The sequence below is a fragment of the Bradyrhizobium campsiandrae genome (genome assembly GCF_014529705.1).
Taxonomy (GTDB): Bacteria; Pseudomonadota; Alphaproteobacteria; order Rhizobiales; family Xanthobacteraceae; genus Bradyrhizobium; species Bradyrhizobium campsiandrae.
On sequence record NZ_JAANIH010000021.1, the window covers coordinates 1 to 114,459 of the forward strand.

Below are 114,459 nucleotides of genomic sequence, written 5' to 3' on the forward strand. Positions count from 1 at the left end.
CGCGCGCCGGTGGAAGAGGCGACGGTGACTTGCGTTGCGCTCTCGAGCTTTGCCGCAAGTGCGGGCGCATCGGCGACGGTGTCGTTGAACGAGCCGAGATACGCCGCCATCGCGCGGATGTCGTGATCGGGCAGGGCCTTGAGGTCTCTCACAATGGGGGCCATCGGACCGGCCGCGACGCCGTGATAGCGCGAATGGCCGGTGCGCAAATAGGCGAACAGCTCGTCTTCGTTCCACGGGATCGGCGCGTGCGACAGCGAGGTCAGCGGCGGCGCTTCCCAGCCTTCGGCAAAGCCGCCGCCGAGATAGGCCTCGCGCTGTTCGGCGCCGAGCGCATTGCGCTGCGAATGGCAGGCGCTGCAATGGCCGAGGCTTTCGACCAGATAGGCGCCGCGATTCCACTGCTCGGACTTTGCAGGATCTGGCTTGAACTCTTTGGTGTCATGAAACAGCGCATTCCAGCCGGCGAGCAGCGGCCGCAGATTGAACGGGAAGCTGAGCGTGTTCGCGGGTGCCGTTGCGCGCACGGCAGGCTGCGCCATCAGATAGGCATACAGCGACTGCATGTCGGCATCGCTGGTCCTGGAAAAGTGCGTGTACGGGAAGGCCGGATAGAGCTGCCGGCCGTCGCGATGGAGGCCCTCGCGCATCGCCCGCTCGAAGGCGGGATAGGACCAGGCGCCGATGCCGGTCTCGACGTCGGGCGTGATGTTGGTGGAGTAGATCGTGCCGAACGGTGTCTCAAGCGCGCGGCCGCCGGCGTGGAGCACGCCATTGATGTTGGTGTGGCACTCCGCACAATTGCCGAGCGCTGCAAGCTGCTCGCCGCGTGCGATCGTCGCCGCGGAATAGACCGATGCATCGGGCCGCGCGATCGGCGCGATCGCGCGGCCCGGCAGCAGCGCCGCGCCGATGCCGATGGCCGCGGTGCAGACGGCTGCGATCGTCGCGACAATGCCGGTGCGCCTGGCGAACGGATTCTCCCACATGCGGAACGGTTTCGCCGTTGCGGGCGCGGGCAGGGCCTGCGGTGCCGGCGATGTCTCGCCGCGCAACCCCTTCAGGATGCGCTCGGGCGTGAAGGGCGGCTCGCGGAAGCGCACGCCGGTGGCATCGAAGATCGCATTCGCAATCGCCGCCGCTGATGGCACCGAGGCGGACTCGCCGACGCCGAGCGGCGGCTGGTCCTGACGCGGCAGCATCAGGACGTCGATCTTGGGAACGTCAGGAAACGGAATGATCGGATAGGCGCCCCATTCGCGCGCGGCCACCGCGCCGCGCTCGAACGACACTTCCTCCATCAGCGTGCGGCTGGTGGACTGGATGACGTTGCCGTGGATCTGGTGGCGCACGCCGTCCGGATTGATCATCAGGCCGGAGTCCTGGCCCGCGACGACGCGCGTGACGCTGACATCGCCCGTCGTCTTGTTCACGGCGACGTCGGCGACCCAGGCCGACCACGCGGCGCCATAGCCTGGAAATTTGCTGTGGACATAGAGCGCGTAGGCAAAGCCGCGCCCGTGCACGATTTCGCCGTCCTTCTCCTCACGGGCCGGACGAGGTGTCCAGCCGGCGCGTTCGGCCACCGCATTGACGAGGTCGATGGCGCGCTGGTCCTTCAGATAGCGCAGGCGGTATTCGATCGGGTCGACGCCGGCTTCGGTCGCGGCCTCGTCGATGTAGGATTCATGCGCAAACGTGTTCGGCAGCGCCGAGACGCCACGAAACCAGGAGGCGCGCACGATCGGCGCCATGTCGTGGGCGACGACCCGCATGTGGTCGTAGTCGTAAGGCGGGATCGCGGTGCGGTCGCCCATCTGCAGCACGGCGGGCTCGGGCGATATCCGACCAGTCAGCAGCAGCGCCAGCGTCGGCGCGGCGTTCGAGGGATAGCGCGTGGCGAGGTCGTAAGCAGCGATGCCGCCGTCGGCGTCGAGGCCGCCATTGACGTCGATCAGCTGCGCGGCGCCCTTGGGCTCCCAGGCGTGCTCCTGTTCGCGCGTCAGCTGCACGCGCACGGGCCGGCCGACCGCGCGCGACAGCAGCAGCGCGTCCGCGGTGACGTCATCGGCGCAGTTGCGGCCGTAGCAGCCGGCGGCCTCCAGGCGGATGACCTCGACCTCGCTCTCGGGACGTTCGATCAGGAGCGCGAGATCGCTGCGCAGCACGTGCGGGTTCTGCGTGCCGGACCAGACGCGGATGTTGCCGTCCTGGAAGTCGGCGACCGCGCAGGACGGGCCGATCGAGGCGTGCATCTGATACGGCCAGACGTAAGTGCGCTGCATCGGCTTGGCGGCGCCTGAGATCGCCGCATCGACGTCGCCCTTGTCGATCAATGTGCGCGGCGTCGAGGGATTGGCGCGCAGCGCATTCTCGACATCGGCGAGATCGGTCAAGCTTGGCGTCGGCTTCCAGGTCACCGCGAGCCGTTCCGCGGCGCGAATCGCATTCTCCTCGCGCTCGGCAACCACACCGATGAAATCGCCGATGCGCACGACGGCAACGAGGCCCGGCACGTCGCGCACCGAAGACTCATCCACCGAGATCAGGCTGGTGCCGACGAAGGGGCCGGCATCGACGCCGGAGTAGGGCGGGCGCACCACGCGGCCGTGCAGCATGCCCGGCAGGCGGACGTCGTGCACGAAGGTCAGCTCGCCGGTGGCCTTGGCCGGAAGATCGACGCGGGGCACAGACTGGCCGACGATGGCGTAATCGCCGACGGCCTTGACGGCGACCTCGTCGGCAAGCTCGAGGCGGATGGTCTCGCCGCCGATCAATTCGCCATAGCTGACGCTGCGATTGTGGCCGCGGACGAGGCCGTCCTCGATCTTGAGGTCCGCCTCCGGCAGCTCCAGCCGCTCGGCCGCGCGTGCGATCAGAAACTGTCGGGCCTGGGCCGCGGCCTTGCGCAGCGGCACCGCGGTGATCTGGATGGTTTCGCTGGCAATCGTCGCGCCCTGGTTCGGGACCAAGGCGGTGTCGCCGAGCACGATGACGACGCGGGCAAAGGAGACGTCGAGCTCCTCGGCGACGATCTGGCCGAGTGCGGTGCGGATGCCGGTGCCGAGATCGACATGACCATTATAGGCGGTGACCGAGCCGTCCGCGGTGATGCGAACAAAGGTCTCCGAGGTGACCTCGTCCACGGTGCTGACGACGACGAGCGAACCCAACGGTCGCTCCGCTCCATGCGAAACAGGGGAGGCCATCAATCACCGGCCTCGGCGAGCTGACCCGATGCGCGCATCACGGCGCGCAGGATTTCCACATGCGTGCCGCAGCGGCAGAGATTGTAGCGCAGCGCGGCGAGCGCCTCCTGCTCCGAGGGCTGCGGGTTGATCGCGAGCAGCGCCTTGGTGGTCATGATCATGCCGTTGAGGCAGTAGCCGCACTGCGCCGCCTGCTCGTCGATGAAGGCCTGCTGCACCACGTCGGGCTTGCCGCTTGTGCCGAGGCCTTCGAGCGTCACGATCTCGCGCCCGGCGCAGCCGCCCACAGGAATCACGCAGGAGCGCGCGGCCATGCCGTCGATCAGGACGGTGCAGGTGCCGCATTCGCCGAGGCCGCAACCGTATTTCGGGCCGTTGAGCCCGAGATCATTGCGCAGCACATAGAGCAGCGGCGTCTGGCGCTCCGCCGTAACATCGTGGATCTTGCCGTTCACGGTGAGGCGGATCGGTGTCTGCGTCATCCTCGTTTCCAAACCCGCTGCCAAGCGTTCGTAAAATTCCAGATCGCTCAAAATCTACGTTGCGACGATACCGTTTGTACACAAACGTGCAAGCGGCCATGCCGCAGTGCAGCGTGTCTGCCCGCTTTGTGGACAGAGGCGGGAGGCAAATGAGGTTTTATTCGGCAGGCAGATGTTTTCGCGCGCGGCGCCGCTTGACAGCTATCGGGACCGCGCGCAACATCGTTCGTATACGAATGATAACCGCAGTATCGGCTGGCTTTCACATGGCGACGGAAACAACAAGCGCTGCCACCGACAAGATCCGCTGCGATGCCTGTCCGGTGATGTGCTACATCAAGCCGGGCGCGGCGGGCGCCTGCGACCGCTATGCCAATGATGATGGCAAGCTCGTCCGCGTCGATCCGCATATCATCCTCGAACGCACGGTGTCGCAGGGCGGCAAGCTGGTGCCGTTCAGCCGCAGCGAAGACTGGGACGGCAAGATCGTCCACGAGCCCTCGACCTTCGTGACCGCGATCGGCGCGGGCACGACCTATCCCGACTACAAGCCGGCGCCATTCATCGTCTCCTCCGAGGTCGACGGCGTCGACATGGTGACCGTGGTCACCGAGGGCATCTTCTCCTATTGCGGCATCAAGGTGAAGATCGACACCGACCGCTATCTCGGCCCGGAGACCGCGACCGTGCGCGCGCAGGGCGAGGCGGTCGGCCACGTCACGACCAGCGAATACGGCTCGCAGATGCTGTCGCTCGGCGGCGTCCACCATCTCACCGGCGGCTCGAAGAAAGAAGGTCGGGTCACCTGCGACACGCTGATGGACCTCGCCAATTGCAAGGCGGTGGAGCTGACCATCGACGGCGGTGCCAGCGTGGTGGTGCAGGCCGGCCAGCCGCCTGTTGTCAACGGCGTGAAAGAGGAGCGCATGCGCGTCGGCTGCGGCTCGGCGACCATCGGCATGTTCGCCAAGCAATGGCATGGCAAGGTCGACGAGGTCGTCGTGGTCGACGATCACATCACCGGCGTGCTCTCGGAGCATCAGGCCGGCAAGCTGCTCGATATCCCAGACACCGGCATCAAGATGAAGGGCCGGCGCTCGACGCCCGGCCGCTATTTCCAGGTCGCCGATCCCGGCACGGGCTGGGGCGGCACCAACATCTCCGATCCCTTGGCGATTCTCGGACCGTTCGATCCCAAGGAGGCCAGGCCCGGTCTCTCGATGCTGATGGTCTCCACCACCGGTGAGCATTCGTCCTATTACGTGCTCGACGAGGCCTTGAAGCCGGTCGAGACCGAGATGCCCGCCGATCTGAAGTTTTCGGTGGAGCGCATCCAGGAGAATTGCGAGCCGGCGCTATGCACGGTGCTGTTCATGGCGGGCGCGGGCGGGTCCTTGCGTGCCGGCGTGACCGACAATCCGGTGCGGCTGACGCGCTCGGTGAAGGACGCGCTGACGCGCGTCACCAGCGGAGGCGCCGCGGTCTATGTCTGGCCGGGCGGCGGCATCACCTACATGGTGGACGTGACGCAGATGCCGGCGGGGGCGTTCGGCTATGTGCCGACGCCGGCCCTGGTGGCGCCGATCGAATTCACGATGAAACTGTCCGACTATGCCGCGCTCGGCGGCCACATGGACTATGTGAAGCCGCTCTCCGAGGTAAGGGGTGGCGATGATGTCAGGCAACTGCCCTGGCAGAATCCCATTCCGGGACGGCGGGCATGACACGCCTCCCGCAAATCGCATTGCTGTCTGATGGCCGGCGGCTGCATTTGCAGGATGGACCGATTGACCTGATTATCGAGGCGAGCGGAGCCGAGCATCAGGTGCGTGCGGCTTACGAGGCTGCGGCGCGGCGGTTCACCGGGCTGCTCGACGAACTCTGCGCGGAACTGCCGGAATTGCGGCGGGCGGCGCTGCCGGCGGCGTGTTCGCTGACGGGTACGGTGGCCCGGCGCATGTACGCTGCCGTCACTCCTTACGCCTGGGATCGCTTCATCACGCCGATGGCCGCGGTGGCGGGCAGTGTGGCCGAGGAAATTCTCGGCGCCATGCTTCATGTCGCAACGCTCGACCGGGCCTATGTCAACAATGGCGGCGATATCGCGCTGCACCTTGACGCAGGCCAGCATTTTTCGGTTGGCTTGATGGACCGTCCGGATCGCGGCGGCGTGATGCGCGCCATCAGGGTCGATGCTGACGATCCGGTTCGCGGCGTCGCGACCAGCGGCCGCCATGGCCGCAGCTTTTCGCTCGGCATTGCCGATGCGGTGACGGTGCTGGCGGCGACGGCCTCGCAGGCCGATGCGGCGGCAACCGTGATCGCCAATGCCGTCGATCTGCCCGGGCATCCCGCCATCGTCAGGCAGCCCGCCAACGAGCTTCAGCCCGACAGCGATCTCGGCGCGCGTCTCGTCACCCGCGACGTCGGGGAATTGTCGCAGGAGGAGATCGCCACCGCGCTCGAATCTGGCGCGGAATGTGCACGGTATCTATTCGATCGCGGATTGATCGAGGGTGCCGTGCTCAGGCTTTGTGGTGATATGATTGTCATCGGAGCCAAGGATATTGAAGAGCAAAGACCGCGCCCGCTGGTGCTGGAGAATGCGATCGATGCCTGAATGGGAAAGCGAAGCATGAGCGCGATCATTCGCAAGATCGTCACCGTCGTCGAAGAGACGCAGATGGAGATGGGCCGCCAGGTCTCGCCGCCGACCCGGCGCGCCGCGGCCATCGCCGTGATCGAAAATCCCTTTGCCGGAAAATATGTCGAAGACCTCTCGCCGCTGATCGCGATCGGCGAGGAGCTCGGCGAACTGCTGTCGAAGCGTGCGGTGGCCGCGCTCGGTATCGAAGGCGCGAAGGCACATAGCTATGGCAAGGCCGCGGCTGTCGGCGAGAACGGCGAGCTGGAACATGCCGCCGCGATCCTGCATCCGAAGATGGGCGCGCCGGTGCGCAAAGTACTGACCAAGGGCGCGGCGCTGATCCCGTCGTCCAAGAAGCGCAGCGGCCCCGGCACCACGCTCGACATTCCGCTCGGCCACAAGGACGCGGCCTTCGTGCGCAGCCATTTCGATGGCATGGAAGTGCAGATCAACGATGCGCCGCGCGCCAACGAGATCATGGTCGCCGTCGCCGTCACCGATAGCGGCCGTCCTTTGCCGCGCGTCGGCGGGCTCACGGTCGCCGAGATCAAGGGCGAAGACGGCCTGAAATAGAAGACGCAAGAGAGTTCAAAACTGGAGGTTGGGATGCGAGCAAGAAATTACTTTGTCGGCGCGGCCTTTGCGCTTCTGGCTGCCGGCATGGGCCATTCGGCCGTGGCGGAGGACATCAAGATCGGCGAGATCAACAGCTACTCGCTGCTGCCGTCCTTCACCGAGCCCTATCGCAAGGGCTGGCAGCTGGCGGTCGAAGAGATCAATGCATCAGGCGGCATCAACGGCAAGAAGCTCGTGGTCGTCTCCAAGGACGATGGCGGCAAGCCGGCGGATGCGCAGACCGCGGCCAACGAGCTCGTCTCCAGCGAGGGCGTTGCGATGCTGACGGGCACGTTCCTGTCCAACATCGGCCTCGCGGTCTCTGACTTTGCCAACCAGAAGAAGGTGTTCTTCCTCGCGGCCGAGCCGCTGACGGACGCCGTGACCTGGGCGAAGGGCAACAAGTACACTTTCCGCCTGCGTCCCTCCAACTACATGCAGGCTGCGATGCTGGTGGAAGCCGCCAGCAAGCTGCCGGCCAAGCGCTGGGCGACGATCGCGCCGAACTATGAGTACGGCCAGTCGGCGGTCGCCGTGTTCAAGAAGCTGATGTCGGAGAAGCGCCCTGACATCCAGTGGGTCGACGAGCAATGGCCGCCGCAGGGCAAGATCGACGCCGGTCCGGTGGTGCAGGCGGTGGCGCAGGCCAATCCGGAAGCCATCCTCAACGTCACCTTCGGTCCTGACCTCGTCAAGCTCGTGCGCGAAGGCAACACCCGCGGCCTGTTCAAAGGACGCGAGGTCGTCTCGTTCCTGACCGGCGAGCCCGAATATCTCGATCCGCTCAAGGACGAGACGCCGGAGGGCTGGATCGTCACCGGCTATCCCTGGTACTCGATCAAGACGCCCGAGCATGACGCGTTCCTGAAGGCCTACCAGGCCAAGTACAACGACTATCCGCGCCTCGGCTCGATCGTCGGCTATCAGACCATCAAGGCGGCTGCAGCCATCCTGACCAAGGCCGGCTCGACCGATACCGACAAGATGATCGCGGCGGCTGAAGGTCTCTCGATGCCGTCGCCGTTCGGCGAGATCACCTTCCGCAAGATCGACCACCAGTCGACGCTCGGTGCCTTCGTCGGCAAAACTGCGCAGAAGGACGGCAAGGGTGTGATGGTGGACTCGTCCTACAAGAAGGGCGCGGACTATCTGCCCAGCGACGCCGAAGTCGAGAAGCTGCGTCCGAAGGATTGAACGCGGTGCCGTAGGGTGGGTTAGCCCTGCGGATGCGCAAAGCGCATCTGTAGGGCGTAACCCACCATCTTCGGTGCCTTACGAGAGAAAGTGGTGGGTTACGCTGCGCTAACCCACCCTACGACTTCAACCAACCCGGACCGCCGATGGCCTTTTACGTCGTACAGTTTCTGACCGGTCTTGCCAGCGCAGCGTCGCTGTTCCTGGTGGCCTCGGGCCTGTCGATCATCTTCGGCGTGACGCGGATCGTGAATTTCGCGCATGGCGCCTTCTACATGATCGGCGCCTATATCGCCTTCACGCTGACCGAGCGCTTCTCCGGCGCGTTCGGCTTCTGGGGCGGGGTGGTCGCGGCGGCATTGGCGGTGGCGCTGATCGGCGTCCTCGTCGAGATGGTGCTGCTGCGGCGCATCTATCACGCGCCCGAACTGTTCCAGCTGCTCGGCACCTTCGGCCTGACCCTGATGGTCGAGGATCTGGTCGTGCTGATCTGGGGTCCCGACGATCTGGTCGGCCGCCGCGCGCCGGGCTTCAAGGGCGCGGTTGATTTCTTCGGTCAGAACATCCCGAGCTATGATCTGTTCCTGATCGTGCTGGGCCCCGTCGTGCTCGGCATTCTCTGGCTGCTGTTTCAGCGCACGCGCTGGGGCGTGCTGGTGCGCGCCGCGACGCAGGACCGCGACATGGTCGCCGCGCTCGGCGTCAACCAGAAATGGCTGTTCACCTCGGTGTTCGCCGTCGGCGTCTTCCTCGCCGCCCTCGGCGGCGCACTGCAGATCCCGCGCGATGCCGTGCACCACGCGATGGATCTGCGCATCATCGTCGAGGTCTTTGTCGTCGTCGTGATCGGCGGCCTCGGCAGCATCGTCGGTGCCTTCGTCGCGGCCGTGCTGGTGTCCGAGCTCAACGCCTTCGGCATCCTGATCTTCCCGAAGATCTCCATCATCCTGGTCTTCCTGGTAATGGCGGTGGTGCTGATCGTTCGGCCCTGGGGGCTGTTCGGCAAGCCGGAGGCGGCCGCGCGCAAGACGCCGGGGCTGACAGTCAATCCGTGGCGGCCGCTGACGTCCAACGAGCGGCTCGCCTCGCTGGCAGCGCTCGTCATCGCGGCCATGCTGCCGCTGTTCGCCGGCAATTACGCGCTGACCGTCGGCTCCGAGATCGCGATCTTCGTGATCTTCGCTGTCTCCTTGCATTTCCTGATGTCCGTCGGCGGGCTCGCATCGTTCGGGCACGCCGCCTATTTCGGGCTTGGTGCTTACGGCGTCGCCTTCCTCGCCAAGATGGCGGGGCTGCCGATGATCGTGTGCCTGTTGCTCGGGCCACTGCTCGGCTGCATGGGGGCGGCGGTGTTCGGCTTCTTCGCGGTGCAGCTCTCCGGCGTCTACTTCGCGATGCTGACGTTGGCCTTCGCCCAGATCGTCTGGTCGATCGCATTTCAGTGGGTCAGCGTGACAGGCGGCGACAACGGCATTCTCGGTGTCTGGCCTGCGAGCTGGGCGGCGAGCCCGTCGCATTTCTATTGGCTGGCGCTGGGTGTCGCGGCGCTGGTGACGATTGCGCTCAGGATCGCGGTGTTCTCGCCATTCGGCTACGCGCTCCGCGCCACGCGCGACTCGGTGCTGCGCAGCGAGGCCGTCGGCATCAACGCCAAGCGGATCCAGTGGACGGCCTTCGTGATCGCGGGCACCACCGCCGGCATCGGGGGCGCGCTGTTCGCCTACCTGAAAGGCAGCGTCTTCCCTGACAATCTCGGCATCTCGCTGTCGGTCGATGCGCTGGTCATGGTGCTGCTCGGCGGCGTCGAGACGGTGTCGGGCGGTGTCGTCGGCGCCATCGTCTACAAGGCCCTGAACATCTGGCTGGTGAGCCAGACCGATCTGTCGAAGCTCGTGCTCGGCGGCTTCATCGTGCTGATCGTCGTCGTCTTCCCCAAGGGCATCGTCGGCATGCTCGAGATTCTGGCGCAGCGCCGCCGAAAGTCATCGCCGCCGGGATCATCCTTGCTTGCCAAGCCGATCGAGTCCGCCGAATGAGTGTTGCACCCCCACTTCTCGCGGTCGAAGGCCTGACCAAATCCTATGGCGGCATCCACGCCGTGCGCGGCGTCTCGTTCTCGCTGCGATCAGGCGAGATCCTGGCGCTGATCGGCCCGAATGGCGCAGGAAAAAGCACCTGCTTCGACATGCTCAACGGCCAGAACACGCCTGACAGCGGCCATGTCCGCCTGCTTGGCGAGGAGACCACGGGCAAGAAGCCGCGCGATATCTGGCGCATGGGCGTCGGGCGCACCTTCCAAATTACGGCGACGTTCGCCACCATGACGGTGCGCGAGAATGTCCAGGTCGCGCTCATCTCCCACGGCAAGCAATTATTCAATCTCTGGGGCTCGGCGCCTGATGTCGACCGCGCCGAAGCCGGCCGGCTGCTCGAGCTGGTCGGCATGGGCGGCTATGCCGACCGCCCCTGCGGCGAGCTCGCCTATGGCGACCTCAAGCGGCTCGAGCTCGCGGTCGCGCTCGCCAATGATCCGAAATTGCTCTTAATGGACGAGCCCACCGCCGGCATGGCACCGCGCGAGCGCGTCGAGCTGATGCGGCTCACGGCGCAGATCGCGAAGGAGAAGTCGATCGGCGTGCTCTTCACCGAGCACGACATGGACGTGGTGTTCGAGCATGCCGACCGCATCATCGTTCTCAACCGCGGCACGCTGATCGCGGAGGGCTCGCCGGCCGAGGTGCGCGGCAATCCACAGGTGCAGGCGATCTATCTCGGCGAGGGTCTGCTCTACGAAGCCGGGCATCGCGAGGGGGCCTCGGCATGAAGCTCACGGTGCAGGACCTCAACAGCCATTATGGCCCGGCGCATATCCTGTTCGACATCGGCTTCGAGGTCGGCGACGGCGAGGTGGTGGCGCTGCTCGGGCGCAACGGCGCCGGCAAGTCGACTACGTTCCGCTCGATCGTCGGCCTCGTCGCGCAGCGCACCGGCCGCATCACGTTCGAGGGCAAGGACGTCTCGGCAAAGCCAACGCACGAGATCGTGCGCGAAGGGCTCGGCTACGTGCCGGAGGAGCGGCGCATCTTCACCGATTTAACGGTGGAGGAGAATCTCGAAGTCGGCCGGCAGCCGAAGCGTCCGAACGCACCGCACTGGAATCGCGAAAAACTGTTCACGCTGTTTCCGAACCTCGGCGAGATGAAGAACCGTCCCGGCGGCCGGATGAGCGGCGGCGAGCAGCAGATGCTGACGATCGCGCGCACACTGATGGGCAATCCGTCCCTGGTGCTGCTGGACGAGCCGTCGGAAGGCCTGTCGCCGAAGATCGTGGAGCAGATGGTCGATGCCATCCTGACCATGAAGAAGGAGGGCGTCAGCATCGTCGTCTCCGAGCAGAATTTGCACTTTGCGCGGCTGATCTCCGATCGCGCCTACATCATCGAGCGCGGCCGCATCTGCTTCGGCGGCACCATGGCCGAGCTCGACGCGCGTCCTGACATTCGCGACGCGCATCTGTCGTTGTGAAGGGCCAAGGGAAGGGCGGCGAGCGGATGGCGAGAAGCGTTACGGCGAAGAAGAACGTCAAACCGGCAAAACCGTCTTATGTGCTCGACGAGCAGGTCGGCTTCATCCTGCGCCAGGTCTGGCAGCGCCACAGCGCGATCTTCTCTCGCGACATCGGCACCAATCTGACGCCGACGCAGTGGGCGGCGCTGTCGAAGCTCGCCGAGACCGGACCATGCTCGCAGAACCAGCTCGGGCGGCTGACGGCGATGGATGTCGCCACCATCAAGGGCGTGATCGATCGCCTCACGGCGCGCGGCCTCACCGAGACCAGCCAGGATCCCGAGGACGGCCGGCGCCTGCTGGTCAGCCTGACGCGCGCCGGTCAGCAGCTTGCGGAAAAACTCGCGCCGAATGCGATGGTGATCACGCGCGAGACGCTGGCACCGCTCGACGCGAAAGAGCGCGAGCTCTTGATGGCGTTGTTGAACAAGCTGCGCTGACGGTCTTGTAGGGTGGGTTAGCGGAGCGTAACCCACCATGCTTCCGCAATTGCGGAGCGAAGTTGGTGGGTTACGCTCCGCTAACCCACCCTACGGCGCCATTTTCTTAGCCTACTTTGCCACCACTTCCGGCACTCTTCCCGCCGGCGGCGTATTTCGGCTGCGTTGGGTGCGCACGATGCCGTCGATGATGGTCATGCCGATGCCGGGGAGGTCGCCGAGCTGGACGCTCTCCAGGATGGTCTTGCCGGGCGAATGCTGCGCCTTGTCCATGATGACGAAATCGGCGGCGCGGCCGACTTCGATCAGGCCGCAATCGAGCTGCCGCATCCGCGCGGTGTTGCCGGTGGCGAGGCAGAACGCGAGCTCGGCCGGCAGCTCGCCGATCGAGGACAGCATCGAGACCATGCGCAGGATGCCGAGCGGCTGCACGCCGGAGCCGGCCGGCCCGTCGGTGCCGAGGATGACGCGGTGCAGATCGCCCATCTCGCGGGCGATGCGCAGCGTGTAGAGCGCCGAGCGCTCATTGCCGTTGTGAACGATCTCGAGCCCGCGCTTGCAGCCCTCGCAGATGCAGCGGATCTGGTCGTCGGGCAACGCCGTGTGGCCGCCATTGATGTGGCCGACCACGTCGGTGTCGGCCTCGAGCACCACGTCCTTGTCGATCAGGCCGGAGCCGGGGATCGAGGGCCCGCCGGTGTGGATCGTGCTCTGGATGCCGTATTTGCGGGCCCAGCCGACCATCTTGCGCGCGGTCGGACCGTCCTTGACGCCGCCGAGGCCGACTTCGCCGAGCAGCTTGACGCCGTTGGCGGCCATCTCCTTGAAATCTTCCTCGACCATCTCGCATTCGATCACGGGGGCACCGGCGTGAACCTTCACGCCGCCGGGTCGCAGCGTCCAGAACGCGCGCTGGGCGAACACCGCCATGGCCTTGAGACCGACGACGTCGCGGGGGCGGCCGGGCATGTGCACCTCGCCGGCGGAGATCATGGTGGTGATGCCGCCATGGAGCGAGCTGTCGATCCAGTTGATCTGGTTCTGGCGCGGCGTCCAGTCGCCGGCAACGGGGTGGACATGGCTGTCGATCAGGCCGGGGGTCACCGTGGTGCCGTTGGCATCGACGATGGTGGTCGCGCCTTCGGTGTTGAGGTCCTTGAAGCGGCCGATCGCAGTGATCTTGCCGTTCTCGGCGACGATGGTGTCGCCGTCCAGGATCGGCTTTTCCAGGGCGCCGGACAGGATCAGGCCGATATTGCGGATCACCAGCTTCGAGGGTCCGGTGGCCTGGGGTGCGTCATGCGCCATGGAAGGGGCTCCTTATTCCCAACTGCAACGCTCTCGATCTTGGGCAGCCTTGACCGCGGGATCAAGCGGGATTATTCATTAGTACACGAATGATCGTGTACAAACGACGCATAGCTGCCCGCCTCGACAACGCATAGACGCGACACGGATAGGTGAGATGAGCAATTTCAATCAGGAAAGCGTATTGAGCGTCCACCACTGGACCGACACGCTGTTCTCCTTCAAGACCACCCGCAGCCCGACCTTCCGTTTCCGTAACGGCGAATTCACCATGATCGGGCTCAAGGTCGGCGAGAAGCCGCTGCTGCGGGCCTATAGCGTCGCCAGCGCCAATTACGAGGACACCCTCGAATTCTTCTCGATCAAGGTGCCTGACGGGCCGCTGACTTCGCGGCTCCAGCATCTGAAGCAAGGCGACGAGATCATCGTCAGCCGCAAGGCCACCGGCACGCTGGTGATCGACAATTTGGAAGCGGGCCGCAACCTCTATCTCATCGGCACCGGCACCGGCCTTGCGCCGTTCCTGAGCGTGATCAAGGACCCAGAGACCTACGAGCGATTCGAGAAGGTCGTGCTGCTGCACGGCTGCCGTCACGTCAAGGAGCTCGCCTATGGCGAGATGATCACCGAGCATCTGCCGAAGGACGAGATGCTCGGCGAGTACATCCAGAACCAGCTGATCTACTATCCGACCGTGACGCGCGATCCGTTCCGCAACCGCGGCCGCATCACCGACCTCATCACGTCAGGAAAGCTGTTCACCGATATCGGCCTGCCGGTGCTGGAAGCCGCCCATGACCGCGTCATGATTTGCGGCAGCCCGGCGCTGGTCGCCGATACCCGCGTGCTCCTCGGCGAGCGCGGTTTCGTCGAGGGCAATCACGGCGAGCCGGCCCAATTCGTGGTCGAAAAGGCGTTCGCCGAGCGCTGAGCCCGGGACATCGAGCACAACAAGACCGTATTTTCGCCGCCCGGCGGGCGTTGCCCCGCCGATTCGGCGCTTGATACACTGTGGGAGCGAATCAGCGGAGTTCCCACATGGTTGCGGACAGCGACAGCAACATCGCCTGGCACCGGGTTCAGTTGAAGAAGAATCGCGCCGAGTTGAAGGCGCTGGAGACCGCGCGCTTCACGATGGGCGAAATCGCGTCCTCCAAGCGCAATGGCCAGACCCAGAAGGCGCTCGGGGACCTCAAGCGCAAGATCGCGCAGTCCGAACGCGTCATCGCCGAGCACGACAAGCGCACCCGCAGGCCGCTCGGCACCGACCTGCAAAGCCTCAGCAATGGCAGCTGGAGCCATTGGGACGCTTACACGACCCAGCAGCAACGCAAGGCCGGCCCGCGCACGCCGGGGCGGGGATAGGGCGGCTGGTTCCAGCCCTTGCGCCGGCGGCTTCGCACACCATCTGGTTGAGGTGCTACCAACTACTCGGTGATCCCATGACACCGCGCCTCGATTTCACCAGCGAGGCCTTCTTTCGCGATCCGCCCAAGGCCATTGCGGCCCTGCGCGCGCAAGGCCCTGTGGTCGCCACGCATTTCCCCCTCGTCGGCGACGTCTGGATCACCACCGCCCACGATGCGACCGCGCAGGTGCTGAAGGACAGCGCCATCTTCACGCTGCGCAAGGAAGACGGCGAAGTCGCTGGCCTGCGCTGGTGGATGCCAGGGCTGGTCAAGACCATCGCCAACAACATGCTGACGATGGACGAGCCCGACCATACGCGGCTGCGCAACATCGTGGACGAAGCCTTTCGCCGCCGCGCCATCGTGGCGATGGAGCCACGCATCCGCGCCATTGCCGACGGTCTGGCCGATGAGCTGTTTGCCAATGGCAGCCCGGCGGATCTCGTCGAGCGCTATGCGCGCATCCTGCCGCTGTCGGTGATCACGGAACTGCTTGGCCTACCCATGGCCGATCGCCCGCGCTTCATCGCCTGGGCCAATGCGATGTCCTCGCTGACGAACGTCATCAGCTTCTTTCGCCTGTTGTTCGCGTTCCGCAAGATGCGTGGCTATCTTCAAGGGCAGTTGCAGATCGCGCGCGAGCGGGGCGGCGAGGGCCTGATCGCCGAGCTGGTCCAGGTCGAACGCGAGGGCGGCGAGATCTCGCCGGATGAAATGGTCTCGATGGTGTTCCTGTTGCTCGCGGCGGGCTCGGAGACCACGACGCATCTGATCAGCGGCTCGGTCTACGAGCTGCTCAGCAATCCGGACCTGCGTGACTGGCTGGAACAGGATTGGAGCCGCGCTGCGCTCGCCGTCGAGGAATTTCTGCGCTTCGTCTCGCCGGTGCAGTTTTCAAAGCCGCGTTATGTGCGGCGGGATGTCGAACTCGCTGGCGTGCGCTTGAAGAAGGGCGACCGCGTCATGGTCATGCTTGCCGCCGCGAACATGGACCCGGCGGTGCACGATGCGCCCGAGCGCCTTGACCTCGAACGCAAGCCCAACCGCCATATCTCGTTCGGCACGGGAATTCATTTTTGTCTCGGACATCAACTTGCACGGATCGAGGCGACCTGCGCGCTGCAGGCACTGTTCACGCGCTGGCCGCGGCTCGATCTGGCTGTCGACCCGTCGCAGATCCATTGGCGCAAGCGGCCGGGCCTTCGTGCAATTGCGAAACTGCCGGTGATTGCGTCCGATGGTCAGCCCGTCGATTTGCGTGACGCGACGAGATCGCGCTCCCAGCCGAACACCGAGCGGCCGTCGAGATCCGGCGAGGCTTCGCGCTCACCGGCGATATAGGCCTCGACCGATGGCCCGCTTGCGGTGCGCTCGAGCCGCCGCGCCTGATCGTCGAGGCGCCTGATCGCCTGCATCTCCTCCTCGCGCCCGAGCTTGGCACCCTGGATTGCACCTTTCAGGACGCGGATGGTCTCGTCATAGACCTTGATCGGAACGGGGTAGGGATGCCGGTCCTTGCCGCCATGGGCAAGCGAGAAACGCGCTGGATCCCGGAAGCGATAGGGGGCGCCGTGCACGACCTCGGCGACCATTGCGAGCGAGCGTACGGTGCGGGCGCCGACGCCCGGCGTCAGCAACAATTCCGGGAAATCGACTGGGCCGCGCTCGGCTGCTGCCGCGAGCGTGCCGTGCAAGCGGCGAGCGAACACGTCTTTCGGCCTGACGTCGTGATGCGCCGGCATGACCAAATGCGGCAGCATCGCCTGAGCCGGCTCGGGCGCTGTTCCCGTGAGCCGCTCGAATTCAGAGAGAATGCGGTCGGGACCGAGATCGCCGAGCAATTCGAGCTGAGCCGCGCGCGAGACATCGGCGCGATGGTCGGTGAGGTTGACGATCTCGCCCTGCTGCGGGCCGTCAATCGCGCTGTGGGGCGCGTCGACAAAACTCTTCAGCGCTTCCGAATGCCAGTGATAGCGGCGGGCCTGTCGCTTGTCGCCGTTCATGCCCTGCTGCACGACGGTCCATTTGCCGTCGGCCGTGACGAAGAAGCCGTGCAGATAGAGATCGAAACCGTCCTGGACGGCGGCGCTGTCGACCTTCGCCACCAGCCGGCTGGCGCGGGTGAGTTTCGCGCCGTCGAAGCCGACGCGCTCGCCGAGCTGTCGCAGCTCGTCCGGCGTCTTGCGCGAATGCTGGCCGCGGCCGCCGCAAACATAGATGCCGAGCTCGTCCTGCAGCGGGCCGAGCCCGCGCTTGAGCGCACCGATCACTGATGTCGTGATGCCGGAGGAGTGCCAGTCCATCCCCATCACGGCGCCGAACGATTGGAACCAAAAGGGGTGCGACAGCCGCTGCATGAAGGCATCGCGGCCGTAATGATGTACGATCGCTTGCGTGACGATGGCACCGAGCGAAGCCATGCGGCTCGCAAGCCACGGCGGAACTCGTCCGGTGTGCAAGGGAAGATCGGCGCTGCCGGTTCGGCGAGTCATGATTGCCCACTCATAGCGCAATTCGGCGACGGTTGCACCAGAGGGATGCTGCATTGCACTGAGCGTGGGAGCGAAGCCGCCGAAACCGCGTTGGGTCGCGAACGCAATCGCGGGGACATGAATGAATCGCCAAGCCGTCATGACCGACATCGACAAGATGTTCGGGTGGATACCGTCATGGTTTATCGGTCTCGGCCTGGTCGCCGGGGCGATGCTGATCGCGCTGTCGTTCTATCGGCTCGCAACCTGGCTGCTCAATCGCACGTTTGGAACCCGGTTTCCGTTGCTCGGCGTCTTCATCGAGCGCACGTCGGGGCCGGCCCAGCTCGCGCTCTGCCTTGCAGCCGTCGCGCTGGTTTTGCCGCTCGCCCCGCTGGACGATGCGTTCCGCAACCCCCTGACGCGCCTGTTCGTGGTGGCCTTCATCGCGCTGATCGGCTGGATCTCGATCCGGATCGTCGACATGAGCGCGGCGCGCTATTTGCAGAACTTTCGCGACGTCGCCGAGAACTTCGTCGCGCGCAAGCACGTGACGCAAGTGCGCGTGTTCAAGCGCATGACCGATACCATCATCGTCATCATCACGGTGTCGACCGCGCTGATGACATTCGATTCGGTCAGGCAATATGGGGTTAGTCTGTTCGCCTCCGCCGGTGCCGCCGGTATCATCGTCGGTCTAGCCGCACGGCCGCTGCTGAGCAATCTGATCGCGGGCCTGCAGATCGCGATCACCCAGCCGATCCGGATCGAGGACGCCGTCATCATCGAGAACGAATGGGGCTGGGTCGAGGACATCGCTTCGACCTATGTGGTGATCCGGCTATGGGACTGGCGCCGGATGGTGGTGCCGCTGTCCTACTTCATCGAAAAGCCGTTCCAGAACTGGACCCGCGACACGGCGTCCCTGATCGGCGTCATCGCGTTCCATGTCGATTATCGCGCCGACGTGCCGCGCATCCGGCGCTGGCTGGAGGGAGCGGTGAAGGAATCGAAGCTCTGGGACGGTGCCGTTGTGAATCTCCAGGTGATCGACGCAGATTCGCGCACCATCGAACTGCGCGCGCTGGTCAGCGCGCGGAACGCGCCGCAATCCTGGGACCTGCGCTGCGAGATCAGGGAGAAGCTGATCGCCTTCATCCGCGACGAGATGCCCGAAGCGCTGCCGCGCGAGCGCGCCATCCTGATTCCGCAGGGCGGTGGAGACGACACCGAATTGTTCCGGCGCTCTGCGGCGCCGGAAACGATGCGGGCAAGCGCGCGCAACTAGGAGACGCAACTAAGAGAAGAGTCTCACTGCGCGCGGATATCGGCGGCCTTCAGCACCGGCTCCCATTTGGTCGCCTCGGCGCGCATGTAGGCGTCAAAATCCTTGGCGGAGGAGCCGACCGGGGCGGCGCCGATCTTGCCGAGCGTCGACAGCACGCTCGGGTCGTGCAATGCCGCCTTCAGGTCGGTCTCGAGCTTGGCGACGATCTCCGGCGGCATTTTTGCAGGTCCGAGCACGCCCCACCAGACGGAGACGTCGTAGCCGGGAACCCCGGATTCGGCGACAGTCGGGACATCAGGGAGCGCCTTGGACCGCTCGGCCGAGGTCACCGCGAGCGCGCGCACCGGGCCGCCTTCGAGCTGGCCGATGGCTTCCGCAAGCGGATTGATGCTGAGGGGAATCTCGCCTGCAATGACGGCGGTGAGCGCCGGCGCCCCGCCCTTGTAGGGGATTGCGACGATCTTTGCGCCGGACATGTATTTCAGGAGCTCGCCGGCGAGATGCGCCGAGGTGCCGTTGCCGGACATGCCATAGGAGAGCTTGTCAGGCTCCTTCTTGGCCGCCGTCAGGAGATCGCCGAGCGTCTTGTATGGGCTGTCCTTGGCCACAACGATCGCAAGCGGCGAGGAGGCGACTTCCGATATCGCGGTGAAGTCCTTGAACGTATCGTAGGGCACGCTCGGATAGATGAACTGGTTGAGCGGATGGCCGCTCGCGACCAGGATCAGCGTGTAGCCGTCAGGTGCGGCCTGCGTCAGCGCCTGCGAGGCGACGATGCCGCCGGCACCGGGCCGGTTGTCGATCACCGGCTGCTGGCCCCAGTTTTTCGCGAGCGCCTGGCCCAGCGTGCGGGCGAGCACGTCGACCGCCCCGCCGGCCGCGTAGGGCACGAGGATGTGGACCGGCTTGCTGGGATAAGTGTCGGCGGCCTGCGCGACATTGGCCGCGAGCAGCAGACCGGCGCCGAGCATCAAAGCGCCGATCTTCTTGTTCGAACCCAGCATGCTTCAGCACTCCTTCAGGGCGTTCGCGTCCGAGCCGTGGTCGTCAGGACCAATCCGGATGCCGCCCATCGTTTTTGTTGACGAGACCTGATCTTTTGGACGATAGTACAAATCGGATGGTACGCAAGCCCACCAGCAAGGAAACGGCCCGCAAGCCGAACATGCGCGAGGCGATCCTCGCTGCGGCCGAGGAGCTGTTCGCCACCAACGGATTCAACGCCGTCTCGGTGCGCGATATCGCCCAGGCCGCCGGGGCCAACCCCGGCAGCGTGACCTATCACTTCAAGACCAAGGACGGTCTGCTGCTGGAAATCTACCGGCGTCATTGCGGACCGATGAATCTGCGCCGTTCGGAGCTGCTTGCGGCCGCGAGGCGCGTGCGCGATCTGCAGGATCGGCTGGAGGCGATCGTGCGCGCCTATGTGGTGCCGGCCTTCACTTCCGGCAGCGATCTCGCCGGGGGCGGGGCGCGGTTCACGCGCCTGCGCGCCGTGATGTCGGCCGAGGGCAACGAAGTCGCCAGAAAGATCATCGCGCAGACCTTTGACGATACCAGCCACGCCTTCATCGACGCGATCCATGAGAGCCTGCCGCACATTCCGCGCACCGACATCGTCTGGCGCAGCCATTTCCTGCTGGGCGCGCTCTATTATTCGCTGGTGACGCCGGACCGCGTCTCGCGCCTGTCGCGGGGCGAGGCCGACGGCAGCGATGCCGCCAATGCCATCGAGCAGATGGTGCGGGCCACCGTCGCCGCGTTCCAGGCGCCGGCCCTGGACCAGGCCGCGCCGGCACGGCGGCGGCCGGCCGTCACCAGCAAGGCTTGAAGAAGCACTCTCGTTCGGCGGTTGAAGCGATGACGATGTTGTACACAGCGACGATTCCGTCGCCAGATCCGAACACGCGCAAGCGGGTGTTCGAGCACATCGTCGCCATGGTCACGCCGCTCGGGTTCGACTGATGACGGCGATGGCGGTCGACAAGCCGCGCGGGCGAGCCTGGTGGAAGGAGCTCTGGATTCAGGTGCTCATCGCCATGGCGGCCGGCATCGTGCTTGGGATCGTCAGCCCCGAGCTAGGCGCCAGGATGCAGCCGCTCGGGGATGCCTTCGTCAAGGCGATCCGGATGCTGATCGCGCCGATCATCTTCTGCACCGTGGTGCATGGCATCGCCCACATGGCCGACATGGCGCGGGTGGGACGCGTCGCGGTCAAGGCGATCATCTATTTCGAGATCATGACCACGATCGCGCTGATCATCGGTCTCATTGCGGTCAACGTGCTCAGGCCCGGCGCCGGCATGAACATCGATCCCGCCAGCATCAATGCCAGCGCGGTCGAGCCCTATGTCAAGCAGACCGCCGTGATCGGCTTCGTGCCGTTTCTGATGAACATCGTTCCGGCGACCTTCGTCGGTGCCTTTGCCGAGGGGAATATCCTCCAGGTGCTGTTCATTTCCGTGCTGTGCGGTTTTGCGCTGGTGCAACTGGGTGAGCGCGCTGCGCCCCTGGTCGGCTTGATCGAGATCGCCGCCAAGATGGTGTTCGGCGTCGTCGGCTTCGTGATGTGGGCGGCTCCGATCGGAGCGTTCGGGGCGATCGCGTTCACGGTCGGCAAGTTCGGCGTCGGCTCGCTGGCCTCGCTCGGCAAGCTCTTGGGCGGCTTCTATCTCACCTGCGTGATCTTCATCATCGTGGCGCTCGGCCCGGTCGCGCGACTCTGTGGGTTCTCGCTGCTCAAGCTGATTCGCTACATCTGGGAAGAGCTGCTGATCTGCATCGCCACGACCTCGTCCGAGACGGTGCTGCCGCGGATGCTGACCAAGCTGGAAAGGGCCGGCTGCGAGAAGAGCGTGGTCGGGCTGGTGATCCCGACCGGCTACTCCTTCAATCTCGACGGCACTTGCCTGTATCTGGCTGCGGCGTCGGTGTTCCTGGCGCAGGCGACCAACACACCCTTCGGGCTGGCCGAGCAGATCGAATTGCTCTTGATCCTGCTGGTGACGTCCAAGGGCGCCGCGGGAATCGCGGGCGCAGCGTTCATCGTGCTGGCGGCGACGCTGTCGGCCACCGGCACGATTCCGGTGACGAGCGTCGCGCTGGTGCTCGGCATCCACCGTCTGATGTCGCAGGGGCTGACGCCGACCAATCTGATCGGCAATGCGGTCGCGACCATTGCGATTGCAAAATGGGAGGGCGCGCTCGACGGCGAGCGTTTGAAGCGCGTGCTCGACGGCGCCGGACCGGCAACGGCAACACGACACGAGGATTGAACAGATGGCAGATCCGAGACGGTGGCAGATCGGGCTGGTTGGCTATGGTGAGGTCGGCCGGATCCTGGCTGAAGATTTGCGCCAGCAGGACATCAAGGTCGCTGCGTACGACATCAAGCTTGGGGGCGAGCAGGGCGCTGCGTTGCAGGAGCACGCCGCGAAGTTCGGCGTGACGCTTGCAGCCTCTCACGCCGAGCTGACGGCAAAATCCGATTTCATCATCTCAGCCGTGACCGCGAGCCAGGCCGTTCCGGTGGCAAAGGCCTGCGCCGCTGCGATCAATCAAGGCACCTGGTTCCTCGATTTCAACTCGGCCTCGCCAGGCGCCAAGCAGCGCGCGGCCGCGCTGATCGACGGCGCCGCCGGACGTTACGTCGAGGGCGCGGTGATGACCTCCGTGCCGCCATATCGCATCAAGGTGCCGCTGCTGCTCGGCGGCCCCGGCGCGCGGGAGCTGGAGCCACTGCTGAATGCGATCGGCTTTGCGGCGAAGGTTGCGAGCGACAAGCTCGGCGTCTCCTCCGCGGTGAAGATGTGCCGCAGCATCATGATCAAGGGCCTTGAGGCCATGGTGATCGAAAGTTTCACCACCGCGCGCGCCTATGGCGTCGAGGACGCGGTGCTGGCGTCGCTGGCGGAGACCTTTCCCGCCATCAATTGGGAGAAGCAGGGCGCCTATTTCTTCCAGCGCGTGATCGAACACGGCCGCCGCCGGGCCGAAGAAGTCCGTGAAGTGGCCGAGACCGTGCGCGAGGCGGGGCTGACGCCGTGGTCGGCGCAAGGGACCGCCGAGCGTCAGGCCTGGGTCGCCGACCTCGCCGACGAGGGCCTGTTCGGCGCGAAGGGGACGAAGGAATTCGCCCGCAGCGCCGATTGGCGCATCGAGGCGGATCGCATTCTGGCGAAAATCAAACGCGGAAGCTGATCGTCACGATCAGCTGAGAACCATGCCTTTGTCGCGATAGTTCGAGACCTCGTCTCGGGCGGCCTCGATCAAATCGATCAGGCTGTTGGCCTCGCGGAGGACCTCCTTGGTGCGCTCGGTCCGGAACTCGGTCAGGATCATGCGAACGCATTTGTCGGCCGTATCGAGCGTCCACAGCGCGCGCGCCATGTCCTGCTGCGACTGGATCGCCGAGATGTCGAGGCCCGAGAGCACTTCGCCGATGCCGTTCAATCGCTTGAGGGCAGTCTCGGCGGGCGTGTTGGCCCGGATGGACTGGTAGTCGATGCTGCTGAATGCGCTGAACGTATCCATAACTTCCCCAGAGAACGCAGATGGTCAGTGCGCACGTCCCATTAGGGTTAGCGCCGTCTTTACCGCAATGCGTTGGGCTACGGTCCGGGATTCTACCGGACTCGGATTTGGGGGAATTGCCGGCAAATCGGCGCGAAAAATGCTGACGATCAGGAACGTTTCCCGACAATCCTACCGTTAGAAGCAACGAGCATACCTGCCTTGTAAACGGCGCGGCCCTGCGGCACCGCCACCACGGCCTCGGGAACGTGGCCTGCGTTCAGCGTGACGAAATCGGCCTTGGCCCCGACGTGCAGGCCGTAATCCTCCAGCCGCAGCGCCCTGGCGCCAGACGCGGTGACGAGGTCGAATGCGACCCGCAATTCCTCATCGGTATTGAAGCCAGAGCGATAGCCGAGCGTCGTCGCCCGGCGCAGCATGTCGCCGTCGCCATAGGGCCACCAGGAATCGCGGATGTTGTCGTTGCCGCTGAACACGGTCACGCCGGCGTCGCGCAAGGGCAGGATGGGCGGGAAGGCGCGCGCGCCCGGCGCATTGGTCATGATCGCGACGCCGGAGCGGGCGAGGATGTCGGCGACGCTCTTGAGCTGGTCCACCGAGATATCGCCGAGCCCGTAGGCATGGCTGATGGCGACATGGCCTTCCATGCCGAGCGCGCGCGTGCGCGCTGCGATCTGCTCGATCTCGAAGGCACCGAGCGTGCCCATGTCGTGCAGGTGAATGTCGACGTCGACGCCATGCTTGCCCGCGACGCCGAACACCACGTCGAGATGCTTCTCGACATCGCGATCAAAACTGGCGGGATCGAGCCCGCCGACGAGGTTCGCGCCGAGGCCGATCGCTTCATCCAGCAATTGCGGCGTGCCCGGGCTCGTCAAAATGCCGCTTTGGGGAAAGGCGACGAGCTGGATGTCGATCAGGCCCTTGTATTCCTCACGCACGCGCAGGATCGTCTCCAGCGATCTCAGGCCGACCGAGCCGTCGACCATGACGTGGCTGCGCATCTGCGTGCTGCCGTTGATGATGCAGAGATCGAGCTGGTTGCGCGCCCGCACGTCCATCGGCGCCGCTTCGGCCATGTTCTGGGCCTGGAAGGCGACGCGTTCGTGCACGTCGAAGCCGTTGCTGCATGGCTTGTGCGGGCGCCAGGCATCGCCATAGAAGCTGGTATCGAGATGGATGTGGCCTTCGACGAAGCCGGGAACGACCAGCGCATTGCCGAGGTCGACAGTTTCAGTGCCGCTTGCGGGCGCATCGCCCGGCAGCAGCGCGGCGATGCGCCCGTCCTTGATCCCGATGTGATGGCGCGCTCCGCCGTCGAAACGGGCGTTGAGGAAGATCTTGTCGAAAGCCATCCGGTTGCTCCGTTGGTCGATTTGCGAACGATCGCTGCGCGCTGCTCAGTTTCGCGGCCGAAGCAGCCGGGCCGGCGCCCGCTCAAAGGTCTGCCGTCCGCTCTTGAATCCCATCAGGATGTCAGGCAGCTCGGCGATGGCAAAACGGCTGTCCTCGATGTCGAGCACGACGAGATCGGCGGGCTTGCCGACCGCGATTCCATAGTCCCGGAGGTTCATCAGCCGCGCCGGCAGCTCGGTGACGAGGTCGAGGCAGGTGTCGAAGTCGCCGACGGATGCGTGGGCGACATTGGCGTAGAAGTTCGCCATCCGCAGCAGCGAGGCATCGCCGAACGGCGTGAAGGGATTGAGCACATTGTTGGTCGCGATCGAACAGACGATGCCGTCGCCCGCGAGCTTGTGCGCGAGCGTCAGGCCGCGCGGCGCGTTGTGGGTGGCCTCACGCCCCATCAGATAGAGATCCGTCGCCGGCAACACGGTGACGGCGATTCCGGCCTTGGCCAATTGTGCCGTGGCCGCCTTCAACCGCTCCGGCGGCAGGGCCGAGAGCTTGGTGGCATGCCCGATCGCGACGCGGCCTCCATAGTTGCGCCGCTCGGTTTGCCTGATGACCTCGCCGAGATGCGACCAGGAGGGATCGAGATCGAAGTCGAGATGCAGGTCGACGTCGAGATCGAACTCCTGGGCAAGGTCGAAGATGCGCGCCAGATGCGCGTTCGGATCGGTGTCGGTATAGGGGCAGCCGCCGATGGCCTCGGCGCCGTCACGCAGGGCCTGGATCAGCAAATCCTCGGCGCCGGGATCATTGGTCAGGCCTTCCTGTGGGAAAACACACAGCGACAGATCGATCGCCCAGGCATAGTCGCGCTTGAGCGCCTTGATGGCTTCGAAGCTGCGCAAGCCGATGCGCGGGTCGATTTCGACATGGGTGCGCATCCGCGTCGTGCCGTGCGCAATGGCGCGCTCGAGCACTTTTGCGCCGCGCGCATGGACGTCGTCAGCGCCGAAATCGCGCTTCATGGCCGAGACGGCGCGGATGGCGTCACTGAGCGTGCCGTGGATGTGGCCGCAGCGCTCGAGCAGGCAGGCCTTGTCGAGATGGATGTGGGTATCGACGAAGCCGGGCAGGGCCAGCCGTCCCCCAACATCGACCTCGACGGCCTCGCAGGCCAGCCTGGGCTCGATCGCGGCGATGCGTCCGTCCTTGACGCCGATATCGACGGGCGTGGCGGATGATCGCAACAGGGCGTTGCGGAAGATCAGGTCGAAGGCGGTCTGGGCGGTCATGGCTGAGAATCGCAAGGGCGGTCGGCGAGAGTGCTAGGTCAGAGGCAATGTAGCGGAGACGCAGGGGCGGCCGCCATATCGAAAGCCGTGATAGCTGCTGGACGCAAGCGGATCTGGCGGCCGGCGCGCCCCTGGGCTATCACCCCTCGACTGCGCCCACCATGGCGGCGCAGCCCCTTTCAGGAGCTCCCGATGCGTCTACCCGCCGTTCTTCTGGCCGTCACATGTCTTGCAGGTGCTGCTTCAGCTGAAGATCTCTCGGGCACGCTTTTGAAGGTGAAGGAGACCAAGAAGATCACGCTTGGCTATCAGGAGGCGTCGGTGCCGTTCAGCTACCTGGATGGCAACCAGAAGCCGGTCGGCTTTGCCATGGACATCTGCCTCAAGATCGTCGACGCCGTGAAGAAGCAGCTCGCGATGCCCGACATTGCCGTCGACTATGTTGCGGTGACCTCGTCGAACCGCATTCCGCTGATGGTGAACGGCACGCTCGACCTGCACTGCTCGGCGACCACCAACAATGCCGACCGCCAGAAGCAGGTCGCGTTCACCAACACGCATTTTCTCAGCGCGACGCGGTTTGCCGCCAAGAAGGCCGCGAACATCAACAGCATCAACGATCTCAAGGGCAAAGCGGTGACGGCGGTGGCCGGCTCGGTCAATCTGAATCAGCTCGCCAAGGTCAATACCGAGCGCAATCTCGGTATCAAGATCATGCCGGCCGTCGATCAGGCCGAGGCGTTTCTGCTGCTCGAGACCGACCGCGCGCAGGCCTACGCGCTCGACGACGTCCAGCTCGCGGTCGCGATTGCCCGCTCGAAGGAGCCGGGCCTGTTCATGATCAGCGAGGAGACGTTCTCCAAGGCCGAGCCCTTCGGGATCATGCTGCGCAGGGAAGACGCGCCGTTCAAGGCGTTGGCCGATCGCGCCACCGCGGAGCTCTACGCAAGCCCCGAGATCGAGGTGCTCTACCGCAAGTGGCTGGAATCGCCGACGCCGCCGAACGGCATCAACTACAATGTGCCGATGTCGCCAGCCTTGCGCGCCGCCTTCAAGAACCCGAGTTCGAGCGCCGATCCCGACGTCTACCTGGTCAAGTAAGGCGAGGGGGGCCAGCGCGCACGCGGCGTGTCGGCTCCGGCGGCATGCCGGCGTAGCGGAACCCTCCTCATGGTCACGATCCGGTCGCCGTTTCGTGATCGGATGATGGTTGCGGGCTATTAATTAGGCTCCTATCGAGTGTCGATGGCACCCTCGCAAGCCTTCATCCACGGCGAAATCGGCCGGCTGGTGACGCGCCTCGCCCGCCTCTGGCGGCGCGAATCGGACCAGGCGCTGTCCGACCACGGCCTGTCCTATGCGACGGCGATTCCGCTGCTGGTGTTGTCGCGCCAGGGCGAGAATTTGCGTCAAGGCGTCCTTGCCGACGAGCTCGGCATCGAAGGGCCATCGCTGGTCCGGCTGATCGACCTGCTCGAGGCCGAAGGCCTGGTCGAGCGCCGGGACGACCCGACCGACCGGCGTGCCAAGACGCTCCATTTGACGAAAGCAGGCGAGGCCAAGGTTGAGGAAACCAACCGCGTCCTGCGGCGGGTGCGGGCGAGCCTGCTCAAGGATATCGCGCCCGAGGAACTTGCGATAACCTTCGGGACGCTTCAGCGCATCGAACAGCGGGTCGGCCGGTTGCAGCACGCCAAGGCCGCTCCAGAGGCGAAGTAGCATGCGCGCAGATGAGCCGTTCCTGGTCCGCCACGCGGACCTGATTTTTGCTTTGAAGACGTTTGCCGCGTCGATGCTGGCGCTCGTCATCGCGCTTGCGATGGACCTGCCGCGGCCCTATTGGGCGATGGCGACCGTCTATATCACCTCGCAACCGCTCGCGGGCGCCACTAGTTCGAAGGCGTTCTTCCGCGTCATGGGGACGCTCGTCGGGGCGATCATGACGGTGGTGCTGGTGCCGAACCTGATCAATGCGCCAGAGTTGCTGTGCCTCGCCATTGCGCTCTGGGTCGGGCTCTGCCTCTATCTGTCGCTGCTCGACGGCACGCCGCGCAGCTATATCTTCATGCTGGCCGGATACACCGTCGCGCTGATCGGTTTTCCCTCGGTATCCGAGCCCGGAGCGATCTTCGACACCGCGGTTGCCCGGCTGGAGGAGATCTCGCTCGGCATCATCTGCGCCAGCCTGGTTTCGACCATCGTGTTTCCCCGCAGCGTCGCCCCGGCCGTGGCCCACCGCGTCGACAGCTGGCTGGAGGACGCGCGCCGCCTCAGCCAGGCCGTGTTGTTGCGCGAGGGCACCAACGAGAGCCGCCGCGGCAAACGCCTCAAGCTCGCGACCGACATCGTCGACATCGACACGCTCTCGACCCATCTTGCCTATGATCGCCTGACCGACCGCAACGCCGTGACCGGCCTCGGCGAGATCCGGCTCAGGATGCTGACATTGCTGCCGGTGATCGCTTCGATCGAGGACCGCCTGGCTGCGCTGGGCGAGGATGCGCTGCGGCGGCAGCCCGAGCTGAAACGGTTGCTGGAAGATCTCGCGCAATGGATCGTGAGCGACGTCAGTGCGCGGCAGCCGGCCGAACGGATCCGTGGGGTGATCACACAGCAGCAGGCAGGGCTGGACGACAGCGCTTCCTGGGAGCGGATCATCATCACCAGCCTGCTGTTGCGGCTGCGCGATCTGGTTGACCTGTCGCGCGACTGCCGCGCGCTGACCGAGGCCATCGGCGAAGGCCGCAGCGTGTCCACTATCGATCTCGCCTTCCATTCCGAAGCCGGCGCCGCGCCGGTGCGCCACAGGGATCGCGGCCTGGCGCTCTGGTCAGCGGCGGGCGCTGCTGCCGCCATCCTGATCTGCTGCGCCTTCTGGATCGGCACGGGCTGGCCGGATGGCGCCTCCGCGCCGATGATGGCGGCGGTTGCATGCTCGTTCTTCGCGGCCCAGGACGAGCCCGCCCGTTTCATCCGCGCCTTCGGCCTGTGGTCGCTGGTCGCCATCGTGGTCGTCGCGATCTATCTGTTCGCGCTGGTGCCCGCGATCTCCCATATCGAGGTCCTGATCGTCGCCCTGGCGCCGCCCTTCCTGCTGTATGGCCTTCTGATCGCGCGGCCGGCCACGGCGGGCACCGGCATGGCGCTCGCAGCGAACACTGCGACGCTGCTGGCGCTGCAATCGACCTACATCGCGGATTTTGCCTCCTACGCCAATTCTGCGGTCGCCTTCTTCGTCGGCGTCCTCATCGCCGAACTGGTGACGCGGATCGCGCGCGGAGTCGGGGCGGAATGGATCGCCAATCGCCTGGTGTTGTCGGGCTGGATCACGATCGCGATTGCCGCCGAACGGCGGGGCAAGCGCGACCGCGCCGAGTTCGCGGGCCTGATGCTGCACCGTCTCGGGCTCCTGGTGCAGCGCATCGCTTTCGTCTCCGAGAGCGATCGCCGCGACGCCGACAGCCTCGTGCAGCTCCGCATCGGCATCAACATCATCGATCTGCGCCGCGCGCGTTACGGGCTGGCCGCATCGACCATTTCCGTCATCGACGACATGCTCGACCAGCTCGCCATCGCCTGCCGCAACTATGCGGGTGGCGGCATGCCGCGCGAGCTCCTGACCAGCGTCGACCGGGCGCTGGCCCAGGCGGTGCAGGATCCGCATGACAGCGCGCGCGAAGATGCCCTGATCGGCCTTGTCGGGATCAGGCGCGGTCTGTTCCCGGACGCGCCGGCTTACCGGTCGCGTACAGATGCGAGTGCGGCGGCATGAGATATGTGATCGACATTTACGGCGTGCTGGTGCCGGCGCTGCTGCTCTGGATCATCCTCGCCTATGTGCTGAGCGCGCTCCTGCGCCGGCTCATGCAGCGCTACGACCTCTACCGCCTGGTCTGGCATCGCGCGCTATTTGATTTTGCTGTTTTCGTCTGCCTGCTCGGCGGCGTCGTCTATCTCTCGGAGGTTCTCACATGAAAGGAAATCTTGCCTGGCTTGGCCGGCTTGCCGTGACCATCGTCGCTGTGATCGCCGCGATCGGCGTCGGCCGCGAGCTCTGGGTCTATTACATGGAATCGCCCTGGACGCGCGACGGGCGCGTCCGCGCCGACGTCGTGCAGGTCGCGCCCGACGTCTCCGGCTTCGTCACCGAGGTGCTGGTCAAGGACAACCAGAAGGTCCATCGCGGCGACGTGCTGTTCCGGATCGATCGCGAGCGGTTTGCGCTGGCGCTGCGGCAGGCCGATGCGTCCGTGGCCGGACACCAGGCGACGCTGGATCAGGCCAATGCCGATCTGAAGCGCTACACCGCGCTGACGACGGACGCAGTGTCGCAGCAGAAGCAGGAGCAGGTCCTGGCGACCCAGCTTCAGGCCAAGGCGGCCTTTGATGCCGCGGTGGCCGATCGCGCCGTCGCTCAGCTCAATCTCGACCGCAGCGAGGTCCGCGCCTCCGTGAACGGCGTAATCACCAACATGGATCTGCGCCCCGGCGCTTACGTCACGGCGGGCAGGGGCGTGATGGCGCTGGTCGACAGCGATACGCTGCATGTCGAAGGCTATTTCGAGGAGACGAAGCTTGCGCGCATCCGCACTGGGGACAAGGCGCTGGTTCGCCTGATGGGCGAGAAGGGGACGCTCACAGGTCACGTCGAGAGCATCGCCGCCGGCATCGAGGACCGCGACCGCGCCGAAGGCGCGAGCCTGCTCGCCAACGTCAATCCCACCTTCAGCTGGGTGCGGCTCGCCCAGCGCGTGCCCGTGCGCATCGCGCTCGATCCGGCGCAGGACAACGTGTCACTGGTGGCGGGACGTTCGGCGACGGTGGAGGTAGTGAACTAGGCCGCGACCTCCGGCGCCGAGCCATAGCCTGATTGGGGCGAGTTGGACGAAGGCCGGGCTCCGGCTTCAATTTCGATCCAGAATCTCGCGAACCTTCAGCGCCAGTCTTGCCTGAGTAATCGGCTTTTCGAGGAGGTCTACACCCTCATCAAGGCGTCCATGGTGAACGACGGCGTTGCGCGAGTAACCGGTCATGTAGAGAATCCTGAGATCCGGTCTAATCTCCTGCGAGCGTCTTCCCAACTCGCGTCCATTGATCCCGGGCATGACCACATCGGTCAGAAGGAGATCAACGGGCTGGTTGTCCTGCAATAGAATTGTGAGGGCCGCCTGCGCGCTGCCGGCAGACAAGACGCGATAATTGAGATCGCGCAGCACCTCCGAAACGTAGCCCCTCAGATCCGGATCATCTTCGACGACGAGAATGGTTTCGACGGAGGCCCCCTCCAGGATGCGTTCGTCATCATCGCTCAAAGCCGGCTGTGGACCGTTGCCGGCGTAGCGGGGGAAATACATCCTGATGCTGGTGCCTTCTCCCACCTCGCTGTAGATTTTCACGTGTCCGCCTGACTGTTTCACGAAGCCATAGACCTGGCTCAATCCAAGGCCGGTTCCCTGGCCCGGCTCCTTGGTCGTGAAGAAGGGCTCGAATGCATGATCTCGGACTTCCGGACTCATGCCGGAGCCGGTGTCACTGACGCAGAGGACGACATACTGGCCCACGGTGAGCTCGGGGTTGGTGCGTGAATAATCTTCGTCGGCAGAGACGTTTGTTGCCTCTATGGTCAGCTTTCCGCCATTCGGCATCGCGTCGCGGGCATTGATCGCCAGATTGACGATCGTCGATTCCAGATGATTGACGTCCGCCTCGATCTGCCAGAGGCCGGCGCCGCCGACGGTTTGCACTTCGATGCGTTCACCCAGCGTGCGCTGAAGGAATTCCTGCAGGCCATTGAGGAAGCTGTTGAGGTTGATCGGTTTCGGGTCGAGCGCTTGGCGACGCGAGAAGGCGAGCAGCCGACTGGTCAGTGCCGCTGCCCTTTGAGCGCCGCGCTTCGCGTTGGCCAACGCGCGATGGAGGTTCGGCCCTCCGATATTGCGGCTGCTGCGCTCGGCGTTCTCGAGATTGCCGAGGACGATCATGAGAAGATTGTTGAAGTCGTGCGCAATGCCGCCGCTCAGCTGTCCGATCGCTTCGAGCTTTTGCGAGGCGACGAGCTGTTCCTGGACGCGTTGAAGCTCGTCCTGAGCCTGCTTGCGCTCGGTGAGGTCGCGCGTGACCTTGGCAAAGCCGACAATCGCACCGCTCTCGTCGGAAATCCGATCGATCACCACCGAAGCCCAGAAGCGCGTGCCGTCCTTTCGCATGCGCCAGCCCTCGGCTTCGAATCGACCTTTTTCGGCGGCCTCTGCCAAGGCCGCCTTTGGCACTCCCTTGTCGAGGTCCTCGGGCGTGTAGAACGTGCTGAAATGCCGGCCGATGATCTCTTCCGGACGATACCCCTTGATGCGCTGGGCCCCGGGGTTCCAGGTCGCAACATGGCCGGACGAATCCAGCTGGAAAATGGCGTAATCGACCACAGCTTCGATGAGCCGGCGATAGCGTCGTTCGCTTTCCACGAGGTCGTCATGGGCCTGCTGCCGCTCCGTTATGTCGCGCGTGACCTTCGCAAACCCGATCAGCTCGCCGCCTTCGGCGCGTATCGCGTCGAGAACCACGAGCGCCCAAAAGCGGCTCCCATCCTTTCTGACCCGCCATCCCTCGGAGGCGAAGCGCCCCGTCGCGGCAGCAATTGCCAACGCCTTTATCGGCAAATCCTTTTCTCGATCTTCCGGTGTGTAAAAGATCGAGAAGGATTTCCCGATGGCCTCATCGGCAGCATAACCTTTGAGGCGCTCAGCTCCCTTATTCCAGCTGCGGATCACGCCGTCGGCGTCCAGCATGAAGATGGCGTAATCTACAATGGCATTGATCAGCAATTCGAGGCTCGGGGAGCCCGGGGCAGCAACGGTTTTCATACCGAAAGGAACTCAGAGTGCGGGCTGAAGTAACGTCGGACTTTGAAGAACGTTCCCAAAGAGAGCCCTTTGATCTGCCTCGTTACGCTCTGCAGAGTTTCGAGGTTCTAGCAAATTACTGACATCGCGCACTGATCCAAACCCGCTCGCCGGTCGTATCTCAGGCCGGAGGTCCTGATGGAACGCGACCAGATTCTGCGATTTCCCTGCCCCGATCATGGCCTGTCATCCCAGGAGTGTGCCTCCGAGGTCACGAGGCTTGCTGACCAGTTGGAATCAGCACTTGCCGGTGGGGAAGAGGGGTACGCCCAGCAACTCGCGCGGATTGAGAGAGCAAGCCTTCTGCTGAACGACATGAGCCGCTTGGTGTCGCGGGGACGCGACAGGCAGCGGGCGACGGAGGCATTCGAACAAATTATGCGTTCACTCGCCGAATTGCGCTCCAAGTTATAAAAGGAGGCGTATTGACCACCTCCGGCGGACGGCGAACGGACGGCGGGCGCAGGTGCTTTGCGCGATCGGAGTTCGCTCTGCTCAGCCGACGCGATACGCCTTGAACTTCTCGCGCAGCGCCGATTTGAGCACCTTGCCGGTGCCGGTCATCGGGAATTCGTCGAGGAATTCGACCGCATCGGGCATCCACCAGCTCGCGATCTTGGGACGCATATGCTCGAGCAGAGTCTTGCCGTCCACCGTCGCGCCCTTCTTGCGGACGACGAGGAGCAGGGGGCGCTCCTGCCATTTCTCGTGGGCGATGGCGACGACGGCGGCCTGCAGCACGTCGGGATGCGACAGCGCGACGTCCTCGAGCTGGATCGAGGAGATCCATTCGCCGCCCGACTTGATTACGTCCTTGGAGCGGTCGGTGAGGGTGACGTGACCGTGCCGGTCGATCACGGCCATGTCGCCGGTGATCAGCCAACCGTCGCGGTCGAGGCCTTCGTTGAGCTTCATGTAGCCGGAGGCGACCCAAGGGCCGCGGGCGCGCAGATGGCCGACGGTCTTGCCGTCGCGCGGCAACTCGGCGCCGGCATCGTCGACGATGCGCAAGGTCGTGCCGAAGCACGCACGGCCCGAGATCTGGCGCCGGTCGAAGAATTCGGTTTCGCTGAGATGCTCCGAGCCCGGCCGCAAGCCGGGCATCGAGCAGCCCAGCGCTTCCGTCATGCCCCAGGCCTGGATGTAGTCGACATGATATTCGCGCTTGAGCTTCTCGACCATCGCGCGCGGCGGCGCCGAGCCCGACGACAGCGTCGCGCGCAGGTTGGAGAATTTGTTGCCGGTGCGGCCAAGCCAATCGAGCAGGATCAGCCAGAAGCTCGGCACGCCCGCCGCGAGCGTGACCTTCTCGCCCTCCAACAGCTCATAGAGCTTGTCGGGCTCGTAATTGCGGCCGGGCAGCACCAGCTTCGAGCCGGTATAGGGCGCGGAGAACGGCATGTTCCAGCCATTGCCGTGGAATAGCGGCGCCATCGGCATCATCACCTCGCGCACGCCCTCGCGATGTCCGGGAATGAAGTCGAAGTTGCAGCAGGTCATGGTCTGCAGGATCGCGGCGCGGTGCGAATAGATCACGCCCTTGGGATTGCCCGTCGTGCCCGAGGTGTAGCAGATGGTGGAGGCGGATTTCTCGTCGAACTCCGGCCAGGCGAAGCCGGCCTCGCTCTCCTTGTCGAGAAGCTCCTCAAAGCAATGCACGTTCGCAAGCTTCGTCTCCGGCATGCGTTCGCGCGATGACATCATCACATAGGCTTCGATCGTCTTGAGCTGCGGCGCGATCGCCTCGACGATCGGCAGCGTGGCGCGGTCGATGAAGAGGAGACGGTCCTCGGCGTGGTTGATGATGTAGACGAGCTGGTCGGGAAACAGCCGCGGATTGACCGTGTGCAGCACGTAGCCCATGCCCGGCGCCGCGTAGAACATCTCGAAATGGCGGTGCGTATTCCAGGCGAGCGTGCCGACGCGGTCGCCTGGTCTCATGCCGAGCCGCTTCAGCGCCAGCGCTATGCGCTTGATGCGCGGATGCGCCTCGGCATAGGTATAGCGATGGATGTCGCCCTCGATCTCGCGCGCGACGATCTCCGCCTCGCCGTGATAATCGGCGGCATATTGGATCAGGCCGCTGATCAGGAGCGGCATGTCCATCATCAATCCCTGCATTGTCCCCTCCGAAAGGTCTTGCGCCCTGGAAATGTGACACGTTGCGTTCGTGCTTGCGTGCAAACGTAGCGGAACGTCGCGTGACGTCCACGCAAAAAGCGACGGGCATGATTGCGTGCGTGACTTTTTCGGGGCTAACTGGCGTGAGTTGCCGCCGAAGCAGCGGGCCGCCTGGAGGAGATCGATGTCAGCGGAAAGACACAAGACCGGTGCCGCCGGCGCGCCTAAGATCGACATCGACGCGTTGCGTGCGCGCTATCGCGACGAGCGCGACCTGCGTCTGCGTTCCGAAGGCAAGGCGCAATATGTCGAGGTCACAGGCGGCTTTGCCCGCTATCTCGACGATCCCTGGGCCTATCCTGGCTTTGCGCGCGCGCCGGTCAGCGAAGACACCGAGGTCGTCATCGTCGGCGGTGGCTTTGGCGGCTTGCTGTGCGGTGCGCGTCTGCGCGCGGCCGGCATCGCCGATTTCCGCATCGTGGAAAAGGCCGCTGATTTCGGCGGCACCTGGTACTGGAATCGCTATCCAGGCGCCGCCTGCGACACCGAGAGCTACATCTATCTGCCGCTGCTGGAAGAGACCGGCTACATGCCGGTGCGCAAATATGCGCGCGCGCCGGAGATCTACGAGCACTCGCGCCGCATCGGTCGTCACTTCGACCTCTACGAGCGCGCGCTGTTTCAGACCGTCATCTCGCGCATGAAATGGCAGGAGCAGGACGGACGCTGGCTGGTCGAGACCGATCGCGGCGATCGGATCCGCGCGCGCTTCGTCATTCTCGCCGGAGGCCCGCTCAGTCGGCCGAAGCTGCCGGGCATTCCCGGCATCGAGAGCTTCAGGGGACACAGCTTCCATACCAGCCGCTGGGATTACGCCTACACCGGCGGCAATTCGGAGGGCGGTCTCGACGGTCTTGCCGACAAGCGCGTCGGCATCATCGGTACCGGCGCGACATCAGTGCAATGCGTGCCGCATCTTGGCCGCTCGGCGAAGCAGCTCTTCGTGTTTCAGCGCACGCCGTCGGCGATCGGCGTGCGCGACGACCGGCCGACGGACCCGTCGTGGGCGGAGAGCCTGAAGCCGGGCTGGCAGCGCGAGCGGATGGACAATTTCACCGCGGTGATTTCGGGCGAGCCGTTCGAGCAGGATCTGGTGCAGGACGGCTGGACCGGTCTGCTCGGCGAGATCCTGCTCGCGCCGCGCCGTCAGCCGCATCAGGTGACCTCGATGGAGGAGGCGCTGAAGGTGATCGAGCAGGCCGACTATCGCAAGATGGACGAGATCCGGGCCCGCGTCGACGCCGTCGTCAAGGACGAGGCGACCGCGGCAGCGCTCAAGCCCTGGTACAAGGCGTTCTGCAAGCGGCCCTGCTTTCACGACGAATATCTCGACACCTTCAACCGCCCCAACGTGCATCTGGTCGATACCAGGGGCAGGGGCGTCGAACGCATCACGGAGAATGCGGTTATCGTCGACGGCAAGGCCTACGAGCTCGACTGTCTGATCTATGCCAGCGGTTTCGAGGTCGGCACCGACTATGCGCGCCGCATGGGGTTTGAAGTCTACGGCCGCGACGGCATCAGCCTGTCCGAACGCTGGCGCGATGGCGTCAAGACCATGCACGGCTTCTACAGCCGCGGCTTCCCGAATTGCTTCCTGATCGTAACCGTGCAGGCCGGCCAGAGCGCCAACTTCCCGCACATCATCGACGAGCAGTCGCAGCACATTGCCTATGTCATATCAGAGGCGCGCAAGCGTGGGGCAAGGACGCTGGAGCCGACGCTCGCGGCCGAGAACGCCTGGGTCGACGAGGTCGTCAAGGCCGCGGTCGGGCGCCAGACCTATCTCGCCGAATGCACGCCCGGCTACTACAACAATGAGGGCGTGTTCGATCCGATCGCGGCGCGCAACAGCCAGTATTGGCGCGGGCCGATGGCGTTCCTGCGCCTGCTTGCCAAATGGCGGAAGCAGGGCGATCTGGACGGACTGGAATTGACCTTCGGGGCGGCCGCGAACACCGAGGGCACCCCGGTTCCAGCCTAACCGTCAGGACCCGGCGCCCCCCAGGAGCAACGCCGCTCTCCCTCATCGTCGGCGATCCGGAGCGACGACAAGCGTTTGAGTCATGTCAAGCGCATTGCTTGCATTGATTGCATTGGTCGGGGCTTGAGCTGATAGGGCCGCCGTAGGATCATGCCGGCGCGCGAGCCGGTCGCGTAAAATCGACGGAAGGGACCACGGAATGACCAAGGGCAGGACCATTGCTGCGGCAACGATCGGCGCGGCGGCGCTACTGGTGTCGCTCGCCGAGGTGGCCGATGCCGCCCAATGCGGCAACGGCCCCGGCGGCTTCGAGGCCTGGAAACGCGAATTCAGCGCGGAGGCCCAGGGCAAAGGCATCGGCCAGACCGCGATCTCGGCCCTGATGCAGACCAATTACGCCACCGCCACCATCAATGCCGACCGCAGCCAGCACAGTTTTTCGCTCTCGCTCGATCAGTTTTTGGCCAAGCGCGGCGCCGCCACCATCGTGGCGCGAGGCCGTTCGCTGAAGCAGTCGCAGGCCGCGATGTTCGCTTCGATCGAGCAGCGTTATGGCGTGCCGCCGGGGCCGTTGATCGCGATCTGGGGCATGGAGACCGGTTTCGGCAGCCAGCGCGGCAACCAGAACATGCTCTCGTCGATTGCGACGCTCGCCTATGATTGTCGCCGTCCCGAATTCTTCACCGAGCAGCTCTATGCGGCGCTGAAGCTGGTCGATCGCGGCGTGCTGTCGGGAGCAACCCGCGGCTCGATGCATGGCGAGGTCGGCCAGACCCAGTTCATGCCCAAGAACATTCTGGCCTACGGCACCGGCAATCTCGACGTCGCCGCCAATGCGCTGAGCTCGACCGCGAACTTCCTCAAGGCCAATGGCTGGCGTGCGGGAGCCGGTTACCAGCCGGGCGAGCCGAATTTCGCCGCCATCCAGGCGTGGAATGCGGCAGGTGTCTACCAGAAGGCCATCGCACTGATGGGGCGGCAGATCGACGGGGGCGGCGGGACGGCGGCGGCGCGCTGAGGCGCTCCGCAAGGCGTGACCACCGATCTTCGAGAAAGTTGTTGCATTCAGGAACCGACGGCACGAGGTTTGCTTAGATCAAGTTCAGGGCTGGGCATGAGGAGACTCGACATGGCTACCCAGATCGTGATGGACCAGACCGGCGACACACGCCACGAGTTTGATCCAGAAAATGCCGAAGCGTTGGCGCGGGCCGAACAACGCTTTCGGGAGCTGACCGGCGCGGGCTTTACCGCCGCGTACCGGACCGGGCCCGGCGAAGTCACTCGTATCAAATCGTTCGACCCGACCGCGCGGGAAACGCTGTTCTATCCCCGCCTTGTCGGCGGTTGATCTGAACGGTTCATGATCGCGGTCTTCAGGCTTCGCGCGCCCGCGCGAGCGCGCCTGCACGCGCTCCGCGAGCTCTACCGGCGCTTCTTCGGCGAGAACACGCCGGAAGCGCGCGGCCGTCGGCTGTTGTCCGAATGGCTGTCGGAGGAGCAACGCACGCAATTCGAGCAGCACCGGCATTTCGACGTGATCGGTTGCGACAGCGGCAAGCGCTATCGCATCCACTACGGCACGGCCGCCAACGTCCACGAGATCGACGAGGCCGGGATCGCAACGATGGGGTGGTGCTTCGTCCCCTCAGGCTTTCTCGTGCCGGGTGACGTCATGCTGGCGCAAAAGATCGCGCTCGAGACGGACGAGAAGGGTGCGCTGGCGCTCGCCAACCGGTTTCCGCCGGCTACGCACTCGGAACACTTCTACCGGCGGCCATTCTAACGAGCGGAGCGCCGGACCGTAGGTCAGGAGTGCGTGGTGCGGTAGGCATCCAGCGCGTGCGCGGCGAAAACGCCGATGCTGCAAAGCACGAGGAAAACCGAGATCAGTTCGATCATAGCTCATCCTCCCCTAGCGGCTGGGCGAGGAGATGCTGGCAGCTTGCATACTCGTAGATGAGGGCGAGGAAGAATTGCATGACGCACGTCCCTGTATGATTTTGACAACGACTTAACCCGGCGTCTGTTTCCGGCGTGTTTCGTCGAGCCAGGAAAGGGGTTTCGCGGGGAACCGGGACCTAGCCTGCGAGCGGCTAAACCGCTACATCGCATCGGCAATCCATCCATTCGGCCGTGCGCAACGCGGGCGGTACATCACTTTTCGAGGCAAATCATGGCCCAGGTCGCCTGGTTCGACGATCTCACCGTCGGCATGCGTTTCAAATCTCCGGAGGTCGAGGTCACCGAGGCCGACATCAAGCGCTTTGCCGCCGAGTTTGACCCGCAGCCGATGCATCTTGACCACGAGGCCGCCAAGGCCACCCTGTTCAATGGCCTGGCGGCTTCGGGTTGGCACACCGCGGCGATCGCCATGAACCTTGCGATCCAGACCCGTCCGTTCGGTCCGCACCCGTTGATCGGCGCCGGCGTCGACGGGCTGCGCTGGATGATCCCGGTGCGGCCGAATGACCGCCTGCATCTGGTCGGCGAGGTCATGAGCCTGACGCCGTCGAAGTCGAAGCCGCAAGGCATCGCGCTGGTGAAGTGGACGATGTTCAACCAGAACGGCGAGGAGGTTTACACCTTCACCCCGATTGCGATCGTGCCGCGGCGGGCGTAGTTCACTTCGTTCGCCGGCGGCCGGTACGGCCGGCCGGAGGCCTTGCGGCATGCGGAGGGAGGTGGTCAGCTTGGCGTGGGGAAACGCTGGAGGCTGACATGAAACGAATTTGCCTTGCCGCTGCGCTGTTCGCCGGGGCCTTGATTGGCGGGCCCGCGCTCGCGCAACAATCCAAGGTCGGCGACTGGACCATCGAGAAGCGCACCCAGGACACCCACTGCAATGCCAGCCGCGGCTACAAGGACAAGGACGACGAGAACCGCGACTACGTCATCGTCATCACCTATTCGGACAAGGCCATCGTGATCGTGATGATCTATGACGGCTGGGAGTGGAACAAGGTCGGCGAGATCCTGCGCGCCGACGTCGGCACCGATGATGCCGACATCATGGCGAAGGCGAAATGGGAGGTCATGGACAAGACCACCATCCGCGGCATCTTCGAATACGATCAGTCGATCATGGATCGCCTGTCGAAGGCCAAGCGCCTCACGCTCGATTTCGAGGATGACGACGACGACAGCATCGAGATGCAGATCCCGCGCGCCGGCGAGGCGCTTGCCGCGCTGAAATTCTGCGAGGAGAACCGGAAATAAATCGCCGCTGTCGCCGATATTGGCAGGCAGGACTTGAGCAAGAGGCGACGGCAACAGCGAGATGGCGCGTGACACGCCGCACACAGCCCGATCGCTGTTCGCATTAATCCTAGTCTTTGGCGAAAACGTCCAAGCCGCATCCTGCGGTTGACGTTACCCAGGGACGATGGTCGAGATTGCCGCATTTTTTCCTGACGTTTTCTCGTCGGCGACGACAGGCGGCCGGTCTGTCGTCGTCAGCCTCAAGACCGCATCGCTCGGCCGATGACGATTCCTGAGGCGAACAGGTTCTCCTCGCTCGTCGGCGAGATCTACGACGCGGCAGTCGATCCCGCGCGGCGAGGGGCCGCCCTGGAGCAGGTCGCTCATTTCATCGGCGGTTCGGCCGTGACCATTCTCTCGCGCGACGCAGCCCGGCTCTCGATCGAAATCCACCAGCATTACGGCTTGGACTCCCGCTTCCGCGAGCTCTACCGGGACCGGTATGTCGAGCTCGATCCTTTGCTGGATCGCCATCTCGATCCTGCGGTCGAACAGACCATCGGCGTGGCCGACGTGATGCCCTATTCCGACTTCGTCGCCACGAGCTTCTACCGCGAATGGGTGGAACCGCAAGGCGCCGTCGACCTCGCGACCGTTACGCTGGAGCGATCGCGCGCGCGCACGACGATTCTGCAGGTGATGCGCGGCAGGGCGCGCGGAACCGTCGATGATGCGATGCGCGAGCGCATGCGGTTGATTGCGCCGCACATCCAGCGCTCCCGCGTCATGAGCAGGCAGATCAGGGCCCGCTCGCACATCGTGGCCGACCTTGCCGAGGTCCTTGACCGCCTGAGCACGGCGATCTGCCTGTTCGACGCGGAGGGACGGGTCGTGCACGCCAACGCGGCCTGCCGGCAAGTGCTTGCTGACGGCAATCTGCTCGCGATCGCAGGCGATCGCATCGTCGCCCGTAACACCCAAGCCGACAAGATATTCCGCAGCCTGTTCGATGTCGGCGTCGACGACGGAACCGGTTCATCAGGTCGCCGCAAGATCGAGCTCATGACGTCGACCGACGGCCAGCACTATCTGGCCCATTCCTTTTCGCTGACGCACGAACGCAGCCTGCAACGCGACGGCGTTGCGACCGTGCTGTTCCTGCAGAAGGCCGCGATGGCGCCTCAACTCGCAACGGCGGCGATTGGCGCAGCATTCAGGCTGACACCGTCCGAACTGCGCGTGCTGATGGCCATCGTCGAGCTCGGCGGAGTTCCCGATATCGCGGCACGGCTCGGAATTGCCGAGACGACGGTGAAGACTCATCTTGGTCGCCTGTTCGAGAAGACCGGCGCCGGCAGGCAGGCGGACCTCGTGAAGATCGCAGCCGGCTTCGCCGCACCCTTCGCGCAGCAGGCCGATCCGAATGATCTCGTGTGACCCAATTCACATCGCGCGCCGCGCGATTGCACCATCTCAATCTCTTGTGAAGAGCTGCCTGCATTCGTCCTCCGAACGCATGACGCTTGTCATGTGACACTTTCGTATAGGCGATTTCCGGAGCGGCAAGGGCAATGCGCCACCACCACAATGCGCGGCACCGAGTACGCGTGCGGGGAAACGACAGCGCGTGGCCGCGCCTGCTCGTCGATTGGAGGGATTGCAGTGAGCGGCAATGAAGATGTTTCCATTCTCAGGTTCTCGTCGAACGACATTCCCGAAGCCGAGCGCGTGACCACGCTGCGCGATTTCTACTGCCGCGGCGTCGTCAAGGCCGAGCTGGAAATACGCGAGGGCGAGCCCATCATGGCGAGCCTGACCGCGCATTCACTGCCCAACGCCCAATTGCTTCTCGGCACGCTGTTTGGCGCCAAGCTCGTTCGGACCCGGCAGCTCGTCGTCGACGGCGACGACAGTCTTGCATTCGTGTTCAATCGCTCGGGAACCATCGGTGTCACGGGGCGAGGGCGGGATTTGCTGCTGGGGCCCGGGGAGGCCGTGCTGGCCAGCGCCGAGGACGCCACGACCTTCGAACGGTTCGTGGCCGGAGACTGCTTTTCGATGCGCGTGCCGCGGCGCGTGCTCGCGCCGATTATCATGGACGTCGATGACGCCGTGATGCGCGTGATCAAGGACCGGCGGGCCGAGATCAGCGTGCTGGTCGACTACGCCACGTCGCTGGTGCGGGAACACGCATCGGCGACGCCGGCATTGCGGGAACTCGGCGCCGGCCATCTGCACGACCTGCTGGCGCTCGTGCTCGGCCCTAACGACGAGGCCAGGGAAAGCGCCGGCCGACGGGGCGCGAAGGCGGCGCGCCTGCGCAAGGCCAAGGGTCTGATCGCCAATAATTGCTGGCGACAGGACCTGTCGGTCGCCGCTGTCGCGCAGGAACTCGGCGTCACGCCGCGCTATCTCCAGCGCCTGTTCGAGGCTGACGGCAAGACGTTCTCTTCCTTCCTGATCGATCAACGTCTGAAGCGAGCCCATCGCATGCTGCGGGAGCCGGAGTTCGCCGACCGTCCCGTCAGCTCAATCGCCTACGATGTCGGCTTCGGCGACCTCTCTTACTTCAACCGTCGCTTCCGCCGCGCCTATGGGGCGACGCCGAGCGACGTCAGGAGCGCCGCCGATTGAATGCACCGAGGCGAATTCGAGCGAGCCATCAACTTCGAGGCGGATCTGGGAATTTTTGAGGTGATCTCCGATCGTGAATGCGGTGCATGCCAGCAGGCGGGGGCGCTGCGCAGCGTTGGGTACGCGGCCGACGACGTGTTCTGCCGCGTGGAGTAAGGCATGGTGCAGCGTTGCGTGCGGCGCCGTTCGTTGGAGTCTTGAATGCGCCGTTTCTTCTTCGACCTCATGGTCGGCAATGTCGTGAAAATCGATCCGGGTGGCATGGTGTTCGAGCATGCCGGGGCAACGTTCGTGGTCGCCGACGAGATGGCGAGGCATCTGTTCGTCTGGCGCGACGATTTGCGCGATCGCGATGCGTGGATCCGTGTCAGGGACAATGGCGGGCGCGAGATCTATCGCGCCGCGGTTTGGGCTGAGAGTCCCGAAAAGCCCGGTTGGGACCGGACCTGAAGCCCGCGGGCGGTGTCGCAGCTCTGCATCACTGACGCACGAGAGAGCCGCAAGTTCGTTCTGAGACCAAACCCGGTCGCATCTGTCCAAGTCGGATGATGGGCGTCCTTCTACCTTGGCGATCAGCGATTCACGGATTGCTGCGACTGCCTCCTTCGATCGGAGGAGGCCGACGCAATATGTCTGCACGCCAGTCGGGTGCAGGCCTTCGCTTGGGGAATGACTTGGGGAATGACTTGGGGAATGAAATGAAACGATGGCTTCTTGCAACCGTCAACCGCCGCCTGCTGCAGGTTCCGGCGTCCGCGCTGCTGCTGGCGCCCTTGCTGGTGATCGACCGGGCGGAGGCGGCATGTACGCCGGTCGCGCCGGTGAGCAACGCAACCATCGTCTGTTCGGGAAATGTCGATACACAGCAGGGTGGTGTGACCGGATACGGCACCATCACCGACGATAACAACACCTATCAGGTCGCAGCGGGCGCGACCGTTCACGGAAGCTCCTTCGGCATCACGACCGGCTCGGGCGGCGTTTTGACCAATCTCGGCACGATCGACGGACCCAACGGAGCCGGCCTCAGGGCCGGCGATGTGACGGTCTCCAATGCCGCCGGAGCCATGATCTCCGGTTTCAACGGCATCACGGCAGCGACGCTCAAGCTGGACAACGCCGGAACGATCACGAGCGGTCTGCAAGGGCACGGCATTGACGCGACGACGGTCACCGTGAGCAATTCCGGAACGATCATCGGCATTGGTACCAACTCCATCGGAATCAGCGCAACCACGGTCACCGTGACCGCGAACACCGGAACGATTTCCGGTGTCCGGTTCGGCGTGTCTACGACAGCCGATGCGACCATTGCCAATGGTGGTTCCATTACCGCCACCGGCGCAAATGGCACCGCCGTCGTCGCAAGTGGCAACGCCTCGATCGATAACCACGGAATAATCTCGGCGCTGGCCGCTGGAGGCATCGCCGTCAATGTCTTCGGTTCGGTGACAATGACCGCCAATTCGTCGCGGATCGAAGGCGACGCAATGGGCGTCAGTGCCGGAACAAACGCGACTGTCAACAACACGGGCATGATCCTGGCGAACGCAGCGAACGGCGTCGCTCTTCGAGTCATCAACACGGTCACGGTCGCCAATGCAGGCGACATCAAGGCGCTCGGTGCCGGCAGCGTCGGCATCCTGGCAGGAACAGTCGTGCTGTCCGCCAACTCGTCCCTGATCTCCGGAGGACGCAACGGAATTTCCGCCAACACCGCGACGATCACGAACAGCGGTGGCTCCATCTCGGCACTCGACGTCAATGGGATCGCCATCAATGCGGTAACGGCGACGGTCACGAATGCCGGAAGCATTACCGCGGCGGCCACGGGCGGGGTGGGCATCCACGCCGGCACCGTGAATGTCACGGCCAACACAGGGCTGATCGCGGGCGAGAGCCGCGCCATCATGTCGGTGTCGGGCGCGGTCGCCGTAAGCAACAATACCGGCGGGACCATCCAGAGTGCGAACGTCAATGGGATTGCGATCTCCGCAGTGACGGATGCGAACATCGCCAATGCCGGCACGATCAAAGGCGGCACGAATGGAGGAAGGGCCGTTTCCGCCGGCAATAGCGCCACCATTGCCAATGCGTCAGGAGGCTTGATCTCCGCCGGCCAGTTCGGCGTCAGCGCCAACCTGGTCACGATGAACAATGCCGGCATTGTCGAATCGACCGGCTTCGGCGCCGCCGTCGATGCCCAGACGGCGAATGTCACCAATTCCGGCACGCTTCGCGCGGTGGGCGAGAACGTGGTTCAGGCCGTCACGGCGGTGGCCTTGCAGAACTCGGGAACCATTAGCGGGACTGCCGGCGCGAATGGCATCTTTTCCGGCGGGCGTGCCGATGTCGTCAACTCGGGGTCCATCAGTGCGAAAAACGGGATACTCACCGGAGGCGCGCTCAATCTGACGAACATGGCAGGCGGCACCATCGCCGGTACCATCGACGGCGTTTTCGCTCAAGGCGCCGCCATGATCAGCAATGCTGGAACCATTACGGGTGGCCCGTTTGCCATTGCGACAAACAGCACGACGAGCATCACCAATACCGGCACCATCAGCGGCAATGTCGGCATTCGGTCATCCGGTGCGGCTGATATCGTCAATGCCGGAACCATCACGGGGACCAGCGGCACGGCGATCAAGCTGACCAGCGCAGCCGATACGCTGACGCTGTTGCCCGGCTCGAAGATCAATGGCGTCGTCGATTTCGGCTTCGGCCATGACGTCGTCAACGTCAATCTGGCGCCGACGAGCAGGGTGTCCTCGTTGACATCAGTCACATTGCCGACCTTTGCGAACTTCGAGGGGACCATCAACACCATTACTTCGGGCGGCAGCTTCAACGGCCCGTCGGTCGTCTCGGGCAGCACGCTCGCGACGCTCGATCCGACGGCGCTGGCACAGACCGATCGCACGCTGATGGACTTCACCGGCGGCGTCTCCTCGCTTGTCCAGGGGCGCCTGAACGGCGGCTCGGGCGGTGCCGGCAGCAACATGATGGCGATGGCCTATGCGCCCGAGACGGCACAGGCCGGGCCCTTCACCAAGGCGCCGAAGAGCCTCTGGACCGATCCCGCGCCGATCACCGTCTGGGCCAATAGCTTCGGCGGCCAGCGCATTCAGGACGAGACGGCCTCGACCCTGCGCGCGACCTCGACCGCCTGGGGCGGTGCCGTCGGCATCGACCGCAAGGTGCAGCCGAACTGGCTGGTCGGCGCCTTCCTCGGCGGCGGGCAGGGCGGCCTGTCGGTCGATCTCAACTCGCAATCGGTCGACACCGCCTATGTCTTCGGCGGCGCCTACAGCCGGTTTGAATGGGCCGCGCAATTCTTCGATTTCACGCTCCAGGGCGGCAGTGCCGACAACAAATCGCGACGTCTCGTGCTCAACGGTGCCGCTGTCGGAGGCATGGAGACGGCAACCGCGAGTTACAGCGGATGGTACATCAGTCCCGAGCTCGCCTATGGCTACAAGCTCGAGATCGGCAATGGCTATCTGCTGACGCCGACGGCGCGGCTGCGTTATGTCGCGGGCCGGTTCGACGGCTATAGCGAGACCGGCTCCGCGCAAGGCCTGTCGGTCGGCGGCCGTACGCTCCAGGACATCGAGGAGCGCGGCGAGGTCGATCTCTCCCGGGTCACGCGCTTCGATGGCGGTGAGCTCAAAGCCAACATTCATGGCGGCGTGATCGCGCTTCAACGCGTGGGCGACACCACCATCAACACGGTGCTGCTTGGTCAGACCCTGTCCTTCGTCACGCCGGGCAGCCGAAGCACGGTCGGCGCCGTCGCGGGCTTCGGCCTCGACTATCGCACCAGTCGCAACCTGTCCCTGTTCGGGGCCGTGGAGGGCATGATGATGTCTGATCAGAGCCGCACGGGAACCGCGAAAGGGGGCCTCCGCGTCGCGTTCTGAGCCGGCATCAGCCCTGGCGGCCCGAATGCGACGCCGCCGGCCGGGCCCCATCCGCCCGGCCGGCCCCATCCTCCGATCGGAGGATGGGGGCGTGCGCCTGATGTGTTATGGATCAGGCATTGTTCATCCAAAGCCATTGAACGCCATGCCGAGCGCGCGGAAGCTGCCCGATCTGGTCGAACAGATCTACGATGCCGGTCTCGATCCGGCGCTGTGGAATGACGTCGTCCTGGGGATCCGCGATTTCGTCGGTGGCCAGGCCTGCGGATTGTTTTCCAAGGATTCGATCAGCAAGTTCGGCGTCACGCATTATTATTGCGGGGCCGATCCGCACTACATCCAGCTCTATTCGCAGACCCATTCCAAGTTCGATCCGCTGACGATCCTGCCGCCACACGGCCAGATTGTGAGCATTCCCGACCTCGTCAATTTCGACGAATATCGCCGCGGACGCTTCTATCAGGAATGGATGCAGCCGCAGGGTTGCAGTGATGCCGCCAATGTCGTGCTGGAGGCGTCGAATGCGAGCTGCCCGGTGATGATGACGGTGCTGTCGGGCCGGCGCATGGTCGATGCCGGAATGAAGCATCGGATGTCGCTGCTCGTGCCGCACGCCAGCCGTGCGCTGCTCGTCAACCGGGCGATCAGCACCCAGCTGACGCTGGCGAGCGCGCTCGCCGACGTGCTGGATAGTCTGTCGTCCGGCATCTTTCTGCTCGATTCCGGCTGTCATGTGGTGCACGCCAATGCAAGCGGTCACGCGCTGCTGGAGGCCGACGACGTGGTGCGCCTCGTTGCCGGTCAGCTCGTGGCCAGCGGCACCGAGGCCAATCAGATGCTGCGCGACAGCTTTGCGGGTCGCGGAGTTCCCTCGAATGCCGCGGGAGGACAAGCGATCCCGTTGCTTTCCCCGAAAGGTGAACGTTACGTCGCGCATATCCTGCCGCTCTCCTCGGTGTTGCGAAACGGCAGCGAGCGGTCGTGCGATGCGGTCGGCGCGCTGCTGCTGCGCAAGGTGGCGCTCGGCGGGCAGTCCTACGGCGAGCTGATCGCGCGGACGTTCGAGCTGACGCCGGCCGAGCTGCGGGTGTTTCTGTCGATCGTCGAGGTGGGCGGCGTTCCCGAGACGTCCGTTGCGCTCGGAATCGCGGAGACGACGGTGAAGACGCATCTGCATCGCGTCTTCGCCAAGACGGGCGTTTCGCGGCAGGCGGACCTCGTCAAGCTTGCTGCCGGCTTCGCCAATCCGCTCGTCAACTGATCGCTCGATCGGCATCGGGCTCGTTGAACCTATTGGCCGCTCGATCGACTCCATGGAAAAGCCGCGGGACAGTCACGTTCCGCGGCGCCTGACGATTGACCCTTGCAATGCAGCTGACTGGCAAACATTCCGAGCTGATCGAGCGCATCTATGACGCCGGCCTCGATCCCGATCTGTGGGCCGACGTCGTCGTCATGCTCAACGGTTTCTTCGGCAGCCGGGCCTGCGGCCTGATTTCCAAGGACAAGGTCAGCAAATCGGGCGCGACGCATTATTATTGCGGTGTCGATCCGCACTTTATCCGGCTCTATGCCGACGAATACGCCCAGCACGATCCGCTCGCCAGGCTGCCGCGCTATGGCGAGGTGCGCAACATTCCCGATCTCGTCGACTTCGACGAATATCGTCGCGGCCGCTTCTATCAGGAATGGCTGCGCCCGCAGGGATGTGCCGACGTCGCCAATGTGGTGCTGGAGCGGGCGAACTCGTCCTGTCCGATGCTGATGACGGTCATTCCGGGCAGAGAGATGCTGGACGCCAAGATGCGGGCGCGCATGCAGCTCGTGGTTCCACACGCCAGCCGTGCCTTGATGATCAACCGGACCATCGTGCGAAAGCAGCAGAAGTCGACGGCGCTGGCCGAAATCGTCGATCGCCTCAAGGCCGGCGTGATCCTGCTCGATTCCGCCTGCAACATCGTCCACAGCAATCCGGCGGCGGATGCGATCCTGGAGGCCGACGATGTGCTGCGATCCGTCCATGGCCGGCTGCTGGCGAGCTCGTCTGAGGCGAATGCGGCGCTGCGCGAGGTGTTTCGCGGCGAAGCGGAGGTGGCCGCCGCGGCGGCAGCGAACCGCAAAATTCAACTGACATCGCATGACGGATCCCACTACGTCGCCCATGTGATCGCGTTGCCGTCGCTGCTGCGGCAGGGGCGCGCCGATGGCGCCATCGGCGCGCTGTTCGTCTGGAAGGCGAAGCTCGATGCCCGTGCCTGCGCCGGCTTGATCGACCGCACCTTCGAACTGACACCTGCGGAGCTCAGGGTTCTGCAATCGATCGTCGACATCGGCGGCGTGCCGGAGACGGCGGGCGCGCTCGGGATCGCCGAGACGACGGTCAAGACGCATCTGCATCGTGTCTTCGACAAGACCGGCACGAGCCGCCAGGCCGAGCTCGTCAAACTCGTGGCAGGATTCTCCAATCCTCTTGTTCATTGACGCGCCGGTTCGCTGCGAAAAGCAGCAGAATGATGCCCGCCATTTCATCATCACAATGTTATCGCGCGTCATTCGTTTGGGTGACGCGATTCGCAGCGTTCTCTCCTACGAGAGCACACGAGTTCTTGTTCGTCGCGCTGGCGTCGTGTGTGAAGCAATTCACAGCTGATGGAAGTGAGTTCCATCAATCTCGCTCGCAAGGAGATCGTCATGCGAACAACGTCACGGAGCCTGGTCGGGAAGTTCCATGGTGCCGTCGATCGCATGATCGCGGCGATGCATCAGCAGCGCGCCATCGAGGCCCGGCGCGTCCTGCGGCGCTACCGCCATCTGCTGGATGCCTCGCCCGAAATGTCGCCTTTCAACGAATTCATTTCTGTCTGCAATGAAGAGGAATTTTCAGAAAATGCCTATCAATCTGATGCGTGCGAGCGTACGGCCCGTCACCCCCGTCTCCAGCGCGCGTAACGGCAGTATCGTCGCGATCGCGCTCACGGCTGCGCTCGTCATCCTCCAACTGGTCGGCCTCGTCATGCTGGAACGATCGCACGCGCATGCGATGCAGGGATCGTTTCCGCGCGAGGCTGCGGCCTGCGCGGAAAGCGCATCCATGCCGGTCACGCCAATTCCCTATGACTGAGCCGGAGGGCGAACCATGCCTGACATCACGACCCTGCTGCTGCTCAGCGTCGCCGTGTTCGCGGGCGCGTTCGTCTCCGGACTTTCCGGCTTCGCATTTTCGGCCGTCGCGGGGACGGTCCTGCTCCGGGTGTTTCAGCCGCTCGAAGCCGTGCCGCTGATGATGGCGTGCAGCATTGGCGTGCAGGCGACCAATCTGTGGGCACTCCGGCGCAATATCCGCTGGGAGGGCAGCCTGCTGCTGATCGTCGGTGGATTGATCGGCGTTCCCATCGCGGTGTCGCTGCTGCAGTCGACCGACACGCATCTGCTGCGGCGCGGCTTTGGCGTCGTCGTCGCGCTCTATGCCGGCTACATGCTGCTGCGGCCGACGCTGGTGACGGCGGGCGAGGCCGTCGGCCGGCACTGGGTGGCGCTGATTGGATTCGGCGGCGGCCTGGTGGGCGGGCTCACCGCGATGCCCGGTGCGATCCCGACGATCTGGTGCGACATGCGCGGCATGCCCAAGAGCGAGCAGCGCGGCCTGGTGCAGCCGTTCATCGCCGCGATGCAGCTGTTTGCGATCGTGCTGCTGGTCGGTCACCAGGATCTGTCGTCAAAAGTCTTTGTCGACCTCGCGGTCAGCCTGCCCGCCTTGTTTGCGGGCTCGGCCCTTGGCGTGATTGCCTTTCACCGGGTCAACGAGACGGTCTTTCGCAAGACCGTGCTCGTTCTGTTGCTGATCTCCGGCATTTCCCTGGTCTAGTGACCGGGACTGGCGATTGAGCCCGGAACCGGCGCTGCGCTGATGTCGCTGCCATGATGCACCAGCGGCTTGTTGCCGGTGATGGTCCGCAGCAGCACGTAGAACACCGGTGTCAGGAACAGGCCGAACACGGTGACGCCGATCATGCCGGAGAACACCGCAACGCCCATGGCGCGGCGCATCTCCGAGCCCGCGCCGGTCGAGAGCACCAGCGGCAGCACGCCCATGATGAACGCCATCGACGTCATCAGGATCGGGCGCAGACGCAGCCGGCTCGCCTCGATCGCGGCCCGGATCGGCGTGCGGCCGGCGAATTCGAGCTCGCGCGCGAATTCGACGATGAGGATCGCGTTCTTGGCCGAGAGTCCCACGAGCACGATCAGTCCGATCTGGGTGAAGACGTTGTTGTCACCCTTGGAGAGCCAGACGCCGAACATCGCAGCCAGCAAGCCCATCGGCACGATCATGATGATCGAGAGCGGCAGGGTCAGGCTTTCATACAGCGCCGCCAGCACCAGGAACACCAGGAGGATCGCCAGCGGGAACACCCAGAGGCCGGAATTGCCGGCGATGAACTCCTGATAGGTCAGGTCGGTCCATTCGAAGGCAAAGCCGGGCGGCAGCACTTCCGCCGCAATCCGGGTTGCCGCTTCCTGCGCCTGACCGGACGAGTAGCCCGGCGCGGCGGCGGCGTTGATGTCGGAGGACAGAAAACCGTTGTAGCGGATCGCACGCTCCGGTCCCGCGCTCTGGCGGATCGTGAGCAGCGCCGACAGCGGCACCATGTCGCCGGAAGACGAGCGCACCTTCAACTGCCTGATGTCGTCGGCACGGGCGCGGAACGGCGCATCGGCCTGGACATAGACGGAGTAGGTGCGGCCAAACTTGTTGAAGTCGTTGACGTAGTAGGAGCCGAGGTAGATCTGCAGCGTGTTGAAGACCTCGGTCACGGGCACGCCAAGCTGGAGCGCCTTGGTGCGGTCGATGTCAGCGAACAGCTGGGGCACGTTGACCTGGAAGCTGGAAAACACGCCGGCGATCTCCGGCGTCTTCTGCATCGCCGCCATGAACGCCTTGGTGGCGTCGTTCAGCGCCTCATAACCGAGGCCCGCGCGGTCCTCGATCTGCAGCTTGAAGCCGCCGATGGTGCCGAGGCCGTTGACGGGCGGCGGCGGGAACATGGCGATGAAGGCTTCCTGGATGCCGGCATATTTCTTGTTCAGCTCGGCCGCGAGCGCAGGTCCGCTCAGTGAGGGATCCTTGCGCTCGTCGAACGGCTTCAGCGTCGAGAACACGATGCCGGCGTTGGAGGAGTTGGTGAAGCCTGATATCGACAGGCCGGGGAAGGCGACCGAGCTTTCGACACCGGGCTGGGTCAGCGCGATGTCGCTCATCTTGCGGATCACCTCCTCGGTGCGGTCGAGCGTGGCGCCATCGGGCAGGCGGGCGAATCCGACGAGATATTGCTTGTCCTGGCCCGGCACGAATCCACCGGGCACCTGCTGGAACAGGAAGGCGGTGATGCCGACGAGGACGACGTAGAGCCCCATCACCGCGGCCTTGCCCGAGATCACCTTGGTGACGGTGCCGCTATAGCTGTTCGAGGAGTAGGTGAAGGCCTTGTTGAAGCGGCGGAAGAACCAGCCGAGGCCCTTCTCCATGATCACCGTCAGCCGGTCCTTCGGCTCGTTATGACCTTTCAGCAGCAGCGCCGACAAAGCCGGCGACAGCGTCAGCGAGTTCACCGCCGAGATCACGGTCGAGATCGCGATCGTCAGCGCGAACTGCTTGTAGAACTGACCGGTCAGGCCGGAGATGAAGGCGAGCGGCACGAACACCGCGATCAGCACCATCGCGATCGCGATGATCGGGCCGGACACCTCGCGCATCGCCTGGTAGGTGGCATCGCGCGGCGACAGCCCGCCCTCGATGTTGCGCTCGACGTTCTCGACCACGACGATGGCGTCGTCGACGACAATGCCGATGGCGAGCACGAGGCCGAACAGGCTGAGCGCATTGATGGAGAAGCCGAACACGTGCATCACCGCGAAGGTGCCGACGATCGAGACGGGCACGGCGAGCAGGGGGATGATCGAGGCGCGCCAGGTCTGCAGGAACAGGATCACCACCAGCACCACCAGCGCGATCGCCTCGAGCAGCGTGTGGATCACGGCCTCGATCGAGGAGCGGACGAACTGGGTGGGGTCGTAGACGATCTGGTACGACACGCCTTCCGGCATGCTCTTCTTGATCTCGGCCATGGTGGCGCGGACGTGGTCGGAAATCTCCAGCGCGTTGGAACCGGGCGCCTGGAAGATCGGGATCGCCACTGCCTGCTTGTTGTCGAGCAGCGAGCGCAGGCCGTATTCGGAGGCGCCAAGCTCGATGCGCGCGACGTCACGCAGACGAACGACTTCGCCGCGCGTGCCGGTCTTGACCACGATGTCGCCAAATTGGTCTTCGTTGGCGAGACGGCCCTCGGCATTGACCGACAATTGCAGGTCGATGCCCTTCACGTTCGGCGAGGAGCCGACCACGCCGGCGGCGGCCTCGACATTCTGCGCCTGGATCGCCTTGACGATGTCGCTGGCGGTGAGGCCATGCTCGGCCGCCTTCTGCGGATCGACCCAGACCCGCATCGAATAGTCGCCGGCGCCGTAAAGCTGGACGTCGCCGACGCCGTCGATCCGCGCCAGGCGGTCCTTGACGTTGAGCACCGCGTAGTTGCGCAAATAGGTCATGTCGTAGCGGCCGTTCGGCGACAGCAAATGCACCACCATGGTGAGGTCGGGCGAGGACTTCTTGGTGATGATGCCGAGCTGGCGCACCACGGCCGGCAGGCGCGGTTCGGCCTGCTGCACGCGGTTCTGCACAAGCTGCGTCGCCTTGTCGGGGTCGGTGCCGAGGCGGAACGTCACCGTCAGCGTCATCGCACCGTCGGTGGTCGCCTGGCTCGACATGTAGAGCATGCCTTCGACGCCGTTGATCTGCTCCTCGATCGGCGTCGCCACCGTCTCCGCGATCACCTTGGGATTGGCGCCGGGATAGGTCGCGCGCACCACGACCGAGGGCGGCACGACATCGGGATATTCCGAGATCGGCATCGCAAACAGCGAGATCAGACCGGCGAGGAAAATCAGCACCGACAGCACGCCGGCGAAGATCGGACGATCAATGAAGAACTTTGAGAGATTCATGGCTTTGCCCCTGGGCAATATCCTGCGTGTCTCCGCCAGCACACCGGTCATTCCGGGGCGCGAGCAAAGCTCGCGAACCCGGTATCCAGAGGTCAGGTCGTCGGAGTTATGTAGTCTCGAGAGTCTCGGGTGCGCAATTGCGCACCGTAGTTCGCGCTATGCCCGCCCCGGAATGACGTCGCTCACTAGCGTTGCACCACGTCCTGGTTGCTGTGGTTGGAGGCCTGCTGTCCGCGCGCGCCCATCGTTGCCACCTCGGTCTTGAGGAGAGCGCCCGGACGCACGCGTTGGAGGCCGTTGACGACGATGCGATCGCCGGGCTTCAGGCCCGCGGTGACGATACGCAGGCCATCGACGGAGCCACCGAGCGTGATCGGCCGGTAGACCGCGCGGCTGTCGTCGCCGACAGCCATCACGAACTTCTTGTCCTGGTCGGTGCCGATCGCACGCTCGTCGATCATGACCAGCGTCTGCTGCTTCGGCTGGCCCATCCGCACGCGGGCGAACTGGCCGGGGATGAGACGACCGTCGTCGTTGGGGAAGACCGCGCGGACGCGGATGGTGCCGCTCTGGCCATTGACCTGGTTGTCGATCAGCTGGATGTGGCCCTTGGCCGACAGCCCGCCCGACGTCGCCATCTCGACCGGGATCTGGTCGAGATTGCCGCGCTTGCCGGAAGCATCCGCAATCGAGTTCAGCGCACGCAGCACCACCTCTTCATCGGCATCGAACGAGGCGTAGATCGGATTGACCGAGACCAGCGAGGTCAGGACCGGGGAGGCGGTGCCGGCGGCGACGAGGTTGCCGACGGTGATCTCGAACTTGCCGACCCGCCCGTCGACGGGGGCGCGCACTTCCGTGTAGTCGAGATTGAGCTTTGCGGTCTGCAGCGTCGCTTCGGCCGCCTTCACATTGGCGATGGCTTCGCGATTGGCGTTGTCGCGCTGATCGTAGTCGCGTCGGGTGACCACGGCGTTGCCGACCAGCTGCGCGCCACGCTCGAGCTCGCTCTGGGTGAACACGACGCGTGCCTTGGCCGCTTCGAGCTGAGCGGCAGCCTTGTCGACCTCGGCCTTGTAGGGCGCGGGATCGATCTTGAACAGGACGTCACCGGCCTTCACCAGCGCGCCCTCGGTAAAGTTGGTCGACATGATCGCGCCGGCGACGCGCGGCCGAAGCTCGACGCGGTTGATCGCCTCGAGGCGGCCGGAGAAATCGTCCCACAGCACGGTCTGCTTGGGCTCGATCATCGCGATGGTCACGGGGACGGCCTGTTCCGCCGCGGCCGCGGTTGCGGTCGCCTGGGCGGCGCGGAAATAGTGGCCGGTCGCGATCGAGCCGGCCGCGGCGAGGGCGCCCACGACGGCGACGCCGCCGAGAAGGCGGCGGATACGGCCCGGACGAGAGGTCAGTTGGGAGGGGGGCATTTGCGCGCTCCAGATATGTAGTGTTCACTACAGATGTGGAGCTGGATATCGCAGCGCAAGATACTTATGTACCGTTCACTAAGAAAATTGTAGCCGCTTACCGCAAGATTGGGAAGACGGAACAGAAAAGAAAGATAGAACAACTAGATAGGATCAGGCGTTAATTCGGCTGACGACGCCGATCCCCGAGGAGACAGGCACATGGGCATGGGACGCCCCCGCGAATTCGACGCCGACATCGCGTTGGATCGGGCGATGGAAGTGTTTTGGCGCCATGGCTATGAGGGCGCGACGATTGCCCAGCTCACGGAGGCCATGGGCATCAATCCGCCGAGCCTCTATGCCTGTTTCGGCAACAAGGAAGGCCTGCTCAAGGCCGCGCTCGACCGCTACACCAAGGCGCGCGGCGCCTGGATGGACGAGGTAGTGGCCGCTCCCACCGCTCGCGAAGTTGCGGTGCGGATGCTGATGGGCATCGCCGACAAGCAGACCGATCCCGCCAATCCACCCGGCTGCCTGCTCGTGCAGGGCGGCATCGCCTGCGGCACCGGCTCCGAGAATGTGCCGTTCGAACTCGCCGCCCGCAGAGCCCAGAACGAGGACCAGCTCCGCGAGCGCTTCCTGCGCGCCAAGGCGGAGGGCGATCTCAAGGAGACGGCCGATCCCGCCGCGCTCGCGCGCTATGTCTCGGCGGTGTCCGTCGGCATGGGCGTGATGGCCTCGTCCGGCGCGGATCGCGAGGCGTTGCGGCAGGTCGCTGATGTCGCGGTGCAGGCCGTCGAGGCGCAGTCGGTGCGGGACTAGGCTGGGTGCTCGTTCAGCGGCAGGCCGCTGAATGTCCGCTTAGGCACCAACAGCCGCGGAAAAGCAGCATTCTCCCAACGTCGCTCAAGGGCCAAATCCCGACATGAGGCAGCGAGGGCTTGAGTCGTCGCGCGGGCGGTCTAAGATTGTGATAGTGCGAATAATCGACGCGTTGGAGAGTTGCACCATGTGGACACGAAGAGAGGCGGTCGCGGGCACAATCACAGCGTTGGCCACAGCCTGCTCGACGCAATCCACGCCGCAGGCGCAAACCCTGTCAGCCACCGGTGCATTGGCCCCAACCGGCAAACTGCGCGTCGCACTCATCGCATCCAATCCAGTTCTGGTCACTCGCCGTCCCGACAAGAGCCTTGGTGGTGTGTCCGTAGCCATTGGTAACGCGCTTGCAGCGCATCTTGGCGTGCCAGTGGAGCTCAAACCGTACGATAATCCTGTGCTGTATAACGAAAGCCTTGCATTCGACGAGTGGGATATTGGACTTGCCGCGCGTGATCCGTCCCGCGCGGAGTATCTCGCATTCAGCAATGCGTTCATGGAGGTCGACAACGGATACGTCGCCCGTCCCGGTGCCGCGCCGACGACTGCGGAAGAAGTCGACAGAACTGGCGTGAGAATAGCGGTTGCGCAAGGTAGCGCGCCAAACGCGGTGTTGAAGCGCCTGATCAAGAATGCAGAGATTGTCCCAGTGCCTGGTGGGTTCGAGCCGGCGCGCGAGGCGCTCGCGACGGGAACGGCTGACGTTTATGGCGAGAACCTACACCTCGCCTACCGCATCGCAGACGCGTTGCCCGGTGCGCGCGTCTTGCCCGGACACTTCAACGTCGTTCAAATGGCGATAGGAGTGCGCAAGCGTGCTGCTGCGGCACTTCCCACTGTCGACGAGTTCGTGAATAAAATCCGGTCCGACGGGACCGTCCAGAAAGCCATCGTTGAGGCAGGGTTGCGCGGAGTTCGGGTACCGTAACCATTTTGTTCCGGCGAGCGAACAAACGGCAGCTCACGTCCGCCGTGGGTCATTTGCCTCTATTTAGCCCCTCGTCGGCAATTTCCGGTCTCCCCCAAACTCCGGACATGCGGGCGGATCGCGCTAAACGACGCGAAGGGCCACGAACCGACATCCGCCAAACAAAAAGACCGCCCGGAGGCGGCCCTCTCTGTTGCGCAGAAATGACGGTGCCGACGATCAGGCAACCTCAATCTGGTTGGGGCGGCGATATGCGATCCAGCCGAGACCTAGGAAGCCGAGAAGCATCATCGCCCAGGTCGATGGCTCGGGAACGGCTGAAACGGAACCGATCTCCACCGTGAAGCTCTGATCCGGGCGGCTTCCCCACGTCCACGTAAAAGTGCCAGGCTTGATATCAAGGCTCGCAAAAGTGATAAGGCCAAAGTCCGCGCTGCTCGAAAGGGGCGTATCGGAGATATAACCGGCCGGAAGGATGAGCTCTGCAGAGTTCGGATTGAAATCGATTTCCAATCCAACGATGCTGCCCGAGCCGGCCAGCGATCGATATTCATCACTACCAGGACCAAACCAAGTCGGGCCGTTCAAAGAAACAGGGTAATAAATATTCGCCGTTGTGTTTGCGTGCGGCCCCGTAATGATCGTGCCTTCTTCGGCACCTACGGTGGGGAATTTTAGCCCCGAAAAGTGCTGCAGCCCTGTCACATCGATTGAGCCGCTACCCGTAGCAACCAGATGACCCCCGTCTTGGTTGATTGTTACGACGTACGGGCTTGCAATGCTTGCCACCGTTGTAAAGAACAGTGTGCCAGCGCTAATCAGTGCAGATAATACTATCTTCATAGAGTTTTCCCTACAGAGGCCGGGACAATAGAACAATGGCATCAACCGCCGTCAACGACGACGCATGGAAAACTTTGCGGTGTTTTCGCGATGTCCGATCTCGGCGCAGCGAAGCAGGAATTCGGATTGAGGAGACTGAGGTCCGCTACGGGCCTACAGCGGACTGATGCGCCGCAGCAGACAATCTCTATTCGATCACCGTGTCCGCGCGGCTGAGGAGCGTCGGCGGAATAGTTAGGCCGATCTCGTTCGCCAGTTTCAGATTGATCACCAACTCAAATTTGGTTGGTTGCATGACCGGCAAATCCGACGGCTTTTCGCCTTTGAGTATACGACCGGCGTAAACGGCTGCCTGACGCCAAGTGTCTGTCTTGTCTGGGCCGTAGCTAATCAATCCTCCGGCGTCCACCTCCTCGCGTCCAGTATAGATACCCGGAATTTTGTAGTGTAGGGCTTGGCTGGAAATTCGGTCACCGCCAACAAAGCCAAAGAACGGATCGGTGCTCACAATGAAGGCTTGGATCTTCAACTGCGCCATCGCCTCAAATGCGACATCGACGTCGCTGATGGTGCTGGTATTGAGTACATGAAGATGTTGCTCCAGGGCCCTTGCCGCCGCCTTGCCTTCCTCAATCTGTCGCTCCGCAAGAGTGCCTTGTGGATTAACCAGCAGTGCAACCTCAGTTGCCCGCGGTACTATCTCTTTTATGATCTCCATTCGCTTGGCGAGCAAAGCGGCACCTATAAAGGTGGCGCCTGTGACGTTTCCACCGGGGTGATTGAGGCTATCGACGAGACCGTCTGCGACCGGATCTCCGCCATAAGCAAAAACGATGGGTATGGTCGTGGTCGCCGCTTTGGCGAGGCGTGCCGGGACCGGCGATCCCGTCGCAAAGATCGCATCCACCCGGCTCCTGATCAGATTGTCCGCCAGCGCAGGCAGCCGGTCGAACTGGCCGTTGGCTGAACGTTCGACGATGGTGAGGTTGCGGCCATCCTCGTAACCAGCCTCCTTGAGACCGGCATGGATTGCATTCATGACCCAAGCTGGTCGCGCCAGTGCCAACAATCCCATCACGGGCATTGTTGCCTGTCCGGCGCGTGCAGCAATCGACCAGGCGGCGGTGCCTCCTGCCAGTGTAATGAATTTCCGCCGCCTCATACGGTACCTCATTTGCGCAGATCAGCCCTTGCTGGCGGCAAGTTACATTATTGACTTGGGATTGAAATCCATTCCAAGCCATCTATGCGGTAGCTTCGGGTCACAATCGGACATCGATGCTATTCGATCACCTCGTCGGCGCGAGCTAGCAGAGCAGCCGGCATATCGATGCCGAGCGCTTTGGCGGTCTTGAGATTGATGGTCGTGATGTATTGAGTAGGCTGTTCTACCGGGATATCCGCCGGTCTTGCGCCTTTGATGATCTTGTCGACCAGGCGGGCTCCCTGACGGGCGAATGCCAAAAAATCCGGACCGAGGCTTATCAAGCCCCCCGCCTCAACAGTCTCCTTGAAGCCGTGGCAAGACGGCAGCCTATTCGACAAGGCCAATTCGGCTATAGGCCTGCTGTTCACGTAAGTCAGCGCGCCGGCGACAACGACCAATGCCTCGGATTGGCGGCGCTTCATCTCCTCGAATGCGCTCCTGAGATCGTCAGCCGAATTGACTTCAACCGGCGCGATCGACACGCCGAGCGCCCGGGCAGAGTTGTCGAGCGACGTCATCGCAAATGGAAAGTTGGGATCACCTTTTGCTCCCAGAACGGCCAGGCGGCTCAGATTCGGAAGGATCTCCTTGAGAAGTTGAAGCCGCTTCCCGTAAGTCTCCGAAGCGGCCTCAAACGTTATGCCCGTCATAGTCCCGCCAGGGTGAGCAAGGCTTTGAACAAGGCCTATGTCCACGGGCGCCCCAACCGACACGAAGACCACAGGAATATTCGATGCCGCCGATTTTGCTGCAACGGCTCCGATCGTTCCCCATACGACGAGCAAGTCGATGTCCGGAAGCTGGGAGAGAACGGCCTCTTTCATGTCTTTCGGATTCGGAGCCGTAAACAGCGTCCGCACCCGAACGTCCTTGCCGTCGACATAGCCGAGGCCAAGAAGCGCCCGGACGAGCTCGGAAGGGGCAGCATTGTCCGGTGGACCGCCAAAGACCTGACCGATGCGCCAGGGGTTGGCGCCCATCGCGGCAGAAGAAAAGCTACATGCAATGATACTTGCCGATCCAGCGATGAACTGTCGCCGCTTCATTGCCGATCTCGCCCCATGCCTCTCCCCGACCGTATACAATTTTGGGCCGGAGGTCCAAGGCATCGGACGTCCGAGTTGGGTCAAAGTGCGAAGAGCTCAGGTTCAGCAAATCCGGTCCGCTCTGCCGCAATTAGCGGACCTTCGGTAGACCAGGCGCAAGCCTCCTCCTGGAAGTCAAAAGTCTCCAGTCAGTCATGCTTCGGCCGATCTGAGACGTCCATCCGTGGCTCAGGACCTGACATCGCACTATGGGTACATGCTTTAGCCGGCGGCCGGAGAGTTCAGCAAAGCAAGACGCCCCGATGCCAGCGATCGGAGCGCCATGAGCGCGAGAGCATGGAGCTAGCAGTTGCTCAAGATGCTTCCTTCAGCACCGGCGCCGCCGTCTCCTCCGCCTTCAGCTCCTCGAGGCTGCGATGTCTGGGCTCGATGCCGAGCGCCCAGACCGTGATGATCTGCACCACCAAGAGCCCGATCATCAGCGCCATCACGCCGGCAACGCCGCGCGATTCAAACAGCGAGATTACGAGGAATGGCGTGACGATGGTGGCGCCGCGGCCCAGCGTATTGACGATGCCGGAGGCGCGCAGGCGAACCTCGGTCGGAAACAGCTCGGGAATGTAGACGCCGAACAGCAGGGCGACGAGGACGTAGATCGGCACGGTCAGGGCGAAGCCTACGGCCGGCAGCAGGATCGGATCCGAGATGAGGGGATAAAGGATTCCCAGCACCACCGCGATGAGCGAGGCGCCGATGATGGTCGGCTTGCGGCCCCAGCGGTCGGCGGTCAATGCGCCGATGCCCGAGCCGATCGGCGCCCCCAGCGCCATCAGCAGCGAATAGCCGAACGAGGTCGCGATCGAGAGGCCCTGCTTGACGAAGAACACTGGCAGCCAGGTCACGAAGCCGTAGAGCAGGGTGTTGATCGTGATCAGGCAGACCGCGCCGACGATCATCCGCGATAGCAAGGGCGCGGTAAACAGCGTGCCGAGGTCGGGGGACACCGGCGCCGGTGCCGTCGCGGCCGGCGGAGGCAGAGGCTGCCCTTGCGCGGCTTCCTTCTCGATCGCCTGCATCAGCGCTTCCGCCTCCGCGGTGCGCCCCACGGCTTCGAGCCAGCGCGGCGATTCCGGCAGCGATTTGCGCATGTACCAGACGATGAGCGCGCCGATGCCGCCGAGCACGAACATCGAGCGCCAGCCGAATTGCGGCACCAGCACGGACGCGACCAGCAGCGCCACGGGCAAACCCGTCACGACGCAGACGGCGGTGAAGCCGAGCCATTTGCCGCGCGTGCGCGCGGGCACGAATTCCGTCATCGTGGAATAGCCGACCACGTTCTCGGCCCCAAGCCCGACGCCCATCACGAAACGGCAGGCGATCAGGAAGGCCATGTTTGGCGAGAACGCGGCAGCAAGCGAGGCAACGCCGAAAAGCAGCAAATTGAATTGATAGGTGAAGCGGCGCCCGTAGCGGTCGCCGAGAAAACCGGTGCCGAACGATCCCAGCATCATGCCGACGAAAGTCGCGGAGATGAAAACCGCGTTCTGCGCGAGGGTCGAGAAGCCGGTCTTCAGCGTGACACTGAGCACGGTGCCGGCGATGTAGATGTCGAAACCGTCGAAGAACATGCCGATGCCGATCAGCAGCATGATGCGACGATGGAATGGCCCGATCGGCAGCCGATCGAGCCGGCTGCCTGCGTTCACCGATGTCGACATAGACGCTCTCCCTTGACTGAATTCCCGATGATGCGGCCCGCCTTCTCCGGGCGGTGAGCCGCTGCTGGTCACTGCTAGTTCAATCGCTTCTGGTTGGCCGTGTCGCGATACCAGTCGAACGGCTGCTCATGGGTCGCGACCATCACGCTCTTGGTGTTGAAATGGTCGTCGAAGCTCTCGATGCCACACTCGCGGCCGATGCCGGAATCGTCGACGCCGCCCCAGGGCGAGGCCGGGTCGAGCCTGTGGTGATCATTGACCCAGACGATGCCCGCCTTGACGGAGGCGGCGACGCGGTGGGCGCGGGCGACGTCGCGGGTGCGGATCGCGGCCGCAAGACCGAAGGGTGAGTCATTGGCGAGCCGCAAGGCATCGGCCTCGTCCTTGAACGGCGTCACCGAAGTGAAGGGACCGAACACTTCCTCCTGGAAGATACGCATGTCGGAGGTGACGTCGGCGAACACCGTGGGCTCGACGAAATAGCCGTTGTCATGTCCCGGCACCTTGGCCGCAACGCCGCCGGTGACGAGGCGCGCGCCGTCGTCGTGACCGTAGCCGGAATAGGTCAGAACGCGGTCGCGCTGGCGGGCGGAGATCACGGGGCCAAGCTGGGTGTTCGCATCGAAGGGATCGCCGATGCGGATGGTGCGGGTCTTGGCCTTCAGCTTCTCGACGAACTCGTCATAGATCGAGGCCTGCACGATGTGGCGCGAGGCGCAGACGCAGGTCTGCCCGGCGCCGATGAACGCGCCGAACGCCGCGTAGTTGACGGCGCGGTCGACGTCAAAATCGTCGAACACCATCACCGGCGTCTTGCCGCCGAGCTCCATGGTTTGATGCGCGAACACCTTTGCGGCCGCGCTGCCGGCGATGCGGCCCGCCTCGGTGCCGCCGGTCAGGACCAGCTTGTTGATGTCGCCATGTTCGGCGAGCATCTTGCCGGCGCTCTGGCCAAGACCGAGAACGATATTGAAGACGCCGGGCGGCAGGCCGGCCTCGGTGAAGATCTGCGCCAGCTTCAACGTCGTCAGCGGCGTGTATTCCGACGGCTTGACCACGGTGACGCAGCCGGTCGCAAGCACCACGGCGAGCGACTTGCACAGGATCATCAGGGGGTGATTGAACGGCGTGCAATTGGCGACGATGCCGATCGGCGTTCGCAGCGTGTAGTTCAGATAGGCGCCTTCGACGGGAATGACGGAGTCGCGGCGCGACAGCGCAACGCCGGCAAAATAGCGAAAGAAGTCGGGCAGGCGGGAGAGCTGCGCACGGGTCTCGTTGATCGGGCGGCCGTTGTTGAGGGTCTCCAGCCGATACAGGCTGTCGAGATTGGCCTCGAAGGCATCGGCGAGCTTGTTGACCAGCCGGGCGCGTGCGCGCGTGTCCATGCCGCCCCAGGCCTTGCCCTCGAACGCGGCACGCGCGCTTTTCATGGCGCGGTCGATATCCGCAACGGTCGAGTTGGGAATGCGCGCGATGACGTCGCCGGTGGCGGGATTGCGGACGTCAAGCATCGCGCCACTGCCGGCTTCGACCTCGCGTCCGTCGACGAAATTGCCGTGAATCGCGACGTCGATCGAGGCGGATTTCGATGGAATGTTCATGATGACCTCTCTTCGACGATGACGGCGTTGCGCTTCAGCGCCGGCAAAACGCGCTTTTCGGTGGCTCCGATATGGGCCTTGATGATGCGCGAAGCGGTGCGCGTCTCGCGGCTCTGCATGGCGTCGATCAGGGCAACGTGCTCGGCCACGAGCTTTGCCGGATCGTGACCCTTCAGATTCGAAATGCTGACACGGACGAGCCGATCGGCCTGGCCGATCAGGTCGCACAGCGCTGTCGCCATCCGGCGATTGCCGGAGGCATGCGCCAGCGCGGTGTGAAAGCCCCTGTTGTAGGCGATGAAGTCTTCGTGGTTGCCGGCGAAGCGGCGGAATTCGTCGAGCGACTTCAGGACGCCGTCGGGCGCGCTCTCGATCGCTTCGGCGACGCAGGCGGGCTCGAGCGCAAGGCGGAAGCGCAAGAGGTCGCGGGCATCCGACAGCGAGATCGGCGTCACTCGATAGCCCTGGCGCGGCTGCACCGTCACGAGGTGCTCGCGTTGCAGCCGCAGCAATGCGTCCCGCACGGGTTGGCGGCTCACCTCATAGCGCTCGGCGAGGTCCTGCTCGCGCATTTCATCGCCTGGCGCCAAGCGACAGGCTAAAATATCAGACCTCAGACGATCGTAGATATTCTCGCGCAAAAGCATGATACTTGTGGTCTCCTTGGCATTAATATCTCAGTCGTGATATTTCACGTCAAGAGCCAAATGCTTGAATTCTCTGTCAGTTGAACTATCAATGGGACCTCCGGCGCGCGCGAAAAGGCACGCCACCTGCCGACGATGTGAAGGAAAGACCGGATATGGACAGGCTTCTTGCCGACGGGACCGTCAACGCCGCGCAATCGGGCGAGGGACCGCTGCTGTTCCTTTTCCACTCGCTGTTGTCGGATCGCGCGAGTTTTGATGCGGTCGTGCCGGAGCTTCGCACGCGCTTCCGCACCATCGTGCCGGAACTGCCGGGGTTCGGCCGCTCACATGCCGTCGAGGGCGGGCTCGCGGCGGTCGCGGACCGGATGGCGGAAGCCGTGCGCGACGCTGCGGCCGGTGCGCCGGCAATCGTGCTCGGCAACGGCTATGGCGGGTTCGTCGCGCTGCAGATGGCGATCCGGCACCCCGAGATCGCGAGCAGGCTCATTCTCGCCGACAGCGGTGCGGCGTTCTCGGAGCCCGGCCGCGAGGCGTTTCGCAACATGGCGAAGGCCTCGCGCGAGAAAGGATTGGAAGCCATTACCGACATCGCCATGCGGCGTTTGTTCGCGCCCGGGTTTCAGGCGCAGCATCCGGATCTGATGCAGGATCGCCATGCAGCGTTCTTGCGGACGGATCCCGAGGTGTTTCGCGCCGCATGCGAGGCACTGGCAAGCCTCGATCTCCGCTCTCAGCTTGGCGCGGTGAGGGTCCCGGTGCTCGTCATGGTCGGTGAGCACGACGAAGCGACACCGCCGCCGATGTCGCATGAGCTTGCCGCCGGATTGCCGCGCGCCGAACTGAAGATCATTGCGGGCTGCGCGCACGTGCCGCAGCTGCAATCGCCACGGCAGTTTCTCGATGCGCTCAAGGGCTTCCTGCTCTGATCGACGCTTGATCGGTGCTGGCGCGAAGCGGGAAATTCCCTAATGATTCTTACTGTGCATGGGGTTGTTTTCGCAGGTCTTGTCCGAGCAGCCTCAGGTGGCGACGATCGAAGCTTGACCCCTCCGCATTGAAGCGGAACTCCTAAGAGTTTCTACACACAGTTCTGGCACGTTCCCGCGCGTCAAGATCCGCAACCCGCATCGTCGCATCTCATTGCGCGCACGAAAAGACGGGACCCGCGGGCATCGAGGGGGCGTAAGCCATGACTGCACTTGCTTCGGACGCCGGTCGCGCCAGGAGTGGGATCGTGCCGATCCTGCTGTGCGTCGTGCCATTCAGCCAGATTCCGCTCGATGCCTATACGCCGGGCCTGCCGCAGATGGTGGTGGACCTCGCAACCGATTCCGCCTCGATGCAGAACACCGTCACCGCCTACATGCTCGGCATGAGTCTGGCGCTGGTGCCGGTCGGCATCGCCTCCGATACGCTCGGCCGCCGCAAGGTCCTGCTCGCCGGACTGTCGGTGCTCATCGCGATGAGCATCGCCTGCGCGCTCGCCACCAGCGCCTCGCTGCTGCTGGGCTTGCGCTTCCTGCAAGGCGTCGGCGGCTGCACCTGTCTCGTCGTCGCCTATGCGGTCGCCGCCGACTGCTTTCGCGGCCGCGAACTGACTGCGATCTCAGGCCTGCTCGGAGCGGCCTGGGGGCTTGCACCCGTGCTGGCGCCGGCGGCCGGCGGCTTCATCGTCGAGCTGACCTCCTGGCGCGGCGTCTTCGTCATCATCGCCATCGCCGCGGCCATCGTCGCCGCGATCGTCGTCTTCTTTCTCCCCGAGACGCTGGCTGCGGAGCGGCGCGCGCCGTTCGATCCTTACCGCACCGCCGGCATCCTCCGCGACGCACTGGTGCGCCCGGGCTTTCTGGCCTTCGTCTTGGTGTTTGCCGCAGCCGCCAGCGCGCAATTGGCGTTCGGCGTCGTCGCGCCGTTCTTCTATCAGACCGGCCTCGGTTACTCCGCCGCGATCTACGGCCTGGTCGCGCTCGGCCTTGGCGGCGTCAATCTCGCCGGCGAGCTCGGCTGCGCGCATTTCGCGCAGCTTCTGCCGGCCCGGATGCTGGGCTTCGGCGCCTTCGCGCTGTTTGTCGCTGGCGCTGCGGTCCTGACCGTCACAGGCATGACGCTCGGCCTCGATTTCGCGTCGATCACGATCGGCGGCGCGCTGGTGCTCGGCGGCTGCGGCGTGCTGTGTCCGATGATGTACGGCATGGGGCTCGGCCTGTTCGAACGCGACCACGGACTGATCGGCGGCCTCATCAGCGCGCTCTGCTATCTCGCCGTGAGCGGTGCCATGGCGATCGCGGCGGTGCTGCCCGAAGAGACCCAGGCGCCGATCGGAATGCTCTATCTCGGCCTCTGCGCCATCGCCGGCGTGCTGCTCGCGATCTCGTTGCCCGCGGCGCGCCACGCCACCCAGGCTTAAGGAAGGAACCAGCTCATGACCACCGTCGGTATTCGCGGCACGTTCTTCGACTTCGTCGACGATCCCTGGAAGCACGTCGGCAACGAGCAGGCGGCTGCGCGCTTCCATCAGGACGGCCTCATGGTCGTCGCGGACGGCGTCATCGAGGCGTTCGGGCCCTACGAGAAGATCGCAGCCGCGCATTCGAGCGTCGAGGTCACCCACATCAAGGACCGCATCATCGTCCCTGGATTCATCGACGGTCACATCCATCTGCCGCAGACCCGCGTGCTGGGTGCCTATGGCGAGCAGCTGCTGCCCTGGCTGCAGAAATGGGTCTATCCGGAAGAGCTCAAATATCGCGATCGCAACTACGCGCGCGAGGGCGCGAAGCGGTTCCTCGATGCGCTGCTCGCCTCCGGCACCACGACCTGCCAGGCCTTCACCAGCTCCTCGCCCGTTTCAACCGAGGAATTGTTCGAGGAAGCGGCCCGCCGCAACATGCGCGTCATCGCAGGCCTCACCGGCATTGATCGCAACGCGCCGGCCGATTTCATCGATACGCCGGAGAATTTCTATCGCGACAGCAAACGGCTGATCGCGCAGTATCACAACAAGGGCCGCAACCTCTACGCCATCACGCCGCGCTTTGCTTTCGGCGCCTCGCCGGAGCTGCTGAAGGCATGTCAGCGCCTCAAGCACGAGCATCCGGATTGCTGGGTCAACACCCACATCTCCGAGAACCCGGCCGAATGCAGCGGCGTCTTGGTCGAGCATCCGGACTGCCAGGATTATCTCGGCGTCTACGAGAAGTTCGGCCTGGTCGGGCCAAAATTCTCCGGCGGCCACGGCGTCTATCTCTCGAACAACGAGTTCCGCCGCATGTCGAAGACGGGAGCTGCGGTGGTGTTCTGCCCGTGCTCGAACCTGTTCCTCGGCAGCGGCCTGTTTCGCCTCGGCCGCGCCACCGATCCGGAGCATCGCGTCAGGATGTCGTTCGGCACCGACGTCGGCGGCGGCAACCGCTTCTCGATGATCTCCGTGCTCGACGATGCCTACAAGGTCGGGATGTGCAACAACACGCTGCTCGACGGCAGCATCGATCCCGCGCGCAAGGATCTCGCGGAAGCCGAGCGCAACAAGCTCTCGCCCTATCGCGGCTTCTGGTCGATCACCCTTGGCGGCGCCGAAGGGCTCTATATCGATGACAAGCTCGGCAATTTCGAGCCCGGCAAGGAGGCCGATTTCGTCGCGCTCGATCCGAACGGTGGACAAGCCGCGCAAGCGTGGCACCAGTCACTGATCGCCGACGGCGCCGGCCCGCGCACGATGGATGAGGCCGCGAGCATGCTGTTCGCCGTCATGATGGTGGGCGACGACCGCTGCGTCGACGAGACCTGGGTGATGGGCAAGCGTCTCTACAAGAAGAACTGAATCGGTCGCGATGAACGGATCACCTGAAAAGGCCGGCCAGCCGGTCGCCCTCGTCATCCAGCGCCGGATTGCGGACGACGGCTTTGCCGCGTTCGCGCGCTGGAATGGCGAGGTCGGCGAGGTGCTCAAAGCGTGGCCGGGCTTTCTCGGTCAGGAGGTGGTGCCGCCGCAGCCGCCTGCGCATGTCGACTGGGTGACGATCCTGCGCTTCGCAAGCGCCGCGGCGGCGCGCGCCTGGCTTCAGAGCGAGGTGCGGGCGAAGCTGATCGCCGACGTGCAGCGCCACTTTGTTGGCTCGGAAGACGTGCATATTCTGCCCGACACCGGCGTGCAGCGCGACAGCGCTGTCTCCGCCGTGATCTCCTTCAAGGTACCGGTCGGATTGGAGGACGCGTTCCTCACCTGGCAGCAGCGCATTCAGGCAGCCGAGGCCGAGTTCAAGGGGTTCCTGCGCCACAAGATTGAGCGGCCGATTCCGGGCCTGCACGACGAATGGATCATCATTCTGTCGTTCGACAGCGATGCCAATCTCAATGCCTGGCTCGACTCGCCCCTGCGGCAGTCCTTGCTGAAGGAGGGGGCGCGCTTCAATGCGGGCATGAACGTCAAGCGGGCGAGCTATGGCTTCAATTTCTGGTTCCCCGCGGGCAAGTCACAGGCGCCGGAGCAGAGCGCCGGCCTGATCTTGAAGAGCAATTTCATCGTCCTGCTGGTGCTTTATCCCGTGGTCTATCTCTGGGGCACTTTCATCAGCAGGCCGCTGATCGACAGCCACGGCGTGCCGGTCTGGCTGTCGCTGTTCCTCGGCAATCTCGTCAGCACCCAGCTGCTCGGCTGGTGGCTCGTGCCCGCCGCTTTCAAGGCACTCGATTGGTGGATCGCGCCGAAGGCCGCGCTTGGCCGTCAGATCGCCGGCTACGCACTGCTGGCTGCGCTCTATGCCGCGTCAATGGGACTATACGCGCTGCTGCTCGCGTGGCATTGGGGACGGTGAGGCTGGCCGAAGGGGGACGGTCTCGGCCGATCCGTTGGACAGTTCACCGCCATGTTCGCCCTGACATTCCTCGGCACCTCGGCCAGCGTCCCATCCGCGGCGCGCAACCATCCGGCGCTGCTCCTGGAGGCCGCGGGCGAGCGCATGCTGATCGATTGCGGTGAGGGAACCCAGCGCCAGCTATTGCGAAGCGGTGCCGGCTTTCGCCGGCTTGATCGCATCCTGCTGACGCATGCCCATCTCGATCATGTGCTTGGCATCCCCGGTCTGTTCTCGACCTTGGGGTTGCGGCAAACCTCCGATGCGATGACCATCCACGGCGGGCCGGGCACGCTCGATATCGTCATCCGCATGTTGGCAGGATTGTGGGGCGCAGGACGGGCACCGATCGCCGTCCAGTTCGCGCCGCTGTCGGAAGGGCCGGTCGTCGATGCCGGCGACTTCACGATCGACTGCTTTCCGGTCCGCCACCGCGACACCGACAGTTTTGGATTCTCCTTCCAGAGTCCCGCACGTCGCCATCTCTTGCCCGATCGACTTTCCGCGCTTGGTGTGCCTGACGGCCCCGCGCGCGGCGAACTGGCGGCGGGGCGGGCCATCACGCTTGAAGACCGTCGGACGATCGATCCGGAGGACGTTCTGGGGCCGCCAAGCGGCGGCAAGAAGCTGGTCGTGATCGGCGACACCGAGACCACCGAGGGGCTCGCCAAATCCGTCGCCGACGCCGATCTGCTGGTGATCGAGGCGACGTTCCTTGATCGGGATGCGCCGACCGCGCGGGACTACGGCCATCTGACCGCGGCCGAGGCGGCCAGGTTCGCGGCTGCGAACAATGTCCGGCAGCTCGTGCTCACGCATCTGTCGGGCCGCTACGAGGATGATGAGATTCTGGCGGAGGCGGCCAGGTTCTTCTCCAATGTCCGGATCGCCGCCGACTTCGATCGTATCGCTGTTTAAGCAGCGCGTTGCGTGCCCGTTAATCTTACCGGTCAAGGTTTACGCGACTTCGTTCCCGCAGCCGGGCGCAGGCGCGATATTTTCGAGCATCAGAAATCAGCTGTTTTGAGAGTATCATGTCTCTTTCCGTGGAATTGATCGTCGAGGGCTATGTGAAGCTGAACGATCGCGATGCTTTGGAAAATATTCTGGCCCATCGCCAGGACCTGCTGCGGCAGCTCGTGGCCGTGACCGGCGTCGACCCGCAACAGGCCATCGCGCAGGTGAACGAGGAAATCACGATTATCGAAGCAGGCCTTGCGACGCTCGTTCCGGAACAACAGTCCTGAGAGACCGCGCCTCGGTGGGCGCGCGTTCACGTCATCGCGAGATCCTGCACCGGGCAGGTCAGCGGCATCAGTTGCGCAATGCACGCCTTGTTGCCTTCCTTCGACCTTGGCCAGCCCATGACCCGGTCATGACGGCGACGGCTCTTGACGCTGCGGCAGCCTGATCTTACCAACGGATCAGATTACAACAAATGGTCGCATTCCCTACGATGTCGATCTGACGATCGGAGGAAGCCTTGTCGACATCATCGCTGCGGCCTCAGCACTTGCACCCACATGGCGAGTGCCGCGGCATTCGCGGGGGCTGACGAGGACCTGGCCTGGGAGCGGCATGACGATGACCAGCGTCCGCCTGATTGCCGACGATCTCACCGGCGCGCTCGACACTGCGGCGGAATTCGTCGGCCTGTGCGGACCGTTCGACGTGAGCTGGGCGAACGCGCCCACGGCAGCGGGCTTCGCAAGCATTGCCATCGACAGCGGTACGAGGGAGCGTTCGAAGGCCGAAAGCGTCGCGATCGTCGCGCGCCTGGCGCCGCTGCTCCGCGATGGCACAATTGCCTACAAGAAAGTCGACAGCCTGCTCCGGGGTGCCTGGGCGGCCGAGCTTGGCGCGTGCTTGAGCACGGGCCATTGGGCGTCCTGCGTGGTCGCGCCCGCATTCGACTACCAGGGGCGTCGCACCGTTGAGGGCCAGCAATTCGCGCGGACGCAACAGGGTGATTGGCATCGGGTCGGCGACAATCTGATTGATCAATTGAAGCAGGATGGCATCAAGGCCAGACTAGCCAGCGCCGATACGCTGACGCAGGGCGGCGTCCAGGTATTCGATGCCGAAAGTGACTTCTGTCTCGATCGCGTCGTCGAGATGGGACGACGCATGCCGGGACCTGTGCTCTGGTGCGGTAGCGGCGGTTTGGCCGGCGCGCTCGCCCGCAATCATCGCGCCGATACGTCGGCCGAATTGCGACGGCCGGTGCTCGGGCTGTTCGGTTCCGATCAGCCTGCCACGGCATCCCAGCTCGCAGCCTGCGGCGATGCAACGCTCGTGCTGGCTGAAGGCGGGGGCGGCGCGGCCGTTCGGCGCAAGCTGGTCGACGACGAGGTTGCCCTGGTCAAATTCGCGCTGTCTGACGGCCTCTCGCGTTCCGAGGCGGCGCGGCGGATCGCACACGAATTGGCGACGCTGATCGCAGCGCTCGACGCGCCGGGAACCCTGATCGTTGCTGGCGGCGAGACGCTGAAGGCCGTATGCCTTGCCCTCGGCGCGCAGGCGCTCCAGGTGACTGGACGCATCGTGCCAGGCTTGCCGCGTTCGACGCTGCAAGGTGGCCGCTGGACCGGCGTCGAAATCATCTCGAAATCCGGAGCCTTTGGCGCACGCGAGCTGTGGCGCGATCTGCTGCGGGACAATCATTTGCTCAACCTGGAGAGCCCGACATGACCTCTCGTCATCTTGCCATCACGATGGGCGATCCCGCCGGCATCGGGCCGGAGATCATCGTCAAGGCCTGTGTCGGGTTGAAGGAGCGCATCGCGAAAGGCGATCTGCGTATCCTGATCATCGGCAGCGGCGCGGCGCTGCAGGCTGCGAAGGCCGCGCTCGGGGCCGACGTCGCAATCCCACAAGTTATGACCGACGATCGCGACTGGCCCAACCTCTGCTACCTGCAAGCCGACGTCGAGGGCGACCCGATCAAGCCCGGCGTGCTCAGCGCTGATGGTGGCCGCTTTGCTTACAAGGCGATCGAGCAGGGCGTCCGTCTGACCCAGGCCGGCCGCACGGCGGCGATCGTCACTGCGCCGCTCAACAAGGAAGCGCTCAACAAGGCCGGCTATCACTTCCCCGGCCATACCGAGATGCTGGCGCATCTCACCGGCGTGCGCGGCTCGGTGATGCTGCTGGCCCACGGCAACATGCGCGTCAGCCATGTCTCGACCCATGTGGCGCTGGAGGATGTGCCGAAGCGCCTGACGCCTGAGCGGCTGCGCATGGTGATCGACCTCACCAATGACGCGCTGCGCCGGCTGGGCATCGCCAGGCCCAAGATCGCGATTGCCGCGCTCAATCCGCATGCCGGGGAGGGCGGCCTGTTCGGCCGACAGGACATCGACGTGTCGGCGCCGACGATCGCCAAGGCCGTCGCCGACGGTCTCGACGTGGTCGGACCGGTGCCGGGTGATACCATCTTCGTCAAGCTGCGCGCGGGCCAGTTCGATGCGGCGGTTGCGATGTATCACGACCAGGGGCATATCCCAGTCAAGCTGCTCGGATTCCAGGTCGATCCTGCCACCGGCCGGTGGCAGGAGCTGTCGGGCGTCAACATCACGCTGGGCCTGCCGATCATCCGCACCTCGGTCGATCACGGCACCGCTTTCGACATCGCCGGCAAGGGCATCGCCAACGAGCACAGCCTGATCGAAGCCATCGATTATGCCGAGCGGCTGGCCGCGGGCGCTTCAAGGTAACCGGACCGAGCGTGAGGTGATCAACGCCCTCACGGCCTACATCGCTTCCGAAAGTGGGCGGTGGAAGAGGGCGATCGAGGTCGAACTATGAAGATGGACCAGGCTGCGGTCCATCCACCGCGGCGCTTGCCAGCCCGGGGACGAGCAGGTAGAAGGCTGCACGCCTGAGCCGTGATTTGCGCCACCGCGCATCCGGCCGCAGCCGGACAAGTCAGCAAGTTATTGAATTTGTTCGGCTATTCCGTTGGGGAATGGTGTAACGGTAGCACAACAGACTCTGACTCTGTTTGTCTTGGTTCGAATCCAGGTTCCCCAGCCAATTCCAGGCGTCTCCAAAGTCTGAATCGCCTCCTATCCGGCCGCCCTCCGCGCCGCTCGCGGCGCTTTGCCTCACCAGAATTGAGCCATCTCCTGTCGGATCGCGGCGCGCCCCTTCGTCCTTGGGGGAACACAACCTTGGGAGATCCGAGATGCCCTATGTCGATGGTTTCGTGCTGGCCGTGCCGAAGGATAAGATTGAGGCCTACAAGGCGCTGGCGCGAACGGCTTGTGCGGTGTGGATGGAGCATGGTGCGCTCGACTATGTCGAATGCATCGGCGACGACGTTCCCTATGGCACGCTCACCTCGTTTCCGCGTGCGGTGATGGCAGGCGAGGACGAGGTCGTGGTGTTCTCCTGGATCGTCTATCGCGACCGGGCGAGCCGCGATGCCGTCAACGCCAAGGTGATGGCCGATCCCAGGCTCAAGGGGGCCGACATGCCGTTCGACGGCAAGCGCATGATCTATGGCGGCTTCACGACGCTGCTGCGCGCGAGCGATCTGAGCTAACCGGTCTCAGCCCGAAGCAGCAGCAGCAGGCAGCCCGCGAGCCGCGTCTCCATCCCCTTCGACCGCAGCGACAGCGGGCCGGGATCGTTGAGGATCGCGTTCACAAGCGTGCCGAGCACGACCTGCAGCCCGAACGCGATGGCACGGGTCTTGATGACCGCGCGTCCCTTGCCCATCGCCGGCAGCAGGAGAGGGGTGGCGCGTTCGGTGGTCGCTCGTGCGAGGGCCTTGAACGGCGTCCATTTGTCCGGCCGGGTGTCGTCATGCTGGAGCGCGGCCCGCAGCACGCCCTCGTGGTGGCGCATCCAGACGACGATGCCGCTGACGATGATGTGGCAGAGCTCGTCGAGATCGGTCCCGGGTGAGGGCCGCCCGATCTCGCTGAGCCGCTGTTCGCCGTCGCGCGCCGCGAGCGCCATCAGCGCGTTGAAATAGGCCTCCTTGCTCTCGAAGCGGCTGTAGAAGGCGCCGACGGTGACGCCCACTTCAGCGCAGAGCGTCTCGATCGAAACCTCGGCGAGGCTTCGCGTGCGCAGCATGTCGGCGCCGGTCCGCAGCAGCGCCAGCGTGGTTTCCCGGCTTCGTTTCTGGCGTGACGGGGCGACGCCCGGCAGGTCGAAATCGGGCCAGCCTGCCTGCGCGGAAGATCGCCGCGTTCGTGCTTGCATCGGTCTTAGATCATAATCATAATTCGGATTATAATTTAAGGTGGGATGAGGCGCGGGTCAACCGCGACGGCCGGGACAGGGAGCACCAGATGAGCGCAGGCAGCAGCGGCACGCCGTTCGGCGGCACCGTCGGCAAGACGGTCGCGGAGTCAAAGCCCTGGTGGCCCGAGGCGGTGAAGCCGCCGGCGGGCGCGCCGAACATTCTGGTCGTGCTGTTCGACGATGTCGGCTTCTCCGATTTCGGTTGCTATGGCTCGGCGATCAGGACGCCGACCATCGACAGGCTCGCCGCGGAAGGCCTGCGCTACAGCGGCTTTCACACCACCGCGATGTGCTCGACGACGCGCGCCGCGCTGCTGACAGGACGCAACCATCATTCGGTCGGCGTCGGGTGCCTCGCCAATTTCGATTCCGGCTATCCCGGATATCGCGGCAAGATCGCGCGCGAGGCGGGCACGCTTGCCGAGATGCTGCGCGTCCACGGCTATCGCAACTACATGGTCGGCAAGTGGCACGTCACGCCGCTGACCGAGAGCGGCGCGACCGGCCCGTTCGACGGCTGGCCGCTGGGGCGCGGCTTCGATCGCTTCTACGGTTTCCTCGACGCCGAGACCGACCAATATGCGCCCGAGCTGGTCTCCGACAACACGCATATTGATCCTCCGGGCACTCACGCCGACGGCTATCATCTGACCGAAGATCTGATCGATCAGGCGATCCGGTTCATCGGCGATCACCATGCCGATCGGCCCGATATTCCCTGGCTGACCTGGGTCGCGCTCGGCGCCTGCCACGCGCCGCACCAGGCGCCGGCCGATATCATCCGCAGCTACGATGCCCAATTCGCGCACGGCTGGGACGTCGAGCGGGAGCGACGGCTGGCGCGGCAGAAGGCGATGGGACTGGTGCCGCAGGAGACGCGGATGCCGGCGCGTAATGACGGCGTGAAGGCCTGGGAGGACCACTCCATCGATGAGCGCCGCGTATTCACGCGGCTGCAGGCGGCCTTCGCCGGCATGCTCGACCATTCCGATCGGCACCTTGCGCGTCTGGTCTCGTTCCTGGAGACGGCCGATATCAGAGACAACACCATGATCATCGTGATGTCCGACAATGGTGCGAGCCAGGAGGGCGGGCCGCTCGGCTTCGTCAACGCGATGGGACCGTTCAATTTCAAGCCGGAGCCGATCGCGGAGAAGCTCGCGCGCATCGACGATATCGGCGGCCCCGACACCCACAGCAATTTCCCGCATGGCTGGGCCATGGCTTCCAATACGCCGCTACGTCGCTACAAGCAGAATACCCATGGCGGCGGCATCCGCGATCCCTTCGTCATCAACTGGCCGAAGCGCATCGCGGCCAAGGGCGAGCTGCGGCACCAGTTCGTGCATGCTTGCGATCTGACGCCGACATTGTTGGATTTGATCGGGATCGAGGCGCCGGCGACGATTGCAGGCTGCACGCAGATGCCGCTCGAGGGCGAGAGCTTTGCCCGCTCGATCAAGGATGCATCCGTACGGTCGAAGACCTCACCGCAATATTTCGAGATGTTCGGGCATCGCGGCCTCTGGAAGGGCGGCTGGAAAGCGGTCGCCTACCATCCGCCGGGCACCCCGTTCGAGAACGACAAATGGGAGCTGTTCCATCTCGATCGGGATTTCTCCGAGACCGACGATCTCGCCGCGGAGGAACCGGAGCGGCTCGCGCAGATGATCGCGACATGGTGGGCCGAGGCCGAGAAGCACAACGTGCTGCCGCTCGACGATCGTTTTGGACCGCGCTTTGCCGAGAACGCCGCGCGCTTTCACGGTGCGCGGCATCACTTCGTCTTCCATCACGGCATGGGCCATGTGCCGACCGACGTGGCGCCCGACGTGCGCAGCCGCAGCTACACGATCGAGGCGCATGTCGAGATCGAGGAGGCGGGTGCCAACGGCGTGCTGATCTCGCATGGCGATGCGACCTCGGGTTACAGCCTCTATGTCAGGGACGGCGAGCTCGTGCACGACCTCAACATCGGTGGCAGCCACCACATCGTGCGCTCCGACCGCAGGGTGCCCTCAGGGGCGCGGCGGCTTGGCGTCCATGTCGAACGTCTCGTGCGCAAGGAGGCTCCGGCCAAGGGCTCCCGCACCGGCGTCACCGAATACACGCTGCTGATCGACGACGAGCAGGTCGGCTCGCTTCAGACCCAGCTTGGCTTCCATACGCTGATCTCGTGGTCCGGCCTCGACATCGGTCGCGATCGCGGCAGCCCGGTGTCGCACTACGAGGCGCCGTTCGAATTCGAGGGGCGGCTGCTGCGCGTCACCGTCACCATGCACAACGACCAGACGCTCGACGGCGAGGCGGTCGGCAATGCCCAGATGGCGCGGCAATAGCGTGTGACGACGATTATGGCTTGGCCGGGGGCGGCTGCAGCGGTGCGACCGCAGGAGGAGCTGAGCCGTCGGTGATGCGCTCGCGTGTGGTGCGAATGTGCCTGGGCTCGGCGGACGAGGACTTGCCGGCATACGGCGTCGGCGCGAACTTGCCGTCGGTCTGCTCGTCGTGCGGTCGTACCTTCACGTCATGGACCGTAGCCCCAGCCGTCGGCGCGGTCGGCGGCTCCAATCGGGCCTGCGCATGCGCGACCGTGGCCGCGCCGATCGTACCAAAGAGAATGAACAGGAAACCAAGCCAATCGAGACCTGACTTTTTGCGCGTCATATCCACTGCCGATGCCGGGCCCCCGCGAGCGGCAGAATAGACCAGCCCGTGCTGCTCGGAAAGCCGCCGGGTGCAAGCCATCGGTGCGTGGAACTACTTGATCTTGTCGTAAGCCGCCGCAAAGTCGTTGAGCGGCATCGGGATGGCGATCGTTTCCTTGGCCATGTTCTGGAACGAGACCTTCAGCTGCTTGCCCGACCGCAAGGCAGCCAGCAGGTCCGGCGCGATCGGCGTCGAGGCGTAGCAGCCGCGGTTCTCGCAGGTCTGGATCTGGAGGTCGACCGGCTTGCCTTCGTCGACCTGGAGCTTGGCGCCAACCGGCAGGTTGAGTCCGAGCGGCAGCTGCAGCAGCGCGATCGGCGTGCGGGTGTCGGGGGCGATGCGGATGTTGATCAGCACGATGGTCTGGCCGGTTTTGGTCAGGACCGCGTTCTGCTCGATCGCGCATTCGAGCGGCGCGTCACGGCTGGCGCTGGTGCAGCGTGCGATCCAGCCGGGCTGCTGCTGCGGCGTGCCTTCGGCTTGCGGCTGGGTCGGCGCGGGTGCGGGCTGTGCCGCCGGCGCGGTGGGAGCGGCGTTCTTCTTGGCGCCCTGCTGGGCCTGCGCGATGCCCGTCGAGACGAGGGCAGCGGCGACAAGAGCGACAAGTCTGGATTGCATGAGCATGGCGAGACCGCGTTGGCGTGAACCGAGGGCCTCGCTGTAGCGTTGCGGGAGCCGCGGCGCAAGCTTACTCGGCAGCTTCCTTGACGGTGCGGCGCCCGGATGTCTCGTGCTCGTCGTCCTCGGCCGAGCCGGCCTTGAACAGGTTCGAGAACTTGTCGAGATAGAGATAGACGACCGGCGTCGTGAACAGCGTCAGCGCCTGGCTGACGATGAGGCCGCCGACCATGGCGTAGCCCAGCGGCTGGCGGATCTCGGCGCCGGTGCCGTGGCCAAGCATCAGCGGCACGCCGCCGAGCAATGCCGCCATCGTCGTCATCATGATCGGGCGGAAGCGGAGCAGCGCGGCCTGGCGGATCGATTCCTCCGGCGTCTTGTGCTGGTCGCGTTCGGCGGCGATGGCGAAATCGACCATCATGATGCCGTTCTTCTTGACGATGCCGATCAGCAGGATGACGCCGATCAAAGCAATGAGGCTGAACTCGAAGCCGGCCGCCATCAGGATCGCGAGCGCGCCGACACCGGCCGATGGCAGGGTCGACAGAATCGTGATCGGATGGATGTAGCTCTCGTAGAGGATGCCGAGGATCAGATAGACTACGACCAGCGCCGCGAGGATGAGCAGGGGTACGGTGCCCAGCGATTGCTGGAATGCCTGTGCGGTGCCCTGGAAGCTCGAATTCAGCGTCGCCGGCGCGCCAAGATCGGCCATCGCCTTCTGCACGGATTCGGTGGCCTGGCCGAGCGCGACCCCCTGAGCAAGGTTGAAGCTGATCGTGATCGCCGGAAACTGGCCCTGGTGGCTGATCGAGAGCGGGCGGACCGGATCGGTGGTCCAGGTCGCAAAGGTCGACAGCGGCACCTGGTCGCCGGTGAGCGGTGACTTGAGATAGAGCTTGTTCAGCGAATCGAGGTTGCCCTGCATTTCCGGCAGGATTTCCAGGATGACGTGATAGCTGTTGAGCTGCGTGAAATACTGCGTGACCTGCCGCTGGCCGAACGCGTCATACAGCGTGTCGTCGATCAGCTGCGGCTGGATGCCGTAGCGCGAGGCGGTGTCGCGGTTGATCTTGAGCTGGACCGTGGTGCCCTGGGTCTGCTGGTCGGTCGCGACGTCGCGCAGTTCCGGCAGCGTCTGCATCTTGGCGAGAATTTTCGGCGCCCATGAATTGAGCTCGCCGAGATCGGCATCCTGCAAGGTGAACTCGAACTGTGTGCGGGTCGGGCGGCCGCCGAGGCGGACGTCCTGGGCCGCCTGCATGTAGAGGCGGGCGCCGGACACTTTCTCGAGCTTGGGACGCAGCCGCGCGATGATCTCCTGCGCGGAGGCGTCGCGGTCATCCCGCGCCTTCAGCGTGATGAACATGTTGCCATTGTTGCCGGCGCGGCCGCTGCCGCCGATGTTCATCGCCACCGAGGCGATGGCGGGATCGGCCATCACGATCTGGCCAAGCTCGACCTGACGGCGCTGCATCTCGGCAAACGAGATGTCCTGGGAAGCTTCGGACGTCGCGGTGATCAGGCCGACGTCCTGCTGCGGGAAGAAGCCCTTCGGAATCAGGATGAAGAGATAGACCGACAGGGCGAGCGTGGCGAAGAAGATGACGAGGGTCGTCCGCCGCCAGGCCAGGGCGACGTCGAGCACATGCTCATAGCCACGGAGCATCGCGTCGAAGGCGCTTTCGCTCCATTTGTAGAACTTGCCGTGGGTGACTTCGCTGTGGGCGCGCAGGAAGCGCGAGGCCATCATCGGCGTCAGTGTCAGCGACACGAACATCGAAACGAAGATCGTCATCGCCAGCACGACCGCGAACTCGCGGAACAGGCGGCCGATGATGCCGCCCATCAGCAGCAGCGGGATCAGCACCGCGACCAGCGAGATCGAGATCGAAACGATGGTGAAGCCGATTTCCTTCGAGCCCCGGAACGCGGCGGCGAGCGGCTTTTCGCCTTCCTCGATGTAGCGGGTGATGTTCTCGAGCATCACGATGGCGTCGTCGACCACGAAACCGACCGCGATCGTGAGCGCCATCAGCGACAGATTGTCGAGCGAATAGCCGAACACCCACATCAGGGCGCAGGCGCCCAACAGCGCCAGCGGAACCGTCACGGTGGGAATGACGGTTGCCCAGAAGCTGCGCAGGAAGATGAATATGACCATGACCACCAGGGCGATGGTCAGGAGCAGCGTGAACTGGACGTCCTCGACCGCGGCGCGGATGGTCGTGGTGCGGTCGCTGATGACCTCGATCTTGATCGCGGGCGGGATCGCCGCCACGAGGCGGGGCAGGGTCGCCTTGATTCGATCGACGGTCTCGATGACGTTGGCGCCCGGCTGCTTGAACACGACCAGGAACACGCCGCGCTTGCCGTTGGCCCAGGCCGCCTGCTTGGCGTCTTCAGGGCCCGTGACCGCCTGGCCGATGTCCTTGATCCGCAACGGAGCGCCGTTGCGATAGGCGATGATGACGTCGTTCCAGTCCTTCGACTGCAACAGCTGGTCGTTGGCGTAGATCGTATAGGCGCGCTTGTCGCCGTCGATATTGCCCTTCGGGCTGTCGACGGTGGTGATGGCGATCGCGCTGCGCACGTCTTCCAGCGACAGGCCCTTGGCGACGAGCTTGCCTGGGTCGACCTGGACGCGGACCGAGGGTTTCTGCTGGCCACCGATGAAGACCTGCGCCACGCCGGAGAGCTGGCTGATCTGCTGGGCGAGCTGGGCGTCGACCGCGTCGCTGACGCTGGTCAGCGGCAGCGTTTCTGACGTCGCCGACAGCAGCAGGATCGGCGCGTCGGCCGGGTTGACCTTGCGATAGGTCGGCGGCGAGGGCAGATTCTTGGGCAACTGGCCGCTGGCGGCGTTGATCGCGCCCTGCACGTCGTTGGCGGCGCCATCGATGCTGCGGTTGAGGTCGAACTGAATGGTGATCGAGGCGGTGCCCAGATAGCTCGTCGAGGTCATCTGCGCGATGCCGGGAATCTGGGCGAACTGGCGCTCCAGCGGCTGCGCGACCGACGAGGCCATCGTCTCCGGGCTGCCGCCCGGCAGATTGGCCGTGATCTGGATGGTCGGGAAGTCCACCTGCGGCAGCGGCGCGACCGGCAGCAGGGGGTAGGCGACGAGACCGACAAAGAGGATGCCGGCCATCAGCAGCGACGTGCCGATGGGATAACGGATGAAAGGTGCCGAAATCCCGCCTTCGGTCATTCCTGCTGAACCTTGTTTTTCTGGACCGGATCCGAACTCGCGAGAGTCGTCGAAACGACACCGCCTGGCTGCACCTTATACTGGCCGCCGGTGATGACCTGCTGACCGGGGCTCAAGCCTTCATCGACGACCGAACGTCCGTCGATGGAATAGCTGACCTTGATCTTGTGGACCTCGGCCTTGTTGTCCTGATTGACGGTATAGGCGTAGAGGCCGTTGGTCGAATGCTGGACCGCATCGTCAGGGACGATGGTGGCATCCTTCAGGGTCCGCACCAACAGACGCGTCGACACCGATTGCCCCGGCCACAGCGTGTGTTCCTTGTTATCGAACACCGCCTTGAGCCTGATCGTCCCGCTGGTCGTGTCGACCTGATTGTTGATGACCGCAAGCTTGCCCTCGGCCAGCGTCTTCTTGCCGTCGGTGGTGAAGGCGATCACCTTGAGCTCGCCGGACTTCTGGCCCTCGCTGATATAGGGCAGCTGGTCTTCCGGCGCGGTGAAGATCACGGTGATCGGTTCGACCTGGGCAATGCTGACGACGCCGGTCTGAGTCGAGGCGTTGACGATGTTGCCGATGTCGACCTGGCGCAGGCCGGCGACGCCGGTGATCGGCGACTTCACCTGGGTGTAGTCGAGTTGGGTCTGCGCATTGGCGATCGCGGCTTCGTCGGCGGCGATCTGGGCGGTGAGCTGGGCAACCGTGGAGCGTTGCGTGTCCGTCTGCTGGCGCGTGGCGAACTCGCCGAGCTTGGTGTAGCGCTGAAGATCGAGGTTGGCGTTGGCAAGATTGGCCTCGTCCTGGGCTTTCTTTGCCTTGGCCTGGTCGAGGGCGGCCTGGAACGGACGAGGATCGATCTCGACCAGGAGATCGCCCTGCTTGACCATCTGGCCTTCGGTGAAGGCGATCTTGTCGATCTGGCCGTCCACGCGGGTCCGGACTTGGACGGTGTTGAAGCCCTGAACGGTTCCGAGGCCGGTCAGGTAGACCGGGAAGTCGGCCTTCTGGACCGGCGCGATGCTGACGGGCACGGCGGGGGCGCGCGGCGCGCCCTTTTGGGCGGTCTGGGCTTTTCCGCCATCAGACGCCTGATACCGCTGCCAGCCGTAATAGCCGCCACCGGCCACGGCTGCGATGATGACAATCCAGAGGATTGGCCGTGACTTTTTCATGTCGGAGCGATCGGCTTGTATGCCCAAAACAACGAATTGTGGGGCTATCAAAGGGTTCCAGCACGGCTTGTATAATACACGCCAAGTTCCAGTGTAAACAGCACTATCCGTTGATAATCCTAAACAATTGGAAAGCTTTGCACCCCGTAGGCAACCGGGTGACGCGGCGGTGTGCAGTGCTGCATTTTCCTGGCCTGAGCGAGGAGCGTGCAAAAGATAGGCAATGCTCGCAGGCGGCGTGGACGAGGCTGCACGAGTTGCTGGCCGCGACGCTTGCGTCGGTCGAGCAAATCAGGGTTTGCGAGAACGGTTCTAAATCGGCCGGACGGCGTTTCGGTTGTCAGCAAAATCGCCGTCGTCCATATCAGCGCCGCCACGAGAGGAGTGCGGAATGGACGAGCTGAACGGCAAGCTGATCGCATGTCAGATTCTGATCACGGGATTGATCGCGCGCGTCGCCAATGAGCAGCGCGATCCCTTGCGCTTTCTCACCGATTTCCGCGACGAGATCAAAGCCGTGGTCAACGGGGTCAACATCGCCGGCATGGACAACACCGATCGCGTGCGTGCGACGGCGCAACGCACCGTCGACGAATTGTTCTCGCTGATGAAGCCGCCGAGCAGCGACTGACGGCTGCGCGAGATGATGTGCGATGGCAAGCTCTTGTGCATCTGAGTGCTTCGATTTGTCGCGCGATATTTCAATCATTCTAGATTCGAAATTTTAGAATCGCTTTGATCTAGACCTATTCAAGTGCTCATGCGGGTCTCGTTACATTGACCGGTTTTTCTGCGGTCGATAGCACCGCCTCATCGTTCGTCGCGCATGTTGCGCATCGACGAATTTGGAATGGGGTAGGTTGGAATGGGGCTGGTGATGGCTCCGCGATCACTGCGCGCGATCGCGGCAAGAAGTTCAAACGAAGAGAAGGTTGATGGAAATTCCGGCAAGGCGGTATCTGCTGTCGCCGGACTGATTGCGGTGGCCTCGGTGTCGAGCGGCGCGCAGGCGCAGCAGTCGAGCCTGCCGCCGGTGAATGTCGACGCGCCGGTCGAGCGCCCGCGTCCATCAGCCTCGAAACCAAGTCCGGAGCAGGTCCGCGCACGCAATGCGCTTCGCCGCGCCGCGCAACGCCAGCAGGCGCAGCAACAAGCTGCTGCTGTTGCGCCGAGCCCGGCCGGCGCCGTCGACCGCAATCCCTATGCCGATCCGGCCGCGCCGTACAAGGTCGACCATGTCCAGGCCTCTGGCAAGTTTCCCGAGCCGATGCTGAACACGCCGAAGACGATCACGGTGCTCAGCAAGGAAGTGCTGGAAGACAAGAACGCGACGACACTGAAGGAGATCGGGCGCTCGACCGCCGGCGTGACGCTGGGGTCGGGGGAGGGCGGCAACGCCTTCGGCGACCGCTTCTTCATCCGCGGTTTCGATGCGCGCAACGACGTCTTCATCGACGGCATCCGCGATCCCGCCGTGTCCATCCGCGAGAATTTCTTCACCGAGCAGATCGAAATCCTGCGTGGACCGGCATCGTCCTATGCCGGCCGCGGCACCGCCGGTGGCGCCATCAATATCGTCACCAAGCAGGCCGGCGACGTCAACTTCAAGCGGATGGACACCGAGTTCGGCTCCGACCGGACCAAGCGCGTCACCCTCGACGTCAACCAGGTGATTGATCCGACCTTCTCGGTGCGTACCGGTGGCCTGTTCCAGGATGCCAACGTCGCCGGCCGCAACTACGTGACCGACGATCGCTGGGGCACCTTCCTGTCGACCAAGTACACTCCGACCAACGACATCAAGATCACGACGAACTACGTCCATACCGATCTCAGCGGCCTGCCGGATTTCGGCGTGCCCTATTACAAGCAGGGCAACGTGCCGGTGACGTCGGCCGGCATTCCGCGCGGCAATTGGTACGGCTTCCTCAACCGCGACTTCCAGACCGCGCGGCAGGATTTCGGCACCGCGACGGCCGAATACAAGGTCAACGAAGCCATCACGCTCAGCAGCAAGGTCCGGGGCGAGCATTCGCTGCTCGACTACATCGGCACACTGCCGCAGAACCCGGTGACGACCAGTCCGAATCCGCTGCTCTGGACCACGACGGCGAGCGCGCAGAGCCGCTACCAGACCGTGGACGTGTGGGCCAACCAGAACGAGGCGACATTCAAGCTCGACACCGGCGGTGTCAAGCACACCGCGGTGTTCGGCGTCGAGTACACCAACGAGAACGTCTCGATCGACCGTTACTCGGGTCTCGCCTCGGAGCTTGCCGGCTCGCCGTTCACCAGCAGCGGGGCGGTCTCGGGGGTCAATCTCTACTCGCCCCAGTACACCAATGTCGGTGGCTTCGGCACTCCATCGCTGACGGGCAATCCGACGCGTTATGGCGTCAACACCAGTAGCGTCTATGTCATGGACACCGCGAATTGGCAGGACACGATCATCGTCAATGGCGGCGTGCGCTACGATGGCTACAGCCAGAGCTCGTCCACGAACTCGGCCTACCTCAAGCAAAACAACGATCTCGTCAATTACAACGTCGGTCTCGTCTACAAGCCCGTGCCGATCGGCAGCCTCTACGCGGCCTATGCGACCTCGGCCAATCCATTCGGGTCGGAGCTCGATGCGACCGGCACCGATTACGGCGGCGTTCCCGCCAACACGGCGATCCTGCTTGGGCCCGAACGCAACAAGGCGGCCGAGGTCGGCACCAAGTGGGAATTGGCGGATCGTCACCTGCTGGTCAGCGCGGCGCTCTTCCAGACAACCAAGGACAACGCGCGAGAGACCGTCAACAACGTGCTCACCTCGGGCGCAGCCTACAGGATCCAGGGCATCGACATCGAGGCCGAGGGCAGGATCACGGACCGCTGGAGCATCTTTGGTGGCCTGGTGCTGATGCAATCGAAGGTCACGCAGAGTGGCATCGCGTCCAATATCGGCCTCCAGCTCGCCAACGTCGCGCACCAGTCGTTCAGCATGCTGACCAAGTACAAATTCGACGGCGATTGGGAAGTCGGCGGCCAGGCGGTGTACCGCTCGAAGGTCTATGGCGGCACGTTTGCTGCCAACACCGGCAATGAGCTGCCGAGCTACTGGCGCTTCGATGCGTTCGTCGAGAAGAAGCTCGACAAGAACTGGACCATGAAGTTCTACGCGCAGAACCTCACCAACCAGCTCTATTACGACACGCTCTATCGCAGTGCCGTCCCGTTCGTCGCTATCGCGCCCGGGCGGGCGTTCTATCTGGTCACGACGGCCAAGTTCTGATTGCGCCGGCAACGACAAGGGATGCCTGCCTCGGCGGGCATCCCATCGCTTCAACCGCTCACGATGCGCGGACGGACTGCATCGCAAGGACGAAATCAGCCTCAGTTTAGAACGCTTACAAACTCGAGTTTAGAACCGTTTCAAACTCGAATTTAGAATCGTTTTGATCTGGATCGATTCAAGGTTGCCGTTGCCGTGATTGCGTTGACCCTCATAGCCCCGCTCGATACGACCAATGTGTCGCATTGTCGCAATGCGACACATTGCAGAAACGGAATGGGGCGTAGGATGGGTGTGGTGAGGGCTCCGCGGTCGTTGCGTTCGACCGCGGCACGGCGAGCATTGAGTGGCAATTTCGACGCGGCGACCGGCAGGACCGTTTCCGCAGTTGCAAGCTTGATTGCAGTTGCGTCCGTCTCGAGCGGAGCACAGGCGCAGCAAACGTCTCTACCCCCGGTCAACGTCGACGCGCCGAAGGAGCGGCCACGCTCCGCCGCTGCGAAACCAACGCCCGACCAGGTTCGCGCCCGCAACGCGCTGCGCCGTGCCGCGCAACGACAGCAGGCGGCCCAGGCGCCGGCCGTTGATGCGAATGCGCCCGCAGCCGATCGCAATCCCTATGCGGATCCGGCTGCGCCCTACAAGGTCGATCACGTCCAGGCCGGTGGTAAATTTCCGGAGAAGCTGGTCGACACGCCGAAGTCGATCACGGTGCTGAGCAAGGAAGTGCTCGCGGACAAGAATGCTACCAATTTGAAGCAGGCCATTCTGAGCACGGCCGGTGTGACGCTGGGTTCAGGCGAGGGCGGCAATGCCTTCGGCGATCGATTCTTCATCCGCGGCTTCGATGCCCGCAACGATATCTTCATCGACGGCGTGCGCGATCCCGGCGTGAGCGTGCGCGAGAATTTCTTTACCGAGCAGGTCGAGATCCTGCGCGGTCCCGGTTCGACTTTCTCCGGCCGCGGTGTTGCCGGTGGTGCGATCAATATCGTCACCAAGCAGGCGAACACCGAGAAGAGCTTCTACAACATGGACAGCTCGTTTGGCACCGACAAGACCAAGCGCGTGACGCTCGACGTCAACCAGATGATCAATCCGACCTTTGCAGTTCGCGCCGGCGGCCTGTTCCAGGATGCGGGCGTCGCGGGTCGCGACTTCGTCACGGATGACCGCAGCGGCGCCTTCATCGCGACCACGTGGAAGCCCGTCGATGCCGTCAAAGTGACGACGGATTACATTCACACCTATCAGCATGGCATCCCGGATTTCGGCGTGCCGTACTACCGGCCGGGATCCACTGGCGTTGGCAGTCAGCAGTTCACCACGACCGCAGGCGGTCCGTTTCCGGATTTCGGTTCGAGCCGCAATAATTTCTACGGCTTCGTCAACCGCGACTTCTTCAAGGTCAAGCAGGACATCGGAACGGTCGGTGCCGAGGTCTATGTGACGCCTGATCTCGTCCTCACCGACAAGATCCGCGCGTCGCGATCCGTCAACGACTACATCGGAACGCTGGCGGAATCTCCCATCGCCGCGATCCCGTTGTCGGCTTCGACCGTGACCCTCAATCCGCAGAGCCGCTACCAGGTCACCGGCGTTTTGGCCAACCAGAGCGAGGCCACCTACAAGTTCGACACCGGCGGGTTCAGGCATACGGCGCTCGGAGGCGTCGAGGTCTCGCGCGAGACGTCGTTCATCGACAAATATGCCGGATTGAGCTCGGAAGTGACGACTGGCCCGTCGTTCACGTCCGGCGGCTCGACGTCAGGCGTCAGCGTGTTCGCGCCGCAATACACGTTCCTGAACAGCTTCGATCCACCGAGAATGCTGGGCGCGCCGACCAATCTCTCGATCGACACCAAGAGTGTCTATGCGATGGACAGCGCGAACTACCGCGATCTCGTCATCCTGAATGGCGGCATTCGCTACGACGACTACACCATCAACAGCAACGGCTACGGCACCGTCGGCGGAAAACAGACATTCGGCTCGCAGAGCGCCGAGTTCGGCCTGCCGAACTTGAACCTCGGTGTCACGTTGAAGCCGTTGCCGAACGGCAGCGTCTACGCAGCCTATGCGACGTCGTCGAATCCGGTGGGCGCCGAGTTCGACGGCACCAGCACGGCCTATGGCGGTCTTTCGCCGGTTCTCAACGGCGCCTCGAACCAGATCTTCGGGCCCGAGAAGAACAAGGCGATCGAGCTCGGCACCAAATGGGAGTTGTTCGACCGCCATCTGTTGCTGACGGCTGCGCTGTTCCAGACAGAGAAGGAGAACGCGCGCGAGTCGCAGAACATCACCAGTACGACCCCGCCAGCGAATATCCCTGCAGGCTGTAGTTATCCTGCCGGGACGACCGGCACGGTGTCCTGCATCACGGCCGGTGCGGCCTATCGCATCCGCGGCATCGACCTCGGCGTCGGCGGCAAGATCACCGACAAGTGGAGCGTGTTCGGCGGCCTCGTGCTGATGCAGTCGGAGGTGACCAAGTCGCTGGCGCCGTCGGCTCAGCCGTTGCTGTATCCGACCAATGTTGGGCGTCCGCTCGCCAACATCGCGCATCAGTCGTTCAGCATGCTCACGAAGTATCAGCTCACCGACGTCTGGGAGCTGGGTGGTCAGGCGGTGTACCGCTCGCAGATCTATGGCGGCACTTTGCTGGCGGCCAACCAGGGCACGTCGATCCCCGGCTACTGGCGCTTCGATGCCTTCGCGGAAGCCAAGATCAACAAGAACTGGCAGGTGAAGCTGTTCGTCAACAACATCTTCGACAAGCGCTACTACGACGCGCTGTACCAGAGCGCGACGCCCTTCGTGCTGGAGGCACCGGGACGCGCTGCCTATCTGGTTCTGTCTGCGCGTTATTAATGGAGATATGACGAGGTGCCATGCTGACATGCATAGAAGGCGTCCTGAGCAAGGATGATGTGGCGGAGTTCCGCCGCGTCATGGACGCCGCCGAATGGGAAGACGGCCGCTCCACCGCGGGCGCGCAGTCGGCCATGGTGAAGCGCAACGAGCAGCTGCCGCCGGACAGCGAGGTCGCGCGCAAGCTCGGCAATCGCATCATCTCGGCGCTGACGGCGAATCCGCGGTTTCTGGCGGCGGCGGTCCCGCTCCAGATTTTCCCGCCGCTGTTCAACCGCTATGCCGCCAGCGGCGGCCACCATTTCGGCCTGCATGTCGACAACGCGATCCGTGGCGATCGCCTGACCGGCCTTCGCATCCGCACCGATCTGTCGGTTACGTTGTTCCTCAGCGAGCCCGAGGATTACGACGGTGGCGAACTTGTGATCGAGGATACCTACGGCTCCCACGAAGTTAAGTTGCCGGCCGGGGACTGCGTGCTCTATCCCTCGACCAGCCTGCATCTCGTCACGCCCGTGACGAGGGGGGCGCGGGTTGCGTCTTTCTTCTGGCTCCAGAGCATGATACGGGACGATCAGGCTCGCAGCATGATCTTTGACCTCGACAGCGCCATTCAGGCGCTGGTGCAACGGCTCGGGCGTGACGATCCCGAAACGGTCAAATTGACGGGTATCTATCACAATCTCATTCGCACCTGGGCCGAAGTATGAAGATCACATCTTTCCAAGCCAGCCTCGCTGCAGCCGTGCTGCTGACGGCCACCTGGCTCGCCGTTCCTGTTTCCGCCCAGACACAAACCCAGCCGGCCGCGCCGGCGCGGCCCGTTGCGGCCCCCGTAGCCGCACAGCCGGCTCCGTCTGCTCCCGCGGGCGTGGCACAGCCGGCAGCGGCTGTGGCGCCGGCGGCTGCCGCACCCGCGGCTACCACGTCGAGCGCGCCTGCGGCCGATGCCGTCGTGGCCCCCGCCTCCGAGGCGGGCAGCACTGCGCCGAAGGCAGGCATCGCGCCGGCCATGAAGGAATTGTCGCCCTGGGTGATGTTCATGTCGGCGGACATCATCGTGAAGGCGGTGATGATCGGCCTTGCCTTCGCCTCGCTCGTGACCTGGACGGTCTTCATCGCGAAATCGATCGAGCTGTCGGTTGCATCCGCCAAGCTTCGTTCGGCCCTGAAGAAGGTCGCCGAGGCGCGCTCGCTCGCGGAAGCGCAGATGGCGCTCGGTACCAAAGAGGGCATCCTGCCGTCCTTCCTGGCGGCAGCGCTGCGTGAGGCGCGGATGTCGGCGGGCCTGTCCAGTGACAGCGGTATCAAGGAGCGCGCGGCCTCGAGCTTTGCCGAGATCGTGCGTGCGGAAGCGCGCCGCATCCGCATCGGTATGGGCTTCCTGGCCACCATCGGCTCGACGTCGCCCTTCGTCGGCCTGTTCGGCACCGTCTGGGGCATCATGAACAGCTTTATCGGCATCTCGAAGTCCCAGACGACGAATCTTGCCGTCGTCGCCCCAGGCATCGCCGAAGCGCTGCTCGCCACCGCCATCGGTCTCGTCGCGGCGATCCCGGCCGTCATCATCTACAATCACTTCTCGCGCGTCACGAAGGGCTATCTCGAGCTCGTCAGCCGTGCCTCGGGGGCGGCGGCGCGGTTGTTGTCGCGCGATCTCGACCGCAGCCACGGCAGCGCGCATTCGCGCGCGGCGGAGTAGGCCATGGCTGTCGCGCTCAACGACGTTGATGACGACGACGATTTCTCGGAAACGCATGACATCAACGTGACGCCGTTCATCGACGTCATCCTGGTGCTGCTGATCATCTTCATGGTGGCCGCGCCGCTGTCGACGGTCGATCTGCCCATCGATCTGCCGACGTCGAGCGCGCAGCCGCAGAAGAAGCCGGACAAGCCGACCTATGTCAGCATCAAGCCCGACCTGACGCTGGCGATCGGTGAAAACGCGGTCAAGCGCACCGACCTCGTCAGCTCGATCGACGCCATCGCCGACATGAGCAAGGACAAATATTTGTTCCTGCGCGCCGACAAGGCAGTGCCTTACGGCGAGTTGATGGGCGTGATGGAAATCCTGCGCGCCGGCGGCTATTCTCGGATCAAGCTGGTGGCGCTCGAGGCACCTCCTGCGGCGGCTGGGCCGGCGCAGGGAGCGGTCCACCCCTGATGGCGGCGCGATGACCGATCCTGTGTTCGAGGCAAAATCCTCGCGGCCTTTGTGGATCCTGGCCGCTGTCGTAGCGGTTGGCCTGCACCTTGGCGGGGCCGCGCTGGCGCTCGCCAATCTCCGCGCTGATGACGGTGATGACGGCCTTGGCGCCAACGGCGCGGAATACGCCGTCGAGATGACCTCGCCAAAGCTCCCCGAGACGGAACTGCCGCCGGGTCCGGACAGCGAAGCCTCGCAGTACCAGCCGCAGCAGATGCAACAGCAGGCCGAGGTGAAGGAGACGGATCTACCGAAGGAGATCCCTCAGGAGGCCGAGGACCCGGACCGCCTTGTCACCGAGAATGACTCCAAGAAGCCTGTCGAGGACACCACGAAGGTGGCCAAGGTCGAGACCCAGGCTGTCGAGGAAATGCCGAACGCCCAGGAATCGGCAAGGCAGGCGCTGAACGAGAATGCACGCGAGGATGAGAAGGCGGCCGCCCCCCATCAAGGCATCGGCAAGGACATCCGCAAGCTGACGGCCGAATGGGGCAAGCGCATCAGCGCCTATTTCGAGCTGCACAAGCGCTACCCGAAGGACAAGAGCAAGACGACGACGGTCAAGCTCAGCCTGGTCCTGAACCGGCGTGGCAATGTCGTTTCGGTCGACGTGGCCGAGTCCTCGGGCGATCCCGCCTTCGACAGCGAGGCGATATCGATGGTGCGCCGCTCGGATCCGGTACCCGTCCCGCCGGCTGAGCTCACCGACGACCAGTTCGCCTTCAGCCTGCCGGTGAATTTCAAGAAGCCCTCGAGATAACGGTGTGACGGTCAGCGCCAGTAGAACTTGATCCCAACATAGACCACGACCAGGCAAGCGAAGATCAGCGCTACCGGCAGGGGGCGCTTCTGGGTTCCTCCGACTGCCATGGCTCCAAAGAAGCTGGCTTTCTTCGCCTTGGGGGCGGGGCGCCGAAAAGCGGTAACATTGTCCGTCACCGGCTCGGCCGGCCGGCTGCGGACGTCGGGCGGGTTCCCGCCGCCGCCCATCTCCAGATAATAGGATTTATAGACCTCGGCGATGGCGGCCTCGGTCGCCTCCGCTTCGCTCATCCGCTCCAGGAGCTTCCTGTAGCCGTCGAGGAAGCCCTGTGCGTCCGGAGGCAGCGCCGACAGTCCGTTCAGCTTGGCCATCATCTTCCAGGTGGCGAAATCGGCGCGGGCACGGGTGTCGGCGCGTCGCGCGATCAGCATATCGGCAGCTTTGACCAAGTTGGCCTCTAGCCCTTCGGCTTCATCTTAAAGTGAGTATTGCGGGTCCGGCTTCAACTACGCATTGCCGGTCGCCAAGAGAACAGCTTGAATCACATAACCGGTCAACGTTCGCAGTATTGCTGAAATAACATCAAGATTTAGACCGAACTGGGAACCCGCCAGCGGCAGCAGGATCAGGAGGGCGATCAGGATCAGCATGCCGAACGGCTCGAGCCGGGACAGGGGCAAGGCGAGCGGGCGAGGCAGCAGTCCGACCGCAACCCGCCCGCCGTCCAGCGGCGGAATCGGCATCATGTTGAACACGGCCAGCACGGCGTTGATCAGCAGCGCATTCTTGAGATTGTCGAAGATCCATTGCGCCGAACCGGCCGGTGCCCAAGGTAACGCGTGGAGGGCGATGCCGGCTGAGAGCGCCAGCAGGATGTTGGTGACGGGGCCGGCGAGGGCAACCCAGACCATGTCCAGCTTCGGATTGTTGAGGTTGCGAAAATTCACCGGCACCGGCTTGGCATAGCCGAACAGGAATGGCGAATGCGCAAACAGCAGCATCGCCGGCAGGATCAGGGTGCCGAACGGATCGATGTGCCTGATCGGGTTGAAGCTGACGCGGCCGAGTTGCCAGGCGGTGTTGTCGCCGAGACGATGCGCAACGAAGCCATGCGCAGCTTCATGAAAGGTGATGGCGAGCACCAGCGGCAGCACCCACACCGAGAGGTCATAGAAGGAAATATTCACGTCGCGTCCGTCCCGGTTTCGCCTGTCGCCTTGCAGACGACCCGGCCAAACCGGCGGTGCAGCAACGCTTCACCTCAACATAGGGTGGCTGGTTCCGAAATGCCAAGCTGCAAATGGTCGGCAAGCAGCGCCGCCGGGCGCGACAGGCCGCGCGCGCGATGGAGGCGGATGTCCGCCACCGGCAGCGGCGGCAGGCCGTCACGCGCGCCAAGAGCACGAAGGCAGGGCGGTAGCGTACCGGCCTTGACCACGGTCACCGCAAAGCCCTGCGCAGCAATCGATTCCACCGCGGCCAGCGTCCGGCTGACAAAGGCGAGGCGCCACGGCCGGCCGGCGCGATCGAGCGCGTCCGCGGCCCATTGGCGAAACAGGCAACCGGCCGGATAGAGCGCGACGGGCAGGGTGCTTTCTGTGGTGGCGCGACAGGACGCCGTCGCCGCCCAGACGGCTTGCTCGCGCCGCAGCAGCTCACCCTCGCCATGCCCTTGCGGATGCATCGCGATGACGAGGTCATAGGCTTCGCCGAGCCGGGCCGGCATGGTCGCGGTGAGCCCCGTCTCGATCTCGACCCGGACAGTCGGATGCTCCTTGGCGAAGCTTGCCAGCAGCGGCGGAATGATGATCGTGCCGTAATCGTCCATGACGCCGAGGCGGATGACGGCCTCCGGCTTGCGGCCGCGCAACGCACCGACCGCCTCCGCCTGGAGGGCGAGGATTCGCTGCGCATAGGCGCGCAGTTCATCGCCCGCGGGGGTCGGCACGATGCCAGTCCGATTGCGCTGAAACAGCTTTGTGCCGATCCGCAGCTCCAGGCGCCTGACCTGCACGCTGACCGCCGACTGCGTCCGGTTGAGCTGATCGGCCGCGCGCGTGAACGAGCGTTGCTCGGCGACGGCGAGGAAAGCCTTGAGGAGGTCGGGATCGAGATCGGGCGCGGTCATCACCAAACGTTATCCCAGCATGACGGAAATTCCATTCCCAGTTTCGGCACGCCCCGTATGCTGTCCGTCATCGTATTCGAGGAGAGGAACGGTGAACGAGGTTCTCGGCGTTCTGGCTGCCGTGCTGTCGAGCGGGCTGGGCGGTACCTCGATTGGTGCTACGCGCTATCTCGTGGGCAGCATCGATCCGCTGGCGATCGGCTCGTTCCGGTTCGGCATCGGATTTCTGCTGCTGTTGCCCTTGACCTTGCTGCGCGGCGATCGCTGGCCGGAGCGAGGCGACTGGGCTGCGACATCAGGGCTCGGCATCCTGTTCTTTGCGCTGTTCCCGATCCTGTTCAACGCCTCGCTGATTTTCACGACGGCCGCGCGCGGTGCGCTCGCGCTGTCCACGTTGCCGCTGCTGACGCTGGTGATCGGCGCCGCGCTCGGCAGCGAGGCCTTGAGCTGGCGCAAATCGATCGGTGTCGTGGTGGCGACATCGGGCGTTGCCGTGGCGCTGCTGACCGACCTCAGCTCGGCGCCATCAGGCGCCTGGCGCGGCGATCTCCTGATGATGGCGGCTGCGTTGTGCATGGCGCTCTATGGGATCTGGTCGAAGCCGCTGATCCGGCGCTCCAGCCCGATCGCCTTCACGACCATGAGCATGGCCGCGGGCGGCGCCAGCCTCATCCTGCTCTCCTGCTTCCGAGGCAGTTTCGCGCCCGTCGCTAATTTTGGCGCGCCGCAATGGCTCGCTGCGCTCTATCTCGGCGCTTTCGGAGCGGCACTGACATTTTATCTCTGGGCCTTCGCGCTGGAGCGGACGACGCCGACGCGCGTGGCGATTTCGGTGACGGTCAATCCGATCACGGCATCGCTGGTCGGCGCCTGGCTGCTGAACGAGCCGCTGCGCTGGAATCTTGGGGCCGGCATCATCGCAGTGTTCGCCGGGATCTGGATGGCGACGACGACGGGGCGCGTTGAGCCCGCTGGCCTGTCTGCCTCAAGCCGGCCCTAAGCTCACGCCGGAATCGTCCCCTGATACTGCGTCAGGCCGTCGTCGAGCTTCAGCCAGGCGAGCTTTTCCGAGACCCAGATGTGCTCGGTCGGCGCGAAGGCGTTGCGGTCGTCGAAGGTCGTGAGCGCGACGCCTGCCAGCGTGCCGTTGCGCCGCCAGGAGCCCAGCCGCGTGCCGCAAGTCTTGCAGAATACGCGATCGATCGCTTCAGACGATTGATAGCGACCGGGGTCTCCTTCGACGGTCAGCATTTTCTGGTCGAATTGGGCGCGGGCGAAATAGGGCGAACCCATCGCCTTCTGGCACATGCGGCAGTGACAGATGCGCACGTTCAGCGGCTCGCCCTCCGCCTTGAATCGCACCGCGCCGCACAGGCATCCGCCTTCTCTGATCATGCCACCCGCCATTCGCCGACTTGCCGCGCCATGGTCCAGTTCAGGGTGTCGAGATCGTTGTCCATGTTGGTATTCTGCCGCCTCGTGTTGGTGAAGGCGGCCCAGCAGAAGCCGCCATGGGTTCTGACTGCAATGGTGCTGGTGCCGGGCAGGCTGCCATTGTGCCACCAATTGTCTGACTTGTTGACGGAAAAGCCCTTGGCGTAATCGGGGCTGTAGCTTGGCGCCGACGTCATCGCCTGGATGGTGCGCGGCCGCAGGATGTTCGCCGGGCGCGCATAGCCGTCGACATGCATCAGGAACTGCACGAGATCCGTCGGTGTCGCGATCCAGCCGCCATGGGAATCCATGCGGCGAACGTTCATGTCGTAGGGATTCTCGGCCAGGCTATAATACGCGACTTCGCCGGGCTGGCGCTGATCGCGGGTGTTGCCGGCGATGGTCATATCGGTAATGCCGCAGCGCCCGAGCACCTCGCTGCGGACGTGGTCGGCGTAGCGCTGGCCGGTCAGCTTTTCGATCACCCGGCCCAGCACGCAATAGCCGAAATTGGAGTACGCAAAGTGCTGTCCTGGCAGTCGGTCGAGCGGCCGGTTGGACAATGTCCAGCTAATCAGTTGGGTATGATCCATGTGCGGGTGCGTGAACATGGGATCGCGGCCATCGTTGCTCCAGCCGCCGCCGGTATGCGTGAGGAGATGCTCGAGCGTGATCTGGTCGATGCCGGGCGAGTAGGGCGGCGCGCCGTAATCGGTGCCGAGCAGCGCCCCGGGGCCGAACACGCGGTCGCCCAGCTTGACGCGGCTTTCCTCGATCAGCCGGAACAGCGTGGCGGAGGTGATCATCTTGCTGATGCTGGCAATTCGAAACAGGTGCTGCGGCGTCGCGGCTTCGTTCCGCTCTCGATCGGCCACGCCATATGCAGCCTGATGCACGATTGCACCGGCATAGCCGATCGCAAAGGAGAGCGCCGGCACCTCGTATTTTGCCATGAAGCTTTGCGCCAGGCGGCCCATCGCGGCGTGTTCGGCCGGAGAGGGCGGCCGGATGCTCGGCGGATTGGGGACGAGTTGTGCCAGCGCTCTTTCCGAAAGCAACGGCAGCGCGCCCGCGCCTGCTGCGAGCTTCACAAAGTCCCGACGTCCGAGCTGCATGGTCTGCCCCCTCGGGCGGCCAATGCCTCAGTAAGTCGCCCGTCCCCCGGAAATATCAAAGACGGCGCCGGTCGAGAAGGCACAATCTTCAGAGGCCAGCCAAGCCACCATCGCGGCCAGCTCTTCGACCAGCACGAAGCGCGCCTTCGGGATCTTCGACAGCATGAAATCGATATGCTGCTGCGTCATCTGGTCGAAGATCGCGGTCTTGGCCGCGGCCGGCGTCACGGCGTTCACGAGAATGTCGTGGGCGGCGAGCTCCTTGCCGAGCGACTTCGTCAGCGCGATCAGACCGGCCTTGGATGCCGAATAGTGCGAGGCGTTCGGGTTGCCTTCCTTGCCGGCGATGGACGCGATGTTCACGATCCGCCCATATTTCTGCTTGAGCATTTCAGGCACGATCGCCCTGCAGACGATGAAGGGGCCGTCGAGGTTGATGCGCAGCACCTTGCGCCACTCCTCGAGATCGGTCTCCCACACCGGCTTGTTGACGCCGGCGATGCCGGCATTGTTGACGAGGATGTCGATCCTGCCGAAGGCTTTGAGCGTCGCATCGCGCGCCTGTTCGACGCCTGCGGCGTCGGTGACGTCGACCTTGAAGACTTTGGTGTTGTCGCCGATCTCCTTGGCGGTCTTCTCGGCCAGCGCCGCATCGAAATCCCAGATCGCAACCCTGGCGCCGGAGGCGACGAAACGCTCGGTGATGGCGCGGCCAAAGCCCTGCGCGCCGCCGGTGACCACAGCGACGCGGCCGTTGAGATCGATCTTGTTCATGGGACGTGATCCTATCTGATCCCTTGGGGCGTCAGAGCATGTAGCCGCCATCGACGACGAGGTCGACTCCGGTGGTGAACGCGCTCTCGTCGCTGCCGAGATAGATCGCCATGTTGGCGATTTCGTCGGCAGTGCCGAGCCGGCCCATCTTCTGGCGCGAGATGAACATCTCCTTGCCCTGCGGTCCCTGCGCCGCGGCACGGTCGAGCATCGACGGGGTCTCGACGGTGCCGGGGCAGATCGCGCTGCAGCGGATGCCCTTGGTGATGAAGTCAAGCGCGACTGCCCGCGACAGCAGCGACACCGCCGCCTTCGAGGAGCTGTAGACATAGCGGTTGGCCGGCGGCCGCAGCGCCGCGCAGGACGAGATGTTGACGATGCTGCCGCCGCCGCCCGCGATCATGTCGGGCAGGAAGGCCTTGATGGTCCGGTGCATCGACTTGACGTTGAGGTCGAACGAGAAATCGAAATCCTCCTCCGAGCACTCCAGGATGGTGCCGTGGTGCACGAAGCCGGCCGCATTGAGCAGGATGTCGATCTTGCCGATGCGCTTGGCGAAGGCGTTGACGTCGGCGGTGTTGCGGACGTCGAGTTTTGCCACTTCCGCGACGCCTTCCTTGGTCAGTCCTGCGATTCCGGCTTCGTTGATGTCGGTTGCGATGACGGTTGCGCCCTCACGCGCGAAGGCGAGGGCGCATGCGCGCCCGATGCCTGCTGCCGCAGCCGTGACGACGGCGCGCTTGCCCTTGAGGCGGTCTGCCATGTTGTTGTTCTCCCTTATGTTCGTTCCAATGCTAACCCCGCGTCATTGCGAGGAGCTCGTGACAAAATTGCGTAGCAATTTTGCACTGAGGCGACGAAGCAATCCAGACTGTCTCCGCGGAGATATCTCTGGATTGCTTCGCTTCACTCGCAATGACGGTGGCTGCTAGTGATTATCTCGCGGCACGCCGAAGGTGGAAGCGACGTTCTGGTAGCGCGTGGCGAGCTCTATGCATCCGCCGGTCGATTGCTGGCCGACGGTGTTGCGATAGATCTCCTGCCAGGGCGTCTGGTTCGGCGGATGCTTGAAGCCGCCCGCAGCCTTGAGCTCGGCATGGCGCTTCTTCAGCTCTTCGTCCGAGATCAGGATGTTGGCGCTGCCCTTGTTGAGGTCGATGCGGACCTTGTCGCCGGTCTTCAGGATCGCGAGCCCGCCATTGGCGGCGGCTTCCGGCGAAGCATTGAGGATCGACGGCGAGCCCGAGGTGCCGGACTGGCGGCCGTCGCCGATGCAGGGCAGGGAGTGGATACCGCGTTTGATCAGCGCTGCTGGCGGCTGCATGTTCACGACCTCGGCGCCGCCGGGATAGCCGATCGGGCCGGTACCGCGAATGAACAGCACGCAGCGCTCGTCGATGTCGAGCGAGGCATCGTCGATCCGCGCGTGATAATCCTCCGGACCCTCGAACACGATGGCGCGGCCTTCGAAGGCGTTCGGATCCTTCGGGTTATTCAAGTAGCGATCGCGGAACTCCTTGGAGATCACGGAGGTCTTCATGATCGCTGAATCGAACAGATTGCCCTTCAGCACCAGGAAGCCGGCATCCTTCACCAGCGGCTTGTCGTAAGTCCGGATCACGTCGTTGTCGGGCTCGGGCGCATTCTTGCAGTTCTCGCCGATGCCGCGGCCGTTGACGGTGACGGCGTCCTCATGGATGCGCTTGTGCTTCATCAGCTCGCGCACCACGGCGGGCACGCCGCCGGCGCGATGGAATTCCTCGCCGAGATAGAAGCCGGCCGGCTGCATGTTGACCAGCAGCGGCACGTCGTGACCGAATTTCTGCCAGTCGTCGATCGACAGCTCCACGCCGATGTGGCGGGCCAGCGCGTTGATGTGGATCGGCGCGTTGGTCGAGCCGCCGATCGCCGAGTTGATGACGATGCAGTTCTCGAACGCCTTGCGGGTCAGGATGTCCGAGGGCTTGAGATCTTCCCAGACCATCTCGACGATGCGCTTGCCGGTCTCGTAGGCGATCTGGCCGCGCTCGCGGTAGGGGGCGGGAATAGCCGCGCAGCCCGGCAGCGAGAAGCCGAGCGCTTCGGCGAGGCCGTTCATGGTCGAGGCCGTGCCCATGGTGTTGCAATGGCCGACCGACGGCGCCGAGGACGCCACGATCTCCATGAACTCTTCATAGTCGATCTCGCCGGCGGCGAGCCGCTCGCGCGACTTCCAGACGATGGTGCCGGAGCCGGTGCGCTCGCCGTTGTGCCAGCCGTTCAGCATCGGGCCGCCCGACAGCACGATCGAAGGCAGGTTGACGGTCGCGGCCGCCATCATGCAGGCGGGCGTGGTCTTGTCACAGCCGGTGGTCAGCACCACGCCGTCGAGCGGGTAGCCGTAGAGGACCTCGACGAGGCCGAGATAGGCGAGGTTGCGGTCGAGCGCCGCGGTCGGGCGCTTGCCGGTCTCCTGGATCGGGTGGGTTGGGAATTCCATCGCAATGCCGCCGGCCTCGCGGATGCCTTCGCGGACGCGATGGGCCAACTCGATATGGTGGCGGTTGCAGGGCGACAGGTCATTGCCGGTCTGCGCGATGCCGATGATCGGCTTGCCGGACTGCAGCTCGGCGCGGGTGAGGCCGTAATTCAAATAGCGCTCCATATAGAGCGCGGTCATGCCCGGATTGTGCGGGTTGTTGAACCATTCCTGCGAGCGAAGGTGGCGGCGCGTGCCGTTGCCGGCGGGCGCATGCCCATTGGTCGGTTTTTTTGTCATTGGTTTCTCCTTCAATGCAAACGCACGGGCCGACGTCGGGGATGTCGATCGGTGCGCTGCCCGGCAGCGCGAGCAGGGTATGACGGCCCGCCTGCTGGCGAACGTTTCCTCACAATTGCGATACTACTCATGGCTCGTTGGTAACGCTATCATTTTGTGCGGCTGGCGACCATTCCGCCGTGCGCAGGCCGCCAGGCTGCCGCTGCATCAGCGAGCTCTGCCGCTCGATCACCGTAAAGCCGAGATCGAGCACGGGCCGTTCGGGACGCTTGCCTTCGATCGCCTCGATCAACATCGCAGCAGCGGTGCTGCCCATCTCGTAGCGGTTGGTCCGCACGCTGGTCAGCGTCGGCACCGCGGAGGCCATGAATTCGAGGTCGTTGAAGCCGACGATCGCAATCTGGTCGGGGACCGCAACGTCCCGCCGTCGGCACTCGAAGAGGACGCCGAGCGCGAGGTCGTCATTGGCGCAGAACACCGCGTCGATGTCGGGCTCGCGCGCGAGCAGATCGGCGAACAGCGCGCCGCCGAGGGTCACCGAGGTCGGCGTTGCCGTCGTCACGATCAGTCTTTGGTCGAACAGGCCCGCATCCTTCATGGCCGCGACATAGCCGTCAAGCCGGCGCTGGACCCGCGGATCCATGCGTGCCCCGACGAAGCCGATCCTGCGGTGCCCCTGATCGAACAGATGCCTGATGGCCGCGCGCGCCGCATCATAGTGGGAAAAGCCGATCATCATGTCGACCGGGTTGGGTCCGATCTCCATGATCTGGACGATCGGGCAATCGGCCGCCTCCAGCATCGCGCGCGATTCCGCCGTCTGGTCGATGCCGGTGATGATCAGTCCCGCCGGCTTCTGGGCCAGAAACAGGCGCAGCAGCTTCTCCTCCTGGAGGATGGAGTAGCGCGTGTTGGACAGCTGGATCGAGTAGCGGCTGCCTTCGGAGGCGTCATAGATGCCGCGCAGCACGTCGGAGAACACGTTGTTGGTCAGCGACGGAATCAGGACACCGATCACTTCGGTGCGCTGTGAGGCCAGTGCGCGTGCCGCAAGGTTGGGCACATAGCCGAGCTCCCGGGCCGCGCTTTCGACCCGCGTCCGCTTGGCGACCGACAGCGCCTCGGGGTTGCGGAAGAAGCGGGACGCCGTAATCGGGCTAACGCCGGCGAGTTCGGCGACTTCCGCCAGCCGAATCTTGCCAGACTTGGTGCGCTTTCGACCCATTTGCTGCTCTTAACACAGTCACTCCCCGCAAACAAAGGAACGTTGACAGCGCTACCAGCAACGACTAACCAAAGACAAATTGCCAAACCCGCACAAACTGCCGACAATGTCGCCTGTTAAAAGAGGCTTCGGGTCGGCGAAGTTTCGAAAAAAGCAAGACGGTGGCGGCGCGACGGTTGCGTCGTTTCAGTCGGAGGAGGGAGCTAGATGTCGTCTGTGCAAATCCGCGACGTGCGGAAATCCTTTGGCAATTTTGAAGTCCTGCACGGCGTGACAATCCCGATCGAGGATGGCCAGTTCGTCGTCCTGGTTGGCCCCTCCGGCTGCGGCAAGTCGACGCTTCTGCGCATGCTGGCGGGCCTCGAGAACATCACGTCAGGCACGATCTCGATCGGCGACCGCGTGGTCAACAATGTCCAGCCCAAGGAGCGGGACATTGCGATGGTGTTCCAGAACTACGCACTCTACCCGCATATGACGGTCGCCGAGAACATGGGCTTCTCGCTGAAGCTGCGAAATGCCGGCTCCGACGAGATCAACAAGCGCGTCAAGCGCGCCGCCGAAATCCTTGCGCTGTCGCCGCTGCTCGACCGCTATCCGCGCCAGCTCTCCGGCGGTCAGCGCCAGCGCGTCGCCATGGGCCGGGCCATCGTGCGCGATCCCCAGGTGTTCCTGTTCGATGAGCCGCTCTCGAACCTCGATGCCAAGCTGCGCGTTGCCATGCGCACCGAGATCAAGGAGCTGCATCAGCGGCTCAAGACCACCACCGTCTACGTCACCCATGACCAGATCGAGGCCATGACCATGGCCGACAAGATCGTCGTCATGCATGACGGCATCGTCGAGCAGATGGGCACGCCGCTCGAGCTCTATGACAAGCCGGATAACCAGTTCGTCGCCGGCTTCATTGGCTCGCCCGCGATGAACTTCCTCAAGGGCCATGTGCGCGTCAACGGCGTTGCGACCTTCGAGGGGCCGAACGGCGTCAAGCTGCCGCTCAAGAATGCGCCGGCTGCCTCCGACGGCAAGCCCGTCGTTTACGGCGTCCGTCCCGAGCATTTCACGATAGCCGACGACGGCGCCGACGCCGAGATCGTCGTGGTCGAGCCGACCGGCTCGGAAACGCAGGTGTTCGCGAAGCTCGGTGGCGAGCAGGTGGTTGCGGTGTTCCGCGAGCGGCACCAGTTCAACCCGGGCGACAAGGTCAAGTTGAAGCCCGACCCGGACGTGATTCACTTGTTTGATGAGGCGACAGGCAAACGCCTGTAGCGGCGTTTCGTGACTTAGGACGACCAAATACAATTAAAAAATCAGGGAGAGAATGATGAGCGATTTCGACAGGCGTAGTGTGCTTAAAGCCGGCCTGGGCGGCGCAGCTTTGCTCGCAGGTCCCGGCGTCGTCCCCGTCCGCGCGGCGGAGTGGACCAACACGCCGGAGCCCAACGCCTCCATCCGTGTGCTGCGCTGGAAGCAGTTCATCCAGGCCGAGTTCGACAAGTTTGCCGAGCAGACCAAGAAGTTCTCCGAGAAGACCGGCATCAAGGTGAAGCTCGAGGCCGAGAGCTGGGAGGACATTCGTCCCAAGGCCGCGGTCGCAGCCAATGTCGGCGCCGGTCCCGACCTCATCATCGGCACGCTCGATGACCCCTTCAAATTCCCCGAGAAGCTGATCGACGTGACCGACGTTGCCGACTATCTCGGCAAACAGTATGGCGGCTGGTACCCGGTCGCCGAGCGTTACGGCAAGAAGGGCAACAGCTGGATCGCCATTCCGCAAGGTGCAACCGGCGGCTGCCTGAACTACCGCATCAGCCACGTGAAGGCCGCAGGCTTCGAGCAATTCCCCAAGGATACCGACGGCTTCCTCAAACTGTGCCAGGCCCTGAAGAAGAACAACACGCCGGCGGGCTTTGCGCTCGGCCATGCCACGGGCGACGCCAACGGCTGGTGCCAATGGGCGCTGTGGGCGTTCGGTGGCAAGGTCGTCAACGACAAGAACGAGGTCGTCATCGACTCGCCGGAGACGATCGCGGCGATCGAATACGTCAAGCAGCTCTATGCGACGTTCATTCCAGGCGTGCTGTCGTGGAACGACAGCAACAACAACAAGGCGTTCCTGAACGGCGAGCTCAGCCTCACCCTGAACGGCATCTCGATCTGGACCGTCGGCAAGAACTCGCCCGATCCGAAGCAGCAGGAGATCGCCAAGGACATGGACCACGCGCCGATGCCGATCGGCCCCGTGGGCGTATCGACCGAGCAGCAGAACGTCCTCGTCTATTACGGCTACAAGCACTCGAAGTATCCGAAGGCGGTCAAGGAATACATCAAATTCATGATGGACAAGGAGAACTACGACGCCTGGGAGGTCGCCTCCAACGGCTACGTCTCGCCGCCGCTCCCGGCCTACAATGACAATCCGGTGTGGACCTCCGATCCCAAGATCACGCCGTATCGCGACTGCCTGAAGCGCTGCCGCGACAACGGCTATGCCGGCGATCTCGGCTACGCCTCGGCCGCCGTCATGGGTGACTTCGTGGTCGTCGACATGTTCGCCGAAGCCGCCTCCGGCTCGGCGACGCCGCAGGAAGCAGCCAAGCGCGCTGCCGAGCGCGCCAAGCGCTACTACCAGGTCTGATCCGCACGCGCGGCGGCGTCCGGTTTGCCGGACGCCGCCGTCGTCGTTCTCTGAGGGGAGTCCGACATGGCCGTCATTGCCGAGCCCGTCACTGCGCAGGCCAGGCGCAGCAGTCTGTGGATCAGGGCGTTCGAAAGCCGGAATTTTCTCGGCGCCATGTTCATGGTGCCGGCGATTGCCATTCTGATCCTGTTCCTGGCTTACCCGTTGGCGCTCGGCTTCTGGCTCGGCATGACCGACACCAAGATCGGCGGCGTCGGCCGTTTCATCGGTTTCCAGAATTTCGTCTCGCTGTCCAAGGACAGCGTGTTCTGGCTGTCGGTGTTCAACACCATTTTCTACACGGTATTCGCGAGCATCGTGAAATTCGCGATCGGGCTTTATCTGGCCCTGCTGCTCAACGAGCGGCTGCCGTTCAAATCGATGGTCCGCGCCATCGTGCTGTTGCCCTTCGTGGTGCCGACCGTGCTGTCGGCGATTGCGTTCTGGTGGATCTATGACAGCCAGTTCTCGATCATCTCCTGGGTGCTGATCAAGGCGGGTCTCCTGACTCACTATATCGATTTCCTCGGCGATCCCTGGAATGCGCGCTGGTCGGTCGTGCTCGCCAACATCTGGCGCGGCGTGCCCTTTGTCGCCATCACGCTGCTGGCGGGATTGCAGACCATCTCGCCGTCGCTCTACGAGGCCGCGAACCTCGACGGCGCCACCAACATGCAGCGCTTCCGCCACATCACGCTGCCGATGCTGTCCCCGATCATCGCTGTTGTGATGACGTTCTCGGTGCTGATGACCTTTACCGACTTCCAGCTCATCTACACCATCACGCGCGGCGGGCCGATCAACGCCACGCATCTGATGGCGACGCTGTCGTTCCAGCGCGCCATCACCGGCGGCAATCTGGGCGAGGGCGCGGCGATCTCGAATGCGATGATTCCGTTCCTAGTCGCAGCGATCCTGCTCAGCTTCTTCGGGCTTCAACGCTCGCGCTGGCAGCAGGGCGGGAGGGACTGACCATGACCACCGTGGACGATCAAAGCGTCGGAATGGACTACCTGGAGAGCTTTCCGCGCAAGTTCCTGCGCGTCTATCTCCCGCTCGGTCTGATCATCTTTTTTCTCCTGTTTCCGTTCTACTGGATGGCGGTGACGACGTTCAAGCCGGATGCGGAGATGTACGACTACGAGAAGTACAATCCGTTCCTGATCGCGCATCCGACGCTGGAGCACATCAAGAAGCTGTTCTTCGACACCGACTATCCGCTGTGGATGTGGAACACGGTGATCGTTTCGGTGTCTTCGACGTTCATTTCACTGTTTGCGAGCGTCTGCGCCGCGTATGCGATCGAGCGGCTGCGCTACAAGGGCTCGCGCTATGTCGGCCTTGCGATCTTCCTCGGCTATCTCGTGCCGCCCTCGATCCTGTTCATTCCGCTGGCCGCCATCGTGTTCCAGCTTGGCCTGTTCGACGGCAATCTGGCGCTGATCCTGACCTATCCGACCTTCCTGATCCCGTTCTGCACCTGGCTGCTGATGGGCTATTTCCGCACCATTCCCTACGAGTTAGAGGAATGCGCGCTGATTGACGGAGCCACGCGGCTCCAGATCCTGATCAAGATCACGCTGCCGTTGTCGCTGCCGGGGGTCATTTCGGCCGGCATCTTCGCCTTCACCTTGTCCTGGAACGAGTTCATCTACGCGCTGACCTTCATCTCCTCCTCGGAGAACAAGACCATTCCGGTCGGCGCCATCACTGAGCTCGTCAACGGCGACGTCTACCATTGGGGCGCCCTGATGGCGGCGGCCCTGACCGGCTCAGTCCCCGTAGTTATCCTTTATTCCTTCTTCGTAGAGTACTATGTGTCGGCGATGACCGGCGCCGTGAAGGAATGACAGCGGCGCCTGCCTGAGAACGCGCCACAGGTTTCAAGAGCGGCGCGTTCCGGCCAATAAGAAGGAGTTGAGCTCTTGCACATTCTGGTTCTGGGCGCTGCCGGCATGGTCGGCCGCAAATTGTGTGAACGTCTCTTGCGCGACGGCAGGCTCGGCAAGAGCGACATCACCAAGCTGACCATGCATGACGTGGTCGAGCCCAAGAAGCCGGAGAAGGCCGGTTTCGCTGTCGAGACCGTCTCGGGCGATTTCGCCGTGCCTGGCGCTGCCGAAAAGCTGATCGCCGGCCGCCCTGATGTGATCTTCCATCTCGCCGCCATCGTCTCGGGCGAGGCCGAGCTCGATTTCGACAAGGGCTACCGCATCAATCTCGACGGCACGCGGATGCTGCTCGATGCCGTCAGGCTAGTCGGCGGCGGCTACAAGCCGCGCGTGGTGTTCACGTCCTCGATCGCGGTGTTCGGTGCGCCGTTTCCGGATGCGATCGGCGACGAGTTCTTCCACACCCCGCTGCTCAGCTACGGCACCCAGAAGGCCATCGGCGAATTGCTGCTGGCCGATTATTCCCGCCGCGGCTTCCTCGACGGCATCGGCATCCGCCTGCCGACCATCTGCATCCGGCCCGGCTTGCCCAACAAGGCGGCATCGGGCTTTTTCTCAAACATCCTGCGCGAGCCGCTGGCGGGTAAGGAGGCGATCCTGCCGGTGTCCGAGGACGTCCGCCATTGGCACGCCACGCCGCGCTCGGCGGTCGGCTTCCTGCTGCACGCCGGCACCATGGATCTTGCCACCGTCGGCCCGCGCCGCAATCTGACCATGCCTGGCCTGTCGGCCACCGTCGGCGAGCAGATCGCGGCGTTGAAGCGCGTTGCGGGCGAGAAGGTTGCGGCCCGCATCAAGCGTGAGCCTGATCCCTTCATCGTCGGCATCGTCGGCGGCTGGCCGCGCAACTTCAACCCAAAGCGGGCGCTCGAGCTCGGCTTCACGACGGCCGAGAAGACGTTTGACGACATCATCCGCATTCACATCGAAGACGAGCTCGGCGGCAACTTCGTCGCCTGACCGTTAGAGATGAACAGCGTGGACATGACGATGGCGAGCGTGGCTTGCATCGGTGAATGCATGGTCGAGCTTCGGCAGGCTCAGGGTGGGCAGGCCGGGCAGGGCGGCGGCCTCTACTCGCGCGGCTTCGGCGGCGACACCCTCAACACGGCCGTGTATCTTGCGAGGCTCGACGTCAAGGTCGATTACCTCACCGCGCTCGGCGACGATGCGCTCAGCGACGAGATGATCGCGGCCTGGAATGCGGAGAGCGTCGGCACCCGCCGTGTCGTGCGGCTGCCGGGCAAGCTGCCCGGGCTCTACATGATCCAGACGGACGCCAAAGGCGAGCGCCAATTCTTCCACTGGCGCGACAGCGCGGCGGCGCGTCAGCTGATGAGCCTGCCGGAGACCGACGAGCTGCTCAACTCGCTGATGAGCTATGACATCGTCTATCTCTCCGCGATCACGCTCTCGATCTACGACGCGGCCGGGCGCGACCGCTTGTTTGCGGCGATCAAACGCGCGCGCCTGCTCGGCACACGCTTCGTGTTCGACACCAACTTCCGCGCCCGCGGCTGGCCGGACCGTGATATCGCCCGCGAGGCGTTCGCCGCGGCGTTTGCGGCGTCCGACATCGTGCTGACCTCGACAGAGGATCTGCTTTCGCTCTATCCCGGCGAGAGCCATGAGCAACTGATGGCGCGGATCCCGACGCCCGAGCTGGTGTTCCGGCTGGCCGAGCCGGTCAGCCTGCTGCGCTTTCCCGGCGGGACCAGCGAGGTGCGCGCCGAGCCGATGACCAGACCGGTCGTTGATACCACCGCGGCCGGCGACAGCTTCGCTGCGGCTTATATCGCCGCCCGGCTCGGCGGTTCCGATCCGGTCGAGGCGGCCCAATCGGGACATCGGCTCGCCAGCCTCGTCATCTGCTATCCCGGCGCCATCATTCCGGGCTATGCCATGCCGCCGAAGAAGCGGCACCGGCCGGCAACCGCGCGTCAGGCCACCAAGTGAGACGGAAGCCAAGATGACCACTGCTGCCCAACAGAACCACCTCGTCGCGCTGTTCAAGGCCGCGACCGTCATTCCCGTCCTCACCATCGAGCGGATCCAGGATGCCGTGCCGCTCGCGCAGGCCCTGGTGGCCGGCGGCGTCCGTACGCTTGAGGTGACCATGCGCACCCCCGTCGCGATCGAGGCCGCGCGGGCCATGATGGCCGAGGTCCCCGAGGCGGTCGTCGGCATCGGCACCATTCTCAATCCGGCCGACTTCACCCGTGTCGAGAAGCTTGGCGTCGCATTCGGCATCAGCCCGGGCCTGACCCGCGATCTTCTCAAGGTCGCGGCCGACAGCTCCCTGCCGTTTGCACCTGGAATCGCCACGGCGTCCGAACTGATGACGGTGCTGTCTTACGGCTTCGACGTCGCAAAGTTCTTCCCGGCCGAGCAGGCCGGCGGCATCAAGGGGCTGCGCGCGCTCGGCGGCCCGTTCCCGAACGTGCGGTTCTGCCCGACCGGTGGGGTGGGCGAGGCCAATGCGGCGACCTGGCTTGCCGAGCCCAACGTGGTTGCGGTCGGCGGTTCGTGGCTGTGCCCCACGGCGGAGATCAGGGCCGGGAACTGGGCCGGCATAACTGCCATCTGTCAGCGCACCCTTAAGGCCCTTAAACCCGCGTGAAGTCTTGCCATCGCTGGGCTAAGGTTTAAGTCAGGCAAGAGATCCCTAGGGAGAAGAGACCATGACCGCCAGCATCGTCGGATGGGCGCATACGCCGTTCGGCAAGTTCGACACCGAAACCGTCGAAAGCCTCGTCACCCGCGTCGCCAATGAGGCGATGGCCGATGCCGGCATTTCGGCCTCCGATGTCGACGAGATCGTGCTCGGCCATTTCAACGCCGGCTTCTCGGCGCAGGATTTTACCGCCTCGCTGGTGCTCCAGGCCGATCCGAAGCTGCGCTTCAAGCCGGCCACCCGGGTCGAGAACGCCTGCGCAACCGGTTCGGCCGCCGTGCACCAGGGCCTGCGCGCGATCGCCGCGGGCGCGGCCAAGATCGTCCTGGTCGTCGGCGTCGAGCAGATGACCCGGACCCCGGGTCCGGAGATCGGCAAGAACCTGCTCAAGGCGTCCTATTTGCCCGAGGACGGCGACACCGTCGGCGGCTTCGCCGGCGTGTTCGGCAAGATCGCCAGCTCCTACTTCCAGAAATACGGCGACCAGTCCGATGCGCTGGCCCTGATCGCGGCCAAGAACCATAAGAACGGCGTCGCCAATCCCTTCGCCCAGATGCGCAAGGATTTCGGCTTCGACTTCTGCCGCGCCGAGAGCGAGAAGAACCCTTACGTCGCAGGTCCCCTGAAGCGCACCGATTGTTCGCTCGTCTCCGACGGTGCGGCCGCGCTGGTGCTGGCCGATGCCGAGACCGCCAAGGGCATGGCTAAGTCAATCGGATTCCGCGCCACCGCGCATGCCCAGGACTTCCTGCCGATGAGCAAGCGCGACATCCTCCAGTTCGAGGGCTGCACGGTTGCTTGGCAGCGCGCGCTGGAAAAGGCTGGCGTGACGCTGTCCGATCTCTCCTTCGTCGAGACCCACGACTGCTTCACCGTCGCCGAGCTGATCGAGTACGAAGCGATGGGCCTGACGCCGAAGGGGCAGGGCGCCCGCGCCATCAAGGAAGGCTGGACGCTCAAGGACGGCAAGCTGCCGGTCAATCCGTCCGGCGGCCTGAAGGCCAAGGGCCACCCGATCGGAGCCACCGGCGTCTCGATGCATGTGATGACCGCGATGCAGCTTGCCGGGCAGGCGCCCGAGGGCATGCAGCTCAAGAATGCCAAGCTCGGCGGCATCTTCAACATGGGCGGCGCCGCGGTCGCCAATTACGTCTCCGTCCTGGAGCCGCTGAAGTAGGCTTGCGTAGGGTGGGTTAGCTGGCGGCTGCACGAAGTGCAGTCCGCGGCGTAACCCACCTCTTTTGTCTCCGCGGAAGGTAGACAGTGGTGGGTTACGCCTTCGGCTAACCCACCCTACGCATTAGGTTCTTTGCGTTAGATCATGGTGGGCCCGCGCGGCCTCCGTAATGCTCTAATTGATTTGCAGGGAATGCATCATGAGCACTGACTACGAAGATTCACTTTCTCTCGAAGCCCTCAACGATCGGATCGCGATCCTCGAGGACAACATCCGCCAATTGATCGAGCAGGCTGCCGCCGCCTCCGGCGAGCAGAACGAGTCGCGCATTGCCGACCGCATCAACCAGCAGAACGACGAGCTCGAGCGTCTCATGAAGATCCGCGAATCCCGCCAGAAGAAATAGCGGCTGCGGCCTTCCGCATGCGGCCATACGCCGGCCGCCCTTGCGCAGGCGCCGCTACTCCCCTTAGCTGGATCGAAATCGCGGGACCGCATTGTGCCCCCGCGCTATCGGGAGCATACGGATGGGGCCGCTGAAGGGCATCAAGGTCATCGATATGACCACCGTGTTGATGGGTCCCTACGCGACCCAGATGCTCGGCGATTACGGTGCCGACGTGATCAAGGTGGAATCGCTCGACGGCGACGTCACCCGCCTGATCGGTCCGATGCGCCACGCTGGCATGGGCCCGGTGTTCCTCAACACCAACCGCAGCAAACGCTCGATCTGCCTCGACCTGAAGAAGCCCGGCGGCCGCGAGGCCGTGCTGCGGCTGCTGAAGGACGCAGATGTCCTCGTCTACAATGTCCGCCCGCAGGCGATGGCGCGGCTTCAGCTCGGCTATGACGTCGTCTCCGCGATCAATCCGCGCCTCGTCTATGCCGGCGTGTTCGGCTTCGGCCAGGACGGGCCCTATGCGGCAAAGCCGGCCTATGACGACCTGATCCAGGGCGCGACAGCGCTGCCGGCGCTGATGGCGCAGACCGGCGACGGCGTGCCGCGCTATGTGCCGAACGCGCTGGTCGACCGCATCGTTGGCCTCACCGCCGTCGGCGCGATCTGCGCCAGCCTCGTGCACCGCGACCGCACCGGCCGCGGCCAGCGCGTCGACATCCCGATGTTCGAGACCATGGCAGGCTTCGTCATGGGCGACCATATGGGTGGGCTTACCTATGAGCCGCCGCTCGACAAGGGCGGCTATGCCCGTCATCTGTCGCGCGACCGCAGGCCCTACAAGACTGCGGACGGCCATCTCAGCGTCATCGTGTACAACGACAAGCAGTGGGAGAATTTCTTCAAGGCGACCGGACGCGACGACCTGCGCGCCGATCCCAAATTCGCAACCTTCGCCGGCCGCGCGGCGAACATCGACGTCGTCTATGCCGAGCTCGCCCGCATCTTCGAGACGCGCACCACGGCCGAGTGGATCGATGTGCTCACGAAAGCCGACGTGCCCGTGATGCCAATGCACGACCTCGCCTCGATCCTGCACGACGAGCATCTGGAGGCGACCGGCTTCTTCCCGATCGTCAACCATCCGACCGAAGGTGCGATCCGCAGCATGAAGGTGACGGCGACCTGGTCGGAGACCGAGGCCGAGCCGGTGCGCCTGGCGCCGCGGCTTGGCGAGCATGGCGCGGAGATTCTTCGCGAGATCGGGTACTCCTCGGACGAGATCGCCGCCTTGGTTCGTGACGGCGTCACGCGCGCAGCGCCGGAGTAGCGAGGGCATCATGAGCTTCATGACCGGCGTCGGCCTCACATCCTACGGCAAGCACGAAGGTTCGTCCTCGCTCGATCTGATGAGCAAGGCTGCGCAACTCGCCCTTGACGATGCCGGCCTCAAGCGCGCCGACATCGATGGCATCCTCTGCGGCTACTCCACCGTGTCGCCGCACATCATGCTGGCGACTGTCTTTGCCGAGCATTTTGGCATCCGCCCGTCTTACGCCCACGCCGTGCAGGTCGGCGGCGCCACCGGCCTTGCGATGACCATGCTCGCTCATCAGCTTGTCGAAGCGGGCGTCTGCCGTAACATGCTCGTCGTTGCCGGCGAGAACCGCTTGACCGGCCAGAGCCGCGACGCCTCGATCCAGGCGCTGGCGCAGGTTGGCCATCCCGATTACGAGGTGCCGCTCGGGCCGACCATTCCCGCCTATTACGGCCTCGTCGCCAACAGATACATGCACGAATACGGCGTGACCGAAGAAGACCTCGCCGAATTCGCGGTGCTGATGCGGGCCCACGCCTGCACCCATCCGGGCGCGCAATTCCACGATCCGATCACGGTGGCGGACGTCATGGCCTCGAAGCCGGTGGCGATGCCGCTCAAGCTGCTGGACTGCTGCCCGGTGTCCGATGGCGGCGCGGCCTTCGTCATCAGTCGAGAGCGAACCGGCGAGGCCGGTGTGCGCATTTGCGGCTGCGCCCAGGCGCACACGCATCAGCACGTCACCGCCATGCCAGGCTTGAGTGAGCTTGGCGCCGAAATCTCCATCGCGCGTGCGAAGCAAGCCACGGGGCTTGCGATCTCCGACGTGCGCTACGCTGCCATCTACGACAGTTTTACCATCACGCTGGCCATGCTGCTGGAAGACCTCGGCCTTGCCGGTCGCGGCGAGGCGGCTGACCGCGTGCGATCAGGCCATTTCGGCCGGGACGGCGCGATGCCGCTCAACACCCATGGCGGCCTGCTCAGCTATGGCCATTGCGGCGTCGGCGGCGCCATGGCGCATCTGGTCGAGGCACATTTGCAGATGACGGGGCGGGCGGCGAATCGCCAAGTGAGAGACGCATCGATCGCGCTGCTGCACGGCGACGGCGGCGTGCTGTCGTCCCACGTCAGCATGTTTTTGGAGCAAGTAGCATGAGCGAGCGTCTGGCGGATTGGACCCGGGGCGAAGAGGCGATCACCTACCAAACCTGCACCGCATGCGACCACGTGCAGTATTTTCACCGTGCTTTCTGTGCCGCCTGTGGCGTGACCGGCCTCCGCGAGGCGCGCGCCAGCGGCAAAGGCAGGGTCTACGCGACCTCGCTGGTTTGCCGCGCTGCCACGCCCGAGACGCGCGCCCACGTGCCCTACAACATCCTGCTGGTCGATTGCTCCGAGGGTTTTCGCATGATGGCCCATGGCGCCAATGGATTGGCCATTGGCGATTCGGTCACCGCGAGCTTCAGGCCTTTTGCCGGGACGCTCGTGCCGTTCTTCACGAAGGAGACGTAACGGGATTTCGTCATTCGGGGGCGGTCATGAGACCGAGCCTGGAACGGGTATTCTGGGCCTGGCCTGTGCGAGGGCCACCCCGGAATGACGAAAACTCTGAAACGCTTAACGGCCGTAGAACAGGATGCTGGCGATGACGAGCATCGCCATCACCGCCAGCATATGCGCGAGCGCCTCCGAGGCCGCCCCCTTGGTGGCTTCCTTCATGCCGTTTTCTCCCTAGACTTGGGCGTGACTCATCGTTGCGCGGTCAAGCGCAAAGACGGCCAATTGTTTTTACTCGGAACACCCCACTTCGAGCATTCACCGCGATTTGTCCCCACGCGGCGAATGTCGACTGTGCCAAGGTCGATCAGCAATGCGGCGGCAATTTGACTCGATGATGTTGCTCCTGCGTCGGCCTGCGAATAGAGTTTTGGGAACTTGTTCCGGTAAGGACGACAAGCATCAAAAACGTCAGGAAGAACTCAAGGTAAATCATGGCCCGCATCGACTACAGCGACCCGTTCAAGGCGTCCGACCGTACCCGCGAAATCCTCGACAAGAACCGCAACGCCAACATCTTTCGCATGATGGCGCATTCGCCGAGCTACTTTGAGCAGTATTGCCGGCTCGGCGGCGCCATCAGGCACAAGGGCGAACTTGATCCCATCGTGCGCGAGCTTGCGATCACACGCACCGGCATTCTGTGCGAGGCGCCGTACGAGATCATCGCGCACAAGCGCATCGGCAAGAATGTCGGCGTCACCGACGCGCAGAATGAGGCGCTGGAGAACTGGCAGGCGGCGAGTTGTTTCGACGAGACGCAGCGTGCCGCGCTCGCCTTCACCGACGAGATCGTGAAGCTGAAGAAGCCGACGGATGCGACCTTCAGGGCGATCGCCGGGAAGCTGACGCCGGCCGCACTGGTCGAGCTGCAGCTCTCGGTCGGCTTCTACATCATGACGTCGAAGTTCCTGGAGACGTTCGAGATCGATCTTCAGCCCGTGACGGAAGTGGTGGGCTGAACCACGCCTTGGCGAGCGAGGGATGTCATGACGATCGATGAATATGCGGCCTGGGCCGCTGGCGTTGCGAAAGTCGATGAACATCCCTCGAACGAGCGGCTGTCCTATCTCGGGCTTGGCCTCGCCGGTGAGTCCGGCGAGGTCGCCGAGCACATCAAGAAGCTCTTGCGCGATGACTGGCTCGACAAGGCGGGTCTGGTCGAGGAGCTCGGCGATGTCATCTATTACTGGGCCTGCCTGTGCGCCGCGACAGGCCAGCAGCCGTCCGAATTGCTCGAGGCCAGCGCCGCCAAGATCAAGCGGCGGATCAGCGAGGCGTCGAGCCGGTAGGGTTCACGTCGCCGTCAAAATATCGACCTTGGTGTTGGCCACGATCAGTCGATCGGCCAGCAGCTGCGCCAGATTGCGCATGATGCGCTCGCTCGCCCGTGGGTGCTGCTTGCGAAAGCGCTCGAAATCCTTCAGCGGCACCTCGAAGGCGGTCGCCGCCATATCCGCGAATACGTCGGCGGAGCGGGTGGCTTCGATCAGGGCCATCTCTCCAAAGGCCATGCCCGCCGTGAGTGTTGCCAGCCTGACGCCGTCGGGCAGGGTGACATGCACCGCGCCGCTGCGCAGGAAGAACAGGGCGTCCGCAGGATCGCCCGCCGTGACGATCTTCGCGCCGGACTGGTAGGTCCTGATGGTGCAGATCGAGGCCAGATCCGTCAATTCTTCCGTGCTGAGGCCGTCGAGCAGTGGTTGCTCGGACAATTCGGTTGTCTCGTGAAAATCGATCGAGCCGCCATAGCGGTAGACGATCTGGTCTTCCGCCCATTCGATCGCGGTATCGAGCAGATAGAAGTCGCGGACGTTTTTCAGCTCCGCCGTCCATTCTCTTAAGGTATTCCATTCCTTCGATGCACGCCTGACGCCCGAAATCACCACGGTGACGTTGAGCGCGGCAAGGTCTTCGAACGCTTCGGCGATCAGCCGCGCGCCCGCGCGCGTGGTGGAGGTCACGCGATGCAGATCAAAGATCACGAATTGCGGCCGCGGCCGTTCGGCCAGCCGGCGCGAGACATAGTCGACCGCCGAAAGCGACAAAGTGCCGACGAGCTCGATGATCCGCACCTCCTGCTCATGCGCCGCCAGGATCTCGCGCTCCTGCTGGCGGCGAACGCGGCGTGACGGGCTCTTGCCGATGTCGTAGTCGGCGATGACCGCGTTGCGCGCGTCGTCGCTGCGGTTGAGCATGTGCAGGTCGTAATGCGAGGATAGCGCCTCGCAGACCTTGATCCCGCGCACGCTGTTGCCGTGCCTGTCGAGCTTCGGCGAGTAGCTGCCGAGCCCGAGACGGGCGGGGAGGGCGGCCAGAATGCCGCCGCCGACCCCGCTCTTGGCGGGAATGCCG

At 64.1% G+C, this 114,459-nt stretch carries 103 protein-coding genes and 1 tRNA gene (1 of these 104 only partly in view); 71 read left to right on the forward strand and 33 right to left on the reverse strand.

Features of this window, described 5'->3' with window-relative positions:
* Both G8O24_RS17240 and G8O24_RS17245 read right to left on the reverse strand, forming a co-directional pair.
* The coding region (locus G8O24_RS17240; protein WP_188101269.1) for a molybdopterin cofactor-binding domain-containing protein at window positions 1–3,209 on the reverse strand (3,209 nt) is incomplete at its 3' end.
* Window positions 3,209–3,691, reverse strand: a complete 483-nt coding sequence (locus G8O24_RS17245; RefSeq protein ID WP_188101271.1) for a (2Fe-2S)-binding protein — start codon at window positions 3,689–3,691, stop codon at window positions 3,209–3,211. The genes G8O24_RS17240 and G8O24_RS17245, both read right to left, overlap by 1 nt.
* A 266-nt stretch (window positions 3,692–3,957) precedes the next feature.
* On the opposite strand from G8O24_RS17245, the gene G8O24_RS17250 reads away from it, so the two are divergent.
* The 8 genes from G8O24_RS17250 (at window position 3,958) to G8O24_RS17285 (ending at window position 12,154) form a co-directional block, all read left to right on the forward strand.
* The gene (locus G8O24_RS17250) at window positions 3,958–5,415 is read left to right on the forward strand and encodes a 6-hydroxynicotinate reductase (protein ID WP_188101273.1); all 1,458 of its coding nucleotides are present in this window, start codon (window positions 3,958–3,960) and stop codon (window positions 5,413–5,415) included.
* On the forward strand, window positions 5,412–6,311 hold the full coding sequence (locus G8O24_RS17255; protein ID WP_188101274.1) for a UPF0280 family protein: 900 nt from the start codon (window positions 5,412–5,414) through the stop codon (window positions 6,309–6,311). The genes G8O24_RS17250 and G8O24_RS17255 overlap by 4 nt, the downstream gene beginning before the upstream one ends.
* Before the next feature lie 15 nt (window positions 6,312–6,326).
* Window positions 6,327–6,911 carry an amino acid synthesis family protein gene (locus tag G8O24_RS17260; RefSeq protein WP_188101276.1) on the forward strand — a complete coding sequence of 195 codons (585 nt, stop codon included), beginning with the start codon at window positions 6,327–6,329 and terminating at the stop codon, window positions 6,909–6,911.
* Window positions 6,912–6,944: 33 nt separating this feature from the next.
* On the forward strand, window positions 6,945–8,147 hold the full coding sequence (locus G8O24_RS17265; protein ID WP_188101277.1) for an ABC transporter substrate-binding protein: 1,203 nt from the start codon (window positions 6,945–6,947) through the stop codon (window positions 8,145–8,147).
* A 146-nt stretch (window positions 8,148–8,293) separates the two neighbouring features.
* A complete protein-coding gene (locus tag G8O24_RS17270; RefSeq protein ID WP_188101279.1) occupies window positions 8,294–10,183 on the forward strand; it encodes an ABC transporter permease in 1,890 nt (629 codons plus the stop codon).
* Window positions 10,180–10,971 carry an ABC transporter ATP-binding protein gene (locus G8O24_RS17275; protein WP_188101281.1) on the forward strand — a complete coding sequence of 264 codons (792 nt, stop codon included), beginning with the start codon at window positions 10,180–10,182 and terminating at the stop codon, window positions 10,969–10,971. Before G8O24_RS17270 ends, G8O24_RS17275 begins: the two co-directional genes overlap by 4 nt.
* Entirely contained in the window at window positions 10,968–11,672 is a 705-nt protein-coding gene (locus G8O24_RS17280; RefSeq protein ID WP_188101283.1) for an ABC transporter ATP-binding protein, read from the forward strand. Before G8O24_RS17275 ends, G8O24_RS17280 begins: the two co-directional genes overlap by 4 nt.
* Before the next feature lie 26 nt (window positions 11,673–11,698).
* On the forward strand, window positions 11,699–12,154 hold the full coding sequence (locus G8O24_RS17285; RefSeq protein WP_188101284.1) for a MarR family winged helix-turn-helix transcriptional regulator: 456 nt from the start codon (window positions 11,699–11,701) through the stop codon (window positions 12,152–12,154).
* Window positions 12,155–12,265: 111 nt separating this feature from the next.
* Here the strand turns inward: G8O24_RS17285 and G8O24_RS17290 are convergent, their stop codons facing one another.
* Window positions 12,266–13,462: an amidohydrolase family protein gene (locus G8O24_RS17290; protein ID WP_188101286.1), complete on the reverse strand. Its 1,197-nt coding sequence runs from the start codon at window positions 13,460–13,462 to the stop codon at window positions 12,266–12,268.
* A gap of 157 nt (window positions 13,463–13,619) precedes the next feature.
* On the opposite strand from G8O24_RS17290, the gene G8O24_RS17295 reads away from it, so the two are divergent.
* The 3 genes from G8O24_RS17295 to G8O24_RS17305 all read left to right on the forward strand — a co-directional run bounded on the left by G8O24_RS17295 (window position 13,620) and on the right by G8O24_RS17305 (window position 16,212).
* Complete coding sequence (locus tag G8O24_RS17295) at window positions 13,620–14,393, forward strand: ferredoxin--NADP reductase (protein WP_188101288.1); 774 nt, start codon at window positions 13,620–13,622, stop codon at window positions 14,391–14,393.
* 107 nt (window positions 14,394–14,500) lie between these two features.
* Window positions 14,501–14,827 (forward strand): hypothetical protein, encoded by a 327-nt coding sequence (locus G8O24_RS17300; RefSeq protein ID WP_188101289.1) that lies wholly within the window; start codon window positions 14,501–14,503, stop codon window positions 14,825–14,827.
* A 77-nt stretch (window positions 14,828–14,904) separates the two neighbouring features.
* The gene (locus tag G8O24_RS17305; protein ID WP_188101291.1) at window positions 14,905–16,212 is read left to right on the forward strand and encodes a cytochrome P450 family protein; all 1,308 of its coding nucleotides are present in this window, start codon (window positions 14,905–14,907) and stop codon (window positions 16,210–16,212) included.
* Here the strand turns inward: G8O24_RS17305 and G8O24_RS17310 are convergent.
* The gene (locus G8O24_RS17310; RefSeq protein ID WP_188101293.1) at window positions 16,113–17,363 is read right to left on the reverse strand and encodes a DUF763 domain-containing protein; all 1,251 of its coding nucleotides are present in this window, start codon (window positions 17,361–17,363) and stop codon (window positions 16,113–16,115) included. The two genes, G8O24_RS17305 and G8O24_RS17310, sit on opposite strands and share 100 nt — an antisense overlap.
* A 121-nt stretch (window positions 17,364–17,484) precedes the next feature.
* Between G8O24_RS17310 and G8O24_RS17315 the strand changes: the two genes are divergently transcribed.
* Window positions 17,485–18,630: a mechanosensitive ion channel family protein gene (locus G8O24_RS17315; RefSeq protein ID WP_188101294.1), complete on the forward strand. Its 1,146-nt coding sequence runs from the start codon at window positions 17,485–17,487 to the stop codon at window positions 18,628–18,630.
* Between the two features lie 23 nt (window positions 18,631–18,653).
* Here the strand turns inward: G8O24_RS17315 and G8O24_RS17320 are convergent, their stop codons facing one another.
* Complete coding sequence (locus tag G8O24_RS17320; protein ID WP_188101296.1) at window positions 18,654–19,634, reverse strand: tripartite tricarboxylate transporter substrate binding protein; 981 nt, start codon at window positions 19,632–19,634, stop codon at window positions 18,654–18,656.
* A gap of 116 nt (window positions 19,635–19,750) precedes the next feature.
* Here G8O24_RS17320 and G8O24_RS17325 point away from each other — a divergent pair, with 116 nt between their 5' ends.
* The 3 genes from G8O24_RS17325 to G8O24_RS17335 all read left to right on the forward strand — a co-directional run bounded on the left by G8O24_RS17325 (window position 19,751) and on the right by G8O24_RS17335 (window position 22,830).
* On the forward strand, window positions 19,751–20,461 hold the full coding sequence (locus G8O24_RS17325) for a TetR/AcrR family transcriptional regulator (protein ID WP_188101298.1): 711 nt from the start codon (window positions 19,751–19,753) through the stop codon (window positions 20,459–20,461).
* 133 nt (window positions 20,462–20,594) lie between these two features.
* On the forward strand, window positions 20,595–21,905 hold the full coding sequence (gene dctA / locus G8O24_RS17330) for a C4-dicarboxylate transporter DctA (RefSeq protein WP_188101300.1): 1,311 nt from the start codon (window positions 20,595–20,597) through the stop codon (window positions 21,903–21,905).
* A 4-nt stretch (window positions 21,906–21,909) separates the two neighbouring features.
* A complete protein-coding gene (locus tag G8O24_RS17335) occupies window positions 21,910–22,830 on the forward strand; it encodes a DUF1932 domain-containing protein (RefSeq protein WP_188101302.1) in 921 nt (306 codons plus the stop codon).
* A 9-nt stretch (window positions 22,831–22,839) separates the two neighbouring features.
* On the opposite strand, the gene G8O24_RS17340 is transcribed toward G8O24_RS17335, so the two are convergent.
* From G8O24_RS17340 to G8O24_RS17350, 3 genes are all read right to left on the reverse strand, one after another.
* Entirely contained in the window at window positions 22,840–23,163 is a 324-nt protein-coding gene (locus tag G8O24_RS17340) for a hypothetical protein (protein ID WP_188101304.1), read from the reverse strand.
* A gap of 149 nt (window positions 23,164–23,312) precedes the next feature.
* Window positions 23,313–24,518: an amidohydrolase family protein gene (locus tag G8O24_RS17345; protein WP_188101306.1), complete on the reverse strand. Its 1,206-nt coding sequence runs from the start codon at window positions 24,516–24,518 to the stop codon at window positions 23,313–23,315.
* A gap of 45 nt (window positions 24,519–24,563) precedes the next feature.
* Entirely contained in the window at window positions 24,564–25,805 is a 1,242-nt protein-coding gene (locus G8O24_RS17350; RefSeq protein WP_188101307.1) for an amidohydrolase family protein, read from the reverse strand.
* 192 nt (window positions 25,806–25,997) lie between these two features.
* On the opposite strand from G8O24_RS17350, the gene G8O24_RS17355 reads away from it, so the two are divergent.
* The 5 genes from G8O24_RS17355 (at window position 25,998) to G8O24_RS17375 (ending at window position 30,643) form a co-directional block, all read left to right on the forward strand.
* Complete coding sequence (locus G8O24_RS17355; protein ID WP_188101309.1) at window positions 25,998–26,906, forward strand: amino acid ABC transporter substrate-binding protein; 909 nt, start codon at window positions 25,998–26,000, stop codon at window positions 26,904–26,906.
* Between the two features lie 144 nt (window positions 26,907–27,050).
* Window positions 27,051–27,524, forward strand: coding sequence for a MarR family winged helix-turn-helix transcriptional regulator (locus G8O24_RS17360; protein WP_188101311.1), 474 nt, complete (start codon window positions 27,051–27,053; stop codon window positions 27,522–27,524).
* A 1-nt stretch (window position 27,525) separates the two neighbouring features.
* Window positions 27,526–29,577 carry an FUSC family protein gene (locus G8O24_RS17365; RefSeq protein WP_188101313.1) on the forward strand — a complete coding sequence of 684 codons (2,052 nt, stop codon included), beginning with the start codon at window positions 27,526–27,528 and terminating at the stop codon, window positions 29,575–29,577.
* On the forward strand, window positions 29,574–29,780 hold the full coding sequence (locus tag G8O24_RS17370; protein ID WP_188101315.1) for a DUF1656 domain-containing protein: 207 nt from the start codon (window positions 29,574–29,576) through the stop codon (window positions 29,778–29,780). Before G8O24_RS17365 ends, G8O24_RS17370 begins: the two co-directional genes overlap by 4 nt.
* Window positions 29,777–30,643 (forward strand): efflux RND transporter periplasmic adaptor subunit, encoded by an 867-nt coding sequence (locus tag G8O24_RS17375; protein ID WP_188101317.1) that lies wholly within the window; start codon window positions 29,777–29,779, stop codon window positions 30,641–30,643. The genes G8O24_RS17370 and G8O24_RS17375 overlap by 4 nt, the downstream gene beginning before the upstream one ends.
* Before the next feature lie 66 nt (window positions 30,644–30,709).
* On the opposite strand, the gene G8O24_RS17380 is transcribed toward G8O24_RS17375, so the two are convergent.
* A complete protein-coding gene (locus tag G8O24_RS17380) occupies window positions 30,710–32,662 on the reverse strand; it encodes a hybrid sensor histidine kinase/response regulator (protein WP_188101319.1) in 1,953 nt (650 codons plus the stop codon).
* Between the two features lie 177 nt (window positions 32,663–32,839).
* Between G8O24_RS17380 and G8O24_RS17385 the strand changes: the two genes are divergently transcribed.
* Complete coding sequence (locus G8O24_RS17385) at window positions 32,840–33,115, forward strand: hypothetical protein (protein WP_188101320.1); 276 nt, start codon at window positions 32,840–32,842, stop codon at window positions 33,113–33,115.
* An 81-nt stretch (window positions 33,116–33,196) separates the two neighbouring features.
* On the opposite strand, the gene G8O24_RS17390 is transcribed toward G8O24_RS17385, so the two are convergent.
* Entirely contained in the window at window positions 33,197–34,822 is a 1,626-nt protein-coding gene (locus tag G8O24_RS17390; protein WP_188101322.1) for a long-chain fatty acid--CoA ligase, read from the reverse strand.
* Window positions 34,823–35,006: 184 nt separating this feature from the next.
* Here G8O24_RS17390 and G8O24_RS17395 point away from each other — a divergent pair, with 184 nt between their 5' ends.
* The 15 genes from G8O24_RS17395 (at window position 35,007) to G8O24_RS17465 (ending at window position 50,489) form a co-directional block, all read left to right on the forward strand.
* Window positions 35,007–36,866, forward strand: a complete 1,860-nt coding sequence (locus tag G8O24_RS17395; RefSeq protein ID WP_188101323.1) for a flavin-containing monooxygenase — start codon at window positions 35,007–35,009, stop codon at window positions 36,864–36,866.
* 199 nt (window positions 36,867–37,065) lie between these two features.
* The gene (locus G8O24_RS17400; RefSeq protein ID WP_188101325.1) at window positions 37,066–37,884 is read left to right on the forward strand and encodes a lytic murein transglycosylase; all 819 of its coding nucleotides are present in this window, start codon (window positions 37,066–37,068) and stop codon (window positions 37,882–37,884) included.
* 111 nt (window positions 37,885–37,995) lie between these two features.
* Window positions 37,996–38,217, forward strand: coding sequence for a hypothetical protein (locus tag G8O24_RS17405; protein ID WP_027532266.1), 222 nt, complete (start codon window positions 37,996–37,998; stop codon window positions 38,215–38,217).
* A gap of 12 nt (window positions 38,218–38,229) precedes the next feature.
* The gene (locus tag G8O24_RS17410; protein WP_188101327.1) at window positions 38,230–38,652 is read left to right on the forward strand and encodes a hypothetical protein; all 423 of its coding nucleotides are present in this window, start codon (window positions 38,230–38,232) and stop codon (window positions 38,650–38,652) included.
* A 390-nt stretch (window positions 38,653–39,042) separates the two neighbouring features.
* Window positions 39,043–39,489, forward strand: a complete 447-nt coding sequence (locus tag G8O24_RS17415) for a MaoC family dehydratase (protein WP_188101329.1) — start codon at window positions 39,043–39,045, stop codon at window positions 39,487–39,489.
* A 98-nt stretch (window positions 39,490–39,587) separates the two neighbouring features.
* Entirely contained in the window at window positions 39,588–40,085 is a 498-nt protein-coding gene (locus G8O24_RS17420; protein ID WP_188101332.1) for a hypothetical protein, read from the forward strand.
* Window positions 40,086–40,349: 264 nt separating this feature from the next.
* Complete coding sequence (locus G8O24_RS17425) at window positions 40,350–41,504, forward strand: helix-turn-helix transcriptional regulator (protein WP_188101333.1); 1,155 nt, start codon at window positions 40,350–40,352, stop codon at window positions 41,502–41,504.
* 225 nt (window positions 41,505–41,729) lie between these two features.
* Window positions 41,730–42,701, forward strand: a complete 972-nt coding sequence (locus tag G8O24_RS17430) for a helix-turn-helix transcriptional regulator (protein ID WP_311972347.1) — start codon at window positions 41,730–41,732, stop codon at window positions 42,699–42,701.
* Window positions 42,702–42,857: a hypothetical protein gene (locus G8O24_RS17435; RefSeq protein ID WP_188101337.1), complete on the forward strand. Its 156-nt coding sequence runs from the start codon at window positions 42,702–42,704 to the stop codon at window positions 42,855–42,857.
* 45 nt (window positions 42,858–42,902) lie between these two features.
* Window positions 42,903–43,151: a DUF6894 family protein gene (locus tag G8O24_RS17440; protein ID WP_188101338.1), complete on the forward strand. Its 249-nt coding sequence runs from the start codon at window positions 42,903–42,905 to the stop codon at window positions 43,149–43,151.
* 248 nt (window positions 43,152–43,399) lie between these two features.
* On the forward strand, window positions 43,400–46,624 hold the full coding sequence (locus G8O24_RS17445; RefSeq protein WP_188101340.1) for an autotransporter outer membrane beta-barrel domain-containing protein: 3,225 nt from the start codon (window positions 43,400–43,402) through the stop codon (window positions 46,622–46,624).
* Window positions 46,625–46,769: 145 nt separating this feature from the next.
* Window positions 46,770–47,885 carry a helix-turn-helix transcriptional regulator gene (locus tag G8O24_RS17450; protein WP_188101342.1) on the forward strand — a complete coding sequence of 372 codons (1,116 nt, stop codon included), beginning with the start codon at window positions 46,770–46,772 and terminating at the stop codon, window positions 47,883–47,885.
* Window positions 47,886–47,992: 107 nt separating this feature from the next.
* Complete coding sequence (locus G8O24_RS17455) at window positions 47,993–49,105, forward strand: helix-turn-helix transcriptional regulator (RefSeq protein WP_188101343.1); 1,113 nt, start codon at window positions 47,993–47,995, stop codon at window positions 49,103–49,105.
* Between the two features lie 406 nt (window positions 49,106–49,511).
* Window positions 49,512–49,745, forward strand: coding sequence for a hypothetical protein (locus tag G8O24_RS17460; RefSeq protein ID WP_188101345.1), 234 nt, complete (start codon window positions 49,512–49,514; stop codon window positions 49,743–49,745).
* A 15-nt stretch (window positions 49,746–49,760) separates the two neighbouring features.
* The gene (locus tag G8O24_RS17465) at window positions 49,761–50,489 is read left to right on the forward strand and encodes a sulfite exporter TauE/SafE family protein (RefSeq protein WP_188101347.1); all 729 of its coding nucleotides are present in this window, start codon (window positions 49,761–49,763) and stop codon (window positions 50,487–50,489) included.
* Here the strand turns inward: G8O24_RS17465 and G8O24_RS17470 are convergent.
* Together G8O24_RS17470 and G8O24_RS17475 are read right to left on the reverse strand one after the other, a co-directional pair.
* Window positions 50,486–53,686: an efflux RND transporter permease subunit gene (locus G8O24_RS17470; protein ID WP_188101349.1), complete on the reverse strand. Its 3,201-nt coding sequence runs from the start codon at window positions 53,684–53,686 to the stop codon at window positions 50,486–50,488. The genes G8O24_RS17465 and G8O24_RS17470 overlap by 4 nt on opposite strands.
* A 185-nt stretch (window positions 53,687–53,871) precedes the next feature.
* Window positions 53,872–55,113, reverse strand: coding sequence for an efflux RND transporter periplasmic adaptor subunit (locus G8O24_RS17475; protein ID WP_188101351.1), 1,242 nt, complete (start codon window positions 55,111–55,113; stop codon window positions 53,872–53,874).
* 201 nt (window positions 55,114–55,314) lie between these two features.
* Here G8O24_RS17475 and G8O24_RS17480 point away from each other — a divergent pair, with 201 nt between their 5' ends.
* Both G8O24_RS17480 and G8O24_RS17485 read left to right on the forward strand, forming a co-directional pair.
* Window positions 55,315–55,917, forward strand: a complete 603-nt coding sequence (locus G8O24_RS17480) for a TetR/AcrR family transcriptional regulator (RefSeq protein ID WP_188101353.1) — start codon at window positions 55,315–55,317, stop codon at window positions 55,915–55,917.
* 187 nt (window positions 55,918–56,104) lie between these two features.
* A complete protein-coding gene (locus G8O24_RS17485; RefSeq protein ID WP_188101355.1) occupies window positions 56,105–56,902 on the forward strand; it encodes a transporter substrate-binding domain-containing protein in 798 nt (265 codons plus the stop codon).
* A 219-nt stretch (window positions 56,903–57,121) separates the two neighbouring features.
* Here G8O24_RS17485 and G8O24_RS17490 read toward each other — a convergent pair whose 3' ends face one another.
* The 6 genes from G8O24_RS17490 to G8O24_RS17515 all read right to left on the reverse strand — a co-directional run bounded on the left by G8O24_RS17490 (window position 57,122) and on the right by G8O24_RS17515 (window position 63,970).
* The gene (locus tag G8O24_RS17490; RefSeq protein WP_188101357.1) at window positions 57,122–57,745 is read right to left on the reverse strand and encodes a PEP-CTERM sorting domain-containing protein; all 624 of its coding nucleotides are present in this window, start codon (window positions 57,743–57,745) and stop codon (window positions 57,122–57,124) included.
* A gap of 187 nt (window positions 57,746–57,932) precedes the next feature.
* Window positions 57,933–58,907 (reverse strand): ABC transporter substrate-binding protein, encoded by a 975-nt coding sequence (locus G8O24_RS17495; RefSeq protein ID WP_188101359.1) that lies wholly within the window; start codon window positions 58,905–58,907, stop codon window positions 57,933–57,935.
* A 119-nt stretch (window positions 58,908–59,026) separates the two neighbouring features.
* Window positions 59,027–59,998, reverse strand: coding sequence for an ABC transporter substrate-binding protein (locus tag G8O24_RS17500; protein WP_188101360.1), 972 nt, complete (start codon window positions 59,996–59,998; stop codon window positions 59,027–59,029).
* A 353-nt stretch (window positions 59,999–60,351) separates the two neighbouring features.
* A complete protein-coding gene (locus G8O24_RS17505; protein WP_188101362.1) occupies window positions 60,352–61,719 on the reverse strand; it encodes an MFS transporter in 1,368 nt (455 codons plus the stop codon).
* Window positions 61,720–61,793: 74 nt separating this feature from the next.
* Window positions 61,794–63,323 (reverse strand): aldehyde dehydrogenase, encoded by a 1,530-nt coding sequence (locus tag G8O24_RS17510; RefSeq protein WP_188101364.1) that lies wholly within the window; start codon window positions 63,321–63,323, stop codon window positions 61,794–61,796.
* Window positions 63,320–63,970: a GntR family transcriptional regulator gene (locus G8O24_RS17515; protein WP_188101366.1), complete on the reverse strand. Its 651-nt coding sequence runs from the start codon at window positions 63,968–63,970 to the stop codon at window positions 63,320–63,322. Before G8O24_RS17515 ends, G8O24_RS17510 begins: the two co-directional genes overlap by 4 nt.
* Before the next feature lie 155 nt (window positions 63,971–64,125).
* Here G8O24_RS17515 and G8O24_RS17520 point away from each other — a divergent pair, with 155 nt between their 5' ends.
* The 10 genes from G8O24_RS17520 (at window position 64,126) to G8O24_RS17565 (ending at window position 73,372) form a co-directional block, all read left to right on the forward strand.
* Entirely contained in the window at window positions 64,126–64,899 is a 774-nt protein-coding gene (locus G8O24_RS17520) for an alpha/beta fold hydrolase (RefSeq protein WP_188101368.1), read from the forward strand.
* Between the two features lie 263 nt (window positions 64,900–65,162).
* Window positions 65,163–66,380, forward strand: a complete 1,218-nt coding sequence (locus tag G8O24_RS17525) for a multidrug effflux MFS transporter (protein WP_188101370.1) — start codon at window positions 65,163–65,165, stop codon at window positions 66,378–66,380.
* Window positions 66,381–66,395: 15 nt separating this feature from the next.
* Window positions 66,396–67,793, forward strand: a complete 1,398-nt coding sequence (gene guaD / locus G8O24_RS17530; RefSeq protein WP_188101372.1) for a guanine deaminase — start codon at window positions 66,396–66,398, stop codon at window positions 67,791–67,793.
* 10 nt (window positions 67,794–67,803) lie between these two features.
* The gene (locus G8O24_RS17535) at window positions 67,804–68,787 is read left to right on the forward strand and encodes a putative antibiotic biosynthesis monooxygenase (protein ID WP_188101374.1); all 984 of its coding nucleotides are present in this window, start codon (window positions 67,804–67,806) and stop codon (window positions 68,785–68,787) included.
* Window positions 68,788–68,838: 51 nt separating this feature from the next.
* A complete protein-coding gene (gene rnz / locus G8O24_RS17540) occupies window positions 68,839–69,744 on the forward strand; it encodes a ribonuclease Z (protein ID WP_188101376.1) in 906 nt (301 codons plus the stop codon).
* A gap of 128 nt (window positions 69,745–69,872) precedes the next feature.
* Entirely contained in the window at window positions 69,873–70,073 is a 201-nt protein-coding gene (locus G8O24_RS17545) for a hypothetical protein (protein WP_311972374.1), read from the forward strand.
* 337 nt (window positions 70,074–70,410) lie between these two features.
* Window positions 70,411–71,517 carry a four-carbon acid sugar kinase family protein gene (locus G8O24_RS17550; RefSeq protein WP_188101471.1) on the forward strand — a complete coding sequence of 369 codons (1,107 nt, stop codon included), beginning with the start codon at window positions 70,411–70,413 and terminating at the stop codon, window positions 71,515–71,517.
* Window positions 71,514–72,542: a 4-hydroxythreonine-4-phosphate dehydrogenase PdxA gene (gene pdxA, locus G8O24_RS17555; protein ID WP_188101380.1), complete on the forward strand. Its 1,029-nt coding sequence runs from the start codon at window positions 71,514–71,516 to the stop codon at window positions 72,540–72,542. Before G8O24_RS17550 ends, pdxA begins: the two co-directional genes overlap by 4 nt.
* A gap of 245 nt (window positions 72,543–72,787) precedes the next feature.
* A tRNA-Gln gene (locus G8O24_RS17560) sits at window positions 72,788–72,861 on the forward strand.
* 151 nt (window positions 72,862–73,012) lie between these two features.
* Window positions 73,013–73,372 carry a DUF1428 domain-containing protein gene (locus tag G8O24_RS17565; protein ID WP_188101382.1) on the forward strand — a complete coding sequence of 120 codons (360 nt, stop codon included), beginning with the start codon at window positions 73,013–73,015 and terminating at the stop codon, window positions 73,370–73,372.
* Here the strand turns inward: G8O24_RS17565 and G8O24_RS17570 are convergent.
* On the reverse strand, window positions 73,369–74,040 hold the full coding sequence (locus tag G8O24_RS17570) for a TetR/AcrR family transcriptional regulator (protein WP_188101384.1): 672 nt from the start codon (window positions 74,038–74,040) through the stop codon (window positions 73,369–73,371). The two genes, G8O24_RS17565 and G8O24_RS17570, sit on opposite strands and share 4 nt — an antisense overlap.
* 89 nt (window positions 74,041–74,129) lie before the next feature.
* Here G8O24_RS17570 and G8O24_RS17575 point away from each other — a divergent pair, with 89 nt between their 5' ends.
* On the forward strand, window positions 74,130–76,421 hold the full coding sequence (locus G8O24_RS17575) for an arylsulfatase (protein ID WP_188101385.1): 2,292 nt from the start codon (window positions 74,130–74,132) through the stop codon (window positions 76,419–76,421).
* Between the two features lie 13 nt (window positions 76,422–76,434).
* Here G8O24_RS17575 and G8O24_RS17580 read toward each other — a convergent pair whose 3' ends face one another.
* From G8O24_RS17580 to G8O24_RS17595, 4 genes are all read right to left on the reverse strand, one after another.
* Entirely contained in the window at window positions 76,435–76,749 is a 315-nt protein-coding gene (locus G8O24_RS17580; protein WP_188101387.1) for a hypothetical protein, read from the reverse strand.
* Between the two features lie 93 nt (window positions 76,750–76,842).
* On the reverse strand, window positions 76,843–77,415 hold the full coding sequence (locus G8O24_RS17585; protein ID WP_188101389.1) for an invasion associated locus B family protein: 573 nt from the start codon (window positions 77,413–77,415) through the stop codon (window positions 76,843–76,845).
* Between the two features lie 64 nt (window positions 77,416–77,479).
* Window positions 77,480–80,620, reverse strand: coding sequence for a multidrug efflux RND transporter permease subunit (locus G8O24_RS17590; protein WP_188101391.1), 3,141 nt, complete (start codon window positions 80,618–80,620; stop codon window positions 77,480–77,482).
* Entirely contained in the window at window positions 80,617–81,792 is a 1,176-nt protein-coding gene (locus G8O24_RS17595; RefSeq protein ID WP_188101393.1) for an efflux RND transporter periplasmic adaptor subunit, read from the reverse strand. The genes G8O24_RS17590 and G8O24_RS17595 overlap by 4 nt, the downstream gene beginning before the upstream one ends.
* 391 nt (window positions 81,793–82,183) lie before the next feature.
* Here G8O24_RS17595 and G8O24_RS17600 point away from each other — a divergent pair, with 391 nt between their 5' ends.
* The 7 genes from G8O24_RS17600 to G8O24_RS17630 all read left to right on the forward strand — a co-directional run bounded on the left by G8O24_RS17600 (window position 82,184) and on the right by G8O24_RS17630 (window position 90,909).
* Entirely contained in the window at window positions 82,184–82,423 is a 240-nt protein-coding gene (locus G8O24_RS17600; protein ID WP_188101395.1) for a hypothetical protein, read from the forward strand.
* Between the two features lie 234 nt (window positions 82,424–82,657).
* On the forward strand, window positions 82,658–85,069 hold the full coding sequence (locus G8O24_RS17605) for a TonB-dependent receptor (RefSeq protein ID WP_188101397.1): 2,412 nt from the start codon (window positions 82,658–82,660) through the stop codon (window positions 85,067–85,069).
* 288 nt (window positions 85,070–85,357) lie between these two features.
* On the forward strand, window positions 85,358–87,940 hold the full coding sequence (locus tag G8O24_RS17610) for a TonB-dependent receptor (protein WP_188101399.1): 2,583 nt from the start codon (window positions 85,358–85,360) through the stop codon (window positions 87,938–87,940).
* Between the two features lie 20 nt (window positions 87,941–87,960).
* Window positions 87,961–88,650 carry a Fe2+-dependent dioxygenase gene (locus G8O24_RS17615; RefSeq protein WP_188101401.1) on the forward strand — a complete coding sequence of 230 codons (690 nt, stop codon included), beginning with the start codon at window positions 87,961–87,963 and terminating at the stop codon, window positions 88,648–88,650.
* Window positions 88,647–89,642, forward strand: a complete 996-nt coding sequence (exbB, locus tag G8O24_RS17620; protein WP_188101403.1) for a tonB-system energizer ExbB — start codon at window positions 88,647–88,649, stop codon at window positions 89,640–89,642. Before G8O24_RS17615 ends, exbB begins: the two co-directional genes overlap by 4 nt.
* A 3-nt stretch (window positions 89,643–89,645) precedes the next feature.
* Complete coding sequence (exbD, locus tag G8O24_RS17625; protein WP_188101404.1) at window positions 89,646–90,107, forward strand: TonB system transport protein ExbD; 462 nt, start codon at window positions 89,646–89,648, stop codon at window positions 90,105–90,107.
* Window positions 90,108–90,117: 10 nt separating this feature from the next.
* Window positions 90,118–90,909 (forward strand): energy transducer TonB family protein, encoded by a 792-nt coding sequence (locus G8O24_RS17630; protein WP_188101407.1) that lies wholly within the window; start codon window positions 90,118–90,120, stop codon window positions 90,907–90,909.
* 11 nt (window positions 90,910–90,920) lie between these two features.
* On the opposite strand, the gene G8O24_RS17635 is transcribed toward G8O24_RS17630, so the two are convergent.
* From G8O24_RS17635 to G8O24_RS17645, 3 genes are all read right to left on the reverse strand, one after another.
* Complete coding sequence (locus tag G8O24_RS17635) at window positions 90,921–91,343, reverse strand: hypothetical protein (protein WP_188101473.1); 423 nt, start codon at window positions 91,341–91,343, stop codon at window positions 90,921–90,923.
* Between the two features lie 75 nt (window positions 91,344–91,418).
* The gene (locus G8O24_RS17640) at window positions 91,419–92,099 is read right to left on the reverse strand and encodes a site-2 protease family protein (protein WP_188101409.1); all 681 of its coding nucleotides are present in this window, start codon (window positions 92,097–92,099) and stop codon (window positions 91,419–91,421) included.
* A 74-nt stretch (window positions 92,100–92,173) separates the two neighbouring features.
* Window positions 92,174–93,040 carry a LysR family transcriptional regulator gene (locus G8O24_RS17645; RefSeq protein WP_188101411.1) on the reverse strand — a complete coding sequence of 289 codons (867 nt, stop codon included), beginning with the start codon at window positions 93,038–93,040 and terminating at the stop codon, window positions 92,174–92,176.
* A 91-nt stretch (window positions 93,041–93,131) separates the two neighbouring features.
* Here G8O24_RS17645 and G8O24_RS17650 point away from each other — a divergent pair, with 91 nt between their 5' ends.
* Window positions 93,132–94,040 carry a DMT family transporter gene (locus G8O24_RS17650; RefSeq protein WP_188101413.1) on the forward strand — a complete coding sequence of 303 codons (909 nt, stop codon included), beginning with the start codon at window positions 93,132–93,134 and terminating at the stop codon, window positions 94,038–94,040.
* A 2-nt stretch (window positions 94,041–94,042) separates the two neighbouring features.
* On the opposite strand, the gene G8O24_RS17655 is transcribed toward G8O24_RS17650, so the two are convergent.
* From G8O24_RS17655 to gntR, 6 genes are all read right to left on the reverse strand, one after another.
* Window positions 94,043–94,435, reverse strand: coding sequence for a GFA family protein (locus G8O24_RS17655; protein ID WP_188101414.1), 393 nt, complete (start codon window positions 94,433–94,435; stop codon window positions 94,043–94,045).
* On the reverse strand, window positions 94,432–95,589 hold the full coding sequence (locus G8O24_RS17660; RefSeq protein ID WP_188101417.1) for a serine hydrolase domain-containing protein: 1,158 nt from the start codon (window positions 95,587–95,589) through the stop codon (window positions 94,432–94,434). The genes G8O24_RS17655 and G8O24_RS17660 overlap by 4 nt, the downstream gene beginning before the upstream one ends.
* A 27-nt stretch (window positions 95,590–95,616) precedes the next feature.
* On the reverse strand, window positions 95,617–96,363 hold the full coding sequence (locus tag G8O24_RS17665; protein ID WP_188101419.1) for an SDR family NAD(P)-dependent oxidoreductase: 747 nt from the start codon (window positions 96,361–96,363) through the stop codon (window positions 95,617–95,619).
* A gap of 31 nt (window positions 96,364–96,394) precedes the next feature.
* Window positions 96,395–97,126, reverse strand: a complete 732-nt coding sequence (locus G8O24_RS17670) for an SDR family oxidoreductase (RefSeq protein WP_188101421.1) — start codon at window positions 97,124–97,126, stop codon at window positions 96,395–96,397.
* A gap of 165 nt (window positions 97,127–97,291) precedes the next feature.
* Entirely contained in the window at window positions 97,292–99,121 is a 1,830-nt protein-coding gene (locus G8O24_RS17675; protein ID WP_188101423.1) for an IlvD/Edd family dehydratase, read from the reverse strand.
* A gap of 127 nt (window positions 99,122–99,248) precedes the next feature.
* A complete protein-coding gene (gene gntR / locus G8O24_RS17680) occupies window positions 99,249–100,346 on the reverse strand; it encodes an HTH-type transcriptional regulator GntR (protein WP_244645885.1) in 1,098 nt (365 codons plus the stop codon).
* Between the two features lie 207 nt (window positions 100,347–100,553).
* Between gntR and G8O24_RS17685 the strand changes: the two genes are divergently transcribed.
* From G8O24_RS17685 to G8O24_RS17750, 14 genes are all read left to right on the forward strand, one after another.
* Complete coding sequence (locus G8O24_RS17685) at window positions 100,554–101,615, forward strand: ABC transporter ATP-binding protein (protein WP_188101425.1); 1,062 nt, start codon at window positions 100,554–100,556, stop codon at window positions 101,613–101,615.
* A 55-nt stretch (window positions 101,616–101,670) separates the two neighbouring features.
* Window positions 101,671–102,984, forward strand: a complete 1,314-nt coding sequence (locus G8O24_RS17690) for an ABC transporter substrate-binding protein (RefSeq protein ID WP_188101427.1) — start codon at window positions 101,671–101,673, stop codon at window positions 102,982–102,984.
* Window positions 102,985–103,050: 66 nt separating this feature from the next.
* Window positions 103,051–103,998 carry a carbohydrate ABC transporter permease gene (locus G8O24_RS17695; protein WP_188101429.1) on the forward strand — a complete coding sequence of 316 codons (948 nt, stop codon included), beginning with the start codon at window positions 103,051–103,053 and terminating at the stop codon, window positions 103,996–103,998.
* A gap of 2 nt (window positions 103,999–104,000) precedes the next feature.
* On the forward strand, window positions 104,001–104,876 hold the full coding sequence (locus G8O24_RS17700; RefSeq protein WP_188101431.1) for a carbohydrate ABC transporter permease: 876 nt from the start codon (window positions 104,001–104,003) through the stop codon (window positions 104,874–104,876).
* Between the two features lie 75 nt (window positions 104,877–104,951).
* Complete coding sequence (gene denD / locus G8O24_RS17705) at window positions 104,952–105,938, forward strand: D-erythronate dehydrogenase (protein ID WP_188101433.1); 987 nt, start codon at window positions 104,952–104,954, stop codon at window positions 105,936–105,938.
* Between the two features lie 30 nt (window positions 105,939–105,968).
* Complete coding sequence (locus G8O24_RS17710) at window positions 105,969–106,934, forward strand: sugar kinase (protein WP_188101434.1); 966 nt, start codon at window positions 105,969–105,971, stop codon at window positions 106,932–106,934.
* 13 nt (window positions 106,935–106,947) lie between these two features.
* The gene (gene eda / locus G8O24_RS17715) at window positions 106,948–107,598 is read left to right on the forward strand and encodes a bifunctional 4-hydroxy-2-oxoglutarate aldolase/2-dehydro-3-deoxy-phosphogluconate aldolase (protein WP_188101436.1); all 651 of its coding nucleotides are present in this window, start codon (window positions 106,948–106,950) and stop codon (window positions 107,596–107,598) included.
* Window positions 107,599–107,659: 61 nt separating this feature from the next.
* Window positions 107,660–108,829 carry an acetyl-CoA acetyltransferase gene (locus G8O24_RS17720; RefSeq protein ID WP_188101438.1) on the forward strand — a complete coding sequence of 390 codons (1,170 nt, stop codon included), beginning with the start codon at window positions 107,660–107,662 and terminating at the stop codon, window positions 108,827–108,829.
* Between the two features lie 199 nt (window positions 108,830–109,028).
* Window positions 109,029–109,235 carry a hypothetical protein gene (locus tag G8O24_RS17725; RefSeq protein WP_188101440.1) on the forward strand — a complete coding sequence of 69 codons (207 nt, stop codon included), beginning with the start codon at window positions 109,029–109,031 and terminating at the stop codon, window positions 109,233–109,235.
* A 121-nt stretch (window positions 109,236–109,356) separates the two neighbouring features.
* A complete protein-coding gene (locus tag G8O24_RS17730) occupies window positions 109,357–110,556 on the forward strand; it encodes a CaiB/BaiF CoA transferase family protein (RefSeq protein ID WP_188101442.1) in 1,200 nt (399 codons plus the stop codon).
* Between the two features lie 10 nt (window positions 110,557–110,566).
* Complete coding sequence (locus G8O24_RS17735) at window positions 110,567–111,703, forward strand: thiolase family protein (protein ID WP_188101443.1); 1,137 nt, start codon at window positions 110,567–110,569, stop codon at window positions 111,701–111,703.
* Complete coding sequence (locus tag G8O24_RS17740) at window positions 111,700–112,059, forward strand: Zn-ribbon domain-containing OB-fold protein (protein WP_188101445.1); 360 nt, start codon at window positions 111,700–111,702, stop codon at window positions 112,057–112,059. Before G8O24_RS17735 ends, G8O24_RS17740 begins: the two co-directional genes overlap by 4 nt.
* Before the next feature lie 479 nt (window positions 112,060–112,538).
* A complete protein-coding gene (locus tag G8O24_RS17745; RefSeq protein WP_188101447.1) occupies window positions 112,539–113,066 on the forward strand; it encodes a carboxymuconolactone decarboxylase family protein in 528 nt (175 codons plus the stop codon).
* A gap of 27 nt (window positions 113,067–113,093) precedes the next feature.
* Complete coding sequence (locus tag G8O24_RS17750; RefSeq protein WP_188101449.1) at window positions 113,094–113,396, forward strand: nucleoside triphosphate pyrophosphohydrolase family protein; 303 nt, start codon at window positions 113,094–113,096, stop codon at window positions 113,394–113,396.
* Window positions 113,397–113,399: 3 nt separating this feature from the next.
* Here G8O24_RS17750 and glsA read toward each other — a convergent pair whose 3' ends face one another.
* Window positions 113,400–114,459 carry the 3' portion of a glutaminase A gene (gene glsA, locus G8O24_RS17755; RefSeq protein WP_188101451.1) on the reverse strand. Its footprint extends 788 nt past the window's final position, so only the last 1,060 of its 1,848 coding nucleotides appear in the window; the start codon falls outside the window, past its right edge — the gene reads right to left on this strand; the stop codon is at window positions 113,400–113,402.

Coding starts and splice junctions, on each gene's coding strand:
- guaD (WP_188101372.1), top strand. CDS start 66,396: ATGACCACCGTCGGTATTCGCGGCACGTTCTTCGACTTCGTCGACGAT.
- G8O24_RS17280 (WP_188101283.1), top strand. CDS start 10,968: ATGAAGCTCACGGTGCAGGACCTCAACAGCCATTATGGCCCGGCGCAT.
- G8O24_RS17265 (WP_188101277.1), top strand. CDS start 6,945: ATGCGAGCAAGAAATTACTTTGTCGGCGCGGCCTTTGCGCTTCTGGCT.
- G8O24_RS17750 (WP_188101449.1), top strand. CDS start 113,094: ATGACGATCGATGAATATGCGGCCTGGGCCGCTGGCGTTGCGAAAGTC.
- G8O24_RS17580 (WP_188101387.1), bottom strand. CDS start 76,749: ATGACGCGCAAAAAGTCAGGTCTCGATTGGCTTGGTTTCCTGTTCATT.
- G8O24_RS17575 (WP_188101385.1), top strand. CDS start 74,130: ATGAGCGCAGGCAGCAGCGGCACGCCGTTCGGCGGCACCGTCGGCAAG.
- G8O24_RS17565 (WP_188101382.1), top strand. CDS start 73,013: ATGCCCTATGTCGATGGTTTCGTGCTGGCCGTGCCGAAGGATAAGATT.
- G8O24_RS17390 (WP_188101322.1), bottom strand. CDS start 34,822: ATGCAGGGATTGATGATGGACATGCCGCTCCTGATCAGCGGCCTGATC.
- G8O24_RS17490 (WP_188101357.1), bottom strand. CDS start 57,745: ATGAAGATAGTATTATCTGCACTGATTAGCGCTGGCACACTGTTCTTT.
- G8O24_RS17595 (WP_188101393.1), bottom strand. CDS start 81,792: ATGAAAAAGTCACGGCCAATCCTCTGGATTGTCATCATCGCAGCCGTG.
- G8O24_RS17400 (WP_188101325.1), top strand. CDS start 37,066: ATGACCAAGGGCAGGACCATTGCTGCGGCAACGATCGGCGCGGCGGCG.
- G8O24_RS17610 (WP_188101399.1), top strand. CDS start 85,358: ATGGGTGTGGTGAGGGCTCCGCGGTCGTTGCGTTCGACCGCGGCACGG.
- G8O24_RS17520 (WP_188101368.1), top strand. CDS start 64,126: ATGGACAGGCTTCTTGCCGACGGGACCGTCAACGCCGCGCAATCGGGC.
- G8O24_RS17585 (WP_188101389.1), bottom strand. CDS start 77,415: ATGCTCATGCAATCCAGACTTGTCGCTCTTGTCGCCGCTGCCCTCGTC.
- G8O24_RS17505 (WP_188101362.1), bottom strand. CDS start 61,719: ATGTCGACATCGGTGAACGCAGGCAGCCGGCTCGATCGGCTGCCGATC.
- G8O24_RS17645 (WP_188101411.1), bottom strand. CDS start 93,040: ATGACCGCGCCCGATCTCGATCCCGACCTCCTCAAGGCTTTCCTCGCC.
- G8O24_RS17735 (WP_188101443.1), top strand. CDS start 110,567: ATGAGCTTCATGACCGGCGTCGGCCTCACATCCTACGGCAAGCACGAA.
- G8O24_RS17480 (WP_188101353.1), top strand. CDS start 55,315: ATGGGCATGGGACGCCCCCGCGAATTCGACGCCGACATCGCGTTGGAT.
- G8O24_RS17350 (WP_188101307.1), bottom strand. CDS start 25,805: ATGACCGCCCAGACCGCCTTCGACCTGATCTTCCGCAACGCCCTGTTG.
- G8O24_RS17670 (WP_188101421.1), bottom strand. CDS start 97,126: ATGGCAGACCGCCTCAAGGGCAAGCGCGCCGTCGTCACGGCTGCGGCA.
- G8O24_RS17295 (WP_188101288.1), top strand. CDS start 13,620: ATGAGCAATTTCAATCAGGAAAGCGTATTGAGCGTCCACCACTGGACC.
- G8O24_RS17375 (WP_188101317.1), top strand. CDS start 29,777: ATGAAAGGAAATCTTGCCTGGCTTGGCCGGCTTGCCGTGACCATCGTC.
- G8O24_RS17410 (WP_188101327.1), top strand. CDS start 38,230: ATGATCGCGGTCTTCAGGCTTCGCGCGCCCGCGCGAGCGCGCCTGCAC.
- G8O24_RS17485 (WP_188101355.1), top strand. CDS start 56,105: ATGTGGACACGAAGAGAGGCGGTCGCGGGCACAATCACAGCGTTGGCC.
- G8O24_RS17495 (WP_188101359.1), bottom strand. CDS start 58,907: ATGAGGCGGCGGAAATTCATTACACTGGCAGGAGGCACCGCCGCCTGG.
- G8O24_RS17470 (WP_188101349.1), bottom strand. CDS start 53,686: ATGAATCTCTCAAAGTTCTTCATTGATCGTCCGATCTTCGCCGGCGTG.
- G8O24_RS17460 (WP_188101345.1), top strand. CDS start 49,512: ATGCCTATCAATCTGATGCGTGCGAGCGTACGGCCCGTCACCCCCGTC.
- G8O24_RS17500 (WP_188101360.1), bottom strand. CDS start 59,998: ATGAAGCGGCGACAGTTCATCGCTGGATCGGCAAGTATCATTGCATGT.
- G8O24_RS17745 (WP_188101447.1), top strand. CDS start 112,539: ATGGCCCGCATCGACTACAGCGACCCGTTCAAGGCGTCCGACCGTACC.
- G8O24_RS17250 (WP_188101273.1), top strand. CDS start 3,958: ATGGCGACGGAAACAACAAGCGCTGCCACCGACAAGATCCGCTGCGAT.
- G8O24_RS17665 (WP_188101419.1), bottom strand. CDS start 96,363: ATGAACAAGATCGATCTCAACGGCCGCGTCGCTGTGGTCACCGGCGGC.
- G8O24_RS17685 (WP_188101425.1), top strand. CDS start 100,554: ATGTCGTCTGTGCAAATCCGCGACGTGCGGAAATCCTTTGGCAATTTT.
- G8O24_RS17525 (WP_188101370.1), top strand. CDS start 65,163: ATGACTGCACTTGCTTCGGACGCCGGTCGCGCCAGGAGTGGGATCGTG.
- G8O24_RS17370 (WP_188101315.1), top strand. CDS start 29,574: ATGAGATATGTGATCGACATTTACGGCGTGCTGGTGCCGGCGCTGCTG.
- G8O24_RS17710 (WP_188101434.1), top strand. CDS start 105,969: ATGGCGAGCGTGGCTTGCATCGGTGAATGCATGGTCGAGCTTCGGCAG.
- G8O24_RS17395 (WP_188101323.1), top strand. CDS start 35,007: ATGTCAGCGGAAAGACACAAGACCGGTGCCGCCGGCGCGCCTAAGATC.
- G8O24_RS17315 (WP_188101294.1), top strand. CDS start 17,485: ATGAATCGCCAAGCCGTCATGACCGACATCGACAAGATGTTCGGGTGG.
- G8O24_RS17515 (WP_188101366.1), bottom strand. CDS start 63,970: ATGCTTTTGCGCGAGAATATCTACGATCGTCTGAGGTCTGATATTTTA.
- G8O24_RS17635 (WP_188101473.1), bottom strand. CDS start 91,343: ATGCTGATCGCGCGACGCGCCGACACCCGTGCCCGCGCCGATTTCGCC.
- G8O24_RS17255 (WP_188101274.1), top strand. CDS start 5,412: ATGACACGCCTCCCGCAAATCGCATTGCTGTCTGATGGCCGGCGGCTG.
- G8O24_RS17415 (WP_188101329.1), top strand. CDS start 39,043: ATGGCCCAGGTCGCCTGGTTCGACGATCTCACCGTCGGCATGCGTTTC.
- G8O24_RS17340 (WP_188101304.1), bottom strand. CDS start 23,163: ATGGATACGTTCAGCGCATTCAGCAGCATCGACTACCAGTCCATCCGG.
- G8O24_RS17740 (WP_188101445.1), top strand. CDS start 111,700: ATGAGCGAGCGTCTGGCGGATTGGACCCGGGGCGAAGAGGCGATCACC.
- G8O24_RS17700 (WP_188101431.1), top strand. CDS start 104,001: ATGACCACCGTGGACGATCAAAGCGTCGGAATGGACTACCTGGAGAGC.
- dctA (WP_188101300.1), top strand. CDS start 20,595: ATGACGGCGATGGCGGTCGACAAGCCGCGCGGGCGAGCCTGGTGGAAG.
- G8O24_RS17270 (WP_188101279.1), top strand. CDS start 8,294: ATGGCCTTTTACGTCGTACAGTTTCTGACCGGTCTTGCCAGCGCAGCG.
- G8O24_RS17695 (WP_188101429.1), top strand. CDS start 103,051: ATGGCCGTCATTGCCGAGCCCGTCACTGCGCAGGCCAGGCGCAGCAGT.
- G8O24_RS17590 (WP_188101391.1), bottom strand. CDS start 80,620: ATGACCGAAGGCGGGATTTCGGCACCTTTCATCCGTTATCCCATCGGC.
- G8O24_RS17725 (WP_188101440.1), top strand. CDS start 109,029: ATGAGCACTGACTACGAAGATTCACTTTCTCTCGAAGCCCTCAACGAT.
- G8O24_RS17320 (WP_188101296.1), bottom strand. CDS start 19,634: ATGCTGGGTTCGAACAAGAAGATCGGCGCTTTGATGCTCGGCGCCGGT.
- G8O24_RS17335 (WP_188101302.1), top strand. CDS start 21,910: ATGGCAGATCCGAGACGGTGGCAGATCGGGCTGGTTGGCTATGGTGAG.
- G8O24_RS17615 (WP_188101401.1), top strand. CDS start 87,961: ATGCTGACATGCATAGAAGGCGTCCTGAGCAAGGATGATGTGGCGGAG.
- G8O24_RS17570 (WP_188101384.1), bottom strand. CDS start 74,040: ATGCAAGCACGAACGCGGCGATCTTCCGCGCAGGCAGGCTGGCCCGAT.
- G8O24_RS17345 (WP_188101306.1), bottom strand. CDS start 24,518: ATGGCTTTCGACAAGATCTTCCTCAACGCCCGTTTCGACGGCGGAGCG.
- G8O24_RS17690 (WP_188101427.1), top strand. CDS start 101,671: ATGAGCGATTTCGACAGGCGTAGTGTGCTTAAAGCCGGCCTGGGCGGC.
- G8O24_RS17605 (WP_188101397.1), top strand. CDS start 82,658: ATGGGGCTGGTGATGGCTCCGCGATCACTGCGCGCGATCGCGGCAAGA.
- G8O24_RS17285 (WP_188101284.1), top strand. CDS start 11,699: ATGGCGAGAAGCGTTACGGCGAAGAAGAACGTCAAACCGGCAAAACCG.
- G8O24_RS17290 (WP_188101286.1), bottom strand. CDS start 13,462: ATGGCGCATGACGCACCCCAGGCCACCGGACCCTCGAAGCTGGTGATC.
- eda (WP_188101436.1), top strand. CDS start 106,948: ATGACCACTGCTGCCCAACAGAACCACCTCGTCGCGCTGTTCAAGGCC.
- G8O24_RS17630 (WP_188101407.1), top strand. CDS start 90,118: ATGACCGATCCTGTGTTCGAGGCAAAATCCTCGCGGCCTTTGTGGATC.
- G8O24_RS17305 (WP_188101291.1), top strand. CDS start 14,905: ATGACACCGCGCCTCGATTTCACCAGCGAGGCCTTCTTTCGCGATCCG.
- G8O24_RS17310 (WP_188101293.1), bottom strand. CDS start 17,363: ATGACTCGCCGAACCGGCAGCGCCGATCTTCCCTTGCACACCGGACGA.
- G8O24_RS17475 (WP_188101351.1), bottom strand. CDS start 55,113: ATGCCCCCCTCCCAACTGACCTCTCGTCCGGGCCGTATCCGCCGCCTT.
- G8O24_RS17360 (WP_188101311.1), top strand. CDS start 27,051: ATGGCACCCTCGCAAGCCTTCATCCACGGCGAAATCGGCCGGCTGGTG.
- G8O24_RS17425 (WP_188101333.1), top strand. CDS start 40,350: ATGACGATTCCTGAGGCGAACAGGTTCTCCTCGCTCGTCGGCGAGATC.
- G8O24_RS17420 (WP_188101332.1), top strand. CDS start 39,588: ATGAAACGAATTTGCCTTGCCGCTGCGCTGTTCGCCGGGGCCTTGATT.
- G8O24_RS17385 (WP_188101320.1), top strand. CDS start 32,840: ATGGAACGCGACCAGATTCTGCGATTTCCCTGCCCCGATCATGGCCTG.
- G8O24_RS17440 (WP_188101338.1), top strand. CDS start 42,903: ATGCGCCGTTTCTTCTTCGACCTCATGGTCGGCAATGTCGTGAAAATC.
- pdxA (WP_188101380.1), top strand. CDS start 71,514: ATGACCTCTCGTCATCTTGCCATCACGATGGGCGATCCCGCCGGCATC.
- G8O24_RS17455 (WP_188101343.1), top strand. CDS start 47,993: ATGCAGCTGACTGGCAAACATTCCGAGCTGATCGAGCGCATCTATGAC.
- G8O24_RS17660 (WP_188101417.1), bottom strand. CDS start 95,589: ATGCAGCTCGGACGTCGGGACTTTGTGAAGCTCGCAGCAGGCGCGGGC.
- exbD (WP_188101404.1), top strand. CDS start 89,646: ATGGCTGTCGCGCTCAACGACGTTGATGACGACGACGATTTCTCGGAA.
- G8O24_RS17275 (WP_188101281.1), top strand. CDS start 10,180: ATGAGTGTTGCACCCCCACTTCTCGCGGTCGAAGGCCTGACCAAATCC.
- G8O24_RS17380 (WP_188101319.1), bottom strand. CDS start 32,662: ATGAAAACCGTTGCTGCCCCGGGCTCCCCGAGCCTCGAATTGCTGATC.
- G8O24_RS17355 (WP_188101309.1), top strand. CDS start 25,998: ATGCGTCTACCCGCCGTTCTTCTGGCCGTCACATGTCTTGCAGGTGCT.
- G8O24_RS17245 (WP_188101271.1), bottom strand. CDS start 3,691: ATGACGCAGACACCGATCCGCCTCACCGTGAACGGCAAGATCCACGAT.
- G8O24_RS17435 (WP_188101337.1), top strand. CDS start 42,702: ATGCACCGAGGCGAATTCGAGCGAGCCATCAACTTCGAGGCGGATCTG.
- G8O24_RS17260 (WP_188101276.1), top strand. CDS start 6,327: ATGAGCGCGATCATTCGCAAGATCGTCACCGTCGTCGAAGAGACGCAG.
- G8O24_RS17655 (WP_188101414.1), bottom strand. CDS start 94,435: ATGATCAGAGAAGGCGGATGCCTGTGCGGCGCGGTGCGATTCAAGGCG.
- G8O24_RS17325 (WP_188101298.1), top strand. CDS start 19,751: ATGGTACGCAAGCCCACCAGCAAGGAAACGGCCCGCAAGCCGAACATG.
- G8O24_RS17675 (WP_188101423.1), bottom strand. CDS start 99,121: ATGACAAAAAAACCGACCAATGGGCATGCGCCCGCCGGCAACGGCACG.
- G8O24_RS17450 (WP_188101342.1), top strand. CDS start 46,770: ATGCCGAGCGCGCGGAAGCTGCCCGATCTGGTCGAACAGATCTACGAT.
- G8O24_RS17365 (WP_188101313.1), top strand. CDS start 27,526: ATGCGCGCAGATGAGCCGTTCCTGGTCCGCCACGCGGACCTGATTTTT.
- G8O24_RS17405 (WP_027532266.1), top strand. CDS start 37,996: ATGGCTACCCAGATCGTGATGGACCAGACCGGCGACACACGCCACGAG.
- G8O24_RS17300 (WP_188101289.1), top strand. CDS start 14,501: ATGGTTGCGGACAGCGACAGCAACATCGCCTGGCACCGGGTTCAGTTG.
- G8O24_RS17445 (WP_188101340.1), top strand. CDS start 43,400: ATGAAACGATGGCTTCTTGCAACCGTCAACCGCCGCCTGCTGCAGGTT.
- G8O24_RS17600 (WP_188101395.1), top strand. CDS start 82,184: ATGGACGAGCTGAACGGCAAGCTGATCGCATGTCAGATTCTGATCACG.
- exbB (WP_188101403.1), top strand. CDS start 88,647: ATGAAGATCACATCTTTCCAAGCCAGCCTCGCTGCAGCCGTGCTGCTG.
- G8O24_RS17730 (WP_188101442.1), top strand. CDS start 109,357: ATGGGGCCGCTGAAGGGCATCAAGGTCATCGATATGACCACCGTGTTG.
- G8O24_RS17720 (WP_188101438.1), top strand. CDS start 107,660: ATGACCGCCAGCATCGTCGGATGGGCGCATACGCCGTTCGGCAAGTTC.
- gntR (WP_244645885.1), bottom strand. CDS start 100,346: ATGGGTCGAAAGCGCACCAAGTCTGGCAAGATTCGGCTGGCGGAAGTC.
- G8O24_RS17510 (WP_188101364.1), bottom strand. CDS start 63,323: ATGAACATTCCATCGAAATCCGCCTCGATCGACGTCGCGATTCACGGC.
- G8O24_RS17550 (WP_188101471.1), top strand. CDS start 70,411: ATGACCAGCGTCCGCCTGATTGCCGACGATCTCACCGGCGCGCTCGAC.
- rnz (WP_188101376.1), top strand. CDS start 68,839: ATGTTCGCCCTGACATTCCTCGGCACCTCGGCCAGCGTCCCATCCGCG.
- G8O24_RS17465 (WP_188101347.1), top strand. CDS start 49,761: ATGCCTGACATCACGACCCTGCTGCTGCTCAGCGTCGCCGTGTTCGCG.
- G8O24_RS17535 (WP_188101374.1), top strand. CDS start 67,804: ATGAACGGATCACCTGAAAAGGCCGGCCAGCCGGTCGCCCTCGTCATC.